This is a genomic window from Mesorhizobium sp. WSM4845 (genome assembly GCF_055811455.1).
Genome location: NZ_JBVVQA010000011.1, coordinates 57672 through 173014, shown reverse-complemented (window position 1 = coordinate 173014; position 115343 = coordinate 57672). Strand labels below are relative to the sequence as shown.

The window sequence follows — 115343 nt, the reverse complement described above, 5'->3', positions numbered from 1 at the left end:
AACACCGCGGTGATGGCGGTTGGTTTCACCTGCGCGTCGCGGATCGTCTCGCCAACCGTCGCAGCCACCCGTTCGATATCCCTGGCAATCGTGGCCTCGAGCCCGGCGCGCGAAATTTCGGTCGCAAACTTCGCTCCCGTCAGCGCGACCATCACCTCGGCGGACGATTGCTCCGTCAGCTCGATCTTGACCCTCTCGACCAAAGCGGCCAGCGCGTGCCCGTAACGATGCTCGACGATGTCGATGAAACGGTCGACCAGGTCGGCGCGTTCCGCCTCGTAGCGGATCTGGCGCAGATGCGTCATCGCCCGGGCGGTGTAGACCAGATTGATGCGCTGCCATGTCGCCAGGTCGATGAAGTAGCTGGCCGGCAAGTTGCGCTTGCCGTCCTTGGTCGGCGAGAGGTAGCCGAGTTGCGGCATCACATGGGCGATGCTCAACAGCCGGTCGAAGTCGGTGCCGCCGATATGGATGCCTCGGCTGGCCAGAATGTCGTCCTTGCGATCGAGGGAGCGGGCGCGCTGCGGCGAGACCCGCACGATCGAGAAGTCGGACGTGCCGCCGCCCATGTCGACGATCAGCGCCAGCTCTTCGCGCGTCACCTTCTGCTCGTAGTCGAGCGCCGCCGCGATCGGCTCGAACTGGAAGGCGATATGCTTGAAGCCCTGGGTACGGGCCGCGTTTTCGAGTTCACCTTCGGCCTTGGCATCGGCCTCGGCATCGTCGTCGACGAACTGCACGGGACGACCGAGCACCACGCTTTCAACCGTATCGTCCGCATCCTCTTCCAGCCTTTTCCTGAGGTGGCCGACGAACAGGCCGATGATCTCGGTGAAGGCGATCGATCGGGTTTTGATGCGCGTCTTTTCATGGACTAGCGTACCGCCGAGTACGCTCTTCAGCGAGCGCATCAGGCGACCCTCGATGCTGTCGGTATAGTCGGCGATGGCGCGGCGCCCAAAGTAGGTGCGGTTGTCCTCGAAATTGAAGAACACCGCGCTGGGCAGCGTCACCTCGCCGTCTTCCAGCGCCACCAATTGCGGCTGCCCGTCCCTGATCACGCCGACGGTGGAATTCGAAGTGCCGAAGTCGATACCGCCGAATGCTGGTCGCATCGCAAAGTCCTGTATTTTTGATTTGGGGAGCGACAGCTGGTGTTCGGCCGGGCCGGGGTCGCGGTCTAACCCACGAGCGTAAAAAGGGGAACCGCCTTTTGAAGAGAGTTTAATCCTTCCGGAAGACGAGCCTTCCGAGCCAGCCTGTCAGCATGGCCAACGACACCGCGAAGACGCCATACAGGAAAGAATAATCGTGGGCGACGCGGAAGATCGACTGTTCGAAACCGGACTTGCGGATTTCGAGCTGGGCGGAGCTTTCCTTGATGAACAGGCCGCTCTTGAACAGGAACGCACGGGCCTTGTGGGTGCCGACCGGAACATTGGGGGCGAGCCTGACGGTGGCGCGGAACAGGTTCTGCGACAGGAACTGCACGCCGCCGACATTCACGCTGTAGAGGCCGGTCGCCGTCTTGCGCTCGCGCAGCGCCGCGGTGAATTCCTGGATGGTCGCCGGACTGTCGCCAGCGTCGGCCGGCTGCATGTAGATGTTGGCCGCGCCGAGCGACAGTTGCTTGTAGCTGTTGGGGTCGGTGACGTCCTGCAGCGGCCGCGTCGTCGCCACCGAATAGGACACCGGCACATTCTTGAAGGTCTCGGACTCCAGATTGATCCAGATGCCGAGCACCCGGTCCTTGCGGCGCACGACGACCTTCCGCGCCGGACCCTCAAGCACGACCACGATGTCGTAGCGCCCCTGGCGCGCGACACGCGGGTCGGCATTTTCCAATGAGCCGAAGATGGTGAGGTCGGCGCCGGAAAAGCCGGCGGTGATTGAGACATGGTCGGTGGACAGGCCGATCTGGATGTTTTCGGCAACCGGCGTCTGCGCTCTTGCCGGTGACGAGGCGGCGAACAGCGACAGCGAGGCAACGGCCAGGAACGTCCTAAAACCCGCCATCAGGTCGGATCCACGCCGGACAGCAAATAGAGGCTGGGCGGCGTCACGAACAGATCGATGGCGAGCCGGAAGGCAACCGCCAGCACCAGCAGTGCCAGCAGCGCCCTGAGCTGCTCGCCGCGCAGCCTTTGGCCGGCCTTGGCGCCGTATTGCGCGCCGGCGACGCCGCCCGCCATCAACAGGAAGGCGAGCATGACGTCGACCGTCTGGTTGGTGGTGGCATGGACCAGCGTGGTGTAGGCCGAGGTGAAGATGATCTGGAACAGCGAGGTGCCGACGACCACGTTGGTCGGCACTTTCAAGAGATAGATCAGCGCCGGCACCATGATGAAGCCGCCGCCGACGCCCATGATCGACGACAGGAAACCGATGCCGGCGCCGAGGCCGAGCACCGGGATGACGCTGACGAAAAGCTTCGAGGCCCTGAACCGCATTTTCAGCGGCAAGCGGTGGATCCAGTTGTGCTGGCCTGATTTCTTCAGCACCGGTGCCGCGCCGCTGCGCGTGGCGCGCAGCGCATTGACGCTCTCGACCAGCATCAGCCCGCCGACGGTGCCGAGCAGCACGACATAGAGCAGCGAGATGAACAGGTCGAGCTGGCCGAGCCGGCGCAAGAAGCCAAAGACGAAGATGCCGCCGGTCGAGCCGACGATGCCGCCGGCCAAAAGCACACCGCCGAGCTTGAAGTCGAGCGTGCCGCGCTTCACGTGCGACAATGCGCCGGAGAAGGAGGAGGCGATGACCTGGTTGGCGCCGGTGGCGACTGCGATCGCCGGCGGTATGTTGTAGAAGATCAGCAGCGGCGTGATCAGGAAGCCGCCGCCCACTCCGAACATGCCCGAGAGGAAACCCACCGCCGCGCCCATGGCCAGCAGCACGAAGATGTTGACGGAAATTTCCGCGATCGGGAGATAGATGCCCACCCGTCAGTCTCGATCAGTTTGCCCGTCGGCGAATGCAACCGTGGCGGGCATTCGCGCCAAAAGCCTGTCCGTTCTTGCGCCGGCCGGGCGGCGAAGTCAAACCTCGCCACGTCGCCGAAACAAAAAACAACTCAATCAGTTAACAGGCAAATGTGTGGCAAAGGCGTCGCGGAAACGACGCATCTGACGTTATTTGCGCGCAAGCAGCGCCTTGACCAGCTTTTCGTCGACCGTGCCGGTAGGCTTCAGATCGTTGTCGGTCTGGAAAGCTATGATGGCATCCTTGGTTTTCTGGCCCATCTCGCCGTCGTCATTGCCGGCCTCGTAGCCGTTCTTGTTGAGAATGCGCTGGATGTTCTGAACGACCTTCTTCATGTCGACGCTGGCGGTCGTCTGCGGCGTACCGTCCTGCCACGATTCGGGAATATCGGCCGAATTGGCCGCAGGATCGAGCGGCTTTGCCTTCCACAGCTCCGTGGCGGCGCGTGCGCGTTCGAGCTGCTCGGGCCTGAGCGCCTTGGCGATCTCGTCGCGCTTTGCCGCCGCATCCTTGTCGCCGGTCTTGGCGACGAGCGCGAACCATTTGTAGGACTCTTCGAGATTCTGCTTCATGCCGACGCCCTTCGCCGCCAGGATGCCGAGATTGAACTGGCTATCCTTGACGCCGAGATCGGCGGCGGCCTGGAACCAGTGCGCGGCCGATTCATTGTCGGTCACGCCGTCCGCCGCCATGGCGAAGAGCACGGCGAGGTTGTGCATGGCGCTGGCGTTGCCCTGCGCGGCGGCGAGCTGGTACCAGGTCTTCGCCTTCTTGACGTCGCGCGCGACGCCGGTGCCCTTCTCGTAGAAGTTGCCGATGCGGTATTCCGCCGGTGCGAAGCCGAGCTCGGCTGATTTCTCGTACCATTTGGCGGCCGCTGCCATGTCTTGCTTGACGCCGCGCGATTCGGCGTAGCGCGAGCCGATCTCGAACAGTGCCTTGGCGTCGCCGCCGGCCGCTGCGTCACGCAAGGCAGCCGGGCCGGCATCGGCTGGAATGTCGATCTTGGCAGTGGCCGCCGCCGTCGAAGCAACCGCTGACGTGACCGTGCCGGTCATGTCCTGGGTCGCGGGCGTGGCGTCCGGCGCGGTGGCCATTGGTTCGGCGTCCGCAGCCGTCGGGCCCGCAGGTGCCGACGCTGTCACGTTCGCCGCCGCCGGATCGGGCGACGTCGTTGAAGCCATTGGCGCAGGAACAGGCTCGGCCGCGGACCCTGAGTCGATCGGCGTTTCGGCATCCGCCGATCTTTCGCCATATGACGGCGTGACGATGGCGGCCTGCGCCGGCATGTCGTCCTCGGCTACCGATTCGGATGGCTCTGCCTGCCGGACAGCGTGGTCTGGTGCGCTATCCCCTGCAGTTTCTGTGTCCGTCTTCGGCTCGTTGACGGTACCGATCGAAGCGCTTTCCGCTGGCTGCGCGGCCGCCATCGGCGCCGTGTCGCTGCTGGCAATATCGATCGGGTCGGAGACAAAGGCCTTGCCTAATTGCAGGCCGGCGAGCGCCAGCATGACCGCGGCGGCTGCCATCAGAATCGGCTTGCGTCGCGCCTTGAGCAAGTCGCCGATCCTGAGCGCCTTTACCGGCCCCCTCATCGTCGATTGCCGCTTGAGAGCGTCGGCCTCGGCAGCGGCCGCTTGCGCCGCGCGCCTGGCTGCGGCGATGAAGTCGGATTTCGATGCGTCGGAATTGCCGGCCGCCCTGCCGGGCGGGCCGCGTTCGTCGCGCACGCGCTTCATGATGGCGTTGAGGTCAGGTGGGCCGGAGCCGGGCTCCAGCGGCCGGTTGGCAACCTTCGGGTCCAGCGGCTCGTCGAGATCGGCAACCGGTATCTCAACATCAGGCGCGGAGCCGGCAAGCGGTGGAACAATCGTCTCCTTCTTGGCCTTGAAGGCGCGCGCCAGTCCGCCGAGCATCGACTTCCGGCCGCCGGTCGGCTGGCTTTTTTCCGACGTGTCCGAGCCCAGCGCCGCCATGGCCGCGGCCGCGGCGGCTTCGGCCGGCGTGCGCGTGCCCGGGTCGCTACGCGTGCCCGGTTCGCTATGGGAACCTGGTTCATCGCTGATCATGGCAGAGACATGGCTGTCGAGGTCGGCCATGTCTTCCGTCAGCGGCAGTGGCTGGTCGATGTCCATGGACGGCGCGTCACGTACGGCCATCTTTGACGATCGCACGCCGCGCCAGCTGTCCGGCTCGGCCGGTTGCGTATTCAGAAGTTCGCTCACAGCGTCGGTCGGCTCGCCGGTTTCCAGCGAGCCCAGCCGGTCGACGATCTTGAGCAGCGTGTCGTGGATGGCTTCGAAGGTCCTCGAATTGCGCTCGTCGGAACGGCGCGTCAGTGCTTCGAGCGTCTTCAGATCCTGGGCGAGGCCAGAGACGGCCGCCGTGTTGGCACTGGAGCCCGCCAACGAACGGACGGCGCTCTCGGCTGCCTCGCGCGCCGCGCTGAGGATGGAATCGCGGGTGCCAGCCAGCGACTTCTCGATTTCGTTGAGACGAGGGCTGATATCCTCCAATTCCGGCAGTGGCGCGCCGGGTTTCGAAAGGTGCGCCGACAGGCCCGCGACCTGCGCTTCCAGGCTGCGGATCAGGGCCGGGTCGATACCGGCGACTTGTGCCGCCGATGAATCCAGCCGGATTGAAATGTCTTCGAGCCGGCTTTCCAGGCCACGGATCGCGGCTTCACCTGCGTGATCGGGAACGCGCGTCTCCAAGCGCTTGGCCAGCGCGCTGAAGCGGGCGTCGAGGGCGTCCATGATGCCGGCCCCGTCGATCTGCGGCATGCGCTGGTCCAGCCTGTCGGCAACTTCGTCCAGCCGGCGCTCGAGATCGCGAAACAGCATGTTGCCTTGTTCGATCGCGTCGCCCTGGCGACGCTCCATCATGCCGGACAGCACGTCGAAACGCTGTTCCAGCCCCTGGAAGATATAGTCGGCGTCCGGCATGGCAGGCGCCCGGTCGATCTTGTCGGCAATAAGCGCGATCTGCTTGTCGAGACGCTCCATCGCCTGCTCAGGCAAATTGGCCCGGCTGGCAAGATCGTCGACCCGGCTCGACAGCATGTTGAGGCGGTCGATGACCTCGCCACTGGGGTGGACTTGCGTCACTTCCTCGATCTGTTCGGCAAGCGAGGCGATCCGCTTCTCGATACGCTCGAATGCTTCGGGGTCGAATGAATTGGCCTGCGCGGCGACGGTCGAGGCGACGATGGCGCGGGAAATCTCGTCCAGCCGCTCGTCGATCATTGCGAATGTGCTGCTGCCGAGGCTGTCCTGCTGGCGGGCGAAATGCTCGACGGCGCCGGCAAGCGTGCGGACCTTCTCTTCGAGCGAACGCAGCGACAGCGATTCCGGCAGATTGTTGACGGCATTGCTGATCTGTTCGAGCCGTTCGGTCAGCATCGAAAGACCGGGTGCGTCCGACCGCTGTCGCTGATCGGCATCGACACGATCCTCGAACGCGGTCCAGCGGCGGTCGAACTCGTCCCAGCGGCGGCCGACCGCCTGCACACTCTCCTCGCGCGCCAATGTGTCGAGCGCGGCCTTGACCTGCTCCAGATCGAGCCGGAGCATGTTGACGCTTCTGTCGTCGCTCTTTTCGGCCAGGGACTGGATGGCGCCGGAAAGCCGCTCGAACTCGACGCCGAGTTCGGCGCTGCCTTTGCCTCCCGTCGATTGGCCACCCGGCTCGGTGCTTGCCTGGAAAGCCCGCTCGATGTCGTTGCGAAGCGCTTCGAATTCGCGCTGCAGGCCGGCGGTCATCTGGTGGCGCAGTTCCTCGCGCAGGCCGCGCAATTCGCCGGCGATCTTGCCGACCACGGCGACGCCGTCCTCCTGGCCGCGCACGCGGTCGATGTCGCGGGCGATCGCCTGGTAATTCTGGTCGAAGGCAGCCGGCGCCGGGCTTTTCGGCGGCTGCTCGGGGCGCGGATCCTCATAGGGCCGGGCGCTGGCATAGCGCGGCTCCGCGCTCAGCCGGCGCGGATCGGGACGTTCGCTCAAGTCCTCGCGCGTCCGCTCCAGCCGCTGCTCCAGCGTTTCCAGGGAACGGTTGAGCTGTTCAAGCGTGGTGTATGGCCTGCGCTGCCGGCCGGTGTTGAGTGTATCGAGATAGGACCGCTTGCTGTTCATCGATGCGCCCGTTCAGTTTCACTGCTGGCTTTATGACCAGTTCCCAAAGTCCTGCCGGAAACGAAGACGGCCGCGGCTTTGCTGCGGTGGGCTCCGAAACCGTGAAAAATTCGCTACAGGATAACCACGGGTGACCGACATGCGCACAATTCGCCCAATGTGGTAAACAACGCGTTAACCAAGCTTAAGAAGTTACGATGTTGACGAGCGCCTGAAGCGCCGCCGGGCCATGCGGTGGCGGATGCGGCAAAAAGGTCCTCCCGCACGACGCCCTTGCTTCGTGAGGCGGCTATCGGTATAGAATTGACGTAAACGTAAGGGTGCAGATTGTGCCGTTTGCGATTTTGTTTGTTGAAACCACGAGTGGAAGCACGCCCCCGCTTCGACTCAGGCGACGCACGGTCCAGGACCGCGGCGCCACCAGATGGGGAAAGCCAGTGACCATGAAACTTGTTTCGCCCGGCGAAGCCGCGGCCAATACCAATGACATGTCCGATAAAGCCGGCGAGGATCTTGTCCGCATCGGCGAGATGGCCAAGAAATACGGAGTAACGCTGCGTACGCTGCGTTTCTACGAGGACAAGGGCCTTCTCAATCCGCAGCGCGACGGCTCGACCCGTCTCTACACGCGCCGCGACAAGGCGCGGCTGAAGCTGATCCTGCTCGGCCGCAAGGTCGGGTTCTCGCTGCGCGACGTCAAGCAAATGATGGACCTCTACGACCCCAGCGGTTCCAACACCAAGCAGTTGCGACTGACGCTCGACAAGTCGGAGAAGCAGCTTGCCCGCCTGCAGAAGCAGCGGGCTCTGATCGACGATGCCATCAACGAGTTGAGCAACTCGATGGCGGCGGTGCGTCAGATGCTGAGCGAACGCTCGGCGCCGCAGGCCAGCGTCGCCGGGTAATTCTTCGCCCGCTTCCGGTGAACCTTCTGGGAGAGAGCCGCGTGGGCCTTGGCTGCGCGGCTCTTCCCTTTGTCTTGCGGCTGCGACGGGACGAATATCTTTCAATCTGTTCGGACTGGCTACGGCCAGCGCCGTTACGCTATGAGCGAGCGGCGGGGATTAATTTGTCGCATCAAAAAATTGACGTTTACGCAAACGTCAACTTTTGCTATTCCGACCTGAACGTTGGTCCGCATGCCCGTCTGACTTCACATTGGGGATTCGGGGCCAAGGCCGCATGGTGGAGGAAATGCATGCCGATCTACAGGGCGCCGGTCCAGGACACGCTGTTTGTGCTGAAAGAAGTGCTGGGCTACCAGCGCTATTCCAATCTTCCCGGATTTTCCGACGCGACGCCGGACGTGGTCGAGGCCATCCTCGCCGAGGGCGCCAAGCTCGCTGAAAATGTCATGCAGCCGCTGAACCGCGTCGGCGACATGGAAGGCTGCGAGCGCCATGGCGACGGTTCGGTGACGACGCCGAAGGGCTTCAAGGAGGCCTTCGACCAATACCGCGAGGGCGGCTGGTTGGGGCTGGCCGCACCCGTCGAATTTGGCGGCCAGGGTCTGCCTTACGCGGTGCATACCGCTGTTTCCGAATATATGATTTCGGCCAACATGTCGCTGATGATGTACCCCGGCCTGACGCAGGGCGCGATCGCCGCGATCATTACCCATGGCACCGACGAGCAGAAGGCGCTCTGGTTGCCGAAGCTGGTCGAAGGCGTCTGGACCGGCACCATGAACCTGACCGAGCCGCATTGCGGCACCGATCTCGGCCTGCTGCGCACCAGGGCGGTTCCCAATGGCGACGGCACCTACAGGATCTCAGGCCAGAAGATCTTCATATCGGCCGGTGAGCACGACATGGCGGACAACATCGTCCACCTGGTGCTGGCCCGCATCGACGGCGCGCCGGAAGGCGTGAAGGGCATTTCGCTGTTCATCGTGCCGAAACTCAAGCTCGATGCATCAGGCAATCCTGGCGAGAAGAACACCGTCTCCTGCGGCTCGATCGAGGAGAAGATGGGCATCCATGGCAATTCGACCTGCGTCATGAATTATGACGAGGCACAAGGCACGCTGCTTGGCGAGACGAATGGCGGGCTGAAAGCCATGTTCACGATGATGAACGAAGCGAGGCTCGGCGTCGGCCTGCAGGGGCTCTCTCTGTCGGAGGTCGCCTACCAGAACGCTGTGTCCTATGCCAAGGATCGCCTGCAGGGACGCTCGCTGTCTGGGCCGAAGGCGCCGGACAAGAAGGCCGACCCGATCATCGTCCACCCCGATATCCGCCGCAGCCTGATGACCATGAAGGCCTTCAACGAGGCCGGTCGCGCACTGGCACTGTGGACGGCGATCAAGTCCGATATCGCCCACCGTGCCAGTGACGACAGGGACCGCCAGGCCGCCGACGACTACACCGGGCTGATGACGCCGGTGGTCAAGGGCGTGCTCACCGACAAGGGTTTCGACCACGCAGTGATGGCGCAGCAAGTGTTCGGCGGGCACGGCTATATCGAAGAGCACGGCATGAGCCAGTTCGTGCGCGATGCCCGCATCGCCATGATCTACGAGGGTGCCAACGGCATCCAGGCGCTCGACCTCGTCGGCCGCAAGCTGGCCTTGAATGGCGGCCGTGCCGTGCAGGCCTTCTTCAAGGAGGTCGGCGAGTTCTGCGAGGAGAACCGCACTGACGAGAAGATGGCGCCCTTTACCAAGGCGCTGAAGAAGGGCCTCAACGATCTGCAGGCGGCGACGATGTGGCTGATGCAGAACGGCATGGCCAAGCCCGATAACGCCGGTGCCGCCTCGACCGACTACATGCATCTCTTCGGCCTGGTGGCGCTGGGCTATATGTGGGCGCAGATGGCCAAGGCGGCCGGGGCGAAATTGGCGAACGGCGCCAATGGTTCTTCGGCGTTCTACGATAGCAAGCTGGTGACGGCGCGCTTCTTCATGGAGCGGATCATGCCGGAAACGTCGGCGCACCTCGCCCGCATCTCCAGCGGCGCCGATACATTGATGGCACTGCCGGCGGAAGCGTTCTAAGCTCGATTTTCCCTCCCCCTCGAGGGGAGGGTGGCCCGAAGGGCCGAGAGGGGTCCTGCGTGCAGTGCGCCGACCTGGTTGGCGCCTTGGGAGGAGAATGATCGCGTTGCCTCAAATCCATGTCAGTTTCGAACAGCAGTAAGATAAGATCGAGCACTTCATCGGCGACCCCACCCGGCCCTTCGGGCCACCCTCCCCTCGAGGGGAGGGGGGCGTCGGCGCAAGGGAGAAACAGCATGACCAACCCCGCCGAAATTCTTGGCCTTCCCAAACCAGCCTGGGCGGCGGACGAGGTCGGCATGCTCTACGACATGGCGCACCGCTTCATGTCGGAAGAGATCGCGCCACGCTATGACGAGTTCGAGAAGAACGAGATGGTCGACCGTGAGTGCTGGCTGAAGGCGGGCGCGGCCGGTCTGCTCTGTGCCTCGATGCCGGAGGAATATGGCGGTTCGGGCGGGACGTTCGCGCATGAGAGCGCCATCATCGAGGCGATCGGCCATGTCGGCGTCGACGGTTTCGGCATCGGCCTGCACAATTCGATCGTCGCCCCTTACATCCTCCACTACGGCTCGGAGGAGCAGAAGAAGAAGTGGCTGCCGAAACTGGCGACCGGCGAGCTGATCGGCGCCATCGCCATGACCGAGCCCGGCGCCGGCTCCGACCTGCAAGGCGTCAAAACGCGCGCCGAGAAGGACGGCAACCAGTACAAGGTCAACGGCTCAAAAACCTTCATCACCAACGGCCAGCTCGCCAATTTCATCATAATTGTCACCAAGACCGACCCGGAGAAGGGCGCCAAGGGCACTTCGCTAATCGTCGTCGAGACCGACGAGGTGGAAGGGTTCGAGCGCGGCCGCAACCTCGACAAGATCGGGCTCAAGGCCAACGACACGTCGGAACTGTTCTTCAACGATATGCGCGTGCCGACTTCCAATCTGCTCGGCCACGAGGAAGGCCAGGGCTTCGTCCAATTGATGCAGCAATTGCCGCAGGAGCGGCTGCAGATCGGCACCGGCGCCATCGCCATGGTCGAACGGGCGCTGGCGTTGACCATCGACTACGTCAAGGAGCGCAAGGCCTTCGGCAAGGCGATTATCGATTTCCAGAACACCCAGTTCAAGCTGGCCGAATTGAAGACCGAGGCGACCATCGGCCGGGTCTTCTACAATGACTGCGTCGCCCGCCATATCAATGGAGGCCTCGACCCGGTGACGGCCTCGATGGCCAAATACTGGCTGTCAGACCTGCAGGGAAAAGTCGTCGATGAATGCCTTCAATTGCATGGCGGCTATGGCTACATGAATGAGTATCCGATCGCCCGCATGTTCCGCGACGCCCGCGTCCAGCGCATCTACGGCGGCACCAACGAGATCATGAAATTGCTGATCGGGCGCTCTCTCTGAGAGACTTTCAGCAAACCAAGGAGCAGAAAATGGCCGAAGCTTATGTCTATGACGCCGTGCGCACGCCGCGCGGCAGGGGCAAGAAGGATGGCTCGCTGCACGAGGTGCCGGCGGTGCGGCTCGGCGCCAAGGTGCTTGAGGCGATCCGTGACCGCAATGGGCTAGACACCGGCGCCGTCGACGACATCATCTTCGGCTGCGTCGATCCGGTCGGCGAGGCGGGCTCTGTCATTCCGCGCGCCGCCGCCTTCGAGGCCGGTTACGACACGAAAGCGCCCGGCATGCAGATCTCGCGTTTCTGCGCCTCTGGCCTGGACGCCATCAATTTCGGCGCCGCCAAGATCGCGCAAGGCGCCGACGAGATCGTCATCGCCGGCGGCGTCGAATCGATGTCGCGCGTCGGCATGGGCGCATCCGGCGGCGCCTGGTTCATGGACCCCTCGGTCGGCCTGCCGGGCTGGTTTGTGCCGCAAGGCATCTCGGCCGATCTGATCGCCACGAAGTACGGCTTTTCGCGCGACGACGTCGACGCCTATGCGGTCGAAAGCCAGAAGCGCGCCGCCAAAGCCTGGGGCGAAGGCCGCTTCAAGAATTCGGTGATCTCGATCAAGGACCAGAACGGCCTGACCATCCTCGACCACGATGAGCACATGCGGCCTTCGACCGATATGCAATCGCTGGCGGCCCTCAACCCGTCTTTCGTCATGCCCGGCGAAATGGGCGGCTTCGATGCCGTCGCGGTGCAGAAGCATCCCGAGGTGGAGGAGGTCAATCACGTCCACCACGCCGGCAATTCGTCTGGCATCGTCGACGGCGCGGCGGCCGTTCTGCTCGGCTCGAAGAAGGCTGGAAAGTCGCTCGACCTGAAGCCGCGCGCTCGCATCCGTGCATTCGCCAATATCGGTTCGGAGCCGGTGCTGATGCTGACCGGTCCGGTCGACGTGACCGAGAAGCTGCTGAAGCGTGCCAGGATGAAGCTGTCGGACATTGATCTGTTCGAGCTCAACGAGGCGTTCGCCTCGGTGGTGCTGCGCTACATGCAGGCTTTCGACATTTCGCACGACAGGATCAACGTCAATGGCGGCGCCATCGCAATGGGCCATCCGCTCGGCGCAACCGGTGCAATGATCTTCGGAACGGTGCTGGACGAACTGGAGCGCCGCGACCTGAACACCGCGCTGGTGACGCTCTGCATCGGCGCCGGCATGGGCACCGCAACGATCATCGAACGCGTCTGACGGGAGAGAGACCGATGAGCTACACCAACTTCACCCTCGACATCGACGCCGATGGCATCGCGCTGGTCACCTGGGACATGCCCGACCGCTCGATGAACGTCTTCACCGAAGAGGCGATGCTGGAACTGAACGCCATCGTCGACAAGGTGGCGAGCGACGCGTCGATAAAGGGGGCGGTGATCACCTCCGGCAAGGACACGTTCTCCGGCGGTGCCGACATCACCATGCTGCAGAAGATGCTGTCGAAGTTCGCAGCCGATAAAGCCAAGGACCTGGACAAGGCGACCAAGGCATTGTTCGACAATGCCGGCTACATGACCGGCTTGTTCCGCAAGCTGGAGACCTCAGGCAAGCCGTGGGTTTCGGCGATCAACGGCACCTGCATGGGCGGTGCGTTCGAGCTGTCGCTCGCTTGCCATGGCCGTGTCGCGGCCGATTCCGACAAGGTCAAGATGGCGCTCCCCGAAGTGAAGATCGGCATCTTCCCAGGTGCCGGCGGCACCCAGCGCGTGCCGCGGCTGACCGACCAGCAGCAGGCCCTGCAGATGCTGACGTCCGGTCAGACGCTGTCGCCGCAGAAGGCCAAGTCGATGGGCCTGATCCATGAGATTGCCGAACCGACGAAGCTGGTCGAATCCGCCAAAGCCATGATCAAAAATGGCTTGAAGCCAGTGGCGCCGTGGGACGAGAAGGGCTTCAAGCTGCCCGGCGGCCCGGTCTATTCGGTGGCCGGCGCCAATCTGTGGCCACCTGCAATCGCCATCCTGCGTCGCGAGACCTATGGCAACTATCCGGCCGCCGCGGCCATCCTGAAATGCGTCTATGAAGGCTTGCTGGTGCCGTTCGACACCGGCTTGCGCATCGAGCAGCGTTATTTCACCGAAATCATGCAGACCAGAGAAGCGGCGGTGATGATACGCTCGCTGTTCGTGTCGCTGCAGGAACTGAACAAGGGCGCGCGTCGTCCGGCCGGCGTGCCGGAAACCAAGTTCAAGAAGATCGGCGTGCTCGGCGCCGGTTTCATGGGCGCCGGCATCGCCTATGTCACGGCCAAGGCCGGCATTCCGGTGGTGCTGCTCGACCGCGACATGGACGCTGCCGCCAAGGGCAAGGCGCATTCGGACAGCCTGATCTCGGATCAGGTCAGGAAGGGCCGCGCCAAGCCGGAGGACAAGGACAGGCTGCTGTCGCTGATCACGCCGACGGCGGACTATGCCGACCTCGCAGGTTGCGACCTGGTGGTCGAGGCGGTATTCGAGGATTCGGGCGTCAAGAAAGACGCCACCGAAAAGGCGGAGGCCGTGCTGAAGCCGTCGGCGATCTTCGCGTCGAACACGTCCACCATCCCGATCACGTCGCTGGCGAAGAATTCGGCGCGGCCGAAGAATTTCATCGGCATCCATTTCTTCTCGCCGGTCGACAAGATGATGCTGGTCGAAATCATTTTGGGCAAGAAGACGGGCGACAAGGCGCTGGCCACCGCGATCGACTTCGTCCGCGCGATCAAGAAGACGCCGATCGTCGTCAACGACACGCGCGGCTTCTACGTCAACCGCTGCGTGCTGCGCTACATGTCGGAAGCCTACAAGATGTTGATCGAGGGCGTTCCGGCGCCGATGATCGAGAATGCGGCGAAGGCCGCCGGCATGCCGGTCGGCCCCTTGGCGCTGACGGATGAAACGGCGATCGACCTCGCGCAGAAAATCATGAAGCAGACCATGCGCGATCTCGGCGACAAGGCGGTCGACCCGAAGCAGATGACGCTGATCAACACGCTGGTCGACACGCATGGCCGCTTCGGCCGCAAGAACGGCAAGGGTTTCTACGACTATCCGCAAAAGCCTGCCAAGAAGAAGCTGTGGCCGGGCCTGAAGGATCTCTATCGGCAGTTGCCGCCTGAAAAGGTCGACTATGAGGAACTGAAGCAGCGGCTCCTGGTCATCATCGCGTTGGAGGCGGCCCGGGTGATGGAGGAGGGCATCGTCACCGATCCGCGCGAGGCCGATGTCGGCTCGATTCTCGCCTTCGGCTTCGCGCCCTTTACCGGCGGCGCGCTGTCCTACATCGACGGCATCGGCGCAAAAAAATTCGTCAAGATCGCCAAGGGTCTTCAGAAGAAGTACGGCGCCGAGTTCAAAGCGCCGAAGCTCCTGCTCGACATGGCAGAGAAGGGTGAGACTTTCTACGAACGCTTCGATCCCTATGCCAGGAGCGAGGCCAAGAAGGCGGCGTGACGCCGCCTTCGGTGGTGGACAAAATCACGGCCACCGGTTAGAACGGAGAAGGTATTTTTTCCTGTTCGGAAGGAGAGCAAAAGTGCTCTCGCATGACCGCGTATGGGCCGCCATCGATGCTCTCGCCGAGCGCTATTCGCTCTCGGCCTCGGGGCTGGCGAAACGCGCGGGCCTCGATTCGACCGCCTTCAACAAGTCGAAGCGGCTGTCCTCGGATGGGCGGCCGCGCTGGCCGTCGACCGAGTCGCTGGCCAAGATCATCGAGGCGACCGGCGCCTCGCTCGACGAATTCACCGGACTGGTCGAAGGCCGGGGCAAGACCGTTCCCGGATCTCTGCCGGCACAGACGTCTTCGGTGCCGCTGCTCGGCTTCGCCCAGGCCGGCGCCGGCGGCTTTTTCGACGATGCCGGCTTTCCCGTGGGCCAGGGCTGGGACCTGATCGAGCTTCCGGCACGGGCGACCGAAACCTCCTATGCGCTGCAGGTCCAGGGCGATTCCATGCTGCCGCTCTACCGCAACGGTGACGTGCTGATCGTCGAGCCGGGCGCCGCCACCCGCAAGGGCGATCGCGTCGTCGTCAAGACCTATGCCGGCGAGGTAATGGCCAAGGTGCTGGACCGTCAGACGGCGAAGTCGATCATGCTGGTCTCGCTCAATCCCGATCACCCGGATCGCGACATCCCGATGCGCGATGTCGAATGGGTGGCGCGGATTGTCTGGGCAAGCCAGTAGGGGCCGCCGGTGCGTCCGCTTCATGCCGCCGCCGCGGTGTTGACGATCCTGGCAATGGGGGCTGCGATTGCCGCAGGTGGCCGCGCCGTGCTGCAGGACGAAAATGGGCGCGTCGCGGCTCGGGCGCAGGCCGGCATCGCGGCGCAATCCCGAGCGCCTGCTGCATCAGCAAATCCGCGACCCAAGGCGGCGAGCCCAGAGGCGCATTCCAGGGCCATCGATCCCGAAGTCGTCGCGCCGCCGCAGCTTCAGCCGCAAGAGCTTGAACGGGTCGAGCCGCGCGCGCCGCTGAGTGAGTTGGCGCTGGCCGGACCGCCCAAGCCGCCCAAAACGAAAATGCCCGACGACTGGAACGGGACAAAACTGTTCCAGCCGGTTGCATCGGCCGCCGGTGTGATCGAGGCCAAGGGCTACTCCGTCGCGATTTCCGGCGTCGACATCGTCAGGCAGGACGAAACTTGCACCGACGGCGGCAAGTCGTGGACGTGTGGCACCCGGGCGCGAACGGCGTTCCGTGCCTTCCTGCGCGGTCGGGCGGTGGTCTGCACGGTGCCACCCGAGGGCGGCCGCGACCTGATCACCGCCGATTGCCGCGTCGGCAACCGGGATGTCGGCCAGTGGTTGATCGAAAACGGCTGGGCGCGCGCCGCCAAGGGTGGCCCTTATGTCGAGACCGGCGAGAAGGCCCGTATGGCCAGGAAGGGCATTTTCGGGCCGGCGCCCAGTCTCTCCGGCCTGCCTCCGGCGCCAGCCCCTTTTGCGGCCACAGCCCAGCCGACGCAGCCGATTCTCGATCCGTCGGCGACGGCTACGCCGACATCCGAGACGACTGCTACGCCGCCAACTGACCGGCCAGCGCCTTCTGAATGAGCGCGCGGGTTTCTGCGATGCCGTAGAGCGCGGCGAAGGAACCGAAGCGCGGGCCGCGCTCTTGTCCGATCAAAATCTGGTAGATCATCTGGAAGAAGGCGACGGAGACGCCCGGCCCGCCTTCCGGGCTTTGCTTCGAATGGTCCTGATAGCGTTCGATCTTGCGCGCGACGTTGAGCGCGGCATTCTGGATCGCCTCGCCATCGGCATCTGGCGGCAATGCGGCGAGCGCTTCGGACAGTTTCGTCAGCGCCTCGCGCTCGACCGGGTCGGCGGCCCGGTACACCTTGGCCGGCTTCACGAAATCGTCGAAATAGCGGATCGCATATTCGGCCAGCCGGTCGAGCTCGGGATGGGTCTTCGGCGTCACGCCTGAGGTGTGGCGCAAAATGAACCCCCACAGCACGTCCTTGTTCTGGGCGTTCGAGGCGCTGACCAGATTGAGCAGCAGCGCGAACGACACCGGCAGGTCGACGACAGGCGGGTTCCCGTCATGCATGTGCCAGACGGGATTTCCCAGCCGCTCCTTCCACTCCTGCCGGCGATAGGCGGACAGAAAGGCGTAATACTCGTCCACCGCCTTCGGAATGACGTCGAAATAGAGCTTCTTGGCCTGCCGCGGCCGCTGGTACATGTAGAGCTCGAGGCTTTCGGTCGGCGCGTAGGTCAGCCACTCGTCTATGGTCAGTCCGTTGCCCTTCGACTTCGAAATCTTCTGGCCGTTCTCGTCCAGGAACAGCTCATAGACGAAATGCTCGGGAGCGCGCCCGCCCAGGATATTGCAGATACGGTCGTAGATCACCGCATTCGTCTGGTGGTCTTTGCCGAACATTTCGAAATCGACGCCGAGCGCCGCCCAGCGCATGCCGAAATCCGGCTTCCACTGCAGCTTCACCCTGCCGCCGGTTATGGGCAGCGTGGTTTCGGTGCCGTCATCGTCGAAGGTGATCGTGCCGGCCTTGGCGTCGACATGCTTCATGGGGACGTAAAGCACGCGGCCACTTTTGGGGGAAATCGGCAGGAACGGACTGTAGGTCGCCTGACGCTCCTCTCCGAGCGTCGGCAGCATCACGTCCATGATTTTGTCGAAACGTTCGGCAGCGCGCAGCAGAACGTCGTCGAAACGGCCAGCCTTGTAGTATTCCGTCGCGCTGGCGAACTCGTAGTCGAAGCCGAACGTGTCCAGGAAACGGCAAAGCATTGCGTTGTTGTGGTCTGCGAAGCTCGCATAGTCGCCGCCGAAAGGATTGGGGACGGACGAGAGCGGCTTGTGCAGGTGCGGCTCGAGTGCGGCGCGATCGGGGACGTTGTCCGGAATCTTGCGCATGCCGTCCATGTCGTCGGAAAAGCACAAGATCTTGGTCTTGACGGTGTCCCGGGTGAGGACGCGGAAGGCGTGGCGCACCATCGAGGTGCGTGCGACCTCGCCGAAAGTACCGATGTGCGGCAGCCCCGACGGACCGTAGCCGGTCTCAAACAGGACGGTCTCGGGAAAGTCAGTGTCTTTGTAGCGCTCGACGATCTTCCTGGCTTCGTCGAACGGCCACGCCTTGCTTTCAGCCGCTGCCGCAAGCACCTCGGGATTGAGATCGATGATGTTTGATCCCGCCATGTCACCGTTTCCAAATTATTCGCCGGCATCGCCGCAAAAAGGGATGATTTTTTCAACCGGTCTCTAGGCGTGCCTGCCGTGGGCGTCAACGATCGCGGCTCTTTTTCCTTGCGACGTCGGTGCCTCGTTCCTAACTTCGGAGCCCGTTTGAGGAGTTTTAAATGCCGTTGCCGCCGCAAGAAGCCCTGATCTATCTTATGGTCATCACCTCCGCGTCCGATCGCGACATGACAAATGTCGAATTGGCGCGGATTGGCGACGTCGTCCGCTCATGGCCGGTGTTCGAGGACTTCGACCACGACCGGCTGGTCGGCGTCGCCCAGGACTGCCAAAAGTTGCTGCACGAAAAGGACGGCCTGGAAGGCGTTTTGGCGCGCGTCGCTGAAGCACTGCCCGATCGCCTGCTTGACACCGCCTATGCCGCGGCCTTCGAGGTTGCGGCCGTCGACCTCGAAATGCGCTTGGAGGAGGTGAGGGTGCTGCAGCTTATCCGTCGCCAGCTTGATCTCGACACGCTCACCGTCGCCGCCATCGCCCGTGCTGCCAAGGCTCGCCTGCGCACGCTGACTTGATCCAGACGCCAACGGGTCAGAAGAAGCTGACCGGGCCGGATCAGAAAAAACTGACCGGGCCGGATCAGAAAAAGCTGACCGGGCCGGATCAGAAAAAACTGACCGGGAAATAGCGCAGATAGAATTCGGCGAAGATGCCCTCCACCGAAATCTCCTGCAGTGCGTAGTCGAACGCTGCGGCCAGCGCTGGATCGTTGGCCCTGGTGGCGATGGCCATACCCGACCCCAGATATTCGGGCGCCAGATAGGGACCGCCGGCAAAGCGGCAGCAGGCTGCGGCATTCGAACTGCCCAGCCAGAAGGCGAAGCGCATGCCGTCGCCGAAGCCGGCGTCGACCTTGCTGTCCTTGAGACCATCGTAGAGCTCTTCCAGTTGCGCGAAGGGAACGACCTGAACGGTGCCGAAATAATCGCGCAGCATCCGCTCATGCGCGGAGCCTGCGACCACGCCGACGCGCTTGCCGCGCAGTCTGTCGAAGATAGGTTCCGTGAGCGCCTTTGCCTTCGGCATGATGAAGCGCGCCGGAAACTGCAGGTAGGAACGCGAGAAGGCATATTTCGACCGCGACTCTGGCGTGGCGGCAATGCCGGCAATGATCGCTTCGCCTTCGCCCTTTTGCAGCGCCCCTTCGAGCTCGGCCCAAGGCAGCGCCTGGATCTGGCATTTTTCGGCGATGCCGAGTTCGGCGCAGATCGCGCGCGCCAGATCGACGTGGAAGCCGGACAAGCGGCCCGCCCCGTCGAGGAAGTTGAACGGCGGGAAATCGGTGGTGGTCAGGAATCTCAGACGCGGCAGCGCGGACAGGTCAGGCTTCGGCAGCCGCTCCTTGGCATCCCACAGCATCGGCACTTGCGGCTCCGCGGCGCGCGCCGCCGTGAGCCACTCTGCCCCCGTCATTGCCAGCGTTAGGACGATGGATATCCATCGAATTGCCACGATCGAACTCCGCCCTGTCTTGTCCAATGTGGCTTTTGGTACGAAAAAGGCACAGGCACAACGGTTTTTGATTTCATCACGCCGATTTAGGGTTATGCTTCAGCGAGCTTGCAAACATGTGTTGCGTCGGCTGGAGGGGTAGTCGCAAGGCGCTGCAGACAGAGAGGAGCAGGTTTGTAATCCGGGGTCGATGGCAAGTGCAGGTCAAGCACTGGACCGTTGATCTCAACGCAGAAGGCAACATGGGGTAGATGTTGCGATGGGCCATTTCGATCGCACGCTGGAATTCATAGATCAGCTGCAGCACGCCGATACGGCGGCCGCGGTCTGCGAAAAGCTGCTTGGCATAACCTCGGAGTTCGGCCTGACGGCGCTGATGGCCGGAACGGTTCCGCAGCCGGGCACGCCAAGAGGCCAGCAAAAGGACCATGTGCTGCTTTGCGAGTGGCCGGGAGAATGGCTGGAGCGCTATGTGGCGCGCAACTATGTCGACCATGACCCCGTCGTCAGCCACATGAAGCAGCTGCAGGCGCCGTTCCAGTGGCGGGAAGCGTCCCAGAGCATCCGCATCGACAAGAGCAGCGGCGAAGTGATGGGCGACGCCGGCGAATTCAAGCTGCGCGACGGATTGGCCTTCCCGCTGATCACGCTCGATGGCCAGATCGTCATGGTGTCGCTGGGCGGCGAGGCCGTCGAATTGTCGGGCGCCGATTTTGGGCTGGTGTCGCTGGTGGCGACCTATGCGATTGGCCGCGCCATGCAGATCCACACGATGGCGGCCAAGACCATCGACCATGTCGAACTGACGCCGCGTGAGCGCGAATGCATGCAATGGGCTGCCGTCGGTAAGTCCGAATGGGAGATTTCACAGATTCTCGGTATTTCGGAACACACGTCGGAGAAACACCTTCTTAACGCCAAAAGCAAACTCGGTGCCGTCAACCGGGTGCAGGCGGTCGCGGAAGCGATAAGGCGCGGCTATATTAGCTAGCTCGGCCGTGCCGGCCTAGAAATTCTTGCCTACGTGATCGCGTAATTTCCTCGGGACAGCCCGGCCGTATCTTCCTATTGAACCTAGGAGACGGCAGATGCTTTTTTCCCTTACCACACAGGAACTTATGGAACGTCCCGACCTTTGGGAGGCCGTTCATCGTTTACGCTACAAGATTTTCGTCGAGGAGATGGGGTGGTCCGATCTGCAGCGCCCCGACGGCCTTGAGATCGATCAGTTCGACCATGACGAGGCGGTGCATCAGCTCGTCATCCGCAATGGCGAGCTCGCCGGTTATCAGCGGATGTTGCCGACAACGCGTGCGCATCTTCTGACCGAGGTGCTGGCGGATCTCTTTGAAGGCACGCCGCCATCCGGGCCGAACGTCTGGGAACTGACCCGCTATGCGGTCGCGCCGGGCTTTCGTGACGGCAAGCGCGGCGTCTCGACGGTCGGCACCGAGCTCATTGCCGGCTTCGTCGAGTGGGGGCTGAAGCGGAATGTCAACCAGGTGATCATCGAGTTCGAACCGATGTGGGTCCTGCGGGCGCTGCAGTTGCACTTCCTGGCGAAGCCGCTTGGCTACCAGCGCACCTATGGCAACCAGCAGGTCGTCGCCACACTGCTCACCTTCAACGAGCACACGCTTGAGGTGGTGCGGTCGCGTCGCAGTCATTTCGCGCCGGTTCTGGCCAGGGGATATCCCGACAGGCTCGGAATGAGGCAGGCCTCGTGAGAATTGGAGACAGCCATGAACATCCACCCGCAAACAGAGTTCCGCAATCATTCGCTGATCGTCACGGTGTCGTCGGATGACGGCCGGCCGGTGCTGGACGGGCGAGCCTATGAAAGCCTGGCCAGGATCTTCCACGAAGCTGCAATCGACGATGATGTGCGCGTCGTGGTGCTGCGCGGCCTCGCCGGCTGCTTCTGCCTCGGCGGCGATTTCTCCGAGTTCCTCGACGCCACCAAGCATCAACGGTTGATCGCTGCCGTCACCGACATGTTCCGCACGTTGGCGACGTTCCCCAAACCGGTCCTTGCCTGTGTCGACGGCGACGCGGTCGGTGTCGGCTGCACCATCCTGTTCCACTGCGACATGGTGATCGCATCTGACGAAAGCACGTTCCGGGTGCCGTTCGTCGATTTCGGCCTCGTGCCGGACGCGGCGACCAGCATCCTGGCGCCGCAAAAACTCGGTTATGCCGGCGCTTTCCGCTTCTTCTGCCTGGGCGACACGCTCAGTGCCGCGGACGCCAGGATGCTGGGCCTGGTCACGGAGATCGTGGTCGGCGACGTCGAGGAAGCCGCACTTGGCAGAGCCAGGCAACTCGCCAAGAAGCCGGTTGCCGCACTGCTGCAGACGCGCGACCTGCTCAAGGGCGACACAGGCGCACTCTGCGATCGCATCGACCAGGAGATTTCGCTGTTTCAGCAGGCTTTGCAGGACGATACCACACTGCGGCGGCTGCAGCGGATTGCCCGGCTGGCGGCATGAGACGTCATTCGGCAGAATGACAAAAATATCCGGAATCGTGCCGCGCGTCCTTGGGGGCGCGCGGCAGCGCTTCAGGCCTGTCTTCCCAGGAACGAAGGCCCTTCCCCGATGATTTTCTTGTCTTCCTTGCCGATGGCGTCGAGATCGCGGCCGTCATAGGGAAGCGACAACAGGATGCGCCGGATGATGGCAAGTCGCGCGCGCCGCTTGTCGTTGGCCTGGATGATGATCCAGGGCGCGAATTCCTTATGGGTGCGTTCGAACATGAGATCGCGCGCCTTGGTGTAATCGTCCCATTTGGCGATGCCGGCAATATCGATCGGCGAGAATTTCCAGTTCTTCAAAGGACTCCAGCGGCGATCGTGAAACCGCTCAAGCTGTGTTTCCCGACCGATGTTCAGCCAGAATTTGAAGAAATGGATGCCCTCGTTGCAGATCATCCGTTCAAAAAACGGCGTCTCGTCCAGGAATTTCTGATGCTGCTCCGGCGTGCAGAAGCCCATGACCGGCTCGACGCCGGCGCGATTGTACCAGGAGCGGTCGAAGGTGACGAACTCGCCGGATGTCGGAAAGTGCGCGACATAGCGCTGGAAATACCATTGCCCGATTTCGGTTGGGCTAGGCTTGGTCAGCGCCACGTTGCGCGCTGTCCTGGGGTTCATGTACTGGCGCAGCGCGAAGATTGTGCCGCCCTTGCCGGCGGCATCGCGTCCTTCGAACAGCGACATCACCCGCTTGCCCGTCGTTTGCAGCCATGCCTGCGCCTTGACCAACTCGATCTGCAGCCGCTCAAGCGTCTCGTCATACTCGTCGCTTTGCATTTTCTTGTCGTAGGGGTAGCCGCCGGCGGTCAGCTTGTTGTCCTCGATCCAGTCGGGAAGCTTGGGATCCTCGATGTCGAACTCGAACTCCTTGCCGTTGATCCGGATCTTTTGCGGACCCGGAACAGGCGCGGCGGCATCTTCCTTGGGGTTTTTCATCGAGACGAACCTTTCCAGCTTCCGGACTCATGCTATTGGGAGCCTTACTGCATCGGCCCGAAAATCGGAATCGATTTTCGAAAGGAACGATGCAGCAGATTAGTGATAGCGCCGGTCAGCGGGAAGTTTCCAACCTGCCGGTCGGGGTGGGGACGGAGGCATAGTGCGCGCGAATGGCTGACAGTAGCTGACAATGGCTGATATGGGCGGCGCAGAACAGCGAACCACGGCGCAAGCCGTCGCCACCCGGTTGTGGAACAGCCGCTGGCTGCTTGCGACCGGCATCGTCGCGATCTTGACGGTCTATGGTTTCGCAGACATGTCCTTCTATGTTGTGCTGCTGGCATGTGCGGTGCTGCTGCTCGCCGCCGCGATGCTGCCGGCCGGCGTAGCGCGCCAATCCGCGGAGGATGCCGCGGCGATCGAGGCAGGCGGGCTGCAACAGCTGTCGGGAGAATATCTGGCGGCTGCCGTTGCCGATCCGCTGATCATCTTCGATCGCACCGCGACGATCGTCCATGCCAACGCCGCCGCCTTCGCCGCCTTCGGCGGCATTGCACCGGGCATGTCGCTGTCGCTGAAATTCCGCGCGCCCGAGATGCAGGCCCTGCTGGACAGTATCCTGTCAGGCGCCGCCGCTGCGGACGTCGTCGAATATACCGAAAAGCTGCCGGTCGAACGGGCCTATCGCGTGAGTGCATCTTCGGTCGGCCACGGCACCGACCTCTATGTGCTGGTCTTCAAGGACCAGAGCGAGGCGCGCCGCATCGACCGGATGCGGGCCGACTTCATCGCCAATGCCAGCCATGAGCTGCGAACTCCGCTCGCCTCGATTTCCGGTTTCATCGAGACGCTGCGCGGCCCGGCCCGCAACGACTCGGCGGCGCGTGAGCAGTTCCTGCAGATCATGCACAACCAGACCGGCCGCATGGCGCGCCTGATCGACGACCTGCTGTCGCTTTCGCGGCTGGAGATGAAACCCTATCTGAAGCCGGGAACCGAGGTCGACCTCCGCCAGACCCTCGACAGCGTCATCGATTCGCTCGGTCCGCTTGCCCGGGAAAACGGCGTTGCCATCGAGCGGGATTTCGCGAAAGGACCACTCAATGTGGCGGGGGATCGCGATGAACTTTTCCAGGTTTTCGAAAATCTGCTGGAAAACGCCTGCAAATATGGACAGTCGGGTGGACGTGTCGTGGTGACGATTGCCCACAGCGATGACGGTCCCGAACCCGGCATCGACGTCACCATCCGGGACTTTGGCCCCGGCATTCCCGAGGAGCACATCCCGCGCATCACCGAACGTTTCTACCGCGTCGATGTCGAAAACAGCCGGACCCAGAAGGGCACCGGCCTTGGCCTGTCCATCGTCAAGCATATCCTGACGCGCCACAACGCCAGGCTGTCGATCAAGTCGGAGGTCGGCAACGGCGCAGCTTTCACGGTGCATTTGCCGGCGCACTGACACCTCACTATCTAAGCACGCGCCGGCCCGAGTACCGGAAGACTTTAGGACCGCCGGATGCGTGGATATAGGACTTTAGAGCCTACTCTGTGGCCTAGTGGACGCACGTCGCTCTAACGCTTTCTTTTTTCTGTCATCCGGCTAGCGTATCAGCGGGGATTCGAGGAACGACTCGGACCAGAAGACCCGGGAAGGCATCTCCATGCAGTCCGTGCACATCGTCAGCGCCTATGACGAGGAGCTGAAATATCTGTCGAAGCGCATTGCCGCGATGGGCGGGCATGCCGAACGCATGGTCGAACAGGCGATTGCGGCCCTGGTCAACGCCGACCCTGGCCTTGCCCAGAAGGTCATCCGCGACGATGCCGTTCTGGACCAGGGGCAGCGCGAGATCGACGACAAGGCGATCATCATCATCGCCAAGCGCCAGCCGATGGCGACGGATTTGCGCGAGATCGTCGGCGCGATCCGCATCTCGGCGGATCTCGAGCGGGTCGGCGACCTCGGCAAGAATGTCGCCAAGCGCGTGGTTGCCGTCATAGAAGGGCGCCAGCCGACCAGCCTCTTCCGCGGCATCGAGGCTTTGGCGGACCTGGCGTTGACGCAGCTCAAGGAAGTGCTCGACGTCTACGCGTCGCGCTCGGTGGAAAAGATCGGCTTCGTGCGTGACCGCGACGATCAGATCGACGCCGTGTACACCTCGCTGTTTCGCGAGTTGCTGACCTACATGATGGAAGATCCGCGCAACATCACGCCCTGCACGCACCTGCTGTTCTGCGCCAAGAACATCGAGCGGATCGGCGACCACGCCACCAATATCGCCGAGACGATCTACTACATCGTCACCGGCGACCAGATGCCGGCCGAGCGGCCGAAGGGCGACAAGACAGACAAGATTGTGCTTCCCGCAACGCTACCGGCGAAGTGAGCGGCTGCCTCTCGAACCCATTGCTGATTTAGGCTAAGCTTTACCGAACGTTCCTGATCCTGACCCGAGGCCATGCCTCCAGGAGGTAGCGATGGAAACCGTTCGGAACCTGACGCCGGCCCCGCCGACATCGGCCATCGTCGCTTCCAGCGTCTATACCGCCGGCCGGCGTGTCGCCGACATTCCGATCGAGGAAGCCGGCGAATGGGCCAAGAAGCCAGGTCATGTCGTCTGGATCGGCCTGCTGGAGCCGGACCGCGACCTGTTGCTTCGTGTCCAGGCACAATTCCACCTACACGATCTGGCGATCGAGGACGCCGAGCATCCGCATCAGCGGCCGAAGATCGAGCAATATGGCGATGCGTTGTTCATCGTTGCCCGCACGGCTCAACTGATCGACAGGCGCGTCACCTTCGGCGAGACGCATCTGTTCGTCGGCGCCGGCTACATCGTCAGCGTCAGGCACGGTCCGTCGACTTCTTATGCCGCCGTTCGCCAGCATTGGGAAAGCTGCCCGCATTCGCTAGCCAAAGGCGAGGATTTCGTCCTCTATGCCATTCTCGATTTTATCGTCGACAACTACATGCCGGTGCTCGAGCAGATCGAGGACGAGGTCGAGGCGATCGAGGACAGGGTTCTGCTGAAGCCGATGACCGGCTCCGACATAGAGCGGCTCTACATGCTGCGCCGCGATCTCTTGCGCCTGCGCAACGCCGCGCTGCCGCTGGTGGAAGTCTGCCGCCGGTTGACCAGCGCCGACCTGCCGCAGATCCATGCGGCCATGCACCCGCTGTTCCGCGACGTCACCGACCACATCCGCACCGTCCAGGAGAAGATCGACAGCTTGCGGGAGGTGCTCGCATTTGCCTTCGAGGCGAGCCTCCTGGTTGGCCAGAGCCAAGAAACGGCGATCACCAAGAAGCTCGCCTCATGGGCTGCAATCCTGGCGGTGCCGACGGCGCTCGCAGGCATCTACGGCATGAACTTCAACGACATGCCGGAACTTAGGATGGAATATGGCTACCCGGTCGTTCTGGGAGCGATTATTTTGGTCTGCTCGGTTCTCTACTGGCGCTTCCGCAAGAGCGGCTGGCTGTGAAGAGTAGGGCAGTAGGGCAGTAGGGCAGTAGGGCAGTAGGGCAGTAGGGCAGTAGGGCAGTAGGTAAAGATGGCGCCTCACGAGCGCAGCCTTTTGCAGTTCACCCCATACTGCCGTACTGCCTTACTCCCCTACCTACTGCGCCGCCGCTCCGAAGCGGGCTGAAACGCAACGCGGGCGTGATACTTGCAATAGGGTCCGGTTTCGGCCGCGTCGTTGCCGCAGAAATGGAACTCCTCCGAAAGCGGATCGCCATTCGGCCATTTGCATGTCCGCTCGGTCAATTCGACGAGCTGCAGATGCCGCGAGATCGGCACGACGACGTTCTCGACCGGACGGACATAATGACGCGTCACCGGTACGGCGTCGAATTGCGCCTGCAGCGCGGTCGCGCCGATCGACGTGGTGATATGCCGCGCAGTGCTCGCGGCCCGCGACACCGATTTCTGCACGGTCGATCCCTGCACGCTCTTCTTCTGGCGTGCCGGCGTGGCAGTCGCGCGTCCGCGGCCCGACAGTTTCAGCCGATGCACCTTGCCGATGACGGCATTGCGGCTGACACCCCCAAGCTGTGCGGCGATCTGGCTGGCGCTCAGCCCCTCCGACCACAATTTTCTAAGAAGTTCGACCCGCTCGTCAGTCCAATTCATGAGACCGCGCTCCTGCTGAAATGTGCGGCGATCGGAATCCTTCCACGATCCGGCTTCCGCCGGGCAGACACCACATATATCGGGTGATTAGGTCCGCCGCACGAAATCTAGTTATTTCTCGACCTATAATTACCTTATGCGCTGACTCGGTGACAAGAGTCCGAGGGCCAACACGAATCGGTTTTTTCGGTTTTCCCCAACTTGCCCGGTCGCTGATGAGCCGGCGTCTCGCTGGAAAGCTTGCCGCGCGTCCTTGCGCGACGTTTTCGTTGACTTCATGGCCGAAAAACACGATAAGCCGCACAGGCCGCCGCTTTGGCGGCTTTTTGATTTTCCGGTTCCGGAGACGCATATAATGAGCGGTTCGGCGCTTTTCGAGACCTTTACCCGCGCACCCCTGGCCTTCGACTATGGGGAAGGCACTTGGCTGGTCACCGACAGGGGCGAGCGGTATCTCGATTTTGGCGGCGGCGTTGCCGTGAATTCGCTGGGCCACAGCCATCCGCATCTGGTCTCGGCACTCACCGAGCAGGCGGCCAAGCTCTGGCATGTCTCCAACCTGTACGAGATTCCGGGGCAGAGCCGTCTGGGCGAGCGGCTGGCCGACGCCACCTTCGCCGACAAGGTGTTCTTCACCAATTCCGGCGCCGAGGCGCTGGAATGCGCCATCAAGACGGCGCGGCGCTACCATTTCGTCAAGGGCCATCCCGAGCGCTTTCGCATTATCACCTTCGAAGGCGCCTTTCATGGCCGCACGCTGGCGACCATCGCCGCCGGCGGCCAGTATAAATACCTGGAAGGTTTCGGCCCCAAGGTCGAAGGTTTCGACCAGGTCGGCTTCGACGACATCGACGCCGCCGAAAAGGCGATCACATCAGAGACCGCCGCGATCCTGATCGAGCCGGTGCAGGGCGAGGGCGGTATCCGCCCGGTGCCGACGCAGTCGCTGAAGCGGCTGAGGCAGCTCTGCGAACAGCATGATCTGCTGCTGATCTTCGACGAGGTCCAGTGCGGCATCGGCCGCACCGGAAAACTGTTCGCGCATGAATGGGCTGGCGTCACGCCCGACATCATGGCGGTCGCCAAGGGCATCGGCGGCGGCTTCCCGGTGGGCGCCTGCCTCGCCACCGACGAGGCCGCTGTCGGCATGACCGCCGGCGTGCACGGCACCACTTTCGGCGGCAATCCGCTGGCGATGGCGGTCGGCAACGCCGTGCTCGACGTCGTGCTGGCAGACGGTTTTCTGGAGGATGTGCAGCGCAAGGCGTTGCTGCTGAAGCAGGGGCTGGCGGGTGTCGCCGACGAATTTCCCGATGTCATTGAAGACATCAGAGGCAGCGGCCTGATGCTCGGCCTGAAATGCGCCGCGCCCAACACCAAGGTGAACATGGCGTTGCGCGACCAGCATCTGCTGGCGGTTCCGGCCGGCGACAACGTTCTTCGCCTGCTGCCGCCGCTCACCGTCACCGACGCCGAGATCCATGCGGCGCTCGACCGCATCCGCGCCGGCGCCCGGGGCCTGTCGGACGCCATCGCCGCGGCTGCGGCGAAATAACAGTCGGAAGACCCACATGAGCCTTCGCCATTTCACCGATCTTTCCGCCGTTTCCGAGGGCGATCTGCGCCTTATGCTGGACGATGCCGTCGTGCGAAAGGCAAGGCTCAAGGCTGGCGAGCGGACAAAACCGCTCGAAGGCAAGGTGCTGGCGATGATCTTCGACAAGCCGTCGACGCGCACGCGCGTGTCCTTCGACGTCGGCATGCGCCAGCTCGGCGGCGAGACCATCATGCTGACCGGCGCCGAGATGCAGCTCGGCCGCTCCGAAACCATCGCCGACACGGCCAAGGTGCTGTCGCGCTATGTCGATGCGATCATGATCCGCACCACGTCGCATGACCGGCTGCTGGAGCTGACCGAGAACGCCACCGTCCCCGTCATCAACGGGTTGACCGACGATACCCATCCCTGCCAGCTGATGGCCGACATCATGACCTTCGAGGAGCATCGCGGCCCGGTCGCCGGCAAGACCATCGCCTGGACCGGCGACGGCAACAACGTGCTGCATTCGCTGCTGGAGGCCTCGGCGCGGTTCCGCTTCAACCTCAACGTCGCCGTGCCGGAAGGCAGCGAGCCGGCGCAGAAGCATGTCGACTGGTCGAGGGCGCATGGCGGCAAGTTGAACTTCACCCGCTCGCCCGAGGAGGCCGTCCACGAGGCCGACTGTGTCGTTACCGATTGCTGGGTGTCGATGGGCCAGGAGCACCGTGCTCGCGGCCACAATGTCTTCTCACCCTATCAGGTCAATGCGGCACTGATGGCGAAGGCAAAGTCCGACGCCTTGTTCATGCACTGCCTGCCGGCGCATCGCGGCGAGGAGGTCACCGACGAAGTCATCGACGGCCCGCATTCGGTGGTGTTCGACGAGGCCGAGAACCGGCTCCACGCCCAGAAGGCGGTTTTGGCCTGGTGCCTCGGCGCTTGATCCGGGCTGCTGTGATCCTGGTCACCGTGATCCGGGCCGCCTTGATCCCGGCCGCCTTGATCCGGGAGTGCGTGATGCCTATCTCAGGCGCATCACGCAAATCGAGCGCGTTTCGACGCATGCGCCCCGGAGGGCGGCATCGCCGCGCCCCGGAGCTTTGTCATGTTGGAAACCCGTCAATTGGCTGAACATCAACCCAAACTCGGCGAATTCGGCTACGCCGGCGACGATCATGTCGTGCCCTTCGAGGTCGGCCCGCTCGACGTGCGCGGCCGTACCGTCCAGCTCGGGCCGATGCTCGACGCGATCCTCGGCCGGCATGACTATCCCGAGCCGGTCGCCCGCTTGCTGGCGGAAGCTTGCGTGCTGACGGTGCTGCTCGGCACTTCGCTCAAATTCGAAGGCAAGTTCATCCTGCAGACCCGCACCGACGGGCCGGTCGACATGCTGGTGGCGGATTTTTCCACGCCGCATGCGCTGCGCGCCTATGCCCGCTTCGACGCCGACCGGCTGGAGGCACTGACGTCTGCCGGCGAGACCTCGCAGCGGACGCTGCTTGGCAGCGGTGTCCTGGCGCTGACCATCGACCAGGGCGCCCACACGCAGCGCTATCAGGGCATCGTCCAGCTCGACGGCGAGACGCTGGAGGAGGCCGCGCGCACCTATTTCCGGCAGTCGGAGCAGATCCCGACCGATCTCAGGCTTTCGGTGGCCAAGCTGTTGACGCCCGGCATCGGCGGTGCCCGCGAGCAATGGCGCGCCGGTGGCATCCTGGCACAGTTCCTGCCGCAATCGCCCGAACGCATGCGCGTGCCCGACCTTCCGGGTGGCGACGGCGATCCGCGCGAGGAGATCCATGATCCGGCCGACAATTCCTGGCAGGAACTGCTGGCGTTGCTTGGCACCATCGAGCCGACGGAACTGATCGACCCGACGATCGGCGCCGAGCGGTTGCTTTACCGGCTGTTCCACGAGCACGGCGTGCGCGTCTTCGGCGGCGTGCCGGTAGCCGACCAGTGCTCATGCTCCAGGGAGAAGATCCGCGGCATTCTCGGAGGCTTCTCCGCCGACGAGATCAGGGACAGCACCGAGGATGGCGGCATTCACGTCGCCTGCGAATTCTGCTCAAAGCAATATGACTTCGACCCGGCGGAATTTGCTGCGGCTCAATAGAATTGAAATCACCGACGAAGCGTTGGCGCTGCCCCTCACCCTTACCCTCTCCCCGTGAAGAACGGGGAGAGGGGGCGCCAGCGTTGCGACAGGTTGTCCAGTTGATAGATGGGTTCCCTTTTACCCGTTCACTATACGGGGAGAAGGTGCCGGCAGGCGGATGAGGGGCAGCACGACCTTCCGGCCATCTATCTCTCTCAGTTCACCGTCCGCCGCGTGCCCGGCAGGTCGAGCGAAAAGGCGGGGATGGCGACGTCGAACGTCTCACCCCGCTTATTGCGCATCGTGTAGTGGCCGACCATGATGCCGGATGGCGTCGAGAGTGGGCAGCCAGACGTATACTGATAACTATCGCCGGGATTGAGTTCAGGCTGGTCGCCGACAACGCCGGCGCCGCGCACCTCCTCGACCCGGCCGGTGCCGTCGGTGATCTGCCAGTAGCGCGACAGAAGCTGCACGAATTCATCCGACTGGTTGTCGATGGTCACCTGGTAGCCCCAGACATAGCGGTTCTCCGACGGGTCGGAGCGATCTTCCAGATAGAACGGCCTGACCTGCACTTCGATGTCGCGCGTGACGGCGCTGTACATAAATCACTCCACACTATGCAGACGGAACATTCGACCCTCTCCGCAGTTCGGTCAACGGGGTGCGTCCCCCGGTGTCTGCCATCGTTGCCCGAATTTGTTAAGCGCAGGTGCCGAACAACAATGTCATTTAAGTGACACGTGACAATGATGGTGTGCAGGGCCGGGGATGGTGTGCAGGGCCGGGCGACTCAGCATTCTGTCGAACTGTTGAAAACGGCTTTCATGCGGCCGGTTTTTTCTGGAGCGACCAGATATTGATGGAATTGACAGTCACAGCCGCCTTGCTTTCCATAGCTCTGCTTGTTGTCAATCTCGCCAGCATCCTGCTGGCTTCGTTGAAGCTGAAGCGGCCTGGCAGGATCACGCCGCCAGCCGCCAAGGCGCCGCCGGTGTCGATCGTCGTGCCGTCGCGCGGCGTCGAGCCGTTTACCGAGGAGACGCTCGAGCGCGCCTTCTCTCTCGACTGGCCGCACTATGAGCTCATCTTCTGCGTCGCCCATGCCGATGACCCGGTGGTCGGGCCGATCACCGATGCGATCGCCCGCTTTCCGGCCGTGCCGGCCCGGCTGCTGGTCGGCGACGACCGCATCAGCGGCAATCCGAAACTCAACAATTGCGTGAAGGCCTGGGAGGCCACGCGCCACCACTGGGTCATCCTTGCCGATTCCAACGTCTTGATGCCGAGGGACTATGTCCAGCATCTGATGACGGCATGGCGGCAGGACACCGGCCTCGTCTGCTCGACGCCGATCGGCTCGCGGCCGGACGGGTTCTGGGCGGAGGTCGAATGCGCTTTCCTCAACACGCTGCAGGCGCGCTGGCAATATACCGGCGAGGCGCTCGGCCTCGGTTTCGCCCAGGGCAAGAGCATGCTGTGGAACAAGCCATTGCTCGACGCCAATGGCGGCATCCGTGCGCTTGCCGCCGAGATTGCCGAGGATGCCGCCGCGACCAAGCTGGTCAACGGGCTCGGACTGCGCGTCAATCTCGTTGCCGCGCCCTTCGAACAGCCGCTCGGCTTGCGCACATTTGGCGAAATCTGGTCGCGCCAGGCCCGCTGGGCACGCCTGCGTCGCGTCACCTTCCCACTGTTTTTCGCGCCCGAGATCCTGATCGGAGCGGCGCCGCCGCTGGTGCTTGCGCTGGTTGCGGCAGCAGGCGCCGGTTTCAGCCTGCCGGCTACCGCCATCGCCGTGCTGATAGTCGCCTATCTGCCGGAATGCGCTCTCGCCTCGGCCAAGGGCTGGCACCTGTCGCTGCGCATGATCCCGGCGATGGTTGCGCGGGACGTGATGCTTCCCGCCATCTGGGTGCGCGGCTGGCTCAGCGGTGCCGTCGACTGGCGCGGCAACACGATGACCATCCAAACCAGCGCCGTTGCGGAATTGGAAGAGACGCCGTCGGGCGCCTGACGGCGCCTGCTTTGCAGATCAGAGCGCAGCAGTTCGGCGCGTATCCCTACCTGGCGGCTTTCAAGGCCTGCTCGATGTCTTCGAGCAGGTCGTCAGTGTCCTCCAGTCCGACGGACAGCCTGAGCGTGCCTGGCCCGATGCCAAGTTCGGCCCGCGCCTCGTCGCTCAGATTCTTGTGTGTCGTCGTCGCCGGATGGGTGATCAGGCTCTTGGCGTCACCGAGATTGTTGGAGATCAGTACGACATCGAGCGCGTTCTGGAAGGCGAAGGCCGCCTGCTTGCCTCCCTTGACGTCGAGGCAGATCAGCGTCGAGCCGCCCGACATCTGCTTCTTGACGATCGCCGCCTGCGGGTGATCGGCGCGGCCGGGATAGATGACACGGACAATTTCCGATCGCTCGGCGAGGAAGTCCGCGATCCGGCCGGCACTTTCCGTCTGCTGGCGCACGCGCAGCGGCAGCGTCTCCAGGCCCTTCAGCAGCGTCCAGGCATTGAAGGGCGAGAGGCTGGGACCGGTGTGGCGGAAGTAGTCGTGCAAATTCTCGTCGATCCACTTCTTGTCCGACAGGATGATGCCGCCGAGGCAGCGCCCCTGGCCGTCGATGTGCTTGGTCGCCGAATAGACGACGATATGGGCGCCGAGTTGCAACGGCTTCTGCTGCAAGGGCGTGGCAAAGACGTTGTCGACGATCAGCCGCGCGCCGATCGAATCGGCAAGCGAGGCTACGGCTGCGATGTCGACGACCTCCAGCGTTGGATTGGTCGGGCTTTCAAGGAAGAACAACTTGGTGTTGGGCCTGACCGCCTTTTCCCAATTGGCGATGTCGGTGCCGTCGACCAGCGTCGCCTCGATGCCGTATTTCGGCGCCAGCGTCTCGACCACCCAGCGACAGGAGCCGAACAGCGCGCGCGCCGCCACGATGTGGTCGCCGGCCCGGGCACTGCACAGCAACGCCGCCGTCACCGCCGCCATGCCGGATGCGGTGGCGCGGGCATCTTCGGCACCTTCCAGCGCACACATGCGCTTCTCGAACATGTCGACCGTCGGATTGGCATAGCGCGAATAGATGAAGCCCGGTTCCTCGCCCTTGAAGCGGGCTTCCGCCGCTTGCGCCGTGTCGTAGACATAGCCTTGCGTGAGATACATCGCCTCGGAGGTTTCGCCGAAGCCGGAACGCAGCGTTCCTGCATGCACGAGGGCGGTCTGAGGCTTCCAGTTGCGCGTTTTGCTCGTCATCACCTTGTTCCAAACACAAAAAAATGGTCCAAACACAAAAAAACCGGCCGCGAAAGTCGCAACCGGTCGTACGGCCTTTCGGCCCGACGGTCCTTTAGCGACTTGTTTAACGTGGCTGCAAGCCGACCGGCCAAATCACCACGGGATAACGATCCTTTAGACCTGCGCAGCGCTTGCGTCAATTGCCGGCATGATTAAGAGGTTTGTACCAGCGGGTTCCACGGCAAGAACCTGCGGCAAGACGAGACCACGCCCGGCCTTCGAGCGGAGCCAGACTTTGCGGCAGACAGGCATTCTTCCGGATCAGGATATTTCCGCGCTGTACCAGTCGGGCGCGCTGAAGTCGCCGCGCGCGCTCGACGCCGACCAGGTTCAGCCGGCCAGCCTGGACCTCAGGCTTGGCGACAAGGCCTGGCGGGTGCGCGCCTCCTTCCTGCCCGGCCCCAACCACAGGGTTGCTGAAAAACTCGACCGCCTGAAGCTGCACGAAATCAATCTCACCGATGGTGCGGTGCTGGAGACGGGCTGCGTCTATATCGTGCCGCTGCTCGAGAGCCTGGCGCTTCCGGCAAACATTTCCGCCTCGGCCAACCCAAAAAGCTCGACCGGGCGGCTCGACATCTTCACCCGCGTGATGACCGATCGCGGCCACGAGTTCGACAAGATCGCTGCCGGCTACAACGGCCCGCTCTATCTCGAAGTTAGCCCGCGCACCTTTCCGATCGTCGTCCGCGCCGGCTCGCGGCTGTCGCAGATCCGGTTCCGCACCGGCAACGCGCTTTTGTCGGAAAGCGAGCTGCACGAATTGCACCGTGCCGAGACGCTCGTCGCCACCGAGCCGCCGAACATTTCCGGCGGCGGCATCGCACTGTCGATCGACCTCGATGGCGACAAGGACGGGCTGGTCGGCTACCGCGGCAAGCACCACACCGGCCTGGTCGATGTCGACAAGCGCGCCGCGCAGGATGTCGTCGATTTCTGGGACCCGCTCTACAAGAGCGGTGCCGGCGAACTGGTGCTCGATCCGGACGAATTTTATATCCTCGTCAGCCAGGAAGCGGTGCATGTGCCGCCGCTCTATGCCGCCGAGATGACGCCCTTCGATCCGCTGGTCGGCGAATTCCGCGTCCACTATGCCGGTTTCTTCGATCCGGGTTTCGGCCATTCGGCCTCGGGCGGCACCGGCAGTCGGGCCGTGCTCGAAGTGCGCAGCCACGAAGTGCCGTTCATCCTCGATCACGGCCAGATCGTCGGACGGCTGGTCTACGAGCACATGCTGAAGCGGCCGCAGGCGCTCTACGGCACAGATCTCGGCTCGAACTATCAGGCGCAGGGCCTGAAACTGTCCAAGCATTTTCGCGCCGCGCGCTGATCGCCCACTATGATCAGACCATGCTTGCCTGACCTTACGGGTCGTGCTTGGCTGTCTTAGCCGTCAATACGGTTGGAACAAGGGGAACAAAAAATGCAGATTTCAAGATGGATCGCATCGGCAGCAACAGCCGTCATGCTGGCGATGTCAGTCGGGTCGCTGTCGGCGCAAGCACAGGAAACGTTGAAGATCGCCACTGAAGGCGCCTATCCGCCGTTCAACACCATCACCGCGGACGGCAAGCTCGTCGGTTTCGACATCGACATCACCAATGCGCTTTGCGCTCAGATGAAGGTCGAATGCGAACTTGTCACGCAGGACTGGGACGGCATGATCCCGGCGCTCCAGGCCAAAAAATTCGACGCCATCATCGCGTCCATGAGCATTACCGAGGAGCGCAAGAAGCAGGTCTCCTTCACCAACAAATACTATACGACGCCGCTTTCGCTGGTGGCCTTGAAGGACAGCGATATTGCCTCGACCGAACCGGCGGCACTCGCCGGCAAGACAGTCGGCGCCCAGGCTTCGACCACCCAGGCCGACTATGCCCAGGATGTCTATGGCAAGGCCGGCGCCGAGGCGAAGCTCTATCCAACCCAGGAGGAGGCGGTCGCCGACCTGATGAACGGCCGTCTCGATGCCGTCCTTTCAGACAAATTCGTGCTGATGGACTGGATGAAGAAGTCGAGCGACGACTGCTGCAAGATGGTCGGCGACGTCAAGGGCACGGAGACCGAAGCCGGTATCGCCGTGCGCCAGGAAGACAATGCGCTGCGCGAAAAGCTCAACGCCGCGATCGACGCGATCGTCGCAGACGGCACCTACAAGAAGATCCAGGCCAAATATTTCGACTTCGACATTTATTGAGGCGTTGAAGCTGCGCGTTCTTCCTTCTCCCACAACAAGGGGAGAAGGAGAAGGTTGGCGCCTAAAGCGCCTTCACCGCCACCTTCACCGGCTGCTCGATTTCCAGCGGGTTGCGCAGCGGCAGGCCGAAATCCTTGGCCTCGATCTCGAAGACGTCGCCGGCCTCGGTCCTGACGCCGTCGGCGAAGGACAGTGTCGCGGTGCCGAACATGTGCACATGCACGTCGCCCGGCTGGCGGAAGGCCGAATATTTGAAGTGGTGATGTTCGAGATTGGCGATGGTGTGCGACATGTTCGCCTCGCCCGACAGGAACGGTTTTTCCCACAGCAGCTGGCCGTCGCGGAGGATGCGCGAGGAACCCCTGACGTCGGACGGCAGCTCGCCGATCAGGATCTCCGGTCCGAACGAAGCGTTGCGCAGCTTGGAATGCGCGAGGAAAAGATAGTTCACGCGCTCGGTGACGTGATCGGAAAATTCGTTTGACAGCGTGAAGCCGACGCGAAACGGGGCGCCGTCGTCGCCGATGACATAGATGCCGGCGACTTCCGGCTCCTCGCCGGCATCCTCGGCGAAGGCCGGCGACAGAAGTGCCGCACCGGGCGCCACTGCCATGGTGCCGTTGCCCTTGTAGAACCATTCCGGCTGCACGCCGGTCTGGCCCTTGGCCGGCTTGCCGCCCTCCAGCCCCATGCGGAACATCTTCATGGAATCGGTGAGCTGCTCCTCGCCGTCGCTGCTGAGCTTCTTGTGCATGGAATCGCGGGTCGCGGCGGAGCCGAGATGTGTCAGCCCGGTGCCGGTGAGGTGGAGATGCGCCGGGTCGGGATGGTTGATCGGCGACAATAGCCGCCCCTTCTTGTAGGCGGCATCGAGGTCGACCGCTTCACCAAAACCCTTGCGCTCGATGAGGGCGACCAGCCCGATGCCGGTGCGCGCGGCCTCCATTGCCAGCGAATAGACGCTGCGGGCGCCGTTGATGATTCTGGTCTTGCCGCCGTTGCGGGCGACGACGCGGATGGTCTCCGCCTCGTCGAGGATCTGGGAAATCAGCATGACGTACCCTCTCTCAATTGCCTTGGCCGGCCTGCCGGTCTGGCAAGCTTTTCCTGGCGCAGCTCGGACGGTGTCCGCGCCACGGGTGAAATTCTTCGTCCGGATTGCGCTCGCGGGCCCGGTCCCCTGGGGGGACTTCCTTGCGTCGCCCGGCAGCGCCGCGATGTGACCCGTGCCTCCTAAAAGCGCGCCGCGTTTGAAAACGGGCCCGCTTTAATCCTTGCTTTCATGCGTGCCGTTGTCCCAACACGCTGCACACGTTTGGCGACATGCATGAGTTCCCTCGCCCTCAAGCCTTGTTCTTGTTGTAGACGTCGAAGACCACGGCGCCGAGCAGCACCAGGCCTTTGACCACCTGTTGCCAATCGACATTGACGCCCATGATCGACATGCCGTTGTTCATGACGCCCATGATGAAACCGCCGACCACCGCGCCAACAACCTGACCGACGCCGCCCATCGCCGAAGCGCCGCCGATGAACACAGCGGCGATGACGTCGAGCTCGCTGCCGAGGCCGGCCGCCGGCACCGCCTGGCCAAGGCGCGCCGCAATAATCAGCCCGCCGAGCGCCGAGAGCACGCCCATATTGATGAACACCATCAGGGTCAGCCGCTCGGTCTTGATACCCGATAGCTGCGCCGCCTTGGCATTGCCGCCCATTGCGTAGATGCGGCGGCCGACCGTCATGCGTTTGGTGACGAAGACGAACAGCGCGATCAGCACGCCCATCACCACGAGAACGATTGGCAGACCCCTGTAGGTGGCGAATTGGTAAACCAGAAACAGCGCCAGGGCGCTGGTCACCAGGGTCTTGACGACGAACAGCGAGAAGGGCTCGGCTTCGTAGCCGTGCCGCTCGCGGCTGCGCCGTGCCCTGAGCCCGAAATAGGCATAGGCGACCACCGCGACGATGCCGAGCACGATCGTCGTCATGTGCAGCGTCAGGCCGCTGCCGACGATTGTCTTGCCGGCGGCGTTCACCACCGGCGGTATCAGCGTCAATGAGCCGATCACGTCGGGAATGAAGCCGGAACTGAGCGCCTTGAAGCCGACCGGAAGCGGCCCCACGGAAGACCCCCCACCCAGCAGCGCCTGGCAGATGCCGCGGAAGATCAGCATCCCCGCCAGCGTGACGATGAAGCTCGGTATTCGGTGATAGGCAATCCAGTAGCCTTGTGCCGCGCCGATTAAACCACCGACGATCAGGCAGATGATCGACACCACCAGCGGATTGCTGAAAGGGCCGAGAGGCCAGATGACCATCATCATCGCCGCCAGCGCGCCGATGAAACCGGCGACGGAGCCGACGCTGAGATCGATATGGCCGGAGACGATCACCAGCAGCATGCCCAGCGCCATCACGATGATGAAGCTGTTCTGCTGCACCAGGTTGCTCAAGTTCACCGGCTTGAACAGCGTTCCGGACGTCGTGTACTGGAAGAACACCATGATGGCGATAAGCGCCAGGATCAGGCCGTATTCGCGCAGGTTGGTGACCAGCGCCGAGACAGCAATGCGCGGCCCTTGCTGCACATCTTCGGCGACGCCGCTTTTCGGGACGGGACCGCTTTCGGTGCTCATGATGCTTTTCCTTCTCCGCGAACGATGGCGCGCATGATCTTTTCCTGGCTGGCATCACTCGCCGCCATTTCGCCGACGATACGTCCTTCGTTCATGACATAGATACGGTCGGTGATGCCGAGCAGTTCGGGCATCTCGGACGAGATGACGATGATCGCCTTACCCTCCGAGGCAAGACGCGCGATGATCGTGTAGATTTCATACTTGGCGCCGACGTCGATGCCGCGCGTCGGCTCGTCGAGGATCAGCACCTCCGGATTGGCGAACAGCCACTTCGACAGCACCACCTTCTGCTGATTGCCGCCCGATAGATTGCCGGTCATCTGATAAACGCTGGACGAGCGGATGTTGGTCTTGGCCTTGTAATCGTTGGCGACGGCGAGCTCGCGCATGTCGTCGATCACGCTATGGCGCGACACGCCGGGAAGATTGGCCAGCGTGATGTTGTGCTTGATATGATCGATCAGGTTGAGACCGTAGGTCTTGCGGTCTTCGGTGACGTAAGCAATGCCGTGTTCGACTGCCTTGCTGACAGAGGAGACATCGATGGGCTTGCCCTTGAGCAGCACCTCGCCGGTGATGCCGCGGCCATAGGAGCGGCCGAACAGGCTCATCGCGAATTCGGTGCGTCCGGCGCCCATCAGCCCGGCGATACCCACCACCTCGCCCTTGCGGACGTCGATATCGATACCCTTGATCACTTGCCGCTCGGCATGGATAGGATGATAGACCGACCAGTTCTTCACCTGGAGCACGATCTCACCGATGTCAGGCTCGCGCGACGGATAGCGGTCGTCCAGCGAGCGGCCGACCATCGAGGTGATGATGCGGTCTTCCGAGATGTCCTTCTTCGCCAGCGTCTCGATCGTCCGCCCGTCGCGGATGATCGTGACCTTGTCGGCGACCCGGTTGATTTCGTTGAGCTTGTGCGAGATCAGGATCGAGGTGATGCCCTGCCGCTTGAATTCGAGCAACAGGTCGAGCAGCGCCTGGCTGTCCTTTTCGGACAGGCTCGCCGTCGGCTCGTCGAGGATCAGCAACTGCACTTCCTTGCTGAGCGCTTTGGCGATCTCGACCAGTTGCTGCTTGCCGACGCCGATATTGGTAATCAGCGTCTTGGGGTCTTCCTTGAGGCCCACCTTCTTGAGCAGAGCGCTGGTGCGCGTCTCGTTAGCGTTCCAGTCGATGATGCCGTAGCTGGCGTGTTCGTTGCCGAGGAAGATGTTTTCGGCGATCGAAAGCATCGGCACCAGCGCGAGTTCCTGGTGGATGATGACGATGCCGCGGCGCTCGCTGTCGTGGATGCCTTTGAAATGGCACTCATCGCCGCGATAGACGATTTCGCCGTCATAGGTGCCGACTGGATATACGCCCGACAGCACCTTCATCAGTGTCGACTTGCCGGCGCCGTTCTCGCCGACAACGGCGTGGATCTCGCCTTCCTCGACGCTGAGGTTGACATTCGAAAGCGCCTTGACGCCGGGAAACGTCTTGGTGATGTCACGCATCTCCAAAATCGTCTGGGCCATCGGGAATACCACTCCTGCGAGGTCCGGAAACATACCGGGTCGTTCACTGGCGAAGCGGGGCCCTGCGTTGCGCAGGACCCCGGGTTTTACGTCTGCGGTTACTTCAGCTCTTCGGCCTTGATGTAGCCGGAATCGACCACCAGGGCCTGGTAGTTCGACTTGTCGACATCATGCGGCGTCAGCAGGATCGAGGGGACGACCTTGACGTCGTTGTTGTAGGTCTTGGTGTCGAGGCCCTCCGGCTTGCCGCCCGAGAGCACCTTGTCGACGAGCTCGACCGTCGCCTTGGCGAGTTCGCGGGTGTCCTTGAACACGGTCGAGTACTGCTCGCCGGCGATGATCGCCTTGACTGAAGCGGTTTCGGCGTCCTGGCCGGTGACGATTGGCCATGGCTGATCGGCCGTGCCGTAACCAACGGCGCGCAGTGAGGCGATGATGCCGCGCGACAGGCCGTCATATGGCGAGAGCACGCCATCGACGCGGCTGCCATCCGAGTAGTGGGCGGAGAGCAGATTGTCCATGCGGGCCTGGGCGGTGGCTGCCAGCCAGCGGAGCGTGCCGACCTTGTCCATGCCCATCTGGCCGGACTTCACGACGAGGGTCTTGTCGTCGATCAGCGGCTGCAGAACGGACATGGCGCCGTCGTAGAAGAAGAAGGCGTTGTTGTCGTCAGGCGAGCCGCCGAACAGTTCGACGTTGAACGGACCCTTGTTCTCGGGATAGCCGAGGCCCTTGAGCAGCGATTTCGCCTGGATGACGCCGACGCCGAAATTGTCGAACGTGGTGTAGTAGTCGACATTCGGGGTTTTCTTGATCAGCCGGTCATAGGCGACGACGACGACGCCGGCGTCAGCGGCCTTCTGCAGCGCGTCCGACAAGGTGGTGCCGTCGATCGAGGCGATGATCAGCGCCTTTGGGCCCTTGGTGATTTCGTTTTCGAGCTGGCTGAGCTGATTGGGGATATCGTCCTGCGCATATTGCAGGTCGACAGTGTAGCCCAGAGCCTCGAGCTGGGACTTGACGGCGTCGCCGTCGTTGATCCAGCGCTGCGAGGTCTTGGTCGGCATCAGCACGCCGATGAGGCCTTCGCCTGCCTGCGCCGGGACCGTCATGGCCGCGATGCTGAGGGCCGCGACGGCGGCCAGTGTCTTGATGATCTTCACATTAACTCTCCCTGGTTGATGGACGCGCACCCTGGGTTTCGTGGGCCGCGCGATCGTGCAGGAGCGCCAAAACGCGCCGCTGCCGCCATATCGATCTCCGGTATCCTCCCAATCGGCCCTGAGACTCTGGTTCCGGTCGATGCGATTGTTCTCGCTGGCGACGGTCAGGTTTCAGGACGCGCAAAGGTGTGGCGCTTTGCCATAACTGTCAAATGCGATCTTTGGTAGTTGCTATACCAAAACTGGTATACTGAAAGTGGCCAAAAGAATTGAAAGTGGCCAAAAGATCGGGCCGGGATTGCCGGCCGGCCACCAGCGAGGAGCAAACGGAGATCATGGCGGCGTTACGGGATTTTGGCGGACTTTCAGAGGGTTATGGGGAACGTCCCGGCAGGAGTGAGACCTTGCTGCGCAGCGGCCTCAGTCTGCGCCACATGCGCATGATCGCAGCCCTCGACGACCATGGCCGGGTCAGCGCGGCAGCCCAGGTCATGAACATCTCCCAGCCCGCCGCCTCGCGCATGATCGCCGAGATGGAGGCGGTGCTCGACGTCAAGCTGTGCGAGAGGCTGCCGCGCGGCATCACGCTGACGCCCTATGGCAAGGCGTTGGCGAGGCGCGCGCGTTCGATCCTGCTCGAGATGCGCGAGGTCGACCGCGAGATATCCGAGCTCAAGGCAGGCAAGGGCGGCTCGGTGTTCCTGGGCGCGGTGACGGCCCCTGCAATCGAGCTCGCCGTGCCGGCGATCCGCGAGATCCGGCGCATCTATCCGCGTATCGAGATCACCATGCAGGTCGAGACCTCCAATGTGCTGGCGCGCGAACTGATCGCCACACGTCACGATTTCATCATCGCGCGCATCCCCGAGGACCTCAATCCGCGGCTGTTCGAGGCCCGCGTCATCGGCGTCGAAAAAGCCTGCCTCATCGTGCGCCGCGGCCACCCGCTGGCCAAGGGCAAGGCGGTGCGGCTGGAGCAGACCGCCGCCTATGACTGGGTTTTCCAGTCGGGCGGCTCGCCGCTGCGCCAGGCGATGGAGAGCAATTTCCTGAACCGCAACATCGCGCTGCCGGACCGCATCCTCAACACCAGCTCGCTGCTGCTCACCCTGGTCATGGTCGCGCAGTCGGACGCCATCGCGCCGGTGTCGATCCAGGTGGCGAAATTCATCCAGAACCCCGAGGGGCTGGCCGGCGCCATCGACGTCGTCCAGACCGAATTCGACATCGAGGTCAGGCCTTACAGTCTGATCACCGTAAAAAATCGCGTGCTGTCGCCGGCGGCCAAGATGCTGCACGACTTCATTTTGCGAGAGGTGGGCTAACGGCGTTAAATCAAGCGATCCGTTGCCAATTCACTCTTCCGCCATGTCGCTTCAATCAGAATATCGCTCGAGCGAAGGAACCACACAGGGCCGTGCCGCGTCATAGAAGCGGGCTCCTGTGCAGGTCCCCAGCGAGGCTATCTATGATCAGGCTTCTCCTCGTCTTCGCCGCGTTGCTTGCCTTCGCGTGCGGCGGGGCGCGTTCGGCCAAGCTGGACCTGGCGACCGTTAATCAGGCCCAATTCACCGCCGGTGAACCGAACGATCCGACGCTGCTCAAGGCGCAGATTCTCTTGGATCGCGCCCGCTTCTCGCCGGGGCTGATCGACGGTCGCCTCTCAGAGAACTTCGCCAAGGCAGTCGGCGCCTTTCAGCAGGCGAACGGACTCCGATCCGATGGCAAGCTCACTGCGGAGACCTGGAGCAAGCTCACGGCGACCTCCGCCGACCCGGTGCTGGTCACCTATGAGGTGACGCGCAAGGATTTGCGCGGACCTTTCACCAGGCGTATTCCGGCTCGCATGGAGAGGATGGCCCGTCTGCGGCGGCTCGCCTATCGCAACGCGTTGGAGAAGCTGGCGGAACGCTTCCATGTCAGCGAAAAGTTGCTCAGGATGCTCAATCCAGGCGCCGGCTTCAGGAAGCCCGGCAAGACCTTGATCGTGCCTGATGTTGGCCGCGGCGATCCTCCCGCCGGCGTAGCCGGCATCGAGGTCGACAAGGGCGCTCGCCTGGTGCGCGTGCTCGATCCTTCCGGCAAATGGCTCGCAGTCTACCCCGACTCGATCGGCAGCGATGAAAACCCGGCGCCAAGCGGCACGGCGGAGGTCAAGCGCGTGGTGCGCAATCCGACCTATCACTACGATCCGGATTTTGCCTTCAAGGGAGTCAAGACCAAGCGTCCCTTCACCATCGCGGCCGGGCCGAACAATCCCGTGGGATCGGTCTGGATCGATCTCTCCATCGAAAGCTACGGCATCCACGGAACGCCCGAACCCGGCAAGATCGGCACGACCTTCTCGCATGGCTGCATCCGATTGACCAATTGGGATGTCGAAGATCTCGGCTCCATCGTGCAGCCGGGCACGAAGGTCGAGTTCAAGGACGAGACCGCCCGCGCCGTTGACGAGCTTGCTCCGTAGCAAAGCGGACTGGCCCGCCACCTGCTCTCGCAAGGCCCGGGCGCGCGCCGGAGACGATGCCGGATGACGTCCTATGGACCTGGCCTTCAGGCCGGTGGCGAGCTACGAGGTGGCTGAAGACCCGTCCGACGACCCCGGCAAACGATCGCGAATGGCTTCCTCCGTTCGCTTTGCCGTCGATTCAACAACTTTGCCGACCTTGCCTGCTAGGGTGCCGGCATCTCCACCCGAGCCTTGCCGGTCGGCCTCTTCCTTGACCGTTTCGTAGGCCTCGGAAGGCTCATGGTCGGACTGCATAATGACGCGCCACGCCTAGCTCTCATTAAGGTCAAAGCTCACCGGAAGGTTGTAGTCTATTGCACGATTGGCAATCATGTTCGCCAGGTCGGAATCTGAGACCGAACATGCCGGTACGATCTGTTTGAGCGCCTTAACGGCGAGCCCTGTCGATATGAAACTATGGCGCCGCCTCCGACTATTTACATACTGTTCGATGAGATTTTCGAGCTCACGCATGTGCAGTCCTTCTTTGACGTCAACTGTGCCAATTGAACCCAGCCGTAATCGATCCGGAGCGAGGGCTCATTCACATTGTTTATTTGACGAGAAATCTTGATGCCGCATCAGTGCGTCGACGCGTCTTGGCCGAGGGCGGTCACCGTGGCTCATGGAAGAGATTTAGGTAAGTCGTATCAAAGTCGGCCAGTAAGGCCAATCGCTGGAAATCAAGGATAACAATCCTGCGGTCTTTCCAGATAACCAGGTCCTTCGCTCGAAGCTCCTGCAGTGTCCGATTCACGTGAACTACAGATAGACCAAGAACGTCCCCCATTTCCGCTTGCGTCAGTGGAATAGCGAACTTCTGGTCAGAGGCCAATCCGACTATCTCTAATCGGACATACAACTCGCAAATTATATGTGCGAGATGCTGTTTGGCGGAGCGACGCCCGAGGCAGGTTATCCAGGTCCTTTGGATCGAGGCGTCGATAGTCGTCGAAAGCCAGAGCATCCGGGTGAGATGTGGACTTCCACCCATTGCTGTAAGCAGGTCTTTGTGTCGAATGAAAACTACATCGCACGAACCCAGCGCGCTCACGCTGTGGTCCATCACTTTTAGCAGTAAACTATGCAGATCGACAAAGTCTCCCGGCACGTGAATTGCCGTTATTTGACGCTTTCCTTCCCGAATAGCCTGGTTTCGAACTGCGAACCCATTCGCGACAAGGCAGCTTTCGGTGGGGCGGGATCCCTCCCTGACGATCTCCTCATCGGGTCCGAAAGTTACCGGCCGAACCGGAAGAGCCTCAATGAGCGCGATCTCGTCTGGCGGCAGGGTGTCGCGGCGGTCGAGCATGTGAACCAGGAGGTCTTTGCCGAACATCGCGGTGCCTTTTGAGCAGATCAGGCATCGAGTTCCAGCGGCTCGTGCCAATTGACATGCCGCAGGTCCCGAGCATCTACGACTTGGCCGCCTGTCGGACACAGATAGAAAAGGTCGCTCTCATGTTCGACTTCTTGGCTATGTCGCTTGCCGGTCATGGGCGGCCCTGGTTGTGAAACGTTCGGTCGTCGTTCGAGATCCGTTCTTGTGTGGTCACGGCGTTTCCGAGCTTCCGAGCCTCCCGATACAGGGTCTCGCGATCATTGCCGTGCTTGCCAAAAAGCTCGCGGATCTGCGGTATTGAGAGGCCGAACTTGGTAGCGAAATAGCGGAATTCATAGTCTTGGTCGCGCGCGACGCGGTTTCCGTCGCCAGAACCTCTATTGCTCTTGTCGTCGGCCATTTGGGTTCCTCCCTGGCTGGCCTTCAGATCAAGCGCAAACGCGGATCAGCGTCTTTTGTTGCCGCCTCTTATTAGAATCACGTTATGTTCTATCCGGCTGATGTTTGCCGCTCACCTGATCATGTGGTCCTGTGAGGTGCGGCGCCGGCCGGCCCGACTGGGCAAGCTGGAGCGGGTAGCGGGAATCGAACCCGCGCGTTCAGCTTGGGAAGCTGACAAGCTACCATTACATCATACCCGCGCAGCAGCTTCGTTACCACGCAAGCCGGCGTTCGGGCAATGGGTGAGCGTGCACTCGTGCCTTGCCAGACTGTTACTCCGTCGTGGCAAGGGTATTGTCTGTGGCAAAGGCCGGCCAGTATTTCGAAATGGCCAGCGTGGCCCCGACGGTAGAAAAATGGCCATAGTCGAAATAGAGGAACTGGCCTGCGTCGGCGTAGGAGCAGCGTCCGGCGCTGCAGAGGAAATTCAGCGGATCGATGAAGGTGGCGCCTTTGGTAAATGCGCGCACACGGTTGTTGATGTCGGGATCCATGGCCATTGGCCAGGACGTATCATCGAGATTTTCGCGCTTTGCGAAGAACGCGATTTTCCGAACATCGGTTATGAACTGCGGGGACTGGCCGATGACAAACACACGCACACCCAGACCACGAACGGAATCGATCGTTTGCTGGAGACCGTCGAAACTTCTGGCCTCATAATCGGTCCACCGACCGCTGAGCACGACCGTCTTGATGCCAGCGTCCTGGATAATCTTCAGGGCTTGCTGATTGAACCGCATGCAATCCGGGCGTCCATAGGAGAAGTAGGAGAGAATCGGGGGACAGCCCGCGTAGGTGTATTCCACGATATTGGCCCGGAGTTGATTTATGTTGGCGTCCAGGCCTGGAACATAGTGGGCGGCGAACGAGTCACCCCACAACAAAACGGTTGTAGGGAAGCCGCGTGTGCGCGTGCAATCCTCGACATTCCAGTTTTCGATCCGGCTGAAGCCCTCGTTGAAACAGGTGCCATTGCCCCAGTCCCCGACAGGAATCCGCTGTTGGACATAGTCTGGAAAGCGTTGCGGAAAGCCGTTGCCGAGCGCCCCCGCCGCCCCGCCAAGGCAAAGAACAGCGATGGCGCCCGCTGAAAAGGCGAAGATGGGCGCCGGGGCGGTGAAGCTCCTTTTCTGCCGAAACGGCTGCTCGACGTACTTCCAGGAAAACGCAGCCAGCGCGAGGCTTGCTACCGTCAACGCAACGGTCATCGACGGGTCGAATTCTTCTAGTGAGAGATAGTGCGCGAACGCATTGATCGGCCAGTGAACAAGATACAGCGAATAGGAGATGAGGCCGATCCAGACCAGCGGCCGGACTTCTAGTATGCGGCTGGCGATCGTCGAGGGGCTGTTTTGGCCAACATAGATAAGCAGGACCGTTCCGACGCAGGGATACAAGGCGTTGTAGCCCGGGAACGGATCGCTCTCCGAGATCGCAAAGAACCCGATGGCGAGAAGGCCAAATCCGGCCAACCCGAGCAGTTCCATAAGAAACCGGCTGCTCAGGGGCGGGGGGCGTTTCAGCATGAGCACGGCGCCCAGCATGAGTTCCCAGATCCGTGTCGGCAGCAGGTAGAATCCCGCGTTTGGCGCCAGCCACGTCGCCATGACCGCCAGCACGAAACTGCCGAGGATGATCGGCAGGAGTATCGTCAGCCAGCGTTTGGCAAAAAAGCGGTAGATCAGGAACATCAGGATCGGGGCAAAGATATAGTACTGCTCCTCGACCGAAAGCGACCAGGTGTGCAACAGCGGTCGGAGCTCGGCATCGATCGAGAAGTAATTTGACGTTTTCCAGAAATATATGTTCGACCAGAAAGTCGAAGCCGCTATGACGCTGAGACTGAATTCATGCAGATCCGACGGTAGAAGAATGACCAGGGCCGCAACGCAGGTGAGAAGCGTGACAAAGATCAGCGCCGGCAGGATGCGCCGGGCGCGGCGCCAGTAGAAGCTGACGATCGAAAACTGGCCGCGTTCAAGGTCGTCCAGAAGGCTTCCGGTGATCAGATAGCCAGATATGACGAAGAAGATATCAACGCCGGTAAAGCCGCCTGGAATTGCCGAGATGCCGAAATGGAAGAGTACGACCGGCAGTACCGCAACGGCCCGAAGACCATCGATATCGCGCCTGTACTTCATTCAAGAAGCCCTGTGTTCGCAAGTCACGGTGAGGCAGCGCAGTCCGTCCATCACCGGGCGATGAGTCTGGCAGTTCGATATCAACTGGTTACCCTCTGTCACCCAATTTTGCTGCACTGCAACATAAGTGTCAAGAGCCCAATTCGGCAAAGCGCCGACCGCAGCAACTGAGCGATCGCCTTGATGGCGGGCGGCCAAGTGCGTATTTCTGAAGTTGTGCCCGAATCGGGGCAACCGAATCTGGAGACACGCCTTGTCTGCACTGACGCGCTTTCTCGGCGACACGCCGCTCCGGGTGCTCCTGAAGCTGCTGGTGCTGTCGTTCCTCGTCGGCCTTGTCATGAACGCTTTCGGCTGGTCGCCGATGGATGTGCTCTACGGCATCCGCAATTTCTTCGTCGATCTCTGGAACCTGGGCTTCCGCGCTATTGACCGTTTCCTCGGCTACATCCTGCTGGGCGCGGCGATCGTCATTCCAGCCTTCATCCTGCTCAGGATCGCCAACTACCGGAAATAGAGCAGACGCCGAACCGAAGGTCAGCGTGCGTCAGGCGAAGCCTGAGGCCGTTTCGAACAGGATGGCATGGCGCGCGGCCAGAGCCGCCACGTCAGTCGAATAGCCGCCGCCGATAACGCCGCAGACCGGGATGCCGAGCGCGCGGAAATGACGGATCACCATGTCGTCGCGCGCACGCAGCCCGTCGTTCGACAGCGACAACCTGCCGAGCCGGTCCTCGGAATGAACGTCGACCCCGGCATTGTAGAAAACGATGTCCCAGCGCGCCCTGGCGGTGAGTTCCGGCAGGATGCCGCCCAACCTTTCGAGATAGGCCGCATCGCCGATGCCGTCGGGCAGGGCGATATCGAGGTCGGAAGCGATCTTGCGCGTCGGATAGTTACGATCGCCATGCATGGAAAAGGTGAAAACGCGCCGTTCAGCGCCCAAAATGTCGGCCGTGCCGTCACCCTGATGCACGTCGAGATCGACGATCAGGATATTGCCGGCGACGGCTTCGGCAAGCAGCACCAGTGAAGCCACCGCAACATCGTTGAAGGTGCAGAAGCCGGCGCCTTGCGCGCGCCGCGCATGATGGCTGCCGCCGGCGGTATTGCAAGCGATGCCGTTCAGCAACGCCAGGCGCGCCGCCAGCACGGTGCCACCCGTTGCGAGCTGCGCCCTGAGCGAGACGCGCGGGCCTACCGGAAAGCCGATCTCGCGCTCGATTTTTTCTGGCACTTCGCAGGCCAGCACCTGGTCGACATAGCCGGCGGCATGGGCAAGCTTCAGCCATGATGCCGGGGCCGGCTCGGGCATGTTGAGCGCGGCGGGGCCGGCCAGTCCGCGCGCGCCCAAGGCTTCCATCAGCAGCTTGTATTTGCTCATCGGGAAGCGATGATTGACGGCAAAACCGGCGTCGTAGTCGGGATGATGAACGATCTGCAGGGGCATGAGCGGCAGGTGCTTTTTAGAGCGACTTCGGGTCAGAGCGGCTTGGATGCCCATTGATCGAGGCTGGTATCGCGCAACTCGTGCAGTGATTTGAGCCTTTGCATGTCCGCGAACCGGGCCATACCGGCAAGAATGCGGCCCGGAAGTGCCGGCCCGGCATAGATCATGCCGGTGTAGAGTTGGACGAGATCGGCGCCGGCGCGGATCTTTTCAAGTGCCGTCTCCGCGGAATCGACGCCGCCGACGCCGATGATGGCGGGGTCCGGGCCAAGCAGTTTGCGCATCTTTGCCAGCACGATCGTCGAGCGCTCGAATAGCGGTTTTCCCGAAAGCCCGCCGGTCTCGCCGGCAAGATCGGCGCTGCGCAGCCGCGGCCGCGCGATGGTGGTGTTGGAGACGATGACGCCGTCTATTGCTTTCTCGGTGACCTCGGCGGCGATATCCTCCAGTTCGGCCTCGACCAGGTCCGGCGCGATCTTCAGAAAGATGGCCGGCTGCGCGGCCGCTGCCGCACGTGCGGCCATGACGCGCGACAGCAGCTCGCCAAGCTGTTCACGCGCCTGCATGTTGCGCAGGCCCGGCGTATTCGGCGAGGAGATGTTGACCGTCAGATAGCTGGCGTAGGGCGCAAACCTGGCAACGCCGCGTTCATAGTCACCGACGCGGTCTGTGCTGTCCTTGTTGGCGCCGATATTGACGCCGACGATGCCGGCGCGGCCCTTGCGGGCGGCAAGCCGTTGTTCGGCGGCCGCGTGACCCTCGTTGTTGAAGCCCAGCCGGTTGATCACCGCTTCGTCGGATGTCAGCCGGAAAATGCGCGGCTTCGGGTTGCCGGCCTGCGGCAGCGGCGTGATCGTGCCGACCTCGGCAAAGCCGAAGCCGAGGCCAAGCAGCGCATCGGGAACCTCGGCGTTCTTGTCGTAGCCGGCGGCCATGCCGAGCGGATTGGGGAAATCGATGCCGCAGACGCTGACTTTCAGCCTGTCGTCGCGCACGGGTCTCCCGCCTATCGGCAGCCCGCATTTCAGCGTCGCGATCGACAGGCCGTGGGCGGCTTCCGGATCGAATGCGAACAGGAACCTCTGGCCGAGCCGGTCGAGCACGCTCATTCGGCCTCCAGCGTCGGGAATTGGTGCAGGCCATCGGTGCCGAGCGGCAATGGTTGCACCCAGACGACGGCGTTGAGGTCGAGAGGGCCGTAAAGATGCGGGAACAGCGCACCACCGCGCGAGACCTCGTATTTCAGCGCATCACCCAGTCTGGCGTCATCGACGGCGACCAGCAGCAGCCCGGTCTGGCCGGCAAAGTGTTTTGCCGCGGTTTCCTTGGCCTGGCCGGCGGTGGAAAAATGAATGAAGCCGTCGGCGACATCGATCGGCGCGCCGGTGAAGCGACGATTTCTTTCGGCCTCGCGCCACAGCGGTTCAGGCACTATCTTGTAGATAAGCTGAGACATGGTTGCGCTATAGTCCGAACCAATCGTACGGGGAAGAGGCAAGCAGGTTCCGGAAAAGTGTCACACGGTTTTCCGACGGAACCTGCGTCAAGGTAAAGGCCAGGGTTCTTCCCCATTTCCGGCGCAAACATGCGATAAGATTGCGCTTACTGGCCTATGGAGGACAAACAATATGCGTCCGCAGCACGTCTTGATCCCTGCAGCCCTCGTCTCGCTCGTCGCGGCATCAGCCTTTTCCGAGGAAGCCGACCGCTACCGGTTGGAAAAGTCGGCCACCGGCTATGTCCGCATGGACACGCAGACCGGTGCGATGTCGATCTGCGAGGAGCGTTCCGGCCAGCTCGTCTGCAAGATGGCGGCCGATGAACGCGCCGCCTTCCAGGACGAGATCGACCGGCTGCAAAGTTCGGTGAAGGCGCTCGACCAGCGCGTCGTCAAGCTCGAGAACTCGCTTGCCGCCCGCTTTGAGTCGACATTGCCCAGCGAGGAGGATTTCAACAAGACGATGAGCTACATGGAGCGCTTCCTGCGCGGCTTCATGGGCATCGTCAAGGACATGGAAAAGGACAGCGGCGAGGATGGCCTCAAGCCCAATTCGCAAAAAACCTGAGCACCGTTCACCGGGGAAGCCCGGCGCACCGGCTTGCCGCTTGAAAACGGCTGATATCGCCGCATAATCGTTCGACTGATCCCGCAAGAAGCAGACAATCATCAATGGGATTCGGGGAGGGCCATGTGCCGTCAGGCTATACTTTCGTCATCGCTGACGATCATCCGCTTTTTCGCGGTGCGCTGAGAGAGGCGCTTGCCGGCATCGGCGACGTCGCCGGCATTCACGAGGCCGGCGATTTCGAAAGCGCCAAGGCGCTGGTCGTGGCCAATGAGGACGTCGATCTGGTGCTGCTCGACCTGTCGATGCCAGGCGCTAGCGGCCTTTCCGGTCTGATCTCGCTGCGCGGCATCCATCCGACGGTGCCGCTGGTGGTGGTGTCGGCACATGACGACCCGGTGACCATCCGGCGCGCGCTCGACCTCGGCGCTTCGGGTTTCATCTCCAAATCGGCCAGCATGGAGGAGATCCGCAGCGCTGTGCAGTCGGTGCTTGCCGGCGACATCGCTGCGCCCACCGGCATCGATCTCGGCGTCGAGCGCGATCCCGAGATATCCGATCTGATCAAGCGGCTGCAGACGCTGACGCCGCAGCAGACGCGCGTGCTCGGCATGCTGGCGGAAGGTCTGCTCAACAAGCAGATCGCCTACGAGCTCGGTGTCTCCGAAGCGACGATCAAGGCGCATGTCTCGGCCATTCTGCAGAAGCTTGGCGTCGACAGCCGCACCCAGGCGGTGATCCTGCTGTCCAAGATCGGCAGCGACCCGCTGGCGGCGGCCGGCTGACCCTCCGGCTTTACTCGGCTGCCGACGCCAGCGGTCTGACCCTCGCCATCATCGAGCGCAGCACCGCTGGTTTGAGCGGCTTGTTGATCACCGGCACGTCGAGCCTGCCGGCGCTGGCGCGCACCTCGCTCGAGCGGTCGGCGGTGACCAGCACCGCCGGCATGTCATGGCCATGGATAGCGCGCAGTTTGGCGATCGCGTCAAGGCCGGTCTCGCCGTCGAGATGATAGTCGGCAAGCACGATGTCGGGTCGACGCATGCCGGCCCCCTCGAGGTCCCCCGAGCCGGCAAACGTGTCGACGCTGCAGCCCCAGCCTTCGAGCAGCAGCCGCATGCCGTCGAGGATGCGGGCGTCGTTGTCGATGCAGAGCACGCGGAGCCCGGCAAGCGAAGCAGCCGTGCGGACCGGCGCCTTGGCCTCGATCTCGCGCCGCGGCTCCTGCACTGCCGCGACCGGCAGGACGACGGAAAAGCGTGTGCCCTTGCTCGGGCTTGAAAATATCTGGAGTTCGAGGCGCAAGACGCGAGCGATGCGGTCGACGATCGAAAGGCCGAGCCCCAGGCCTTCGGCTTCGCGGGCGCCCTCATCGAGCCGGGTGAATTCGTGAAAGACCGTGTTCAGCTTGTCGGCGGCAATGCCGATGCCGGTGTCGATCACCTGTATCTCGGCCAGTTCGCCGCGCCGCCGCACGCCGACCAGGATGCGGCCATGGCGGGTGTATTTGATGGCATTGGATACGAGGTTCTGGATCAGGCGGCGCAACAGATTGCGGTCAGTCGTCACGCTGAGCGACGATGGCATGATCGTCAGGCTGAGTTTCTTCTCGGCGGCAAGCGGCTGAAAGTCGTTGCCGATCTGGCGCAGCAGTCCGTCCAGGCTGAAGGCCGTGTCGTCCGGTTTCATCGCGCCGGCGTCGAGACGGGAAATGTCGAGGACTGCGCCGAGAATGGTCTCGACCGATTCCAGCGAGGATTCGATGTTGATCGCGGCCTTGCCCGCAGGTCCCTTGCCGGCCTTTTCGATCAGCGACGAGCAATAGAGACGAGCAGCGTTCAGCGGTTGCAGGATGTCATGGCCGGCGGCAGCGAGGAAGCGGGTCTTGCCGAGATTGGCCTCCTCCGCCAGCATCTGCGCCTGTGCCAGCTCCTCGTTGACGCGGGTCAGTTCGACGGTGCGGTTCTTGACGCGCTGTTCGAGCGTTTCATTGGCGCGCTTCAGCGCCAGGTCCTGCTCGACGCGCCCGGAAATGTCGGCATAGGTGGCAACGATGCCGCCATCCGGCATCGGGTTGGAGCGCAATTCCAGGATGCGGCCGCTGGTCTTCAGCTCCATCTGCCAGGGGCTGACGAAGCTGGTGAGGCGGTTGAGCATCACCACCCGCTGGTCGGCCGGAATGTCGCCGCGCTCGGCAAGGTGGCGCAGGATGCGGTCGAGCGAGACGCCGACCTGGCCCATCTCGTCGGGCAGGTCGAACAGCGCCCGATATTGGCGGTTCCAGCAGATCAGCCGGAAATCCCTGTCGAAGACGGTGATGCCCTGTTCCATCTGGTCGAGCGCGATCTGCAGCAGGTCGCGGTTGTGCTGCAGCGCTTCGGTGGCGTCGTCGAGCAGGCGAAAGGCGTCCTTCGCCTCTCGATCATTGCGGCGCAGCAGCAGCGACAGGATGAGCCGCGCCGAAGAGGAGCCGACGGCACTTGCCAGAAGCTGCTCGGAGAAACGGATGACGTCCATGCTGGCCTGCTCGTTGCCGTGCAGCGAAGCGCCGTTGCTCTTTTCGAACGACTGAAACGACCGTTCAGTGCGTTCGACGCCGAGATAGCGCGCGATGGTGTCCTTGAGGTCGTTGACGGTGACGGTGGTGCGGAAGCGGCGCAGGCTCGGCATCGGGCTCGCCTCGCGCGGCACGAAAATCGACGCCTGGATGCGCTCCAGCGGCACCGACGCGCGCGACAGCGAGCCTAGCACGAAGAACAGCGTGTTGACCGACAGGCTCCACAGGACACCGTGGTTCAGCGGCTCGGCGACGGTGCCGAACAGCGCTTGCGGCCGCAACGCTTCGAAACCGAACAGGCCGTGGACGACGATGCCGGTATCGGACGCGGCGAGCGAAGGAAGCAGCAGCGTATAGCTCCAGACGACGATGCCGGCGACCATGCCGAGCGCCGCCCCCCTGCCGTTGGCGCCGCGCCAGATCAGCCCGCCGATCAAGGCCGGCGCGAACTGCGCGATCGCGGCGAACGACATCAGGCCGATCGAGGAGAGCCGCGCGCTGTTGGTGCTCTCGCGATAATAGAGGAAGGCGACGAACAGCATGATGAAGATCGCCGCCCGTCGCACGTTGAGGATGAGCGCTGACCAGTCCTCGTTCTCGGATGTCGTGGTCTTGAGCAGGCGACGCACAAACAGTGGAATGACGAGGTCGTTGGAGATCATGATCGACAGCGCGACGCTTTCGACGATCACCATCGCGGTCGCCGCCGACAGGCCGCCGATGAACGCCGCCATAGCCAACACATCGTGACCGCTGAGCAGCGGCAGCGACAGGACATAGAGGTCGCTGCTGGTCCTGGTGCCGACCAGCGCCAGGCCGGCGAGCGCGATCGGCAGCACGAAAAGGTTGATCGCCACCAGATAGAGCGGAAACACCCATGTCGCGGTGCGCAGTTCGGCCTCGCTGCGGTTCTCGACGATGGTGACATAGAACTGGCGCGGCAGCATGATGATGGCGAAACCGCTCAAACACGTCAGCACCAGCCAGGTTGCGAGCGAGGTGCTGTAGCTCATCGCTTGCTGAACTTGCGAATTCTCGGCGAGCTTGTCGACCATATCGCCCGGGCCGCCGAAGATCAGGAAGGTCACCATCAGGCCGATCGCCAGGAAGGCGGCGAGCTTGACCACAGTTTCGACCGCTACCGCCAGCACCAGCCCGTCCTGGTGTTCGGTGGCGTCGGCGTGGCGCGTGCCGAACAGCACCGCAAATAGCGCAAGCAGCATGGCGACGACCAGCGAGATGTCGCTGACGAATGGATCGAACGAAGGCGGCGAGCCGGTATAATGCTCGACCATCAGGCTGACCGAGCCGGAAATCGCCTTCAACTGCAGTGCCATGTAAGGCACCGCGCCGATCGTCGCGATCAGCGTGGCGATCGCTGCCACGGCAAAACTCTTGCCGTAGCGGGCGCCGAGGAAGTCGGCGATCGAAGTGATCTTCTCTGTCTTGGCCAGCCTGACGATGCGCCGAAGCAGCGGAAAGCCGAACACGAACACCAGCACCGGGCCGATATAGATGCCGAGGAATTCGAGGCCGCGCTCGGAGGAAAGGCCGACCGAACCGAAGAAGGTCCAAGAGGTGCAGTAGATCGCCAGGCTGAGCGCATAGATGAAGGGCCGGGCTCGGTCAGGCCCGGATGTCGTCGAGCGTTGGTCGCCGAGGCTGGCGATGACGAACAGCAACGTCACATAGGCGATCGCGATGATGACGATGAACCAGCCCTGCACGGCCCAAAAATCCTCCCTTGCCGGTTTTTGCATCCGGCCTGCTGAGACGCAATCACAGCTTGGCGATCAAGTCCATCGCGGCTTTCGGCGCAGGATGGCTGCGGCTTCGGGAAATTTTGGCCGGAACCGGTCTTTTGCCGATGCTGCAACCGTAGGTTTTTGCTATTGTGCCAGTGGGGGGAACGAAGCGGGGCCGAACGAAGCGGGCAGAGGAGGCGGCCTGGCCCGTCAGGACAAGGAGGGTCGGATGCTGAAAGAATTCCAGGAATTCATTTCCAGGGGCAATGTCATGGACCTGGCCGTCGGCGTCATCATCGGCGCCGCCTTCGGCAAGATCGTCGATTCCCTAGTCAACGACATCATCATGCCGATAATCGGGGCGATTTTCGGCGGACTCGACTTCAACAATTATTTCCTGCCCTTGTCCTCAGCGGTCAACGCCACATCGCTGGCGGAAGCCAAGAGGCAGGGCGCAGTCTTCGCCTATGGCAGTTTCATCACCGTGGCGCTGAACTTCATCATCCTCGCCTTCATCATCTTCCTGATGATCAAAGCGGTGAACGATCTGCGCAGGCGGCTGGAGCGTGAGAAGCCCGTTGCGCCTGCTGCCGCTCCGCCGGCCGATGTCGCGCTGCTCACCGAAATTCGCGATCTCCTCGCCAGGAAATAGCGCAGGGGCAAGATCTCTGGACCAAAACCCCGGTCGATTTCGGCCGGGGTTTTCTATTTTCGCCTGTCGCAAAACACGCTAGCTGTCCGGAAGGCGAAAAACGGATCCATCCATGACCCTGATCGAGAATTTGCGCGCCGAGGCCCGGGCCGCGCCCGAAAGCGGCATTGTCGCCGTCATGAACCGCGGCCGCGACCGCGACGGCATGATCCCGCTCTGGGCCGGCGAGGGCGACCTGCCGACGCCCGCCTTCATCACCGATGCCGCTGCCCGGGCGCTGGCCGGCGGCGAAACCTTTTATACCTGGCAGAAAGGCATCCCCGAACTGCGGCAGGCGCTCGCCCGCTATTACATCAGGCATTTCGGCAAGAGCTTCGCCGAGCAAGAATTCATCGTCACCGGCTCTGGCATGCATGCCATCCAGCTGGCGCTCGACGCTATCGCCGGCAATGGCGACGAGGTCGTCTATCTGTCGCCGGCCTGGCCGAACTTCGCCGCAGCCGCCGGCGTGGCGGGCGCCGTCCCGGTCGCGGTCACGCTCGACCAGTCCGGCAATGGCTGGTCCTGTGACATCGGCAAGATCGAGGCGGCGATCACGCCAAGGGCAAAGGCGCTGTTCGTCAACACACCGTCCAACCCGACCGGTTGGACCGCCGACAGGCAGACGCTGCAGGCGATCCTCGACCTTGCCCGCGAACGGGGGCTGTGGATCATCGCCGACGAGATCTATTCGCTGTTCCACTACGGCGACAGCCGCGCGCCGTCCTTCATCGACATCATGGCCGACGAGGATCGCATCCTGTTCGTCAACAGTTTTTCCAAGAACTGGTCGATGACCGGCTGGCGGGTCGGCTGGATCAAGGTCCATCCCTGCCTGCAGCAGGTGTTCGAGAACCTGGTCCAGTATTCGACCTCCGGCGTTGCCCAGTTCATGCAGCGCGGCGCCGTCGTCGCGCTCGACGAAGGCGACGCCTTCATCGTCGAGCAGGTGGAGCGGGCGAGGGCGGCGCGTGACCTGGTCTGCGGCATCCTAGCTGCGACCGGCAGGGCACGCTTTACCGTGCCGCAGGGCGCGTTCTATCTGTTCTTCGCAGTCGACGGCATCACCGATTCACGCGCCGCCGCCTTCGACATCGTCGACCGCGCCAATGTCGGCCTGGCGCCCGGAACCGCATTCGGTCCCGGCGGCGAAGCCTTCCTCAGGCTATGCTTCCACCGCCGCCTCGACCAGCTCGAGGAGGCCGCGCACCGGCTGGCGAAGTGGATGAAAAGTGTGTGAGGTTGAGGTCCGCGCCAAGCCGGACAGCTGCGAACCGTTGCACTCCTTGGCCAACGTAATCCTAGGGTCTGCGCCGCGTCGCTTCGCTCCTTGCTACGCCCTAGGAAGACGAAGGTAGCGGAAGCTCAGCCGCCGGACTTCGGCACCAGCAGCGGAATGACGCGGTCGCTTTCCCTCACCGCCGGCCGGCCCGCAGAACCGTAAGAGATGCCCAAGGCATCCCAGGTCTCGACCAGCGCGTCCTGAAGCGCCGCGATCAGCTGATCCGAATGGAATGGCGTCGGGGTGATGCGCAGCCGTTCGGTGCCGCGCGGCACGGTGGGGTAGTTGATCGGCTGGATGTAGATGCCGTGGACGCCGAGCAGGCGGTCGCTGGCCATCTTGCACAGTTCGGGATCGCCGACGAGCAGCGGCACGATGTGGGTAGCGGAGTCCATCACCGGCAGGCCCGCGGCGGTAAGAACCTGCTTCGTCCGCGTCGCCTGGCGCTGCTGCGCGGCGCGTTCGGCCTGTGAGCGCTTGAGATGGCGGATCGACGTGGTCGCCGCGGCGGCAATGGCCGGCGGCAGCGCCGTGGTGAAGATGAAGCCCGGCGCATAGGAGCGCACGGCATCGATCACCGCACTTGTGCCGGTGATATAGCCGCCGAGCGTGCCGAACGCCTTGGCCAGCGTGCCTTCGATGATGTCGATACGGTCGGCCAGCCCTTCGCGCTCGGTGATGCCGCCGCCGCGCGGTCCGTACATGCCGACGGCATGCACCTCGTCGATATAGGTCATGGCGTTGTACCGCTCGGCAAGTTCGACGATCTGTTTGATCGGCGCGATATCGCCATCCATCGAATAGACGCTCTCGAAGACGATCAACTTGGCGCGCTCGCGGCCCGCCGCCTGCAGCAGGCTTTCGAGATGCGCAACGTCGTTGTGGCGGAAGATCTTCTTCTCGGCGCCCGAACGCCGCACGCCCTCGATCATCGAGGCGTGGTTCAACTCGTCCGAGACGATCAGGCAGTTGGGCAGCAGCCGCGCAATGGTCGAGATCGAAGCTTCGTTGGAGACGAAGCCGGAGGTAAAGACGAGCGCAGCTTCCTTGTCGTGCAGGTCGGCCAGTTCCAGTTCGAGCTCGACCAGCGGATTGCTGGTGCCGGAGATGTTGCGGGTGCCACCGGCGCCGGATCCCATCTTGCCGGCGGCGTTCTGCATCGCGGCGATGACGTCGGGATGCTGGCCCATGCCGAGATAGTCGTTGGAGCACCAGACGGTGATTTCCTGGGCGCGGCCGTTGGCGCGCCAGATGGCGCGTGGGAAGTTCCCCACGATGCGCTCGAGGTCGGCGAAGATGCGATAGCGACGCTCGGCGTGGAGCTGGTCGATCGCGTCTTCGAAGAACCGCTGATAGTTCATTTCGGCTTCCCAATTTTTGCGTGGGATCATAATCATTGCCCTATTCGCCGTCTACTTGGCCTTTTTGGTCAAAATGCCACGCCCCAAGCCTGTTCCTAACGGCCACGGATCATGGCCTATTCCCTTGATGTGGATCAATTTTGTTTCAGGACGATGCCATGCGCCGATGAGACTGGTTACCGCAGGCACTGATGGAAATGGACTAATGGCCCAGTGGCAGGCTTTCCAGTAAGGCGGGTGTGGAGACAGCTTCCGATTAATCTTGAGCAGCGAGGACACGGATGACGGTTTTGGTGACAGGCGGCGCTGGCTATATCGGCAGCCATATGGTCTGGGAACTGCTGGACGCGGGCGAGAGCGTTGTCGTCCTCGACCGGCTTTCGACCGGCTTCGAATGGGCGGTGGCGCCGGAGGCAAAGCTTGTCGTCGGCGATGTCGCCGACAAGGAGCTGGTCGGCGGGGTCATCCGCGACAATCATGTGGATGCGATCATCCATTTTGCCGGCTCCATCGTGGTTCCCGAATCGGTCGCCGACCCGCTCGGCTATTACGAGAACAACACCTGCAAGACGCGCACGCTGATCGAGACCGCGGTGCGCGAAGGCGTGCCCAATTTCATCTTTTCCTCGACCGCCGCCGTCTATGGCGGCGCCGGGCTGGAGCCGGTGCGCGAGGATGCGCGCCTTGCACCGGAATCGCCCTATGGCCTGTCCAAGCTGATGAGCGAATGGATGCTGCGCGACGCCGCAATCGCCCACGGCTTGCGCTATACGGCGTTGCGCTACTTCAACGTCGCCGGCGCCGATCCGAGGGGCCGCACCGGCCAGTCGACGCCGGGCGCCACGCATCTGATCAAGGTCGCCTGCGAGACGGCGCTCGGCAAGCGGCCCTTCATGGAGGTGTTCGGCACCGACTATCCGACGCCCGACGGCACTTGCATGCGCGACTACATCCATGTCAGCGATCTGGCGGCGGCGCATCGGCTGGCGCTGGAACGGCTGCGCGCCGGGGGACCAAGCCTCGTCGCCAATTGCGGCTACAGCCACGGCTATTCGGTGCTCGAAGTTATCGACAGCGTGCGCCGCGTCTTTGGCCATGATTTCGACGTGCGGATCGGCGAGCGCCGTGCGGGCGACGCGGCGGCGGTGGTCGCCAATTCGGAGCTGGCGCGCCGCGAGCTCGGTTGGACCCCGCAACGCGATGACCTCGACCGGATCGTCGCCGACGCGCTGGCTTGGGAGCGTATCCTGACCGGCAAGAATTCGGCGCGGAGCTGAAGTCCCGGTTTTTCCTCCGTGGGCTCGTAGATCGAGCGTGGAAGCGCTATTGAAGGAGCTGCGCGGCTGAAACGTGGAGGCGTTTCGGCCGCGTCTGATCCTTTGGGGGCGGCATGAAGATATTGGTCCTTGGCGCTGGCGTCGTCGGCACGGCGGCGGCCTACTATCTGGCGAGCGACGGCCACGAGGTGACCGTGATCGAACGCCATCCGATGGCGGCGCGAGGCACCAGCCAATCGAATGCGGGCCTGGTGTCGCCAGGCGACGCCACCGCCTGGGCCTCGCCCGCTGCGCTGAGGACGTTTTTGCGCGCGCTCTACAACCACGATCTCGGCATCAAGGTGAGGCTGCGCTTCGATCCTTATTTCTTCGCCTGGAGTCTGCGCTTCCTGCGCCAATGCACGCATGCGCGACTGCGCGCCAACACCGACATCAAGCTGCGCCTGGCGCTTTATTCGCGCGACTGCATCAACGCCATCTCGGCCGACACCGGCATTCACTATGACGAGCGCAAGAAGGGCATTCTCTATTTCTTCCGCTCGCAGCAGAGTTTTGATACCGGCACCGACAATTACCGCTATCTCGCCGAGCACGGTCTGCCGATCGAGATCGTCGGCCGCGACCGGCTGGTCGAGATCGAGCCCGGCCTTGCCGGGGCCAGGGACAGAATAGCCGGCGGCGTCTATTCGCCGATCGACCAGACCGGCGACTCCAGCCAATTCACCCGAAACCTCGCTGCCTATGCCGCCGAGAAACTCGGCGTCCAGTTCCTCTACGGCACGACGGTCGAAGGCCTCGACATCGAAGGCGATCGGGTGCGCGCGGTGATGACCTCGGCCGGCCCGATAACAGCCGACGCCGTGGTCATCTCGATGGGGCCGGAGAGTGGCCTGCTCGGCCGCCGCTACGGCATCGACCTGCCTGTCTATCCGGTCAAGGGCTACACCGCGACCGTGCCGCTGGAGGACGAGGGCAAAGGGCCGACCATGGGCGGCGCCGACGAGGATCAGCTTATCGGCTATTCCAGGCTCGGCAACCGGCTGCGGCTTGCTTCGACCGCCGAGTTCACCGGCTTCGATCGCAGCCACAAGCCGAGCGATTTCGCCGCCATGTTCAGGACCGGCAAGGAGCTTTTCCCAGGCGCCTTCGACGAGAACAAGGCCGAGCTCTGGGCCGGCTTGCGGCCGATGATGCCGAACTCGGTGCCGGTCATCGGCCGGGCGCGCTACAGAAATCTCTACCTCGACACCGGCCACGGCCATGTCGGCTGGACCATGGCCTGCGGCTCGGGAAAATTCCTTGCCGATGTGGTCGCCGGCCGCAAGCCGGAGATCGACCCGCAAGGGCTGGTCTATGTCAATTGAGGGAGAATTAATCGTCGTGTCGGCACCGGGAAGATAAATGCGTCTAATACCGTGCACAAATTCTGAGTAGAAAAATGTCGGGACCGCAAGTCGCCATCGACCTTGGCCGCATCGAGCGCAATGCGCGCACCATCGTCGACCGCTGCGCCCTGTCCGGCATCAGGGTATTCGGCGTTACCAAGGGCACCTGCGGCATGCCGCAGGTGGCGCGCGCCATGCTGCGCGGCGGCGTCGCCGGCATCGCCGAATCGCGCTTCGAAAACATCCGCCGGCTGCGCGACAGCGGCATCACCGCCCCGATCATGCTGCTGCGCAGTCCGCCGATGGCACGCATCGAGGAGGTTGTGCGCACCGTCGACATCAGCCTGCAATCCGAACTCGCCACCATCCGCGAACTATCGCGCATCGCCGAGCGTATGGACCGCGTCCACGACATCATGCTGATGATCGATCTTGGCGACCTCAGGGAAGGCATCTGGCCGAACGACCTCATTCCGACGGTCGAACAGATACTGGCGCTCAGCGGCGTGCGCATCGCCGGCATCGGCACCAATCTCGGCTGCTTCGGCGCCATCATGCCGACGCAGGAAAATCTCGGACAGCTCGTCGCCCATGCCTACAAGACCGAGCGCCTGTCCGGCGCAAGGCTCGACTGGATCTCGGGCGGCGCGTCATCGTCGCTGACGCTGCTGCTCGAAGGCAGGCTGCCCGCCGGCATCAACAATCTGCGGGTCGGCGAGGCGATCCTTCAGGGTGGCGTCGAAACCTTCCGCGAGACGCCGTGGGCCGAACTCGAACCCGATGCCTGCCGGCTGACCAGCGACATCATCGAGGTCAAGCTGAAGCCGTCGCGGCCGATCGGCCAATCCGGCTACGACGCTTTCGGCAACCAGCCGGTGTTTGCCGACGATGGCGACCGGTTGCGCGCCATCGCCAATATCGGCCGCGAGGATGTCTTGATCGAAGGTTTGACGCCGATTGCCAAGGGCGTGCGGGTGCTTGGCGCCTCCAGCGACCATCTGCTTCTCGACGTGACCGATGCCGAGCCGCCACCCGCCGTCGGCGATCGTGTCGCCTTCCGCATGAGCTATGGCGCCATGCTGCTGGCAATGACCTCGGAATATGTCGAAAAGGCGCCAATGCACGATGTCGAGGATTTCTCCGGCCGCAAGATGGTGTCGATATCTGCCGAACCGGCGGCGGCCGGCATCCTGGCCAGGGAGGCGACCGGCGCCCGGCTGGAGGCGATGAATTTCGATGTCGTCGAACTGGCCGATATCGAGCGGCCGCCGTCCGGCCTGGTCCGGCTCACCGCCGGCAGCGACCGGCGCATCGCCCACACGGCGCTGACGGCGACCGCGCGGGCGACGCACTCGTTTGGCCTGATCTGGATCGATTCCATCGCCGCGCTGATGCCCGAGGACGAAGACGGCATCGACCTGCCGGAAGCTTCGGTGCTGGCGCGGGCGCTCGGCCTCGATCACAAGCCCGGCGCGCTGCAGCCACAACTGTCGCCGGAAAACGTCGTCATTGTCGGTTTGCGCCATGCAGATCCGGCCGAGGCCCGGGTGCTGAAGGATTCGCGCGTCTGCGCTTTCACCATGACCGACATCGACGCCATGGGCATGCGCGACGTGATGCACGAGGCGATCCGCATCGCCAGCTCCGGCACGCAAGGCTTTCATGTCAGCTATACGCCTGAGGTGACCGAATTCGCCGGCTGGGCGGCAGGCTCCGGCGGCATCACGGTGCGCGAAACGCATCAGGCCATGGAGGCGATCGCGTTGTCCGGCGGGCTGTTGTCGATGGACGTTTCCGGCCTGACATCAGCTCTGGAACCGCGATTGGCGGCGGAAACGGTCAATTTCGTCACGTCGGCGTTTGGCAAGCGGATTTTGTGATCAGCCCTGTGCGTCGACCGCCGCGCGCCATGAACGTGCGTAATCCGCCCAGGCCGGGTCGACCGGCGGTTCGAACCTTTCGCCGGCGCCTTGTACCGTTCCTTGGTCCAACGCCAACAGGGCGGCGCCGATGCTGGTGCCGGTTGCGGCCTCCGACGCGATGACGGCACGTGCGGTGGCTGCAGCGAGCATGCGCGTGAAAAGCCGGTTGCGGGCGAACGGCCCCTCGACGGTCGTCGGGCCGCCGGCGTCGATCAGGTCGAGGCAGGTCGCGGTCATCAGCGCCAGGTAGAAAGAGATGGCGGCAAAGCGCTGGCCGCCGTTGATGCCGTCTGCGTCGAGCCATGCTGCCCTGTGATGCGGGAACGGCCCCGAACCCTGTTGGGTCGAAGGCAGCAGGGACGTCTTCCGCGCGAGCGCTGTGGCGATATCCTCTTTGGTCCAGTCTTCCGATTGGCCTTCCGTCAGCAGCGAAAACTCACGGCCGCCCATGAAACGCGCCGACGGCACCGGATCACCGAGCGCGTTGACGTTGACGAGCGTGTCGCGGGCCGGGTCGAGCGCGATCTTGTTGCCGCCAACCGCCATCGACACCACCCAGGTGCCGGTCGAGACGACCGAGAACGGCGGCGTATCGGACAGGAGATGCGGCAGCAGCGAGGCGTTGGAATCGTGCAAGCCGCAAAACACCGGCGTTTGCGGATCAAGCCCGGTCCGTATCGCAAGCGCGGGCAGGATCGGGCCAAGGCGATCTTTCGCCGGCCGCACCGGCGCCATCAGATGACGCCATTGCATCTTGTCGACCAGCGACGAAAAATCGGCCTTCCACGGGTTCCACAGATCGGTGTGGCAGCCAAGCGAAGTCACTTCGTTGGCGGCGACGGTGGTCAGGCGCAAGGCCCAGTATTGCGGGTACATCAGCATCGCGGCGGCCTTGGCGAACTCCGCCGGGAAGCGCTTCTGCTGCCAGAACAGCTGCGCGCCGAGATTGAGGCCGACCGGCAGGCGCGGCGTGCCCGTCTCGGCGAAGGCCGGACGCTTCGTGTCATAGTCCTCGGCAAGGGTGTCGGGCCCGGCAAATTCATAGTCGAGCACCGGCAGCGCCAACTCGCCGGCAGTGTCCACCAGCACGCCCGTCGCGCCGTGGGTGGTGATCGATATCGCGTCGATGCGCTGTTCGCGATTGATCTCGGCGAGGCTGTCGAGGATGAACGACCACAGAAGCTCAACATCGTGGTGCGGGTAGGGACCGTCAAGGACAGGCGCGTTCGCCATGCGGCGCAGCGCAACTTCGCGCAGATCGGCGAGATCGACCAGCGCCACCTTGGCGTTGGTCTTGCCGATATCGATGACGGCGACGTGGCGGGTCATTCCATATGGAACATTGTTTCCAGCGGCACCGCCACCGGCTCGTTATCAGGCCCGGTCTCCATGATGTTGGCCATTTCAGCCCACCAGCGCTGCATCACCTTGTGCTTCGGCAATTCGTCCATGCCGTGGCCGTCGCGCCGCCACAGCACGCCGAACAAGGTGTTGGTCTCATCGTCGAGATGGATCGAATAGTCGGAAACGCCGGCCTGTTTCAGCAGTGCGACCAGCGACGGCCAGATGTCGTCATGACGCCTTTTGTATTCGGCCTTCATGCCGGGATTGAGCTTCATCTTGAACGCGTATTTCTCGGCCATCAGGTAAAACGCTCCCGCCGCACCCGCCGCCAGACGATGGGCAGCGCGATGACGATGATCAGCAGCAGGCCGATGAAGATCGACATGACTATGCCGGGCACATTGAGCAGCCCCAGGCCGAAAGTCACCAGCCCCATGATGAAGGCGGCGAGCACCACGCCCAAAATGCTGCCGGCGCCGCCCAGGATGCTGACGCCACCCAGCACCACCATGGTGATAACCTCCAATTCATAGCCTTGCGCGATCGATGGCCGGGTCGAGCCGAGCCGCGAGGTGATCAGCACCGAGGCGATGCCCGCCATCAGCCCGGTCAGGCAGAACAGGATGAACTTGATGCGGCCGACACGCACGCCGGAAAACTGTGCCGCGACCGGGTTGTTGCCGATGGCGAAGACGCGGCGGCCGAAGCTGGTCCGGTGCAGAAGGAACCAGTAGATGACCGCCGCGACGAGGAACAGCGTCAGCTCGAACGACACCACCCACCAGACATAGCCCTGGCCGAAGAAGGCGAAGCTGGAGGGATAGCCTTTGTAGGCCTGGTCGCCGAGGACGATGAAGGCGATGCCGCGAAACAGGCTCATCGTGCCGATGGTGACGACGATCGACGGCAGGCCGAGCCTGGTGACGAGCAGCCCGTTGAAGGCGCCGCAGCCGAGCCCGACCAGGATGCCGATCGCCACCAGCACCGGCGTGCCGGCGCCGGCCTGCACCGCCATGCCCATCATCGTCGAGGCCAGCGCAATGATGGCGGCGACCGACAGGTCGATCTCTCCGGAAATGATCAGCAGCGCCATGGCGAGCGCGATCAGCGCCTTCTCGGTGAAGTTGAAGGTCAGGTCCGACAGCGACCACGCGTCGAGGAAATAGGGCGAGGCGAAGCTGTTGACGGCAAAGATGGCGACCGCCACCGCGACCAGCAGCGCCTCCCACGAGAAGATCGCCGAGTTGAGCGGCGTGTCGAGCCGGTCGGGAATGTGGCGCGGGGCTGGGGTGTCGGTCATGCCGCTTCCGCCTTCTTGAGAATAATGCGGCCTTGCCGGCGTTCGCCGCGCGCGTTGAGCACCACGGCCAGGATGATGGCGCTGCCCGAAATCGCCATCTGCCAGAACGGCGAGATGTTGATGACCGGCAGCGCGTTGGAGATGATGCCGAGGAACAGCGCACCAAGCACTGCGCCGCCGACCGAGCCGATGCCGCCGGCGATCGAGATGCCGCCGATGACGCAGGCGGCGATGATGTTGAGCTCGTAGCCATTGGCGACCTCGACCGAGGCGATGACATAGCGTGAGATCCAGAGATAGCCGCACAGACCGGCGGCCATCCCCGAGATGCAGAAGACAATGAACTTGGTGCGGCCGACATCGATGCCGGCGTAGATCGATGCTGTCGGATTGACGCCGATGGCATAGATCGAGCGGCCGAGCGCGGTGCGCGTCATCAACAGGAAGAACAAGGCGATGACCAGTATGGCGATCCACGACAGCACTGGAATGCCGAGAGAGGCCGCGCGCTGCAGGCCGATGAAATCAGGGCTCATCTGATCGGCATTGACCCAGGCGCCGCCTGAAATGACGAAGGTGGCGCCGCGATAGATGGTGAGCGTGCCGAGCGTCACCACGATCGAGGGAATGTTCAGCCGCCATACCAGCAGGCCGTTGATCGCGCCGAGCACCAGGCCGACCAGAAGTGCGATGACGATCAGCAGCGGGATCGGGATTGCCGGATGCGCGGCGTTCAGCATCGCCACCACCATGCCGGTGAAGCACAGGTTCGACGCCATCGACAGGTCGATCGAGCGGGTCAGGATCACCACCATCTGCCCCAGCGCCAGGATCATCAGGATCGAGGTGTCGTTGAACACCTGGCGCAGATTGCCGAAGGCAGCAAAGCCCGGAAAGCGCATCGAGATCAGCCCGATCACCACGACGATTGCCGCGAGCAGCCAGACTTCGCGATATTTGAGCAAAACCTTCATGCCACAATCCCTGCTGCCGTCTTGACCAGCGTTTCGGCGTCGAGCCCCTTGTTGTCATAGATCGAGGCGATGCGGCCCTCGCGCATGACGATGACCCGGTCGGACATGCCGAGGATCTCGGGCAGTTCGGACGACACCATGATCACCGACAACCCTTGAGCGACCAGCTCGGCCATGAAGCCGTGCACGGCGGCTTTCGAGCCGATGTCGATGCCTTTGGTCGGCTCGTCGAGGATGATCACCTTGGGCGCGGTCGCCAGCCATTTGGCGATGACGATCTTCTGCTGGTTGCCGCCCGACAAAGTGCCGACGTCCTGGCTGAGCGAAGCGGCGCGCAGATCGAGCCGCTCGGTATAGGAACGGGCCAGCGCGAACTCTTCGGCCAGCTGCAACACACCTGACTTGGATGTGCGCTTGAGCGAGGGCAGCGAGATATTCTGGAAGATCGGCAGGCCGATCACCACGCCTTGCTTGCCGCGTTCTTCCGGCACGTAGACGATGCCGGCGTCGATCGAATCCGCCGCCGATTTCGGCATGATCGCCTTGCCTTCCAGCGTGATGGTGCCGCTGCTGGTGCGGGTGATGCCTGATATCGCCTGCATCACCTCGCTGCGGCCGGCGCCGACAAGGCCGTAGAAGCCGAGGATCTCGCCTCTGTGCAGCTCGAAGCCGATGTCGTCGAACTCGGTCGGGTGCGACAGGCCGGAGACGGCAAGCACCGGCGCGCCGATCTCGGCCTTGCGTTGCGGAAAGATGTGATCGACGGCGCGGCCGACCATCATGCGCACGATCTGGCTCTGGCCGGCATCCCTGATCAGGCCTTCGCCGACCATCTCGCCGTCGCGGAACACCGTGTAACGGTCGGCGATGCGATAGATCTCGTCGAACTTGTGGCTGATGAACAGGATCGCCTTGCCTTCGCTCTTCAGGAACTCGACCAGCAAAAACAGCTCCTCGATCTCCTTCAGCGACAGCGCTGCGGTCGGCTCGTCCATAATGACGATCTGGGCGTCGATCGACATGGCGCGGGCGACTGCGACGAGGTGCTTGTTGGCGATGCCGAGATCCTTCAGCCGCGCATCGGCGTCGATGTGGCCGGCACCCATGGTGTTCAGTACTTCACGGGCATTCTTGCGCATGGTGCGCCAGTCGATGGTGCCGAGGCGCGATCGCGGCGCATGGCCGAGAAAGATGTTCTCGGCCACCGTCAGGTCGTCGAACAGCACGGTTTCCTGGTGGATGGCTGTGATGCCGTGCCCGAAGGCGGCATGCGCGCTGGGCAAGGTCACGGCCTGGCCATCGATGCTGATCGTGCCTGTATCAGGCTGATAGATGCCTGTCATGATCTTGACCAGCGTCGACTTGCCGGCGCCGTTCTCGCCGATCAGCGCGGTCACCTGGCCTGGGTAGAGCGACAGGCTGACATCATGCAGCGCGCGCACGCCGGGAAAACTCTTCGAGATGCCGGCCAGGGTCAGGCGCGGAGCCGCAGCCAAAGGCTGCTCAGTGGTCGGGTCGAGTTGGGCTGTCGTGTCCATAGTCGTATCAAGCCCTTAAGCAGGTCCGTTTGAGGACGCGGCGGAACTTGAGCTCCGCCGCGCCGGCTTGAAGGGCTCCAGGATCAATAGATCTTGGAGAACTCTTCGATGTTCGACTTGTCGAACTTGAAGGGCGGAGCCATCGCGGCCGAGTTGGTGTCGTCGAGGGTGACCTTGCCGACACGGCCGATCGACAGCGTCGCACCCGGCTTGGCTTCTTCCTTCTTCACCGCCAGATCATGGGCGAGGTAGACGGCCGAGTAGCCGAGATCGATCGGGTTCCACAGTGCGACAGCCTGGCTGGCGCCGTTGTCGATGAACTTCTTGAACTCCGACGGCAGCGCCAGGCCGGTGACATTGACCTTGCCGATCAGGCCCTGGTCGGTCACCACCTGGGCGGCGGCCACGACGCCGACGGTGGTCGGTGCGATGATCGCCTTGAGGTTCGGATAGGATTTCAGCAGGCCCTTGGCCTCGTCCGTGCTCTTGGCCGAGTCGTCGTCGCCATAGACGGTGGCGACGAGATTGATCTTGGGGAATTTCTCCGGCAGCACCTTCTTGGCCGCTTCGATCCAGGCGTTCTGGTTGGTCGCGGTCGACGAAGCCGACAGTATGGCGACATCGCCGCCTTCCGGCAGATAGTCGGCGGCAAGCTTGATGATGGTCTCGCCGATCAGGTTGGTGTCCGAGGGGTTGAGGTGGAGCTGGCGGCCTTCCGGAGCGACGCCGGAATCCCACGAGATGACGGTGATGCCGCGATCCATCGCCTTCTTCAGCGCCGGCACCAGCGCGTCGGCGTCATTGGCCGAAATGGCGATCGCGTTGACCTTTTGGGCGATCAGCGAATTGATCACCTCGATCTGCGCTTCGGCGGTCGCCTTGGTCGGGCCGGTGTAGATGATATCGACACCGCCGAGTTCCTTGGCCGCCTCTTCGGCGCCCTTGTTGGCGGCATCGAAGAAGCCGTTGCCGAGCGACTTCACCACCAGCGCGATCTTGACGTTCTCGGCATAGGCCGCATTCACGAAGATGGCGGCGGAGAACGCCGCCGTAACCATCAATTTCTTCAGAAAGCTCATCGAATATCCTCCCTTGAGCGTTGCATTCCATCGCCGCTGCGAACCCTCAGGCCTGCAGCGAAGATTCTTCCTTATTGCCTGCCGTTGTGCGGGCGACGACCAGCGTCACACCGGCGGCCTCCAACATCTTGGCCTCGCGATCCTCGATGCCGTCGTCGGTGATGACCGTGGCAATGCGCGACAGGCCGCACAGGATCAGGCTCGAGCGTTTGCGGAATTTTGACGAGTCGACCAGCACCACCAGTTCGTCGGCCTGATCGATCAGTTTCTGCTCGGCCTGGATCAGCAGCGGATCGCCTTCCATCAGGCCGAGTGGCCCGAGCCCTTGCGCGCCCATGAACATGCGGCGGGCATAGAAATTGCGCGTCACGTCATTGTCGAAGGGCGACAGGATGATGTTCTGCTCGCGGTAGATGGTGCCGCCCGACAGCATCACCGTGTTCTTGGAGTGCTTGAGCAGGTGCTCGGCGATCGGAAAGGAATTGGTGAAGATCGGCATGCGGCGGCCGGTCAGGAAATGCACCATCTGGAAGGTGGTGGTGCCGCCATTGATGATGATCGGCTCGCCGTCATTGCACAGTTCCACGGCGTCCCGCGCGATCGCCCGCTTCTGCACAGCGTTGATCGTCTCGTTGACGGAAAAAGGCCGGCCGGCAAGGCCGATGAATTGCGGCGGGGTGATCGCCTCGGCGCCGCCACGCACCCGGCGCAGGCGCTTTTGCACATGCAGTGCGGCGATGTCGCGCCGGATCGTCGCCTCGGATGAATCCGTCAGGTCGACCATCTCCTGCACCGTCACCACAGGCTTTTCCTGGACGGCGGACAAAATGATCCTGTGGCGCTCTTTCTCGTGCATGGTTCCTCCCTGCCTCAGCATCTAGGCACCCAAAACGCGCAGTGTCAATCATTTCCGATCATATAATTCCATTGTGCAGTGCAATATGATCAATCTTGATCGTTTGTGATTGACAATGCCGCTGCTTCCGTGGACATTCGACCGAAGCTGACCCGCTATGCGGTCGCAATTGACCGCACCGTTTGCGCGTCTCACGTCACGGGAGGATTACCTATGCTTGACAAGCGCTCCGGCACGCGCCTCACCAATCTTTGGGATGAGGCGACAGCCCTGGGAATGAGCGAGCCGGAACGTCTCGTCTATCGCTCGAATGTTCTTGGCTTCGACAAGCGCGTCACCAACTATGGCGGCGGCAACACCTCTTCCAAGATATGGCAAAAGGATCCACTCACCGGCGAAAGCGTGGAAGTGCTGTGGGTGAAGGGCTCGGGCGGCGACAGCGCCTCGATCAAGCTCGACGGTTTCGCCACCCTCTACATGGACAAGTTGCGCGCGCTGAAGGGTCTCTATCGCGGCCTCGAGCATGAGGACGAGATGGTCGGCTATCTGCCCCATTGCACCTTCAATCTTAACCCACGCGCGGCCTCGATCGACACGCCGCTGCACGCCTTCGTGCCGAAGCCGCATGTCGACCACATGCATCCCGACGCCATCATCGCGATTGCCGCCGCCAAGGATTCGCAAGCGCTGACCAGGGAGATCTTCGGCGACGCGATCGGCTGGCTGCCATGGAAGCGTCCGGGCTTCGAGCTCGGCCTGTGGCTGGAAAAATTCTGCTCCGAAAACCCCGAGGCCAAGGGCGTTGTGCTGGCAAGCCATGGCCTGTTCACCTGGGGCGACACTCCAAAGGAATGCTACGAGACGACGATCTCGGTGATCAACCAGGCGATCGACTGGTTCGAGCGCAAGTCTGAAGGCAAGCCGATCTTCGGCGGCGAAGTCGTCAAATCGCTCGACGCGCCGGCGCGTCGCGCCGTGGCGGCAAGGCTGATGCCGAGGATCCGCGGCCTGATTTCGGAGAACAGTCACAAGCTCGGCCATTTCGACGATTCGCCGGCCGTGCTCGAATTCGTCAATTCGAAGGATTTGCGCCGGCTGGCGGCGCTCGGCACCTCCTGCCCGGATCATTTCCTGCGCACCAAGATCCGGCCGCTGGTCATCGAATTCGATCCCAAAAATCCCGATGTCGACGCCCTCATCGCCCGCCTCGCCGACGATTTGGCGGAGTATCGCGTTGGCTACCAGGCCTATTATGACAGGTGCGAGCATGCGGATTCGCCGCCGGTGCGTGATCCGAACGCCGTGGTCTATCTGATGCCCGGCGTCGGCATGTTCACCTTCGCCGGCGACAAGGCGACGGCGCGCATTTCGGGCGAATTCTACGTCAATGCCATCAATGTCATGCGCGGTGCCTCGACAGTGTCGACCTATGTCGGCCTGCCCGAGCAGGAAGCCTTCGACATCGAATACTGGCTGCTCGAAGAGGCGAAGCTGCAGCGCCTGCCCAAGCCGAAAGCGCTTGCCGGCCAGATCGCGCTGGTCACCGGCGGCGCCGGCGGCATCGGCCGGGCGACGGCCAACCGGCTGCTGCGCGAGGGCGCCTGCGTCGTGCTGGCCGACATCGACGAGACCGCCCTTGCCAGCGCCAATGACGAATTGGCCAAGGCCCATGGCAAGGATTTCGTGCGGCCGGTGGTGATCGACGTCACGTCAGAGGACCAGGTGATCTCCGGTTTCGCCGAGACGGCGGTCGAGTTCGGCGGCATCGACATCCTGGTGTCGAATGCCGGCCTGGCAACCTCGGCGCCGATCGAGGAGACGACGCTGGCGCTGTGGAACAAGAACATGGACATCTTGTCGACCGGCTATTTCCTCGCGTCGCGCGAAGCATTCAGGCTGTTTCGGGCGCAGAAGATCGGCGGCAATGTCGTCTTCGTCGCCTCCAAGAACGGGCTTGCCGCATCGCCCAATGCCGCCGCCTATTGCACGGCCAAGGCCGCCGAAATCCATCTGGCGCGCTGCCTGGCGCTGGAAGGCGCCGAGGCCCAGATCAGGGTCAATGTCGTCAATCCCGACGCCGTGCTGCGCGGCTCGAAGATCTGGACCGGCGAATGGAAGGAACAGCGCGCCGCCGCCTACAAGATGTCGACTGACGACCTTGAGGAACACTACCGCTCACGCTCGATGCTGAAGCGTTCGGTGTTCCCCGAAGACATCGCCGAGGCGATCTATTTCTTCGCCTCCGACATGTCGGCCAAGTCGACCGGCAACATCGTCAATGTCGACGCCGGCAACGCCCAGAGTTTTACGCGCTAGGCGATCATTTTTTGAGGGTGGCGCTGCCCCTCACCCTTTACCCTCTCCCCGCGAACAACGGGGAGAGGGGGTCGCCAATGCCGGACACGCTTGTCCTTCTCCCCGTCGCTATACGGGGAGAAGGTGCCGGCAGGCGGATGAGGGGCAGCGCCAACCGAACGCATTTGGGAGGAAGCACCATGTCCGAAACCATCATCTCAGCCGACATCGTCGACAAGGACAATCTCGCGCGCGCGGCCGAGCTCAAGCGCGATTACGATGCGCTCGGCGAACGCCTCGACCGCCGCGGCATCGCCGTCGACGCCATCCGCGACAAGGTCGAAAAATTCGCCGTGGCGATCCCGTCCTGGGGCGTCGGCACCGGTGGCACCCGCTTTGCCCGCTTTCCCGGCGCCGGCGAGCCGCGCGATATCTTCGACAAGATCGAGGATTGCGCCGTGATCCGGCAGTTGACGCGGGCGACACCCACCGTCTCGCTGCACATTCCGTGGGACAAGGCCGACCCGGACCGGCTGAAGCAGGCGGCCTCGCGCTTCGGCCTCGGCTTCGACGCCATGAACTCCAATACCTTCTCCGACGCCAGTGATCAAAAACTGTCCTACAAGTTCGGCTCGCTGTCGCATGCCGACGCCGGCACCCGCCGGCAGGCCGTCGAGCACAATCTCGAATGCATCGAGATCGGCAAGACGCTGGGCTCCAAGGCACTGACGGTGTGGATCGGCGACGGCTCGAATTTCCCCGGCCAGGTCAAATTCGCAAAGGCGTTCGAGCGCTATCTCGACGCAATGAAGGAGATCTACGCCAAGCTGCCGGACGACTGGAAGCTGTTCACCGAGCACAAAATGTACGAGCCGGCCTTCTATTCGACGGTCGTGCAGGATTGGGGCACCAACTACATCATCGCCAAAGAGCTCGGCGACAAGGCGTTCTGCCTGGTCGACCTCGGCCATCATGCGCCCAACGTCAACATCGAGATGATCGTGTCGCGGCTGATCCAGTTCAAGAAACTCGGCGGCTTCCATTTCAACGATTCGAAATATGGCGACGACGATCTCGACGCCGGCTCGATCGATCCCTACCGGCTGTTCCTCGTCTTTAACGAGCTGGTCGATGCCGAGCTTGCCGGTGCCGAAGGTTTTGATCCGGCTCACATGCTCGACCAGAGCCACAATGTCACCGACCCGATCGAAAGCCTGATGTTGTCAGCGGTCGAGGTGCAGCGCGCCTATGCGCAGGCGCTGCTGGTCGATCGCCAGGCGCTGGAAGGCTATCAGGATGTCAACGACGCGCTGATGGCGACGCAGACGCTGAAGTCCGCCTATCGCACCGATGTCGAGCCGATCCTCGCCATGGCGCGGCTGAACACGGGCGGCGCCATCGATCCGGTCGCCACCTATCGCGCCGCCGGCTACCGAGCCAAGGTCGCGGCGGAACGGCCGGCGGTTGCCGGCGGCGGCGGTGGGATTGTTTGATGTCGGCCTGAAACAAAAAAACCCGCCTGAGGCGGGTTGCGGCGCGATGCGAGAGAGGCGTCGGCTAATTTCGAAAGCCTTCGCTTGTCATCAGCCTACCTACGCTGCGACGCAACTGCCAAATCTCCGCCATCTGCGATTAGCTACAAGCCAACACGCCTTCGTCATCCTAGGGCGGAGCAGGAGCGAAGCGACGTAGCGGAGACCCTAGGATCCATGCCGTTACATCAGCCGAAGATCGCAACGGTGGTTACGAACCGAACCGGCGCAGGCGTGCAAGCCCGCCGAAATCTTCTTTATTGTCAGTAGACTCAACCTCTCCAAACGGCTTTTCTAGGCGCATCCCACGCCCCGGAGAACGGCCATGCACCGCCGCACCCTAATCGCACTCAGTCTTTCCCTCACCTTGACCTTTGCGCCGCTGGCGGCCGCATTGGCCGCCTCGCCGCAGCCGGCGAAGGGCGAGCATGGCATGGTGGTGACCGCCCAGCATCTGGCGTCTGAAGTCGGCGTCGAGGTGCTGAAGAAGGGCGGCAACGCCGTCGATGCCGCAGTCGCCGTCGGCTACGCACTGGCTGTGGTCTATCCAAACGCCGGCAATATCGGCGGTGGCGGCTTCATGACCATCCGCTTCAAGGACGGCCGCTCGACGTTTCTCGATTTCCGCGAGCGCGCGCCGCTCGCCTCGACGAAAACCATGTATCTCGACAAGGACGGCAAGCCGGTGAAAGGCGCCAGCCTCGACGGCTATCTCGCTGTCGGCGTGCCGGGCTCGGTGGCAGGCTTCGAGACCGCACGGGAAAAATACGGCACGCTGACGCGGCAGGACTTGATGGTGCCGGCCATCCGCTATGCCAGGGATGGTTTTGTGCTGGAGCAGGGCGATGTCCCCTCCCTCGAAGGCGGCGCCGCGCGGCTGGCCAAGGACCCGGCCGCGGCCGCCATCTTCCTGAAGCCTGACGGCAAGCCCTATGCCGTCGGAGAGCGCCTTGTCCAGGCCGATCTCGCCGCCTCGCTCTCGGCCATCTCAGAACGAGGTCGTGATGCCTTCTACAAAGGACCGATCGCCGACGGCATCGTCAAGGCGAGCGCGCAGAAGGGCGGCATTCTGGCCAAGGCGGATTTCGAGACCTACGCGGTCCGCGAGCTCGAGCCGGTGACCTGCAATTACCGCGGCTATGAGATCACCTCCTCGCCGCCGCCGAGCTCGGGCGGCGTCATCATTTGCGAGATACTCAACGTGCTGGAATTCTACCCGCTGTCCTATCTCGGCGCGGGTTCTGCCGAAACCATCAAAGTCATGGTCGAGGCGATGCGTCACGCCTATGTCGACCGCAATTCGGCGCTCGGCGATCCCGACTTCGTCGACAATCCGGTCGAAAAGCTGCTCGACAAGAACTATGCGAAAGAAATCCGCGAAAAGATCGATCCGTTCCGGGCCGGCGTGTCGCAGGATCTGATGCCGAAGGGTTTTGGCGAGAGCCATGAGACGACGCATTATTCGATCGTCGACAATGACGGCAACGCCGTCGCGGTGACCTACACGCTGAACGGCTCGTTCGGCGCCGCCGTCGTCGCCGACGGCACCGGCATCCTGCTCAACAACGAGATGGACGATTTCACCCAGAAACCGGGCGTGCCCAATCTCTACGGCCTCGTCCAGGGCGAGGCGAATGCGATCGCCCCGAGGAAGACGCCACTGTCGTCGATGAGCCCGACCATCGTCGCCAAGGACGGCAAGCCGTTCATGGTCATCGGCAGCCCAGGCGGCTCGCGCATCATCACCATCACGCTGGCAGCGATCGTCAATGTCGTCGATCACGGCATGAACATCCAGGAGGCGATCGACGCGCCGCGCATCCATCACCAATGGCTGCCCGACACGGTCTATGTCGAACCGTTCGGCCTGTCGCCCGATACCGAAAAACTGCTTGCCGGGATGGGCTACCGCATCGACGTCACCGATGCGACCTGGGGTCAGGCGGCCGGTATCCTGGTCGGCGGCAAGAGCCTGGCCGAGATCGAAAAGGGCGGCGGCGCCCGCTACAATGGCGCCATCGACAGCCGCGCCGCGTCCGGCGAGGCGATCGGATATTAATTTCTTTCGGTCAGATGACCAGCGTTATGGTGGACGCAATCAGCATCACCGCCGCGATGCCGACGAACAAGGCATAGATACGCGGCCGATCGAGCAGCAGCGCATTTCCCGATATCCACGCCGCGGTGGCGCCGCCAAGCGCGTACAGGAAGCCGTTACGGTGCCCCAGGGCAAGGTTTGCGGCCATCAAGCCGCCAATGATGAGGGCGCCGAACACGATGATCACGGCGACCGCGTATTTCTCGAAATCGTTGCTGGCCACACCCGGACCCATCACGTTCAACGTCGTCAGGTCGTCCGGGTCGAAGGGGCTGGCCGACCCATATTCGTCTTGACCGGCAGGCTCGTGCATCATTCATTCTCCTTGAAGCGGCAACAAATCATCAAGCCTTGCCGAGTGCAACCGGATCGCGACGCGTTCAATGCCATCGGCACGGTCTTCAACACTTTCTGGCCGCGGCTTGCTACCGTCTTTTTGGATTTAATGCATGTCGCGCAAAAGTGTGCAGCGGTTTTGCGGTAACGACATGCAAAAAAACAACAACCTGAAGCGCGTCGCCGGTCAAACGCGACGCGCTTCAGGTCGGATCGTGCTGCCGTTCCAGGCGATCTGTCGCACTGGAATCGCCAGTCAGGGCGTTTTGTCGTGAAGGGCCGCCGCTCTGGAGGCGGATTAAGAACCGCTGTCCTGGCTTCGGCTTGACCGCGCCTGAAGTTGCCGGTGGCGAAGATTGGGCCGTTGGCCAAGATTGGGCCGGCGGCGAAGAGGTGGTGAAGAGTGGCCGGCGCCACTTTGGGGGGGCGTTGGGGTAGATTGCCTGATGGGCGCCGGCCAAGCGGAAATCAGGTCCGCCGCGAGCAAACATAGCAAGGAATGGTGCGGTATGGCAGTGGTGTGATCGCGGAAGATGGTTCGCGCTTTCCCGGTGCGGTGTCCCATTATCGGTCAACCCGTCTGGCACCTGAATTGCACAGTAAGCAATGCCGGGGCAACGGCCCGGAAGTCGTTCCCGAATATCGAGCCTCGCCGCTTCGCAAATGGAGCGGCGGGCCTTTTTGGCTAGAGCATCGGCCCCGAACGTGGCTACCGGTTGCGGCAGCGTTTCGCAGTCCGCCGAGATTTGTCAGGCGGCGGGAGCCGGCGGCAGTTCGAACAGATGGGCGCCATTCTTCTGGCCCCGCTCGACATAGCCGATTATCCGGAACCATTTTGCGACGTCCGGTCTCTGGAGCCAGCTGCGCGAGTGAATGGGGAGGTTGCCTGCAAGCGCCTGGATATGGCGAATGTGCCGCTTGCAGAAGCGAACGGTCGCGGCGCTGAAGAAATCTTCCTGCGCGGCGAACAGCGTATCGGCAGCGTCGCTATTCTCGTGCCAGGCGATGAGCGCTACGGTTTTTTCGCCCTGCACGAGCGCATGAGCACGGCCTTCCTTCAAGTTCATCATCAGATTGTCGTAGGCGATCTTACTGTCCTTGCCGGCCGCGACGTACTCGTCCGATATCCGCTTGGACAGATCACGGAAAACACTTTCCAGATCTCCAACCGTTGCTGCGCGTGCTCTCATTTCGCCTCCTGGAGCCCCAACGGGCAGTTTGCCCTAAGGATAGGGGATCACCAAGCAAATCAAATCCGTCACTCGCCCAATGCGAGCAAACAGTTTCGCCAGTGCCGGCCCTGTCGGGCGCCGGAAAAAATGATTTGAGGTCGCCGAGAACCGCTACGCAACTCCCGCAACACGGCGACCTGAATTTCCCAACCGATTTCAGTCAAGCGGGCGTCATGCGCAACTTGCTGAAATTGCATTGGAAAAATGGTGCCCAGAGGCGGAATCCAAACGATGGAAAACTCTCTCTGTTTCCAAACGGTTAGGACTCACGCTATATCAGGGCTAGCCAACAAAAATACCAACGAAATAATTCTGTGGATTGGTTCGGTTCCCGGATATCGCTCTATCCGCTCGATGCCATCGCGTCCCGACTTTATCTCAAAAGCCCATTGCTATCGTTACTCGAGTTTGGTCCAGATAAGTCCTGGCGATCGCATTCCATGGTGCGTGAGCAAATCGCAGGTCCGCTGCCTCCGATTTCCCGACCTCTCATCGCTCCACCAATTGAAGATGGCGGAGCAAAGAGGCAGTTCAGGATACGCCTCGTCCATAACTTTGACGTTTATATCACACAGATCCGGAACGGTACGGCGGAAAAGTCCCCTTTTGTCCTGGTCGGAAGCCTCATCTGAGGTGAAAGCGAGGTTGGGGGTGTGACGGTGCGGGCGTGAAGAGCATCGTCAGATTGTGCAGATTGCCCCTATCATCGCCCGCATAGGACATGATGGTTGCGCAACGGCACGCAGCAGCAATGCGCCCAGCGAGTCAAGGGTTAGGGTGATCGGACGCAAAGCCTGTTGGTGCTGGGTTCTTGCGAGCGCTGGACCGGTCGCGGCAAGCGGCCGCGCTACGTGCGCATCTTCGAAAGGGCAAACGGCGAGCTCTACGGGGGATCGAGCGCATGCGTTGCGGCTTGCCAAACAGGTCATCAGAGCCCTCGACCAGAAACCGCTTGAGCCGATCGTCGCAGCGATGCTGGCGGATGGTCACAAGGCTGCGCTTTCGGCAATGGCCGTGTTGCGAGACAAGCCGAACCTGTTCGAACAGTTACTCGTCCTGTGCGAAGAGGCCGGGCCGTTGAGCGAGCGGACTGCGATCAGCTGGGCGATGCCTATGTCGAAGCAAGGCGTGCCCGTGCCGCTTGATGGGTGACGCCTATATTTACCCGGGCACCACAGTCCTCATCAATCATTTCAACATCAGAGATCAGGCCAAACTCCAAGGACCGTAGGGAGACCCTGAAGGCGTTCAGCCGCGACCCGATCAGGGCGCTCGGTCGCAGGATCTTATCGACTCCGGGCCGCGCAGCCCGCAATTTGGCACGCCTTACACCTACGTCACGACCAAGACCTTCCTGTTGCACTTCGGCCTCGACACACTGTGGGACTTGCCGGATTTCGAGGCGCTTGAGGTTGCCGCGCTGCTCAGCAAGGAGAAGCTGCTGGCGGGCGATATTCCCGTCGGGCTGGTGAGTGGTGGAGGAGGTGAGGAGCGACACTCCAACGTCAGGACTGGGATAGCGCAGCAGATACATGGAAGTAATCGCTTGATATTATCGGTTAAGCGTTAAAATCAGCGAACTATTAGATCAATATCGATAAGAGGTGATTATCGATAGTGATATATTTCTCTAAAGATATCGCCTGTGACGGAAGCGAATTGCAAGATAGCTTCTGTTTCGCGGATGACATACAATCGAATCAATGGCTTATGATCTTGCCAACTTGCCCCTGAAAGCCCTGCTGCGGCCGCTCGCCCGCGCCGAAGACCTTCTGGCGCGGCTCGACGAGCGCGTGCAAAAGAGTCCGGTGCGCGACGGTTTTGTCGAACGCTGCCACTTCGCCGACGCGGTCGCCGCACTGTGGCTCGACGGCGAGCTCGTCCATGGAGAAGACCTCGTCCTGCACGACGCCCATATGGACATCCGCACCCCGACCCACGAGCTCACCCGGGCGCATGCCGTGCTGCGCGCCCGCCGCCGGATTCTTTTGCACCCACCCGACTGGGCACTTTCTCGCGTTGGCATCACGGCGCTGCGCGGCCGCGAAGGGCAGGGCAGCAACGGGTCGAGCGCGGGGCGGGCCGGCTTGGGTCGCGATGCCGGGACGGCCAGCGGGGCGGACGACGCCGTCGGCGAAAACCGTGCTGAAGACACCGGCCAGGGGGATGCTCTGGCCGAAGAACTGGCCGAGATCGACGCCGTGCTGGCCCGCTCCAGCCGGCTGCTGGCGGGCGAAAAGTTCGCGCCGCGCTCGGCGGACAGCCCGGACGTCGACGCAGCAGGGCGGGGGACGAAAGCCCCGGAGACGGCTTCCTTTGATGGCTTCGGGCCGCTGATCCGCGACCTCGACTGGGACGAGGACCAGCGGCTGGCCGAGTGGCTCGCCGTCGTCGACAAACTGCGCGGAGAAAACATGCCGGCCTTGCTTCAGGCGGCAATCGCCTGGGAGGCGTGGCAAGACATCGAACCGCTGCAGCACCAGCATTGGCTAGGCACGCTGTTGGGCGCCGCTCTGCTGCGCCAGACCGGCAAGGTCGGCTCGCATCTGTTTTGCCTCAATGCCGGATTGCGGATGGTTCCGCGCGAGCGGCGCAAGAGCCCGGTCCGCACCACCCGGCTGCTGGCGGTCCTCGGCGCTTTTGCAGAGGCGGCATCGGCCGGGCTCAAGGAACTCGACCGGCTGGCGCTGGCCAAAGGTCAGATGGAACGCCGGCTCAGGAAGCGGCGAAAAAACTCGAGCCTGCCGGCGCTGATCGACCTGGTCCTGGCGCGGCCGGTGGTGTCGGCCGGTCTGATCGCGGCGGAGCTCAAGGTCACGCAGCGTGCGGCGCTCGGCCTCGTTTCCGAGCTCGGCATCCGCGAAGTGACGGGCAGGGGGCGCTACAGGGCGTGGGGATTTGTGTGACGAAAGTCGCAAGATCAGCGGTTTGTGCCCTCCTCATGCAATCTTGGCAGGGGAAACTCACGTCGCGTTTTCCGTGCCCGCCCGTGGCGTGGCTCGGCATCGAGCCATCACCCCCGCAGAAAAGCATCCGCCGTTTCATCGCGTATAGGCAGAGCGCTCCTTCCCCGTCCAAAACCTACCCAGACCAACGTCGTCGCCGTTGGATTGCGACCGTAGGCGTCTGCCGTCCTCGGAAACCCCAAACGATCCCGGCGCGGCAGATTTCCGCTGCCGATGCTCGTCAGTCCAGATCCGAAACGTACGGGAGCGGTAACTACTAAACTGGCGGGATGCGTCTAACTCCCGATCGCAAAGAAGTACCCCCGTATGTAACTGCCGTTTTTCACGTCTTCCGCTGTATTTCTGATGAAACGCGAAGCAGTCTGATACATAATCAGCCGTCGGGAGGCGGGATGGCTAGAATCGTTCACATCAAGATTGAGAGTTTTCGCGGCATTCGCCTGTTGGAGTGGATTCCATCGCGGAGGGTCAATTGCCTCATCGGTCCCGGCGATTCCTGCAAGACGACAATTCTCGACGCCATCGAACTCGCGCTAACGCCACGCAGTTATCTGATCGCCGATGACTCGGACTTCTTCGATCTTAATGTCGAAAAGGCTGCAAAAATCACCGTCACGCTCGCCGGCCTGCCTGCTGAGTTCAAAGCGGATGATCGCTATGGCCTTCACCTTCGGGGCTGGAATGAGGATTTGCAGACGCTAGAAGATGAGCCGGGCGATGGCCTGGAAGACGCACTCTCTATTCGCGTGACCATCGATTCATCTCTTGAGCCGCGCTGGTCGCTCTTTAATGAGCGGATCGGCGACGCCGCAGAAGACCCGCCCGCCCTGCGATACAAGGATGCAAAAGCGCTGGTCCCTAGTCGACTTGGTTCTTATGCTGATCGTCATCTTGGCTGGGGGCGGCAATCAATTCTCACCAGATTCGAGGAGGCGCAATCGCCGGCAGCGGGAATCCTCGCAAAGATTGGACGCGACGCGAGATCGGCGTTCAGCAAAGAAAATCCGGACGTGTTCAAGGAGACCGTCGCCAAAGCCAAGGTCGCCGCCACGAAATTCGCTGTTCACATGCGCGGGGAGTATAAAGCCGAACTCGACATTCAAGGGCTCTCGATTTCTTCCGGGGGCATATCGCTGCACGATGATGGTCTTGCGCTGCGTAATCTCGGAACCGGCTCCTCGAGACTTGTGGTGTCAGCTCTTCAATATGACGGCGGAGATACGATCACCATTGTCGACGAGCTTGAACACGGGCTTGAGCCCCACCGGATCGCCCGCCTCGTCCGATATCTGAAAAAGGAAAGAAAGAACCCCGATACGCAAGTGTTCCTGACAAGCCACTCGCCCGTGGTCATTCGCGAAGCAGGGGCCGAGGACATACACACGGTTCGATCGAAAACGGGCACCGTGACCGTAAGCGCAGTAACACAAGCGGCTGTGGATTTGGATCAAGCGCAGCGCCACGTGCGGGCTTCGCCTGATGCGTTCCTGGCCCGGAGAATTATCGTCGGCGAAGGCCGCACGGAACTTGGCCTGCTACGCGGGTTCGACGCGATGTGGACAGTCGCCGGGCGTGACTCTTTCGCGTTCCTTGGTGTCGCGGCCGTGGATGGAACCGGCAACTCATCGGCAACGGCACTGGCGCTGCATCTTCTCAAGCTCGGTTACGATGCGCTAGTCTTGCTCGATCGCGATGACCCTGCGCCCGAAGCGGCCGTTGCCGCTGTCAAAGCGATGGGCGGCCGCGTCGTGGAGTGGCCTGACGACTGCTCCACCGAAGAGCGCATGTTTCTCGATCTTCCCTGGCCGACTCTACAGTCCCTCGTCGCCTACGCCGAAGAGTGCGTCGGCAGTGAGGCGGTGCTCGCCCGAATAAACAACGTGATGGCGGAAAACGGACTTGCCGCTATTCCTGATCTCTCATTGCCAGACGGACTGGATACCGCCGGATTTCGGTGGACGCTCGGAAAAGCTGCGAAAGGCAAAAAGAACCAGAAGAAGCCCGGATGGTTCAAAGAGATTTCGCGCGGCGAACGCGTCGCCGAGATCGTCTTCGCGGCGCTGGTAAATATCCCGAACCAGCCCTTCGCCAAGGGAGTTGCAGACATCCGTGGGTGGGTGGATGGATGAGATACTCGAGGAGGCGGTAGCAGAATTAGCGGCGGGCATCGCGCGTGGCAGCGTGATTGCTGCCGCCGGATGCGGCAAAACCGAGCAGATAGTGAATGCGACCCTAGTCTCCGCTGGCCGCCGTCTCATTCTCACCCACACCCATGCAGGCGTGGACGCGCTCCGCTGGCGCATGGACAAAAAACTTGTGCCTAAATCACGCTATCGGATCGAAACGATAGCCGGATGGTGTCTTCGATACGCCGCATCCTTCCCGGCACGATCGGGCATTCACGTAGCAGCCCCTCGCACAGATGCGGACTGGCAATCGATATACGATGCCACGGTGAAGCTGCTTGACGCGGGGACGGTCACAAATGTTCTGCGCGCCTCTTACGGCGGGCTATTTGTCGATGAGTATCAGGATTGCACCCAAATCCCAACACAAGGTCATCGACGCTCTTGCGCAGATACTTCCAACCTGCGTGTTCGGCGATCCGATGCAGGCGATATTCAGTTTTGGCGGCCAGGTCCCTGTCTCCTGGGATGCCGACGTATTTCCGTCTTTCCCGAAAATAACGGTGCTGCAAAAGCCGCACAGATGGTTGCGCGAAGGAAACAAGGAACTTGCCGACTGGCTGAGCGTCGTGAGGCTTAAGCTGGAGGCCGGCGAAAGCGTGGACCTGGAGCAGCGCCCGGCCTGCGTCGACTGGCAGGCGCTTCCCGCCGACGCCGCCTATCATCGCCCGAAGATTGTCGGCTCATGTAAAGCGCTCCTGGGGCCGGCTGCCAATGACGGCATCATTGTTATCGCAGACGCCAAGAACGCTGGCTCGCGCTCAGGGCTTGCGAAAATGCTCGGCTCCTCGGGCTTCACCAACATCGAGCCGGTGGAGTGCAAGACACTCGCGGCCGCTGTCCGCAACATCGGCAAGTCGAGTGGTGAGCAACGGCTCGAATTCGTCATGGGTTTCATCTCAGACTGCATGACCGGCGCGGAAGAAACGCCCTACCTGAAGGCCGTCGTATCGCACCGCAAGGGCGGCAAGTTGGGGCAAAAAAATTTCGGCGATCTTATCGCCACAGGAATCGCTACTGTCAAAAACGAAGACCTTGCTTCCGTTCTGGCTCTTATGGAGGGCTTCCGGGATCGACCCGCGACCACGCTTTATCGCCGGGAAATGTATCACGCGATGGCGAGCGGTCTTCGGCTCGCGATCAATTCGCCAGGAAAATCGCTGAGCGATGCCATCTGGGACGTGCAAAACAGAATCAGGCACGCAGGACGCATCATTCCAAAACGAAGCATCGGCAGCACCCTTCTCGTAAAAGGGCTTCAATTCGATCGAGCGGTGATTGTCGCCAACGGCGCAATGAACGGCAAGGATTGGTACGTCGCTCTAACAAGAGCCAGCAAAGGCGTCACCATACTGTCCACCGCGCCGAAGATTCATCCCGCCGTTCAGGCAGCACCGTTGGGGGAGGCTGCGGAATGACCGCCAGCGGAAAGTGGGCGGAAAAGGGCGTGCCCCACAAAGGTTGGACCTGTGTGGATCTCGAAGACCTCGGCTCGCCGTCCGAGACTTGCGAAATGTGCGAGATAACCGACATCCGCTACGTCCATTGCATGGAGCATCCCGACTGCCCCCAAGTCCTTCGTGTCGGCTGCGTCTGCGCGGGCAACATGGAGGAAAATCTTGAGCGGGCGGAACGCCGCGAAAAATCCATGAAAAGCGCCGCGAGGCGTCGTAAGGCATGGCCAGGCCGCAAGGCGTGGAAAGTTTCGCAAAAAGGGAATTGGTATATTTCCGAAGACGGCTACGTCGTTACGATCTTCCGAAAGAATGACAACTGGAGCGGCGTCATTAGCAACGACGCGCTCGGCATTAAGCACTTTGCCCGGCGGACATATCCGGACGCCACGGCGGCAAAGCTTGCCGCCTTCGATGCGCTCGTGCTGTTGAAAAGTCGAAATTGATTAGCCTGTTGGGCGCCCCGGTGTCGCTTGGCAGTTAATCGTGAGAATGCGGCCGTTTCGGTTAGATTTGGCAGCTAATTGCGTGTCGGCTGTCCCGCTCAATGTGACCGAGTTGAACCGTCATCGGAGCACCGACTGTCCCACGCCGATATGCCTTCTCTTCCTTCTAGCGCGAGCACCCCGATAGGCAGACTGGATGCCCCGACGGAGAGCCGTCAGCGTTCCGCGTTAGAAGTCGGCAATTGCCCTGTCCGCCGCGTCAGCAGCATGGCTTCGTCTCCATCCTTGGCCACCACGTGCGCCTGTGCAGGGCCTTCGCCGGAAAGTCCGTCGCCTTTCGCCCAACCGCTGCCGACGGCGTCTTCGACGCCTCGTTCAGACATCAGAAAATAGAAACCATCGACCTCAATGCCATTGATCGATAGGAGGGCAAACTGTTCGCGATGTCTTCGCACACCTGTTCGCGATGTCCCCGGTCCAAACAGATAGGAGAGGGGGGTGCCATTTCCTGTCATGCCGCTCGCTCTTTCGAAGTAACTGGGGGGCCTGAATCCATCTGACTCCCGCTGTATTCGCGCAGGGCGCAAAGCATGCTTACGAGCCGCATCTCGTGAACGTTGTTGCAGTGGACCTCCAGGAGCCGTGGATTCGCAAAAACCAAGGCAAGCACCTGCGCCCGCGATACCGCGACGTTGATCCGATTGAGGCTGAAGAGGAAATCGACCCCGCGCGGGATTTCATCCGCCGACGAAGTGGTCATGGATACCATGCAGACAGGAGCTTCCTGCCCTTGGAACTTGTCGACGGTTCCGATCCGGGAACCAAGGGGAAGCGATCCTCTCAGGGCATTCACCTGCGCGTTGTAGGGCGCAACGATCAGGATGTCTTGAAGCGTCAGGCTTCTTTCCTTGCCATCACGATCGCGGAACCTCACTCCAATGAGGCGGTCCATTTCGCGGCGGATAGCATCGATTTCCTCGACAGCGACCTGTCTGTTACCGGTGTGCTGAACTTCCACAAAGCGAACATCTGAGGATCGATCGGCATCTGAGATGATCGCTTGTCTGGCGGCGCCTTCATCTGAGGCGAGCCGGCTCTCATAAATGATGTCGGAGATGAACCGGCACACACGGGGATGCATCCGGCGTGAAATTGGCAAGAAAATGCCCATGTCGGCCGGAACAGTATTATGCCCGGCGAGCAGATACTCGAGCGACGACAGCCCACTTTCTCCAGGATGCGCACCCTGAATCGGTTGAGGCAGCTGCATAGGATCGCCAACCAGCACGATGTTTTTGGCACAGGTGCCCATTGCAACGATGTTCGCCACCGAAACCTGGCCAGCCTCGTCGACAAACAGATAGTCGAAAGCCTGTTGGAATTCTGGCCTCGAGAGCAGCCAAGCCGTCCCGCCCACCACTGAGGCCGTGATCAACTGACTGTCTTCATTTTTGGACGTGACGTAGATGGAGCCATACGGATCGTCGAAGCCGTCTCCCCCCTTCTTTGCTATGGCGACCGATGTGCCGGCTTCGTTGGCTCTATCGACCACCGCACACAGCAGATTGTCGATGGCCTTGTGGCTGTTGGAGGCGACTGCAATCCGCTTCCCTCGCTTGACCAAATCCAGGATAGCGCATGAACTGACGTAAGTCTTTCCAGTGCCTGGTGGTCCCTGGACGGCCACTGTACTGCGATCGAGGTCACCGACTGCGGTGATGACTTCCGGAACGACATCTGAAGACGGATCGATGATGTTCGGCTGTCTACCATGGCTCAGAAAGCGAGGTCTGCAACGCTGCAAGAAATCCAGGATTGCCGGGAACTGCCGATCATCCCGAACGATTGAGGCCACCGCGCGTTGAATGGCGCCTTCGATGGTCCGGGTATCCAGCGGTCCTGCAGGAACCAGGCACGTCGATTCGGGTGCATCATCGTAGCGGTTCTTTGAAAACTGCACGACCGCGCGATTGCTAGTTCGATCGATCTCGATCAGCCTCGCGGAAGACGGCAAGCCGTCCACCTCAATATGGCAATCTCCCACATCGATCCGCCCCAGGGCAGCCCGAAAAACGCGCCCTGGAAGAGGACATCCGCGCCGGCAAAGAGCGCCGCACGCGTTTCCTTGGCAGCGGCTGGCAAATCCCGGTCGCGGCCGAACTCGATAACGCGATGGCCTTCTGCACGCAGCTTGGCAAGAAACTTCGCTTCGTGGGCGTCGCCCTGCTTCTGGAGGATCTTGGCATCCTCCGTGTCCTCCGCGGGGAAAAGAGGTTCCCCCTTCGCGTATCTGAGATCCATCGCGGTCGCATGATTACAGCCCATGAACCGCATCAGGTCCGATGCGGAAAGCAAAATCTCCGAGCCTTCCAGTTTCATTTCACTCCCCCACCCAACTCATAATAGAACCGTAAGTACTGATCGTAACAATAGCTGTCACCCGGATTGGTGAAGATCGATGTCATTTGAGAAGGCGCAGCAGCTGATTGAGCTTGCAACGTATGTTGCAGCCCGAAGAATGGGCGTGACAGTTGACGACGTCGGGGAGCGGTTTCGCGTATCCAAACGCACCGCGCAGCGGATGCTGCATACGCTCGAAGTTCAATTTCCCGATACCGAATCCAGCTTCGAAGACGATGGGCGTAAACGTTGGCGATTACAGACGGGAGCCCTGCGCGATCTGCTCACGCTCACTCCCGATGAACTGGCGGCGCTGGATCTCTCGATCGAGACACTGGAACGGAATGCTCAAGGTCTGGAGGCCGAGGAACTCCGTTCTTTGCGAGAAAAAATACTGGCGCTGGTGCCGGGCAATCGGATCGCACGTCTGGAAACTGACCACGAAGCATTGCTTGAGGCGCAGGGTCTCGCAGCCCGCCCGGGGCCTACGACAAGACTGGCGCCACACGTGGGTTCGACCATAGCAACGGCGCTTAAGGGGTCGCAGCGGTTGAAGATCGTCTACCAGTCCCGCGGGTCAGCTACATCCACCGAGCGAGTGGTCGAACCTTATGGAGTGTTGATCGGAATCCGACGCTATCTGGTGGCCAGGCCAACAACTGATCGCGCGGGTCCGCTCAGGCACTTCGTGGCTGAGAAGATCGAACGCGCGGAACTGACCGGAGAGGTCTTCGAGCGTGATCCAGGCTTCGACATTCATGCGCATGCGCGGAAGGCGTTCGGAGCTTTTCAGAACGACAGTGAGTTTGGCGAAGTCATCTGGAAGTTCAAGCCTGACGCAGCGCTGCATGCACGAACTTTCCTGTTCCATCCGGCTCAGATCCTGGAGGATCAATCCGACGGTTCACTGATCGTGCGTTTCTGGGCGTCCGGTCATATGGAGATGTGCTGGCACCTCTACATGCGGGGAGACTAGGTTGAGGTCGTGGCGCCGGAGGCCCTTCGCAGAATGGTCGAGACGCACCAGCGCTCTGACTTTCCTTCGCTTCCATAGAATGCAATTTCCCAAACAGCTTTGAACCGCGGGAACTACACGAGCCCCGCCTGGTGACAGATTCTGTCATTAGCCTGTGGAAACCTAACATCGCGAGAGATTGGCAGCCTAGGCAGCAACCTAAGCGCAGCCCAGTATCTGTTTCGGGGAATCAAAGCCTTCTCGCGAAGGCAAAAGGTGAGGGCATGGCTTTTCGATTTGTTCATACGGCGGACGTTCATCTGGATTCGCCTCTTCGGTCGCTGGCGCTGCGCAACCCGGAATTAGGCGAACTGATAGGCAACGCGACGCGGCGTGCCTTTGTCAATATCGTCGATCTCTGCCTATCCGAGCAGGTCAACGCGCTTCTTCTCGCAGGTGATCTCTACGACGGCGATCAGACCTCCATGAAAACTGCGCGGTTCCTTTCCGAGCAAATCCGCCGACTGGACCAAGCCGGAGTCCGGGTGTTCATCATCCGAGGCAACCACGACGCGTTGTCGAAGATCACCAGAGAATTGACGTACCCAGAAACCGTAAAAGTCTACGGTGGGCGCCCGGAGGCTATCTCGCTCGAATTGGATCAAGCGACCCCTGTGGTTATTCACGGGCTTAGCTTTGCGCAGGCCCAGTGTCCCGAAAATCTGGTGGGAAAGTACAAACCACGGATCGAGGGCGCTGTTAACATCGGTCTTCTGCACACCAGCCTCGCAGGAACGCGGGGGCACGATCCCTACGCACCCTGCGACGTCTCGGATCTGGAGGCGACAGAGTTCGACTATTGGGCGCTCGGTCACATTCACAAGCGATCAATCAGTAACGGACGCTGCACGATCGTAATGCCTGGCATGCCCCAGGGGCGCGACATCAACGAATCTGGTCCGAAATCGGTGAGTCTTGTTACGATCGCTGATGACCGAACCGTCCACATTGAGGAAAGGTTCACCAGCATCGCCCAATTCGAGCGCGTCGTGATCGACCTCGACGGCATCGCAGATTGGCGTCACATGGTGACCACGGTAGCGAGCAACCTGGGGGCCGCGCGGGAAGCTGCAAATTCCGATCACCTTGTGGTCCGGCTTTCCTTCACCGGACGAACGCCGCTCGCATGGCAGCTCCGTAACGACGTCGATCTCATCAAGACCGAAGCCGAGCACAGGGCATCTGTCATTGGCCGAACCTGGATAGAGAAAGTGGAGATCCAGTGCACCGACCTCGTTTCTTCGGATGGGACCAACGGGGATCCACTCGTCGAACTTCGAGAGCTTGTCGGAAGCGAGATCATCGGTTCGGAAGCTTACCATGCGGCGCTCATCGATATTGGGGAGGAGCTTCGTGGTCATCTGCCACCTGAAAGCAGAGGTACTTTCGGTGCTGATCAGGAGGAGTTTCGGGCGACGTTGCGCCTGCTCGCGCAGGAGGGGGTCGAAGATGTGCTCGCACGGCTTCATCGTCGGAAGCAGGATGAGGTAGCATGATGCGCATCAACCGGCTTGACCTTACCCGCTACGGCAAATTCACCGACAAGCACATCGACTTCGGGCCTGTGGAGCCGGGCCGTCCAGATCTACATATCATCTACGGTCCGAACGAGGCGGGCAAATCGACCGCCCTATCTGCATTCCTCGACCTTCTCTTCGGCATCGAGTCCCGCAGCCGCTATGATTTCCTCCATCCTTACTCAACGATGCGCATCGGGGCCGCATTGGACATCGGTGGTGTTGCCCGTGAGCTAGTCCGGATCAAGAAGCCCCAAAGCAGTCTGCTCGGTCCGGGCGATCAGCCGATCGGCGAGCATTTGATACTCGGCGAGCTTGGTGGAGTTGAGCGGGACGTCTATTGCGCGATGTTTTCCCTCGACGATGACACCCTTGAGGAAGGCGGGAAGAGCATCCTGGCCAGCAAGGGTGATCTCGGACAGCTTCTGTTTTCGGCAAGCACAGGTTTGGCCGCACTAAGTCAGACACTTGTTGAATTGCGTTCGCAGGCCGACGGCCTTTTCAAACTCCGTGCCCGTAGCAGTGAAATCGGCGACTTGAAAAGTCGGCTTTCCGATCTGAAGGAGCGAAAAGAGCAGATTGACACGCTCGCCACCCATTACCGCCAGATGGTGGAAACCAAGGAGCGGTCACTGGCACACTATGACGAAGCGATGGCTGACCGAGCCCGGACGCAGCTTCGGCTTGACGAGATTAAGAACCTGCTGACCGCACTGCCACGACTGGCGGAATTGCGGGACATCCGCGACAGTCTCGCTGAGTTGCAAGATGTTCCCGAAGCGCCGCCTTCGTGGGGAAACCAACTTCCGGTAATTCATCAGGAAGACATCGAGCTTGCCGTGAAGCGGGAGACGGCGAAAGCGTCCATCGCCGAGCTTGAGAAAGGGCTCAATGCCATTGCGGTTGACGACATCGCGCTCACCTTGGGGCAAAGGATGGACGCTATCGGCGAGTTGCACGCCCGTTATGTCACCGCTGAAAGGGATCTGCCGGACCGTCGCCTGCAATTGATGGGAGTCGACCGGGAAATTGCGAATATTCTGCGGCTTCTCGAACGCCCTGAAGGAGACGAGCCGAGCAGCCTGATGCTCGGAAGTCGCATTTCTGGGAGCATCAGAGATCTCGTTGAACGCCGCTCCGGTATCGACGCGACACTTCAAAACGCGAAGCGCGAAGCCGAAGAGGCGAACCGCCGTCTGATCGAGTTGCGGAGCAAGCTGTCGAGCGAAGCCGCTGCCTCCATAAACGGCAAAGCCATTGCGGCGCTGGCGAGGGAGCTCTCGGCTCTTCGAGAGAACGATCATGCCGCCCGTCGCCGTGTCGCCGAACGCTCCCGTGTGGATCTTAAAGAAACACTGGCGCAGCAGATGTCGGAACTCCGACCGTGGGGTGAAAGCGTTGACCAGGTACGGCAAATGAGAGTGCCGGCACCTTCTGAGCTGGAGGCCTGGAAATCAGCTCTGTCTAAAGCGGAAGCCGAGATCGATCGCTACAGCGATGACAGCGGGCGCCTCACGAGTGAGCTGCGGTGTTTGCGAGCCGAACTGGGTGCATTGAAGAATTCCACCGGCGTCGTGGACGATCTTGAGGCAGCGACGTCGCGATCAGCGCGTGAAGCGGCATGGGCTACGCATCGTGACGCGCTCGATGAATCGACCGCTGCGGCGTTTGAGATCGAGCTGCGGAAAGACGACCTGATCACCAGCGCACGGCTGGGACAGATGAGCGACCTGGCGAAGCTGAATCAAACTTATCAGAGGCTCGCCGTCGCGGAAGCGGAATTAGAGCGCTCAGCGGAGTTGCTGAACGCGGCGAAGTCGAAACGCGAAGCTATCAGGGCCGAAATTCTGGAGTCCGCTCGGAAAATGGCTCTGACCGTTTCTGGCGAGATCAAGCTAGGTGGGCTTGAGGCATGGCTGGGACGCCGCGAAATGGTCCTCGCGACAGCCGACTTGCTCCGGGAGGCCGAAGGTGACTTACGCCAGGCGGAAGCGGACGGCTCGGCGGCGCGCAACCGGCTCTCGGCGGCATTATCGGCGGCAGCCGTTTCCCAGGATCACTCTGACTCCTACGAAGCGCTTTTGGCCAGGGCCCAATTCGCCGTTGATCTTGAAGTCGAACACAAGAATTTGAGGGAGCAACTTGAACGCTGCGAAAGGGAGCAGGCTTTCCGCCAGTCAGCCCTTGAAACGGCAACTGCCGACGAGGCGCAATGGGACGCGTCGTGGGCTGAGGTTTGCAAGAGCTGTTGGCTCGGCGCAGGAGGAACTATCCCCAGCCTCGCAACCGTCAAGGAGGTATTGGACAGACTTGCCGAGCTTGGCCCGGCCACTCAACGGCAAGCCGGCTTGGCAGATCGCATCGCCAAGATGGAGGAAGATCAGGCAGCCTTCTTGCGCGAACTGTCCGTCATGGCTGCGGAACTCGGATTGGACCGATCAGCAGAGAGTGCCCTGAGACTCTGGGCGCTGATGTCCGCGAGAGTGGAAGAGGCTCGGGCGAAAAAGGCAGAAAGGGAATCCAAGCACCTTGCTCTCGAGGATCAGATTCTCAAAAACCGGGACCTGGAGGCTGAAATCGCGATTTGCGAGCGCCGCAAATCTGAAATGACGCAGCTGTTCGGAGTATCTTCGCTGCAGGAGGTAGAGAAGAAGCTGCGCATGATCGAGCAGAGGAGAGACTTGCGCCGGCGGTCCGATACCATCGAACGCGAAATCCGAGAGGCGCTATCAATCCAGGACATGGCCAATGTAGAACAGATGCTTGACGCCGCGGATCGGCCTGCGCTGGAGGTCGAGCAGGTAGAACTCAGGGCCCGGTTTGAGGATCAGGATCGGCGCGTACGGGAGCTGTTTACGGCATACAGCAAAGCGTCCGACGAGGTGGATGCCGTCGACGGCGAGAGTGCCGTGGCTGCTCTTGAAGAGCAACGGCGCACGGTCCTCCTGGAAATCGAGGATAAGGCGTTCAGCTACTTCCGCCTTAGGGCCGGCATCGTCGCGGCCGAGCAAGCCTTGCGCCTCTACCGCGACAAGCATCGCAGTTCGATGATGGTTCGCGCCTCGGAGGCTTTTCAGGTGATCAGCCGCGGCGCCTATCGCGGTCTGGCGACCCAGCCTGACAAGGACACCGAAGTGCTTATTGGCATCGGGGCTGATGGGAGTTCCAAGCTGGCGCAGGAAATGTCAAAGGGAACGCGCTTCCAACTCTATCTCGCGCTCAGAGTGGCCGGCTACCACGAGTTCGCCCAATCTCGCACCCCTGTTCCCTTCATCGCCGACGACATCATGGAGACGTTCGACGACTTCCGTGCCGAGGAAGCCTTCCGGCTATTCGCCGACATGGCGAAAGTGGGTCAGGTGATCTACCTGACGCATCACCAGCATCTTTGTGATATCGCCAGGCGGGTTTGTCCCAATGCGCGCATACACGAGTTGGCGCCGCCGCTCGTCTTGGAAAGCCGTGCGGCCTGATGGGCAGGCACAGAAACCGGATAGCTATCCAAGTATCGGCAACACGACCGCGATGGCCCAACACCGGTCTGAGAGCCGCGTGGCGACGAATTTCTCCACGCCAACCATGCCCATCATGTAAACTTAGGCTCTGAAATCGTCATATGTCGAAGCCCTCAAAGGCTCCATCGCCCCTCAGGCTGATCGCCGAAGGTGCCCCCGTAACACCGGTTACCTGAAGATCCGTTTTCCAGGAGTTATTCCGCCTGCCGTCGCAGGGATCTGCGGAAACCTTATCGAGAAGGGGTCGTGCTGGAGCGTGTTTTCGTTATAGTTGCTTTTCGCCTGGGAGGGAGGCACCTAAGTTAGCCTTGTGCGCAGGTGTTCGCTCGATCGGGCCTGATCGGGTGTGTGTGCATGAAGCTCATTCGGAATAGCGGCAACGAAAGGGTGGTCGATCGACTGCGCGAATGGCTTGTCCAGGACGTGTCCGTTGATTTGATGTCACCGAGCTTTTCCGTGCACGCGTTTGCGGAAGTTCGGGATCTCATCGAGAAGGCAGAGAAGTGCCGCCTGCTGCTGGGTGATGAAACGGCACTCGCGGAGGCGCTTTTCGGCGGCCCTGCCGATATCGCCTTTCGCGGTCAGCTTCATGGCCGTTGGCTTGCACGGCTCGCTGCCGATTGGATCAAGAAGCGTGCAGAGGTCAGGTGCGCTCCTTCGGCGCCACCTCAGTCGCTCATCGTCGTTCAGGGGACGGGAACGCGGCGGGCATTGCTCGGCACTTGCTCCTTCACCACCGAAGGCCTCGGGATCACGCCAGGCGGTCAACTCGGGCTGGTTCAGGCTTCGGACGAGGACGAGGAAGCCGCTGCGTTTGCCGACTGGTTCCGGGCGAACTGGGATGGCATCAAGGCGGGCTCGACGGCAAAGGACAAACTTGTCGGTTTGCTCGAAGACGCAGGCTCCCAGCGCGCGCCGTCGCTTCTCTATTTCCAGATACTGTTTCAGCTATTCAAGGATCTCGGCGACGAGCTCGATGAAGAGCGGATCATCAAGTCCGCGACCGGCATACGAAACACGATCGTTTGGAAGAAGCTGTTCCGGTTCCAGCGTGATGGCGTCGTGGGTGCCATCGATAAGCTAGAACGCATGGGCGGCTGCATTATCGCCGATAGCGTCGGCCTCGGTAAGACGTTCGAGGCGCTGGCGGTCATCAAGTACTATGAGCTTCGCAACGATCGGGTTCTCGTGCTTTGCCCGAAGCGGCTGAGGGACAACTGGACGCTCTACAAGGCCAACGACCGGCGGAACGTCCTGGCCGAGGATCGCCTCAACTACGATGTCCTGAACCACACCGATCTATCCCGCGATGGCGGATTGTCGGGAGATATCGACCTCTCCCACGTCAACTGGGGAAACTACGATCTCGTCGTCATCGACGAGTCCCACAACTTCCGAAACAAGGCGACGCACAAGGACCGCGACACACGCTACGACCACCTGATGAAGCGGGTGATCAAGGCCGGCGTGAAAACCAAGGTGCTCATGCTATCCGCGACGCCGGTGAACAGTCGCCTGGCGGACCTGAAGAACCAGATCGCGTTCATGACCGAGGGCAACGATCTAGCGCTGATAGGCCACGGTATTCCAAGCATCGAGGCGACGATCAGGAAAGCCCAGGCGCAGTTCAACCGCTGGCTCGATTTGCCGGAGGTCGAACGCCGTCCTGCGCGGTTGATGGACATGCTGGGCTTCGACTATTTCAAGCTTCTGGACATGTTGACGATCGCGCGGTCGCGTAAGCACGTTCAGCGCTATTACGGCACGGCCGAGACCGGGCAATTCCCCGAGCGGCTTCGGCCCTTCAATATCAAGGCGGACGTCGATCTGGCAGGCGAATTCCGGCCCATCCGCGAGATCAACAACGAGATCCGGCGGCTGACGCTCGGCGCCTATGCGCCCTTGCGCTACGTGCTTCCGCACAAGCAGGCGGCCTACGACGAAAAATACAGCACGAAAATCCGCGGCGGCGAGAGCTTCTTTCGGCAGGTCGATCGCGAGGAAAGCCTGATCCACCTTCTTCGGGTGAACATCCTGAAGCGCATGGAGAGTTCGGTTGCCTCATTCGCTCTCACCATCAAGCGGCAGCTCGCCGACGTTGAGGGCCTGCTTTCGAAGATCGACGCGCACGTTGAGTCGGTTGAAGAAGCGACGATCGACGACATCGACGTTGACGACTCTGCGTTCGAGTCTCTGCTCGTCGGGCGAAAGGTGAAGGTGCTGCTTCAGGACGTTGACCGCGTGCGTTGGCGGCAGGACCTCATCGAGGACCGTAACCGCCTCGCGACGCTTCTATCAGCGGCCCGCTCTGTGACGGCGGATCGGGACGCAAAGCTGGAAGCACTGAAGCAGGTGATCGCCAAGAAAGCCCACGAGCCGATCAACGACGGTAATCGAAAGCTGCTTCTTTTCACCGCCTTCGCCGATACCGCGGATTATCTTTACCGAGAGCTGGCGCCCTGGGCGAAAAGGACGTTGGGATTAAACGCCGCGGTGGTCACTGGCACTGGCGCGAACAAGACCACCATGCCGGGCATGCGCAGCGATATGAGCACGATCCTCAGCGCTTTTTCGCCGCGCTCGAAGGAGCGGCCCGCGGAAATGGCGGTCGAAGGCGAGATCGATTTGCTGATCGCCACCGACTGCATTTCGGAAGGCCAGAACCTTCAGGATTGCGACTTTCTGATCAACTACGACATTCACTGGAACCCCGTTCGGATCATCCAGCGGTTTGGCCGCATCGACCGGATCGGTTCTCCGAACACCAAGATTCAGCTCGTCAACTTTTGGCCGAACATGGAGCTGGACGAGTATCTCGATCTCGAATCCCGCGTGAGCGGTCGCATGGTGCTGCTGGACGTTTCGGCGACCGGCGAGGAGAACGTCATAGAGTTTCAGGCAGGCAACCAGATGAACGATCTGGAATACCGCCGCGCCCAACTTCAGAAGCTGCAAGACGCCGTGATCGACCTCGAAGACCTGTCGAGCGGCGTCTCGATTGCTGACCTCACGCTAAACGATTTCCGCATCGATCTTTCCGGCTATCTGCGGGAGAATAAGGAGCGCCTCGAAGCGCTGCCGCTTGCGACCTATGCGGTCACGTCGGCCCCGCGAAGCACCGCCGCGAGCGTCGACACGGGCATTCAGCCCGGCGTGATCTTCTGCCTTCGCGCGGTTGGCGACGCGGCGCTGAAATCGCCGGAGCCGGGCTATCCCTTGAGCCCGCACTACGTCGTGCATGTTGGCGAGGACGGCGAAATCAAGCTTCCCTACACACAGGCGAAGCAGGTGCTGGATGCTTTGAAGAAGCTCAGCCTCGGCCGCGATCTGCCCGACGCGGAAGCCAGCATCCGGTTCGACAAGGCGACGCGCTTCGGCAGGGACATGGAGCCATTTCAGAAACTGCTCGCCCGGGCTGTCGCGTCCGTCGTTGGCAAGAAGGAAGAGCGGGCAGTCGCGAGCCTCTTTTCGCCAGGCGGTACCCACGCCATGAAGGGCGAGTTTGCCGGGATCAACGACTTCGAGGTTGTCGCGTTTCTTGTGGTGCTTCCGGACGCCGAAGGTGCAGCGGCGTGACGACGGAAGCCGGCATCCTCGCAGTTGTCGAGGCTTTGGGCTTGCCGCCCGAAGCCCGCGTGGATGCGCGGGTGCCGAAGAAGCTTCTCGTGGAACAGGGCGCGCCGACCGCCTCCGACAAGCGTGCCATTCAGGACGGGATCGACGAGCTGCAATGGCTTGCCGCCTGCAAGCCAACCACCATCGGCGTGCCGAGCTTCGCTGATGATACGCGGGAATACCTTGAGATCGCGGTCGTTGCCTGTGCCTTTCGGCCTGATGCGAAGGCCGCGCGTCTGATCGAATTGATCCACCGCGCCATTCCCTACCCAGTGGTTCTCGTTACCTCCGACGAACAGGGTGTCGCGCTATCGGTGGCGCACAAGCGCCATGCGCAAAACGAAGCAGGTAAATTCGTCATCGAGCGCGTCGTTTCGATTGCTGGAATTAGCAAAGAACAGTTGAATCCCAACGAACAGGCGTTTCTCGAAAGTCTAGCCCTTGCCAAGCAGTCCCGCTGCAACCTATGGACCTTGTATGAGGGTTGGCTGGTCCGAATCGAAGCGCTCAGCGCCGCCAGGCTGAGCGGCGCCTTTGCAGCGAGCGATGACGCCGTGACGATCGAGCGCCGCCGCGAAGCCCTCGAAGCCCAATCCCGGCTGATGCGCGAGATCATCGATCTTCGCGCCAAGGCCACCCGCGAGAAGCAGCTGAACCGGCGCGTCGATCTCAACTTAGAGATCCAGCGCTTGGAGGCCGAGATCGCAGCCCACCAGAAAAAACTTTGAGAACGGAACGCGTGGACATCCGAATACGAGAATGGATCTGAGGGGCAACATGACTTCCACGGTACTTTGGCGGCGGCTTAGTGCGACAGATTTTAGGGCAATCAACGGGAATGCTTCGCCGTATGGCCGCGGAGGCGGAGCCATGCACATAGCCCTTGGCGTGCGCACTGCCCAATTTCCCATCGACAACTTCCTAGGTGCCTCGGGGAAGACCGATGCAACCATCTCAGCTGCCGCCGATCGTGAAAGAACACAGGTGGGAGAGCTAGCCTTTAGCGGAAATCCAAAGCGCAGAGGTGGTGAATGGCGAATCCGTGATCAGTACAGCAACCGCCACCCCGCATGGGCATCGACCGCCGGTTTCCCCACAACTTACGATGCCAGCGATCCGCCCTACATCTTGGTATTCAAGAGCGGAAAATCATTTCACGCGCGGTTTTCTCTTGAAAGCAGCTTGAGAAAGATGAGCCCTGCGAGCAGACCAAAGGGGATTCTTTCCAACAATATCGGAATTGCGATAGCGCCACATGAGTTTGTCAATTCGCTACTTGTTCCACAGACAAGGAGGCTAGATGAATTTGAGATACAAAGGGACACGACTGTCGCAGAAGAATTCGACCCGAAGAATATTTCCGACGGTCGTAAGCGCATAATCGCTTCGGTGATCCGGCGGTTGGGGCAACAGACTTTTCGCCGCAAATTGATCTCCGCGTACGGCGGACAATGCGCCTTGACATGCTGCAAGACGCCCTGGGTTCTGGAAGCTGCGCATATCAGTCCATATCGGGGGATAAAGACGAACGCGGTTTCTAATGGGCTCTTGCTTCGAGCGGATGTTCATACACTTTTCGACCTCGCCCTCGTTGCCATCGAGCCCACGAAGTTAGTCGTTAGAGTTTCGAAGCTTCTAGAGGGATCGATGTATGAAGCTCTCGACGGCAAGCATCCCGTGCTGCCGGCCAAGGCCGCCCTTCACCCAAGCGTGGCAGCGCTCGAATATCACTACGGACTTTTCCACCCTTAGCTGCTCCCAACACAAGAAGAACATCTGCGAATGGAAGGCGTGACGATGGCCAATATCGAGAAGCTCGACCCAAGGAGCTCAATCACCAAAAGTGCCGACATTGTAGCGGACAACGTCGAGTCCTTAAGGTCCCTTTTCCCGGAGGCATTCAAGGAGGGGCGAATTGATCTCGGGGTTCTCCGGGAGCTGCTGGGTGCTGTCGTTGATGAGCGCGACGAGAGATACGGGCTGAACTGGCATGGCAAACGCCGTGCGCGACAGATCGCGCTGACGCCGTCCACCGGCACGCTACTGCCATGCCGGGACGAAAGCGTCGATTGGGACGCTACCCAGAACATTATGATCGAAGGCGACAATCTCGAAGTCCTTAAGCTCTTGCAGAAGAGCTACGCCGGCAAGGTGAAGCTTATATACATCGATCCGCCCTATAACACGGGAAAGGATTTCGTTTATCCTGATGACTATAGCGACAATGTCAGGAACTATCTTGAGCTTACGGGGCAGGTTGAAGGCGGTCGAAAGATTTCGTCGAATACTGAAGCGTCTGGCCGGTTTCACACCGACTGGCTGAACATGATTTATCCGCGTTTGAAGCTCGCAAGAAACCTTCTCCATTCAGATGGTGTAATTCTAGTTTCGTGCGACGACGGTGAAGTCGCGAATCTCCGCGCTATATTGAATGACATATTTGGTGAGGAAAATTTCGTTGCGCAATTTGTGTGGAAGGCTCGTCAGTTTACTGATGCACGCGCAAACACAAACATATCAACCGACCATGAGTACATCGTCGCCTATGCCCGGGACGATGGCTTCTCGCTCAAGGGTGTGGGCCGCGATGAGTCGAAATTCGGAAATCCAGACGGTGATCCGCGTGGGGATTGGATGAGCCGTAGCATGCTCGGCCTTGCTACGAGAGATCAGCGACCAAACCTTCACTACGACGTCGTCGATCCGTTGACTGGACGGGTGTTCCCCCCGAATGCCTCCACGGGATGGCGATATTCGAAAGATAAGATGGCGGAGCTGATATCCGAGGGAAAAGTTCTGTTTCCCAGGAATGATGACGGAAGACCTCGCGAGAAGAAATTTCGGAGCGAGATGCGATCGGAGTTCATTGCATTCCGGTCGATTATTGATGGTGTACATACAGCAGATGGGACCCAGGAGATACGCTCACTGTTCGGCGTTGACCTCTTTGCGTTCCCAAAACCGACAGCGCTGATTGCGAGTCTCATTGAGCAGGTCGCCGCGGATGGTGATATCGTTCTGGATTTTTTTGCCGGGTCGGGAACGACCGGACACGCCCTTTTGAAGCAAAATGCTGCGGAGAACCTAAAGCGCCGATACGTCCTTGTCCAACTTCCCGAGCCTCTCGACCCCAGTAACAGAGAACAAAAGGTTGCATCGGATTTCTGCGATAAGTTGGGAAAGCCTCGCACTATAGCCGAACTAACTAAAGAAAGGCTCCGACGTTCTGCAGCGCGGATCGATGAAGAAAATCCCCTCTTCAAGGGTGATTTTGGGTTCCGCGTCTTCAAGCTTGCATCATCGAATATCCGCGCGTGGGAGCCGGTCGCAGCCGATCTCGAAAGCAGCCTGCTGAAGAATGCTGAGCATCTCGTCCAAGGTCGCAAGGAGCAGGACGTGCTCTATGAGCTGCTGTTGAAGCTCGGGCTCGATCTTTGCGTGCCGATCGAGACGAAGAGCATCGCCGGCAAGTCCGTGAATTCCATCGGTGGGGGTGCGCTGATCGTCTGCCTTGCCGATGGGTTGAGCAAGGACGTGGTCGAGCCGCTAGCTTCGGGGATCGTGACGTGGCGCACGGCGCTTGCACCTGCCGTCGACACGCGCGTCGTGTTCAAGGATTCGGGCTTCGCCGATGATGTCGCCAAAACCAACATGGCGGCGATCCTCAGTCAGAACGGCATCACCGACGTTCGCAGCCTGTAGGAGGGGTTCGATGAAACTGCATTTCGAACCCGATCTCGACTACCAGAAGCTGGCGATCGAGTCCGTCGCTGATTTGTTCCGCGGCCAGGAGATCAACCGCACCGAATTCACGGTGACGCGCCGCCCACTGGCCGAACGCACCGGGCAAGGCAGCCTCGATCTTGGCGGCTTCCTGGGCGCGCAAGGCGAACTAGGCCTGGTTGAAAGCGAACTCGGCATCGGCAACCGCCTGACGCTGCTCGATGACGAGATCATCGGAAATCTGAACGACATCCAGCTTCGCAATGGCCTCGCGCCGTCAACGGCGCTCACCTCCGGCGACTTCACCGTCGAGATGGAGACCGGCACAGGCAAAACATACGTCTATCTGCGCACCATTTTCGAGCTGAACCGGCGCTACGGCTTCACCAAGTTCGTGATCGTCGTGCCTTCGGTCGCGATCAAGGAGGGCGTCTACAAGACGCTTCAGATCACCGAAGAGCACTTCAAGGGCCTCTATTCCGGCCAGCCCTTCGATTATTTCCTCTACGATTCCGGCAAGCTGGGGCAGGTACGCAATTTCGCGACCAGCCCGAACATTCAGATCATGGTGGTGACGGTCGGCGCCATCAACAAGAAGGACGTGAACAACCTCTATAAGGACAGCGAGAAGACCGGTGGCGAGCGCCCGATCGACTTGATCCGCGCCACACGGCCGATCCTGATCGTGGATGAGCCGCAAAGCGTTGATGGTGGTCTTGAAGGCCGCGGGCGTTCGGCTCTCGCGGAGATGAACCCGCTCTGCACGCTTCGCTATTCGGCCACCCATGTCGACAAGCACCACATGGTATTTCGCCTCGATGCGGTCGATGCCTATGAGCGCAAGCTTGTTAAGCAGATCGAAGTTGCGTCGATGGAGGTCGAGGGCGGGTACAACAAGGCATATGTGCGCTTTGTTTCGGCCAGCAACGGCAAGGGACCAGTGACGGCGCGCGTCGAGATCGACGTTCAGGATGGCAAGGCGGTGCGTCGCAAAGAGGTGGTCGTTCAGGACGGCGACGATCTTCAGGAACTCACAAAGCGTGCCGTGTATGCCGATTGCCGGATCGGCGAGATCCGCGCCGCGAAGGACAGCCAGCTCCTGGAAGTAAAGCTTCCGGGTGGCGAAACCTTCCTGTCGCCCGGCGAGGCGGTTGGTGACGTGGACGCGGACGCCATGAAGCGGCTGATGATCCGCCGCACGATCCAGGAGCATCTGGAAAAGGAAAAACGCCTCGCGCCGCTGGGCATCAAGGTGTTGAGCCTCTTCTTCATCGACGCCGTTGAGCACTACCGGTCGTATGACGAGGACGGTAGTGCGATGAAGGGCAAATACGCGCGTATCTTCGAGGAAGAATATCGCCGCGCGGCGAAGCTCCCGGAGTTCGTCAGCCTGTTCAAGGAAGTCGATCTCACTTCGGAAGCCGAGGAGGTTCATGACGGCTATTTCTCGATCGACAAGGCGCGGCGCTGGACCGATACGGCGGACAATAACCAGGCAGGCCGGGACAACGCCGAACGCGCCTACAACCTGATCATGAAGGACAAGGAGAAGCTGCTGGGCTTCGAGACCAAGCTCAAGTTCATCTTCTCCCACTCGGCCCTCAAGGAGGGCTGGGACAATCCGAACGTCTTCCAGATATGCGCGCTCCGCGAGATGGGCACGGAACGCGAGCGTCGCCAGACGATTGGCCGAGGCCTGCGCCTGTGCGTCAATCAGCAAGGCGAGCGGTTACGCGGGTTCGAGGTCAATACGCTGACCGTCGTCGCTACCGAAAGTTACGAGGAGTTCGCCGAGAACCTGCAAAAAGAGATCGAGAGGGACACCGGCGTTAAGTTCGGGATTGTCGAGAAGCACCAGTTCGCCGCCATTCCAGTGGCGAAGGCTGATGGCTCAACGGGCATGCTGGGATTCGACGCATCCGCCGCGATCTTCGAGCACTTGAAGACGCAAGGTTTCGTTGACCCGAAGGGTAAGGTGCAGGACACGCTGCGCGCGGCGCTGAAGGACGGCACTTTCGCTTTGCCGAAAGAACTCGAAGGGCATGTTGCGGCGGTTCGCGAGCTGTTGAAGAAGGTCGCCGGCAAGCTCGATATCAAGAACGCCGACGAGCGCGTCGTCGTCAAAACACGGCAGGCCATTCTGGAAAGCGCGGAGTTCCAGGCGCTTTGGGATCGCATCAAGCACAAGACGACCTATCGCGTTCACTTCGACAATGAAAAGCTGATCGCCGACTGCGCCAAGGCAATCGCCAACGGCCCGCCGGTTTCCAAGGCGCGTGTCCGGATCAGGAAGGCCGATCTTTCCATCGGCCAGGGTGGCGTTGAAGCCACGGAGCGCGACAAGAACAGCGGGATGATCGTCACGATCGAGGAGGGTGACATCGCGTTGCCCGACGTGCTCACCGATCTCCAGGATCGCACCCAACTCACGCGCAAGAGCCTTGTCCGCATCCTCACCGAGTGCGGGCGGTTGAAGGACTTCAAGCGCAATCCGCAGGCCTTCATCGAGATCGCGGGTGAAGTGATCAACCGCACCAAGCGGTTGGCGTTGGTCGATGGGATCAAATACCAGCGGATCGGTGACGAGCACTACTACGCTCAGGAACTTTTCCAGCAGGAAGAGCTAACGGGCTATCTGAGGAACATGCTCAAGGACGCAACGAAGTCAGTCTTCGAGCACGTTGTTTACGATTCCGGCGGCGTCGAACGGACGTTCGCGGAGCAGCTCGAAAAGAACGAGTCGGTGAAAATCTACGCCAAGCTTCCGGCGTGGTTCAAAGTGCCGACGCCGCTGGGTACGTACAATCCCGATTGGGCGGTGCTGGTGGAGGTCAGCGGCGAGGAGCGTCTCTATTTCGTGATCGAGACGAAGGGCAGTTTGTTCACCGACGATCTTCGCGATAACGAAGCGGCGAAGATCATGTGTGGCGAGGCTCACTTCAAGGCGCTTGAGATCGATCCGAACCCGGCCCGCTACATCAAGGCAACGAAGATCGACGACCTGATGGAGCGTTGTTGACTGACTGGCATACGCCCGCACCTGATGTAGGGAACAGGCGACTAGGAATGGGTGTTGATGTCCTGCTCAATTTGCCGTGCTGACTCCAGAATGTCATCGAAACTCGGCGGAGTGCCGAAGATCATGGCCGCCGTATTGGCATAGTCGCGCGTGAGCGCGCCCACCATATTTGGAGCGGGTGCGATCGCGAAGCTGCCCGGGACTGCTGAAGCGAGGTCATAGTCGGGACGGTCGAAAAACATTCGTGCGTGCCGCACACAATCGGCGCCAAGATCGAGATCGCCCAGCGCGGCCTTTCCGGTCTCGGATCCGAGAAGACAGTGCAGGTCGTAATAGTGCCGAGACACCCGCTGGCCTTCCTGCCGCAGTTCGCCGCGCCGCTCGTACCAGCGGCGCAATCCATGGGCGATCACCACCTTGTCCCAAAAGGTGCGGGTCGCCTCGATCGTGGTCACATTGGCGACGGTGAGATCAATGCCTGCCGCTTCCTCCGCGACATAGGGCGTGATCGTGATGGGGCGATTGGGATCGAGCGCCGATTTCGCCCCGGACTCGAGGCGTATGGCCCGTCGCACATAGGCGCCATCACGCGGCTCGACCTCGGGATACCAGAGCAGCAGGGTCTGACCATCGGCATCGGCTTCGTCGAGCTCCACCCGTCCGGCGCCGTTCGTAATGTCGGTAAGTTGAGCGGTGAGGAAGTCTCGCAGCGGGCCTGTGATATACGCACGGCAGGCGTCCCGGATGGCGTCGAGCTTGGCGCGGCGCTTCTTGTTCGACAGTCCCTCAAGCTCTTCGACGGAGGCAGCCTCGCCGAGATCGTCGCGGAACACGGTAACGTCGATGTCCTCGGAAAAACGCTGGATGAGGCCGTAGCCTTTTGACAGCGACGTCCCGCCCTTGAAAAGCAGCCGTGGCTCCCCCGCAGGCCGTTCGTGGTAGAGCGAATTGAGGGTCCAGCAGACCCAGAAATCCTTTTCGACATTGCCCACCGGAGCGCCGATCCGATTGGCCGTGGCGAGGAACAGGTCGAGCCGGTCACGTGGGGATGCCGCGATGATCTGGCAGTAAGCATCGGTACTCATGGCTTCGCCTCGTGCGGGTCCGCCCTCAGGATTTCGCGGAGGAACTCCTGCATCCAGATCGGCACGGCGGAGAGACCGGCGCGCAGATCCTCGCGAATGGCCTCGCCGTGCTTGGGGTCGGCAAACAGGCGGCGCAACGTCGCTTGGATACGCTTCCGTTCGCCCTTCTGGGTCAGCATGTCCTGCATCCAATGCAAGGCCTGGACGACCCGCATCCCCGGCCGATCCGCCCAATAGAGGCGGCTAGGGGCAGCGTATTTGAAGTGGATTTCCTGCGTGCCGAGCTTGATTGACTTCAACCGCGCATCGACCAGCACTTCTATTCGGGCGGGGACGGCGGTCGTCAGGCCGAGGTCGTTGGCGGCCGTCATACCATCGATGACGGCGCGCGCCCGATCGCGGCGCGTGACGGCGCGGATCACAGCGCGATAATCCGGCACGGTGGCGCGGCCAGTCAGGTTGTTCGTGCGCGGCCGGTCATAGAGGCCTCGGTCGATCCGGCGCAGCTCCCCGGCGGCTGCCAGGCGCTGCAGGGTTTTGTCCACGGCAGCGCGCGCGCCGAGATCGGCGAAGTCGCCGGGGGTCCAGACCTCGTCGGGTTTGGACTCAATGCGGGCAAGCAGGCGCGAGCGAAGATCGGTATCGGGCTCAACGATGGGCATGTCCGAAATATGCTACAATTTCGGACAAAAGGCAAGGTATGAGTCCGAAATATGCTACAATTTTCGGACACTCCGCGGTCGCGCGCGCTGAGGCGCGCCGCCATTTCGCCGCTGGCGGCGCCAGTCGAGTTACCCCCGGCGCGGATGCTGTAGGTGTCTCTCGAACACGTTTGGATCGCGCAGCACTGGTCCCCGTGCTGAGAGATCGGCTTTGGCCCGGTTTCCCGCGCCAATGCGTAGGACGACATTAAAGACGAAAACGTTTTCCGGGTTGCCCCCTCAATCTGGAATACATGGAGGCCGAATATTACCTGCGCGGCTCCACCGGGAAAGGAATCGACGATTCCGATGCCGGTCCGGAGGGATTGTAGGCCAGGTGATCGGCCGAAAGTGTCCTTGCGAGAGGCGAGGGCGGCCTTGGTCCGTTCAGAGATCAGCCGCCGCTCTTTCTCGGCGAGCGCGGCATACAGGTGAAAGCCTAAACGGGTCAGCGTTTGTGCCAAGTTCGGCTACCTTGAGACGAGCGGGGACGACCATCTGCTTTCGACTGCGGTTAATCGGCGGCATGGACAAGCTCGTTGACGAGAACGGGCCGAGACGGAAGGACTGGGCTATGGAACCCTGAACAGGCGCATGTTGTTGGTGGTCATTGCCGGCCCCCCTATCTGGACCCGCAAAATCCAAACAGAAGGAGTAACGAGTGTTGGCCAGTCACCGAGGAAGGCGCGTCCGCGCTGAGATTGCTCTTGCCCAGAACCTGATGCTCGCGCCCTGGGTTGTGGGGTTGCGGTTGCCGATCCTGGTTGCCGAGGCAACCGGTTCGCTGGTTTCAGGTCGGCCGGAAACCGTCAAGGCGGTGAGCGAAAAAGTTTCGGCCCTTGCGCAGGGGATTCTTGCGGCACAGGTGGCTTGGACGCGGGGCGCATTGACATTGCCGCTCGCCATAGCCGACGCGTCATCGCCGCTGGCCGATATCGGGCGATCAATGGCCCTTGCTGCTCTTGAGCCTGCGGGGCGGCAGGTTCGCCTAAATCACCGCCGGCTTTCCAGGCGCCGCAAACGGTGAAGCCGCAAGAGGCGAAAACACCCGTGGCAACGCTGCAACTGCCGCAGTCCATATGAGTATGCGAAGGCAGTGTAAAACTTGGCGGAATTTCAATGAAACCTCTTCCGGGGCGGCGGCGCAGAAAATGATTTCTACCACCGTATACCCGGGCGGTCGCAATCACCTGACAGACGCGAAAAGAACGCGCCGTCGGCGGATTGACACTTCAGTTGGGATACAGCTCCTTGCCGTTAATAGAGGCGTCGGGAACTGAGCTTCGGTTCGGCGGTTAAAAAGAGGAGAGTTACGGAGGTTAAGGTGAACGGCTTGCTGAAGACTGGACTTTCGACAGGCGTGACCGGAACGGTCGCAAGTGTTGTGACGGCGGCGTTCCTCGCCCTTCTGGCCAAAGCCGAAGGAAAGTCGGCGCTGCAGCCGACCAACGCCACCAGCCACTGGCTCCACGGCGACAAGGCTGGTGCGATTAGGAAGGCCGACCTCGCGCACACGGCGGTCGGCTTGGGCACCCATCATGCTTCGGCCATATTCTGGGCCGCTCCTTTCGAGGCTTGGCTCGCCAGAAATCCTCCGCGGTCGCCGCTACTGATGCTGCGCGATGCCTCCGCGTTAGCCGCGATCGCCGCGGCTGTGGACTATCTCGTTGTGCCGAAGCGGCTGACCCCGGGCTGGGAGACAGTGCTTTCTAAGCGCTCCATCGCAGCTGCGTATGTAGCGCTCGCTCTGGGTTTGGCTGCCGGCGGACTAGTCGCGCAGGAGATGCGAAAGGCGAAGTAGGGCAATAGCGCCGCGCATTTCGTGGCCATTGAACGCCTGTGCAAGAGCTTCTGTACTACGGCACGAAGTGGAGAACCGTTCGGCCGCGACCGCGGGTGTGTCGATTCAGTTCGTGAACACAAACCCGGACGGCCTCGCAAATCTCGGCCTCCACCCGCCGCTGACGCTGCACTGCGCCCAGATGGTGCTTGCGGCGCGCGCATGGAGTGCGGCAAAGCCGGACCAAGATACCTCGTCGACAGCGCAGATGGTGCCGCTGGCGTCACACGCCGCGCCGTCGCAGATCCGGAGCTTTGACTGGTCGGATTCGGATCAACGCTGGAGCTCTGCGATGATCGCTTCCCGTACCCTTTTCTTTGATCATCAGTTTACTCCCGGATCCCAGGTCTCTGGCTATCTGTGGCCCGCCAGCCCAAGTGGAGGCGCCCGCTGTCGTCCGGACGTGAGTAAGAGCAAAGCCGTTTTTTTTGGCTTATTCGCCACAGGTCCAGCTGCAGATCCTGTTCAAGCACCTCATAGGACATGTGGCGGGACAGCAGCCGTAGCCTCCTTCATCAGCACCATGGTCAAAGCTTCTCCAGGATAGCGATGCCGAATGCCGTATTTCCGCAGCCTTGCGGGATGAAATCGAATCCGTGAGTCTTCCAGCTAATTCCCGATCTGTTGAAAAGAGGTCCGGCGACCGGACGCGGCGGGCAACGTGCCGTAGAGATCGAGCAGCACCCAGTTCCCCGTATGGAAACTGTAGCCTTGTCAGCGACGCATGGCCGAGAGGCTGCGCCTGGTTTTCCATTCCTGGAACGCCACAATGACTTTGCCATTGTTGTCATAGGCACCTGCAGGAGGCCGGCCATGAATACATTCCCTATCACGCGCGGCTTGCCACGGTGGTGTTGCTGTTGCCAGCCGCGCAGACCTTCGTGCAATCTTCCGGGCAAGGCGCGTCACCAACAACTACACATAGACGAGATGTGGGCGTCGAGGTTTCGCTCGGCAGGCAAGAAGTGAAAAAAGCAGATTGCAGCCGAGCTGGGAATCGCTGAGGCTGAGGTGCCCCTTGCGAGTTTATCTACCGATCGAATCAGCCAAGCAGGTCTGCTCGCAAAAAGTGTTCGAGGCGCGCGCCAATGCGGACCGAAGTGCACTGCGACAAAATACATCCCCGGAGATTGCCGAGGCTGCGCGAGATCACCCGCAAACGTGCGCTGTTCCCGAGCAATGATCAAGACGTGTCTTCAGCAACGGCATGTGCCGGGCTGCCGCCATCATTGCAGCCGTTTACTGGGTCTGCAGCCATACGGATCAAGGTCGTCGACCTGGATGAGAAGAAGAAAGCCAAAGTTCTCGCGAAGAAAGGGAAAACCCTTAGGCAGGTCGGCGCACGAGCAGCCGCCGTGCGCGGCGTTCCGCTGATCGACCTTCGCATTGTCTGCGGCGAGGACGCCGACTTTGCCAACGCCATCGAGCCTTCGGAACAGGGCAGCAAAAAGATTGCCGCGGGAATCGTGTCGTTCCTTGCCAAGCACGAATTCCGAAGCGGGCGTGCCGAACTGATTGTTCGGTAGGAGAGCTTGCAGTTGCCATTCATAGGCGATCGGGCCTTCCTCAGCGTTGCGGAGGACGAGGCAGCCGCTGAGCGGGCGTTTGTGGCCCTCCCAAGCGCGGACTTGTTCTCCCCCATCATCTCTCAGGAAACCGCCATCCTTGTGCGCCCCGACACCCTGGTCGCCATCGGTCGCATCGCGGGGGGCACTGTGGTCGAGAACCATTCATTGATCTGGGCGCTTGAGGGTTCTGCCGGTGCGCTATTGCTCGTCGGTAGGGCTTCGGGGCTGGCGAGTCTGCCAAGGCGAGCAACGACAGGCGATGCCGGCAGACATTACGTTACGGCACTTGATATTGCAGTGCAGCAAGCGTAGAGCACCGCGCGCTTATCGGAGTGTCGTCCATGGCCCTTACCAATGCTGGTAACGAGGCAGAACCTGTCGAACAATCGAGCCATTCTGAGGTCGAGCAGCACAGCACCAAGGTGCTGATGCTGGGCGCACTCGGTGTCGTTTACGGCGATATCGGCACCAGCCCGATCTATGCATTTCGCGAGGCGTTGCATGCATCAGCCGGTGGCAACGTCGCCAACCGTGGCGACATCCTCGGCGTACTCTCGCTGATCATCTGGTCGCTGACGATCACCGTGACGATCAAATACATCATGTTCGTGCTCCGCGCCGACAATCGAGGCGAGGGCGGAGTGCTGTCGCTTATGGCGCTGGCGCGCAACAGTTTCCCGACCCGCTCTGCGGTGATCCTCGGCATCGGCATCGTCGGCGCGGCGCTTTTTTTCGGCGACGCAGTCATTACGCCGGCAATCTCGGTACTGTCGGCGGTCGAAGGTATGAATGTCGTCACGCCGACATTCCAGCCCTATGTGGTGCCGCTGACACTGGCCATCCTGGCGATCGTGTTTGCGGTACAGCGGTTTGGCACCGGCGGCGTAGGATTGGTGTTCGGGCCCGTTACCGCGCTGTGGTTCCTGGCCATCGGCCTTTCCGGCCTCAACCACATCATGGACGACCCGGAAATCCTGCTGGCAATCAGCCCGCATTATATCGTGTCATTCCTGATCAACTCGCCCGAAGTCGCCTTCGTCACGGTTGGTGCGGTTTTTCTCGCCGTCACCGGCGCCGAGGCGCTCTATGCCGACCTCGGCCATTTCGGGCGCAAGCCGATCGTGCTTGCCTGGCTGGCGGTAGTGTTTCCTTGCCTGTTGCTCAGCTATGTCGGGCAGGGCGCCTTCGTGCTGGCGCATGGCGGTGTCGTCGGTCATCCCTTCTTCGAGATGAACGAGGGCTGGACGCTTATCCCGATGGTGGTGCTGGCGACGGCGGCGACCGTGATCGCCAGCCAGGCGGTGATCTCCGGCGCCTTCTCGCTGACCAGGCAGGCGGTACAGCTCAACATGCTGCCGCGTTTCGTGATCCAGCATACGTCGGAAAAACAGTCGGGCCAAATCTACCTGCCGCGCGTCAACCTGCTGCTGGCGCTGGTGGTGATGCTGCTGGTGGTCGGCTTCGGCGAATCCAGCAGACTGGCCTCGGCTTACGGTATTTCGGTGACCGGCAACATGCTGGTGACGAACATACTGCTTTTTGTCGTCATGACGCGCATCTGGAAATGGCCGCTCGGCGTCGCGATCGCCTTGATGGCGGTGTTCGCCTTCATCGATACCGGCTTCTTTGCAGCCAACATCGTCAAGGTATTCGAAGGCGGCTGGGCCTCGCTTGCCATTGCCGCAGTGATCGTGATGACCATGTGGACTTGGATAAGAGGCACCAGGTACCTATTCGACAAGACGCGCAGGAACGAGATCCCGCTCGATTTCCTTGCCGGCAATTTGTTGAAGAAGAAACCACAGCTGGTGTCCGGTACGGCCGTGTTCCTGACCAGCGATCCGCAAAGCGCGCCGACGGCGCTGATGCACAGCCTGAAGCACTACAAGGTGCTGCACGAACAGAATGTCATCCTCTCGGTGGTGACGGCGCAGCAGCCCATGGTGCCCGATAGCGACCGGGTCAAGATGGAAACGATCAACGATTTGTTCATGCGGGTGACGCTGACCTTCGGCTACATGGAACAGCCCAACATCCCGCGTGCGCTGGCGATCTGCCGCAAGCAGGGCTGGAAGTTCGACATCATGACGACCTCCTTCTTCCTGTCGCGGCGCTCGCTCAAGGCGTCGCCCAATTCCGGCATGCCGGTGTGGCAGGACAAGCTGTTCATCGGCTTGGCGCGCACGGCAGCCGATGCGACCGAGTATTTCCAGATCCCGACTGGACGTGTGGTTGAGATCGGAACGCAGGTGGCCGTTTAGGCATGCCCGGTTGAGCAGAATCAATTGGCATTTCCCGAGCCGGTGAATGCCTGACCGGGCGGAGGCCACGATGCTTGCGCCCAACTGAGGTCCGGTTCCAGCCCGAAGCTTCCGGCCCCAAAGCCGTCCCTTTACGTCTACGATCATTCCCGTTCCCATTGTCTTGCCGACCCACCAGTCGAGATGCGCTGAAACGACCTCGCCGGTCAGCAACTTATTCATTTGAACGTAATCGATGTGCCGCAAGTCCGACCTTCAATCTTTCAGTTCACAGGCAAGCGTTCCCAAAATCGGCGTGCCGCCTAACCGGCGCCGCATCGTGACCTGTCAGGAAGCCATGCAGGCGCGAGACAGAAGCTGGCTCGAGGCCGCCGGCCTGGTGCTGGTCCGGCAGCGGCCGGGCTCGGCCAAAGGCTTCATGTTCCTCACCATGGAGGGTGAGACGGGCGCGGCAAACGTCGTCGTCTGGGTCGAGATCTTCGAGAAATTCCGGCGCGTGCTTCTTGCGTCGGCCATGCTCGGCGTCCGCGGACGCATCCAGCGGGAAGGGGAGGTGGTGCACCTCGTCGCCCACGAGCTGACCGATCTGTCGGCCTAGCTGGCCAGCGTGGGAAACCGCGAGACGCCGTTTCCGTTGCCGCACGGCCGCGGGGACGAAGCTCATCACGGCGGATCGGGCATCGATCCGCGCGGCATGCCGAAGGGGCGCGACATCGTCGATGCCCATGACCATATCGACCATATCAAGGTCAAGACGCGGGACTTCCGGTAGCGCTTCCGGACGGCCACTTCAGCAGGATGGTTGTGCCCACTATTGTCGGGCAGGGTTAACGGCCGATTGGCAGCAGGTCACCCCATGCCGGATCCCAAATGTCGTCGCTCTCAAGCGCAACGACTGCCCGCACCTTTTTAAAGTCGGCGAGCACCTCGACGGCAGGACGCCGCCCCGTTTCCTGAGCCGCGGCGTAGCCGGTGTATTCGTGACCGTCCGGCTCAAACCACTCCAACGATTCCACGGTAGCCATGGCGTCGCCCTTGCGGCCGCGCGTGATGCGAATGATCGTGATCCCATCCTCGGCGCTCGCGTCCATGGAGACACGCTGCCAACGCTTCATCATGCTCTACCCCCATCTTGTTCCAAGGCGGTCGGATCATCTCAATGAGCCCTGCCTCGGGGCCGGCGGCCATTGGCCGGGAGCCCGTTCCACCCCAGCGCCAGCGGAACAGCGATGTAAACCTCGAAAGTGGTCCCGGCGCCCACCTGCTCGCGGTGATCTCGTTCAGCCGCCAGCTTACCATGCATAACGCACCAGGGCTCGCAAGGGCTTGTGAACAATCTCGAACCATTTGCTCACTTCCAAGCGGCGTCTATACGACCAATATGACGCGTGGGACCGCAGCCTGACGATGTCCTGACACACAATCGAAGCAGCTCACTGACTGGCCTGTGCCAGGATGACCCGAGATCCCGGGACAGCGCTTTGGCTGCGAACATTTCATTGCGATTGCCCGCGATGATTTGGAACATCTCAATACGTTGATGATAATCAGCTCCTTGGGAGCCCTGATTTACTGGACAGATCGAATGTGGCACTGAGTAAATTGCTATCTGGCCGTGCGCGCACATACCGCCCTGGCTTCCTTGCGCGGATGTTTCCTTCCGGAAAATGGAAGCTGACCCTAGACCCCAAGCTGTCCGGGCGCATTCGGCTGAGGCAGGGTGGCGATGTTGATCTCAGCTGCCTCGATATCGTGTCGGTTTCGACCAGCAAGGCGCTGCTGTGGCATACCGTCGAGATCCGCGCACGCGGCAGAACGGACAATCTGTCGAGTCTGTCGGGGGACGCGTCCGAGCAACTGGCCGCAGACCTTCATGCGTTCATCAACACCCATCTCTTCGACCTCATCGGCACAGAGACGGATCATTTGCTCGATGTCGATGCCAGGCTTCGGGAGATCACCGAAGACAACAGACAGTATCTCGCGCAGGCCGATCTCGGGCGGGCCATCGCCAGCGTGCCCGGCAGCGCCGCTGCCGCGCTTTCTCACCCGCTTCTGGATCCACAATTGATGCCGGCCGGACTCAAGGCGTCCCTGCCGGCTTCGTTCGCCATGCTGACCGACCTGGGCGTTCGCCACGCCTATAATGAAGCATTCGTTGCCGCGGAGTTGCGCAAATTCCAGCCATTTTTCGACGATCTCGACGGGCGCTCCTTTTCCGATCAGCAACGCGAAGCCTGTATCCGCCTGGAGGATAACAATCTGCTCGTCGCCTCGGCCGGGTCAGGTAAATCCGCGACCATGGTCGGCAAGCTGGCCTATGTCCTGGAAAAGCAGCTCTACCGGCCCGATGAGATCCTGCTTCTGGCCTTCAATAAGAGCGCAGCCGACGAACTCAGGACCAGGATCGCACGACAGCTACAGGTCGAAGAAAGCGCGCTGGAGTGCCGCGTCACGACGTTTCACGCGCTTGGACGGGGCATCATTAAGGAGGTCGAAGGACGTCCGCCCCAGCTTGCCAACTGGGTCGATCATCCCGCCGGCGAAGCCAGGGTCATCGAAGAGATCATCCGGAGCCTTGTCGAGACCGATCCGGAATTCGCGCGATTGTGGTGCGACCTGCTCGTGGTGCATCCCAAGGCGGACATCCCGGCCGAGGTTTTCGACACCGAGGCTGACTACCGTCGCTATGTCTCGGATCGGCTCAGGAAGGGCGAAGCCACGATCGGTTCTCTTGCCGGGGACATCGTCAAGTCCCTGCAGGAGCAGAAGATCGTTAACTGGCTGTGGCTGCATTCTGTCGAGTTCGAATATGAGCGGCAGATCGCGGTCGAGGACGATGACGGTACGGTCCGCCATCTGCATCCCGATTTCTACTATCCTCTGACCGACACGGTGCATGAGCATTTCGCGCTCAGCGCCGACGGGACCTCCCCCTTTGCGGATTATGTTCAGCACGCTGAGAGCAAACGGCAGGCCTATCGACGGAAGGAAATTGATTTTTTCGAGACCACTTCGGCGCAGGCGAGTAGCGAGACACTGCTCAGCACACTCGAGGCGGAATTGGCGCGCCGCGCCGTTCACTTCCAGCGCAAGAGCTATGCCGAGATCACGAAGGCGGTCGAGCCTGTAGTGATCAAGCACTATCACAAGCTCATATCCACCTGCATCAAGCATATTCGCGCCAGCCATCTGACGCTCGATATGCTGCTCGAGCGTGCCGGGACCCTACACGACAAGGAGCGCGCGAAGCTCTATGCGCGCGTCGTGTGGATGATCACGCAGGGCTATTCGCAAAGACTGGAAGAGACTAGGCGGATCGACTTCGATTCGATGATTGCCGACGCGGTCCGGCTGGTCGAGACCGGGCGGTATCAGAGTCCCTATTCCCTAATCCTTGTCGACGAGTTTCAGGACATCTCCGAGCCGCGCGCCAATCTCATCAAAGCGCTCAGGCAGCAGAAGGCGTTCAGCAAGATGTTCGCGGTCGGAGATGA

89 protein-coding genes, 1 tRNA gene, 3 pseudogenes and 1 riboswitch (2 of these 94 cut by a window edge) are annotated in these 115343 nt (G+C 61.7%); of the genes and pseudogenes, 54 read left to right on the top strand and 39 right to left on the bottom strand.

The genetic code is table 11. The features are described from left to right. The 4 genes from AC0L2C_RS15395 to AC0L2C_RS15380 all read right to left on the bottom strand — a co-directional run. On the bottom strand, positions 1–1115 hold the 5' portion of the coding sequence (locus AC0L2C_RS15395) for an Hsp70 family protein (RefSeq protein WP_473496384.1). The gene continues 142 nt to the left of window position 1, outside the view; 1115 of the gene's 1257 nt are visible here — the first part of the coding sequence; it begins with the start codon at positions 1113–1115; its stop codon lies off the left edge, out of view. 109 nt (positions 1116–1224) lie between these two features. After that, entirely contained in the window at positions 1225–2016 is a 792-nt protein-coding gene (locus AC0L2C_RS15390) for a TIGR02186 family protein (protein ID WP_287064866.1), read from the bottom strand. Next, a complete protein-coding gene (locus tag AC0L2C_RS15385) occupies positions 2016–2939 on the bottom strand; it encodes a sulfite exporter TauE/SafE family protein (RefSeq protein ID WP_027155159.1) in 924 nt (307 codons plus the stop codon). The genes AC0L2C_RS15390 and AC0L2C_RS15385 overlap by 1 nt, the downstream gene beginning before the upstream one ends. Before the next feature lie 189 nt (positions 2940–3128). Further along, entirely contained in the window at positions 3129–7109 is a 3981-nt protein-coding gene (locus tag AC0L2C_RS15380) for a peptidoglycan-binding protein (protein ID WP_473523741.1), read from the bottom strand. A 443-nt stretch (positions 7110–7552) separates the two neighbouring features. Between AC0L2C_RS15380 and AC0L2C_RS15375 the strand changes: the two genes are divergently transcribed. The 7 genes from AC0L2C_RS15375 (at position 7553) to AC0L2C_RS15345 (ending at position 16585) form a co-directional block, all read left to right on the top strand. After that, on the top strand, positions 7553–8014 hold the full coding sequence (locus AC0L2C_RS15375; RefSeq protein ID WP_023802166.1) for a MerR family transcriptional regulator: 462 nt from the start codon (positions 7553–7555) through the stop codon (positions 8012–8014). 293 nt (positions 8015–8307) lie between these two features. Next, positions 8308–10104 carry an acyl-CoA dehydrogenase gene (locus tag AC0L2C_RS15370; RefSeq protein WP_287242122.1) on the top strand — a complete coding sequence of 599 codons (1797 nt, stop codon included), beginning with the start codon at positions 8308–8310 and terminating at the stop codon, positions 10102–10104. A gap of 236 nt (positions 10105–10340) precedes the next feature. Continuing rightward, a complete protein-coding gene (locus AC0L2C_RS15365) occupies positions 10341–11510 on the top strand; it encodes an acyl-CoA dehydrogenase family protein (RefSeq protein ID WP_287174623.1) in 1170 nt (389 codons plus the stop codon). Positions 11511–11539: 29 nt separating this feature from the next. After that, positions 11540–12748, top strand: coding sequence for an acetyl-CoA C-acetyltransferase (locus tag AC0L2C_RS15360; RefSeq protein WP_023802169.1), 1209 nt, complete (start codon positions 11540–11542; stop codon positions 12746–12748). Positions 12749–12762: 14 nt separating this feature from the next. Continuing rightward, the gene (locus tag AC0L2C_RS15355; RefSeq protein WP_473523740.1) at positions 12763–14982 is read left to right on the top strand and encodes a 3-hydroxyacyl-CoA dehydrogenase NAD-binding domain-containing protein; all 2220 of its coding nucleotides are present in this window, start codon (positions 12763–12765) and stop codon (positions 14980–14982) included. Between the two features lie 82 nt (positions 14983–15064). After that, on the top strand, positions 15065–15715 hold the full coding sequence (locus AC0L2C_RS15350; protein WP_128170882.1) for a S24 family peptidase: 651 nt from the start codon (positions 15065–15067) through the stop codon (positions 15713–15715). 9 nt (positions 15716–15724) lie between these two features. Beyond that, entirely contained in the window at positions 15725–16585 is an 861-nt protein-coding gene (locus tag AC0L2C_RS15345) for a thermonuclease family protein (protein ID WP_287242126.1), read from the top strand. Here AC0L2C_RS15345 and AC0L2C_RS15340 read toward each other — a convergent pair. Further along, a complete protein-coding gene (locus tag AC0L2C_RS15340; protein WP_128247566.1) occupies positions 16548–18197 on the bottom strand; it encodes a lysine--tRNA ligase in 1650 nt (549 codons plus the stop codon). The genes AC0L2C_RS15345 and AC0L2C_RS15340 overlap by 38 nt on opposite strands. Positions 18198–18358: 161 nt before the next feature. Here AC0L2C_RS15340 and AC0L2C_RS15335 point away from each other — a divergent pair, with 161 nt between their 5' ends. Continuing rightward, positions 18359–18769 (top strand): tellurite resistance TerB family protein, encoded by a 411-nt coding sequence (locus AC0L2C_RS15335; protein WP_023802174.1) that lies wholly within the window; start codon positions 18359–18361, stop codon positions 18767–18769. A gap of 88 nt (positions 18770–18857) precedes the next feature. Here AC0L2C_RS15335 and AC0L2C_RS15330 read toward each other — a convergent pair whose 3' ends face one another. Continuing rightward, positions 18858–19706, bottom strand: coding sequence for a transporter substrate-binding domain-containing protein (locus AC0L2C_RS15330; protein WP_473523739.1), 849 nt, complete (start codon positions 19704–19706; stop codon positions 18858–18860). 259 nt (positions 19707–19965) lie between these two features. On the opposite strand from AC0L2C_RS15330, the gene AC0L2C_RS15325 reads away from it, so the two are divergent. The 3 genes from AC0L2C_RS15325 (at position 19966) to AC0L2C_RS15315 (ending at position 22195) form a co-directional block, all read left to right on the top strand. Beyond that, entirely contained in the window at positions 19966–20697 is a 732-nt protein-coding gene (locus tag AC0L2C_RS15325) for a helix-turn-helix transcriptional regulator (RefSeq protein WP_128247565.1), read from the top strand. A gap of 97 nt (positions 20698–20794) precedes the next feature. Then, positions 20795–21433 (top strand): acyl-homoserine-lactone synthase, encoded by a 639-nt coding sequence (locus tag AC0L2C_RS15320; RefSeq protein WP_023802177.1) that lies wholly within the window; start codon positions 20795–20797, stop codon positions 21431–21433. A gap of 15 nt (positions 21434–21448) precedes the next feature. Next, positions 21449–22195 (top strand): enoyl-CoA hydratase-related protein, encoded by a 747-nt coding sequence (locus AC0L2C_RS15315; RefSeq protein ID WP_084646899.1) that lies wholly within the window; start codon positions 21449–21451, stop codon positions 22193–22195. A 71-nt stretch (positions 22196–22266) separates the two neighbouring features. On the opposite strand, the gene ppk2 is transcribed toward AC0L2C_RS15315, so the two are convergent. Then, on the bottom strand, positions 22267–23175 hold the full coding sequence (gene ppk2 / locus AC0L2C_RS15310; protein WP_287242129.1) for a polyphosphate kinase 2: 909 nt from the start codon (positions 23173–23175) through the stop codon (positions 22267–22269). A gap of 193 nt (positions 23176–23368) precedes the next feature. On the opposite strand from ppk2, the gene AC0L2C_RS15305 reads away from it, so the two are divergent. From AC0L2C_RS15305 to AC0L2C_RS15295, 3 genes are all read left to right on the top strand, one after another. After that, the gene (locus AC0L2C_RS15305; protein ID WP_128247563.1) at positions 23369–24640 is read left to right on the top strand and encodes a sensor histidine kinase; all 1272 of its coding nucleotides are present in this window, start codon (positions 23369–23371) and stop codon (positions 24638–24640) included. A gap of 202 nt (positions 24641–24842) precedes the next feature. Then, positions 24843–25568, top strand: a complete 726-nt coding sequence (gene phoU, locus AC0L2C_RS15300) for a phosphate signaling complex protein PhoU (RefSeq protein ID WP_023802181.1) — start codon at positions 24843–24845, stop codon at positions 25566–25568. 91 nt (positions 25569–25659) lie between these two features. Beyond that, the gene (locus AC0L2C_RS15295; protein WP_023802182.1) at positions 25660–26667 is read left to right on the top strand and encodes a magnesium and cobalt transport protein CorA; all 1008 of its coding nucleotides are present in this window, start codon (positions 25660–25662) and stop codon (positions 26665–26667) included. A 131-nt stretch (positions 26668–26798) separates the two neighbouring features. Here the strand turns inward: AC0L2C_RS15295 and AC0L2C_RS15290 are convergent, their stop codons facing one another. Beyond that, positions 26799–27317: a GcrA family cell cycle regulator gene (locus tag AC0L2C_RS15290; protein ID WP_027155176.1), complete on the bottom strand. Its 519-nt coding sequence runs from the start codon at positions 27315–27317 to the stop codon at positions 26799–26801. 355 nt (positions 27318–27672) lie between these two features. Here AC0L2C_RS15290 and AC0L2C_RS15285 point away from each other — a divergent pair, with 355 nt between their 5' ends. The 3 genes from AC0L2C_RS15285 to AC0L2C_RS15275 all read left to right on the top strand — a co-directional run bounded on the left by AC0L2C_RS15285 (position 27673) and on the right by AC0L2C_RS15275 (position 30973). After that, positions 27673–28872, top strand: a complete 1200-nt coding sequence (locus tag AC0L2C_RS15285) for an acetylornithine transaminase (RefSeq protein ID WP_473523738.1) — start codon at positions 27673–27675, stop codon at positions 28870–28872. Between the two features lie 16 nt (positions 28873–28888). Further along, positions 28889–29800 (top strand): ornithine carbamoyltransferase, encoded by a 912-nt coding sequence (argF, locus tag AC0L2C_RS15280; protein WP_128177925.1) that lies wholly within the window; start codon positions 28889–28891, stop codon positions 29798–29800. 162 nt (positions 29801–29962) lie between these two features. Next, a complete protein-coding gene (locus AC0L2C_RS15275; RefSeq protein WP_023802186.1) occupies positions 29963–30973 on the top strand; it encodes an Hsp33 family molecular chaperone in 1011 nt (336 codons plus the stop codon). Positions 30974–31170: 197 nt separating this feature from the next. Here AC0L2C_RS15275 and apaG read toward each other — a convergent pair whose 3' ends face one another. Next, complete coding sequence (gene apaG, locus AC0L2C_RS15270) at positions 31171–31563, bottom strand: Co2+/Mg2+ efflux protein ApaG (protein ID WP_023802187.1); 393 nt, start codon at positions 31561–31563, stop codon at positions 31171–31173. Between the two features lie 257 nt (positions 31564–31820). On the opposite strand from apaG, the gene AC0L2C_RS15265 reads away from it, so the two are divergent. Next, positions 31821–32975 (top strand): ceramide glucosyltransferase, encoded by a 1155-nt coding sequence (locus AC0L2C_RS15265; RefSeq protein ID WP_128177927.1) that lies wholly within the window; start codon positions 31821–31823, stop codon positions 32973–32975. Positions 32976–33021: 46 nt separating this feature from the next. On the opposite strand, the gene AC0L2C_RS15260 is transcribed toward AC0L2C_RS15265, so the two are convergent. Continuing rightward, a complete protein-coding gene (locus tag AC0L2C_RS15260) occupies positions 33022–34212 on the bottom strand; it encodes an O-succinylhomoserine sulfhydrylase (protein WP_128177929.1) in 1191 nt (396 codons plus the stop codon). 74 nt (positions 34213–34286) lie between these two features. Next, positions 34287–34364: riboswitch (SAM riboswitch) on the bottom strand. A 125-nt stretch (positions 34365–34489) separates the two neighbouring features. Between AC0L2C_RS15260 and AC0L2C_RS15255 the strand changes: the two genes are divergently transcribed. Together AC0L2C_RS15255 and AC0L2C_RS15250 are read left to right on the top strand one after the other, a co-directional pair. Beyond that, positions 34490–35584 carry a 2'-deoxycytidine 5'-triphosphate deaminase gene (locus AC0L2C_RS15255; RefSeq protein ID WP_023802190.1) on the top strand — a complete coding sequence of 365 codons (1095 nt, stop codon included), beginning with the start codon at positions 34490–34492 and terminating at the stop codon, positions 35582–35584. 93 nt (positions 35585–35677) lie between these two features. Beyond that, complete coding sequence (locus tag AC0L2C_RS15250) at positions 35678–36451, top strand: ABC transporter substrate-binding protein (protein ID WP_128177931.1); 774 nt, start codon at positions 35678–35680, stop codon at positions 36449–36451. A 61-nt stretch (positions 36452–36512) separates the two neighbouring features. On the opposite strand, the gene araD1 is transcribed toward AC0L2C_RS15250, so the two are convergent. The 4 genes from araD1 to chvE form a co-directional block, all read right to left on the bottom strand. Beyond that, positions 36513–37505, bottom strand: coding sequence for an AraD1 family protein (gene araD1 / locus AC0L2C_RS15245; protein WP_128177933.1), 993 nt, complete (start codon positions 37503–37505; stop codon positions 36513–36515). A 289-nt stretch (positions 37506–37794) separates the two neighbouring features. Beyond that, positions 37795–39087, bottom strand: coding sequence for a multiple monosaccharide ABC transporter permease (gene mmsB, locus AC0L2C_RS15240; protein ID WP_128177935.1), 1293 nt, complete (start codon positions 39085–39087; stop codon positions 37795–37797). Continuing rightward, the gene (gene mmsA, locus AC0L2C_RS15235) at positions 39084–40691 is read right to left on the bottom strand and encodes a multiple monosaccharide ABC transporter ATP-binding protein (RefSeq protein WP_473523747.1); all 1608 of its coding nucleotides are present in this window, start codon (positions 40689–40691) and stop codon (positions 39084–39086) included. The genes mmsB and mmsA overlap by 4 nt, the downstream gene beginning before the upstream one ends. A gap of 23 nt (positions 40692–40714) precedes the next feature. Continuing rightward, positions 40715–41779, bottom strand: a complete 1065-nt coding sequence (chvE, locus tag AC0L2C_RS15230) for a multiple monosaccharide ABC transporter substrate-binding protein (protein WP_023802196.1) — start codon at positions 41777–41779, stop codon at positions 40715–40717. 335 nt (positions 41780–42114) lie between these two features. On the opposite strand from chvE, the gene AC0L2C_RS15225 reads away from it, so the two are divergent. Together AC0L2C_RS15225 and AC0L2C_RS15220 are read left to right on the top strand one after the other, a co-directional pair. Then, positions 42115–43104, top strand: a complete 990-nt coding sequence (locus tag AC0L2C_RS15225) for a LysR family transcriptional regulator (RefSeq protein ID WP_128177941.1) — start codon at positions 42115–42117, stop codon at positions 43102–43104. 143 nt (positions 43105–43247) lie between these two features. Further along, a complete protein-coding gene (locus AC0L2C_RS15220; RefSeq protein WP_473523737.1) occupies positions 43248–44246 on the top strand; it encodes a L,D-transpeptidase family protein in 999 nt (332 codons plus the stop codon). Between the two features lie 655 nt (positions 44247–44901). Here the strand turns inward: AC0L2C_RS15220 and AC0L2C_RS15215 are convergent. From AC0L2C_RS15215 to AC0L2C_RS15200, 4 genes are all read right to left on the bottom strand, one after another. Next, positions 44902–45600 (bottom strand): Crp/Fnr family transcriptional regulator, encoded by a 699-nt coding sequence (locus tag AC0L2C_RS15215; RefSeq protein WP_091600261.1) that lies wholly within the window; start codon positions 45598–45600, stop codon positions 44902–44904. Between the two features lie 181 nt (positions 45601–45781). Then, positions 45782–46030, bottom strand: a complete 249-nt coding sequence (locus tag AC0L2C_RS15210) for a DUF3606 domain-containing protein (protein ID WP_023802203.1) — start codon at positions 46028–46030, stop codon at positions 45782–45784. Positions 46031–46197: 167 nt separating this feature from the next. After that, positions 46198–46271, bottom strand: a tRNA-Gly gene (locus AC0L2C_RS15205). A 72-nt stretch (positions 46272–46343) separates the two neighbouring features. After that, a complete protein-coding gene (locus AC0L2C_RS15200) occupies positions 46344–48215 on the bottom strand; it encodes an acyltransferase family protein (RefSeq protein WP_473523736.1) in 1872 nt (623 codons plus the stop codon). A gap of 253 nt (positions 48216–48468) precedes the next feature. On the opposite strand from AC0L2C_RS15200, the gene AC0L2C_RS15195 reads away from it, so the two are divergent. After that, complete coding sequence (locus tag AC0L2C_RS15195) at positions 48469–48732, top strand: DUF6460 domain-containing protein (RefSeq protein ID WP_023803306.1); 264 nt, start codon at positions 48469–48471, stop codon at positions 48730–48732. 30 nt (positions 48733–48762) lie between these two features. Here AC0L2C_RS15195 and AC0L2C_RS15190 read toward each other — a convergent pair whose 3' ends face one another. From AC0L2C_RS15190 to AC0L2C_RS15180, 3 genes are read right to left on the bottom strand one after another with little or no spacing between them, the layout of a single operon-like run. Continuing rightward, positions 48763–49665 carry a histone deacetylase family protein gene (locus AC0L2C_RS15190; RefSeq protein ID WP_473480159.1) on the bottom strand — a complete coding sequence of 301 codons (903 nt, stop codon included), beginning with the start codon at positions 49663–49665 and terminating at the stop codon, positions 48763–48765. A 32-nt stretch (positions 49666–49697) separates the two neighbouring features. Next, the gene (locus tag AC0L2C_RS15185) at positions 49698–50774 is read right to left on the bottom strand and encodes a quinone-dependent dihydroorotate dehydrogenase (protein WP_023803304.1); all 1077 of its coding nucleotides are present in this window, start codon (positions 50772–50774) and stop codon (positions 49698–49700) included. After that, positions 50771–51121 (bottom strand): DUF952 domain-containing protein, encoded by a 351-nt coding sequence (locus tag AC0L2C_RS15180; RefSeq protein ID WP_128178048.1) that lies wholly within the window; start codon positions 51119–51121, stop codon positions 50771–50773. Before AC0L2C_RS15180 ends, AC0L2C_RS15185 begins: the two co-directional genes overlap by 4 nt. 172 nt (positions 51122–51293) lie before the next feature. Between AC0L2C_RS15180 and AC0L2C_RS15175 the strand changes: the two genes are divergently transcribed. Continuing rightward, on the top strand, positions 51294–51731 hold the full coding sequence (locus AC0L2C_RS15175; RefSeq protein WP_023803302.1) for a hypothetical protein: 438 nt from the start codon (positions 51294–51296) through the stop codon (positions 51729–51731). 125 nt (positions 51732–51856) lie between these two features. After that, on the top strand, positions 51857–52516 hold the full coding sequence (locus AC0L2C_RS15170) for a response regulator transcription factor (RefSeq protein WP_023803301.1): 660 nt from the start codon (positions 51857–51859) through the stop codon (positions 52514–52516). A gap of 10 nt (positions 52517–52526) precedes the next feature. Here AC0L2C_RS15170 and AC0L2C_RS15165 read toward each other — a convergent pair whose 3' ends face one another. Then, positions 52527–56015 (bottom strand): hybrid sensor histidine kinase/response regulator, encoded by a 3489-nt coding sequence (locus AC0L2C_RS15165; protein WP_023803300.1) that lies wholly within the window; start codon positions 56013–56015, stop codon positions 52527–52529. A 247-nt stretch (positions 56016–56262) separates the two neighbouring features. Here AC0L2C_RS15165 and mscL point away from each other — a divergent pair, with 247 nt between their 5' ends. Further along, positions 56263–56685, top strand: a complete 423-nt coding sequence (mscL, locus tag AC0L2C_RS15160) for a large conductance mechanosensitive channel protein MscL (RefSeq protein ID WP_023803298.1) — start codon at positions 56263–56265, stop codon at positions 56683–56685. Positions 56686–56797: 112 nt separating this feature from the next. Next, positions 56798–57964, top strand: coding sequence for a pyridoxal phosphate-dependent aminotransferase (locus AC0L2C_RS15155; protein WP_473523735.1), 1167 nt, complete (start codon positions 56798–56800; stop codon positions 57962–57964). A gap of 125 nt (positions 57965–58089) precedes the next feature. Here AC0L2C_RS15155 and hemA read toward each other — a convergent pair whose 3' ends face one another. Beyond that, positions 58090–59367, bottom strand: a complete 1278-nt coding sequence (gene hemA, locus AC0L2C_RS15150) for a 5-aminolevulinate synthase (RefSeq protein WP_077376755.1) — start codon at positions 59365–59367, stop codon at positions 58090–58092. Between the two features lie 281 nt (positions 59368–59648). Between hemA and galE the strand changes: the two genes are divergently transcribed. The 3 genes from galE to AC0L2C_RS15135 all read left to right on the top strand — a co-directional run bounded on the left by galE (position 59649) and on the right by AC0L2C_RS15135 (position 63909). Then, a complete protein-coding gene (gene galE / locus AC0L2C_RS15145) occupies positions 59649–60644 on the top strand; it encodes a UDP-glucose 4-epimerase GalE (protein WP_128169123.1) in 996 nt (331 codons plus the stop codon). A gap of 113 nt (positions 60645–60757) precedes the next feature. Beyond that, complete coding sequence (locus AC0L2C_RS15140) at positions 60758–62008, top strand: D-amino acid dehydrogenase (RefSeq protein WP_128169122.1); 1251 nt, start codon at positions 60758–60760, stop codon at positions 62006–62008. A gap of 74 nt (positions 62009–62082) precedes the next feature. After that, positions 62083–63909 (top strand): alanine racemase, encoded by a 1827-nt coding sequence (locus AC0L2C_RS15135; protein ID WP_473523734.1) that lies wholly within the window; start codon positions 62083–62085, stop codon positions 63907–63909. Here AC0L2C_RS15135 and AC0L2C_RS15130 read toward each other — a convergent pair whose 3' ends face one another. From AC0L2C_RS15130 to AC0L2C_RS15100, 7 genes are all read right to left on the bottom strand, one after another. Beyond that, positions 63910–65280 (bottom strand): FGGY-family carbohydrate kinase, encoded by a 1371-nt coding sequence (locus AC0L2C_RS15130; RefSeq protein WP_473523733.1) that lies wholly within the window; start codon positions 65278–65280, stop codon positions 63910–63912. Beyond that, complete coding sequence (gene rhaM / locus AC0L2C_RS15125; protein WP_473523732.1) at positions 65277–65594, bottom strand: L-rhamnose mutarotase; 318 nt, start codon at positions 65592–65594, stop codon at positions 65277–65279. Before rhaM ends, AC0L2C_RS15130 begins: the two co-directional genes overlap by 4 nt. After that, positions 65594–66595 (bottom strand): ABC transporter permease, encoded by a 1002-nt coding sequence (locus AC0L2C_RS15120; RefSeq protein WP_023803290.1) that lies wholly within the window; start codon positions 66593–66595, stop codon positions 65594–65596. The genes rhaM and AC0L2C_RS15120 overlap by 1 nt, the downstream gene beginning before the upstream one ends. Then, positions 66592–67569 (bottom strand): ABC transporter permease, encoded by a 978-nt coding sequence (locus tag AC0L2C_RS15115; protein WP_473523731.1) that lies wholly within the window; start codon positions 67567–67569, stop codon positions 66592–66594. The genes AC0L2C_RS15120 and AC0L2C_RS15115 overlap by 4 nt, the downstream gene beginning before the upstream one ends. Further along, the gene (locus AC0L2C_RS15110; RefSeq protein WP_128177979.1) at positions 67566–69107 is read right to left on the bottom strand and encodes a sugar ABC transporter ATP-binding protein; all 1542 of its coding nucleotides are present in this window, start codon (positions 69105–69107) and stop codon (positions 67566–67568) included. The genes AC0L2C_RS15115 and AC0L2C_RS15110 overlap by 4 nt, the downstream gene beginning before the upstream one ends. Before the next feature lie 83 nt (positions 69108–69190). Continuing rightward, positions 69191–70186 (bottom strand): rhamnose ABC transporter substrate-binding protein, encoded by a 996-nt coding sequence (rhaS, locus tag AC0L2C_RS15105; protein ID WP_128177977.1) that lies wholly within the window; start codon positions 70184–70186, stop codon positions 69191–69193. Between the two features lie 46 nt (positions 70187–70232). Continuing rightward, a complete protein-coding gene (locus AC0L2C_RS15100) occupies positions 70233–71042 on the bottom strand; it encodes a DeoR/GlpR family DNA-binding transcription regulator (RefSeq protein WP_128177975.1) in 810 nt (269 codons plus the stop codon). A gap of 213 nt (positions 71043–71255) precedes the next feature. Between AC0L2C_RS15100 and AC0L2C_RS15095 the strand changes: the two genes are divergently transcribed. The 3 genes from AC0L2C_RS15095 to ggt all read left to right on the top strand — a co-directional run bounded on the left by AC0L2C_RS15095 (position 71256) and on the right by ggt (position 76928). Further along, positions 71256–73358 carry a bifunctional rhamnulose-1-phosphate aldolase/short-chain dehydrogenase gene (locus AC0L2C_RS15095; RefSeq protein WP_473523730.1) on the top strand — a complete coding sequence of 701 codons (2103 nt, stop codon included), beginning with the start codon at positions 71256–71258 and terminating at the stop codon, positions 73356–73358. Between the two features lie 179 nt (positions 73359–73537). After that, positions 73538–74830 (top strand): L-rhamnose catabolism isomerase, encoded by a 1293-nt coding sequence (rhaI, locus tag AC0L2C_RS15090; RefSeq protein ID WP_473523729.1) that lies wholly within the window; start codon positions 73538–73540, stop codon positions 74828–74830. Positions 74831–75194: 364 nt separating this feature from the next. Then, positions 75195–76928: a gamma-glutamyltransferase gene (ggt, locus tag AC0L2C_RS15085; RefSeq protein WP_473523728.1), complete on the top strand. Its 1734-nt coding sequence runs from the start codon at positions 75195–75197 to the stop codon at positions 76926–76928. A 10-nt stretch (positions 76929–76938) separates the two neighbouring features. On the opposite strand, the gene AC0L2C_RS15080 is transcribed toward ggt, so the two are convergent. Next, positions 76939–77283, bottom strand: a complete 345-nt coding sequence (locus tag AC0L2C_RS15080) for a hypothetical protein (protein ID WP_036263803.1) — start codon at positions 77281–77283, stop codon at positions 76939–76941. Between the two features lie 769 nt (positions 77284–78052). Then, on the bottom strand, positions 78053–78493 hold the full coding sequence (locus AC0L2C_RS15075; RefSeq protein ID WP_023803281.1) for a hypothetical protein: 441 nt from the start codon (positions 78491–78493) through the stop codon (positions 78053–78055). A 948-nt stretch (positions 78494–79441) separates the two neighbouring features. Between AC0L2C_RS15075 and AC0L2C_RS15070 the strand changes: the two genes are divergently transcribed. The 6 genes and pseudogenes from AC0L2C_RS15070 to AC0L2C_RS15045 all read left to right on the top strand — a co-directional run bounded on the left by AC0L2C_RS15070 (position 79442) and on the right by AC0L2C_RS15045 (position 85587). Continuing rightward, complete coding sequence (locus AC0L2C_RS15070; protein WP_473523727.1) at positions 79442–79687, top strand: hypothetical protein; 246 nt, start codon at positions 79442–79444, stop codon at positions 79685–79687. A gap of 121 nt (positions 79688–79808) precedes the next feature. Next, positions 79809–80105, top strand: a pseudogene (locus AC0L2C_RS15065) (hypothetical protein); the annotation flags it as partial. A gap of 133 nt (positions 80106–80238) precedes the next feature. Continuing rightward, the gene (locus tag AC0L2C_RS15060) at positions 80239–81441 is read left to right on the top strand and encodes an RHE_PE00001 family protein (RefSeq protein ID WP_473523726.1); all 1203 of its coding nucleotides are present in this window, start codon (positions 80239–80241) and stop codon (positions 81439–81441) included. Between the two features lie 452 nt (positions 81442–81893). Beyond that, positions 81894–83630: an ATP-dependent nuclease gene (locus AC0L2C_RS15055; RefSeq protein WP_473523725.1), complete on the top strand. Its 1737-nt coding sequence runs from the start codon at positions 81894–81896 to the stop codon at positions 83628–83630. A 392-nt stretch (positions 83631–84022) separates the two neighbouring features. Beyond that, a complete protein-coding gene (locus tag AC0L2C_RS15050; RefSeq protein ID WP_473523724.1) occupies positions 84023–85105 on the top strand; it encodes a UvrD-helicase domain-containing protein in 1083 nt (360 codons plus the stop codon). Continuing rightward, positions 85102–85587, top strand: a complete 486-nt coding sequence (locus AC0L2C_RS15045; protein WP_473523723.1) for a hypothetical protein — start codon at positions 85102–85104, stop codon at positions 85585–85587. The genes AC0L2C_RS15050 and AC0L2C_RS15045 overlap by 4 nt, the downstream gene beginning before the upstream one ends. A 215-nt stretch (positions 85588–85802) precedes the next feature. Here the strand turns inward: AC0L2C_RS15045 and AC0L2C_RS15040 are convergent, their stop codons facing one another. From AC0L2C_RS15040 to AC0L2C_RS15030, 3 genes are read right to left on the bottom strand one after another with little or no spacing between them, the layout of a single operon-like run. After that, positions 85803–86102 (bottom strand): hypothetical protein, encoded by a 300-nt coding sequence (locus AC0L2C_RS15040; protein ID WP_473523722.1) that lies wholly within the window; start codon positions 86100–86102, stop codon positions 85803–85805. Further along, positions 86099–87601 (bottom strand): DEAD/DEAH box helicase, encoded by a 1503-nt coding sequence (locus AC0L2C_RS15035; RefSeq protein WP_473523721.1) that lies wholly within the window; start codon positions 87599–87601, stop codon positions 86099–86101. The genes AC0L2C_RS15040 and AC0L2C_RS15035 overlap by 4 nt, the downstream gene beginning before the upstream one ends. Next, a complete protein-coding gene (locus AC0L2C_RS15030; RefSeq protein ID WP_473523720.1) occupies positions 87580–87966 on the bottom strand; it encodes a hypothetical protein in 387 nt (128 codons plus the stop codon). The genes AC0L2C_RS15035 and AC0L2C_RS15030 overlap by 22 nt, the downstream gene beginning before the upstream one ends. 79 nt (positions 87967–88045) lie before the next feature. Here AC0L2C_RS15030 and AC0L2C_RS15025 point away from each other — a divergent pair, with 79 nt between their 5' ends. The 8 genes from AC0L2C_RS15025 (at position 88046) to AC0L2C_RS14990 (ending at position 104391) form a co-directional block, all read left to right on the top strand. After that, positions 88046–88963, top strand: a complete 918-nt coding sequence (locus AC0L2C_RS15025; protein WP_473523719.1) for a helix-turn-helix transcriptional regulator — start codon at positions 88046–88048, stop codon at positions 88961–88963. A 263-nt stretch (positions 88964–89226) separates the two neighbouring features. Next, a complete protein-coding gene (locus AC0L2C_RS15020; protein ID WP_473523718.1) occupies positions 89227–90498 on the top strand; it encodes a metallophosphoesterase family protein in 1272 nt (423 codons plus the stop codon). Continuing rightward, positions 90495–93992: an AAA family ATPase gene (locus AC0L2C_RS15015; protein WP_473523717.1), complete on the top strand. Its 3498-nt coding sequence runs from the start codon at positions 90495–90497 to the stop codon at positions 93990–93992. The genes AC0L2C_RS15020 and AC0L2C_RS15015 overlap by 4 nt, the downstream gene beginning before the upstream one ends. Before the next feature lie 396 nt (positions 93993–94388). Further along, a complete protein-coding gene (locus AC0L2C_RS15010; protein WP_473523716.1) occupies positions 94389–97610 on the top strand; it encodes a helicase-related protein in 3222 nt (1073 codons plus the stop codon). Continuing rightward, positions 97607–98377 (top strand): DUF4391 domain-containing protein, encoded by a 771-nt coding sequence (locus AC0L2C_RS15005; RefSeq protein ID WP_473523715.1) that lies wholly within the window; start codon positions 97607–97609, stop codon positions 98375–98377. The genes AC0L2C_RS15010 and AC0L2C_RS15005 overlap by 4 nt, the downstream gene beginning before the upstream one ends. A gap of 142 nt (positions 98378–98519) precedes the next feature. Then, on the top strand, positions 98520–99401 hold the full coding sequence (locus tag AC0L2C_RS15000) for an HNH endonuclease (protein WP_473523714.1): 882 nt from the start codon (positions 98520–98522) through the stop codon (positions 99399–99401). Between the two features lie 30 nt (positions 99402–99431). Continuing rightward, the gene (locus AC0L2C_RS14995; protein WP_473523713.1) at positions 99432–101351 is read left to right on the top strand and encodes a site-specific DNA-methyltransferase; all 1920 of its coding nucleotides are present in this window, start codon (positions 99432–99434) and stop codon (positions 101349–101351) included. A gap of 10 nt (positions 101352–101361) precedes the next feature. Continuing rightward, entirely contained in the window at positions 101362–104391 is a 3030-nt protein-coding gene (locus AC0L2C_RS14990; RefSeq protein ID WP_473523712.1) for a type III restriction-modification system endonuclease, read from the top strand. Between the two features lie 41 nt (positions 104392–104432). Here AC0L2C_RS14990 and AC0L2C_RS14985 read toward each other — a convergent pair whose 3' ends face one another. Further along, positions 104433–105476 (bottom strand): nucleotidyl transferase AbiEii/AbiGii toxin family protein, encoded by a 1044-nt coding sequence (locus AC0L2C_RS14985; protein ID WP_473523711.1) that lies wholly within the window; start codon positions 105474–105476, stop codon positions 104433–104435. Continuing rightward, complete coding sequence (locus AC0L2C_RS14980; RefSeq protein ID WP_473523710.1) at positions 105473–106138, bottom strand: DUF6088 family protein; 666 nt, start codon at positions 106136–106138, stop codon at positions 105473–105475. The genes AC0L2C_RS14985 and AC0L2C_RS14980 overlap by 4 nt, the downstream gene beginning before the upstream one ends. Before the next feature lie 246 nt (positions 106139–106384). Here AC0L2C_RS14980 and AC0L2C_RS14975 point away from each other — a divergent pair. The 6 genes and pseudogenes from AC0L2C_RS14975 to AC0L2C_RS14950 all read left to right on the top strand — a co-directional run. Then, a pseudogene (locus AC0L2C_RS14975) lies at positions 106385–106500 on the top strand (ferritin-like domain-containing protein); the annotation flags it as partial. A gap of 341 nt (positions 106501–106841) precedes the next feature. After that, the gene (locus AC0L2C_RS14970; protein WP_473523709.1) at positions 106842–107204 is read left to right on the top strand and encodes a hypothetical protein; all 363 of its coding nucleotides are present in this window, start codon (positions 106842–106844) and stop codon (positions 107202–107204) included. Between the two features lie 297 nt (positions 107205–107501). Next, positions 107502–107978 (top strand): hypothetical protein, encoded by a 477-nt coding sequence (locus AC0L2C_RS14965; protein ID WP_473523708.1) that lies wholly within the window; start codon positions 107502–107504, stop codon positions 107976–107978. Positions 107979–109105: 1127 nt separating this feature from the next. Then, positions 109106–109543, top strand: coding sequence for a hypothetical protein (locus tag AC0L2C_RS14960; RefSeq protein ID WP_473523707.1), 438 nt, complete (start codon positions 109106–109108; stop codon positions 109541–109543). A 383-nt stretch (positions 109544–109926) separates the two neighbouring features. Then, positions 109927–111846, top strand: coding sequence for a potassium transporter Kup (locus AC0L2C_RS14955; protein WP_473523706.1), 1920 nt, complete (start codon positions 109927–109929; stop codon positions 111844–111846). Positions 111847–112153: 307 nt separating this feature from the next. After that, a pseudogene (locus AC0L2C_RS14950) lies at positions 112154–112618 on the top strand (OB-fold nucleic acid binding domain-containing protein); the annotation flags it as partial. 55 nt (positions 112619–112673) lie between these two features. Here AC0L2C_RS14950 and AC0L2C_RS14945 read toward each other — a convergent pair. Next, positions 112674–112964, bottom strand: coding sequence for a hypothetical protein (locus tag AC0L2C_RS14945; protein ID WP_287106815.1), 291 nt, complete (start codon positions 112962–112964; stop codon positions 112674–112676). A gap of 562 nt (positions 112965–113526) precedes the next feature. Further along, on the bottom strand, positions 113527–113895 hold the full coding sequence (locus tag AC0L2C_RS14940) for a hypothetical protein (RefSeq protein ID WP_473523705.1): 369 nt from the start codon (positions 113893–113895) through the stop codon (positions 113527–113529). On the opposite strand from AC0L2C_RS14940, the gene AC0L2C_RS14935 reads away from it, so the two are divergent. Continuing rightward, on the top strand, positions 113863–115343 hold the 5' portion of the coding sequence (locus AC0L2C_RS14935) for a UvrD-helicase domain-containing protein (protein ID WP_473523704.1). Its footprint extends 877 nt past the window's final position; only the first 1481 of its 2358 coding nucleotides appear in the window; it begins with the start codon at positions 113863–113865; its stop codon lies beyond the right edge, outside the window. The genes AC0L2C_RS14940 and AC0L2C_RS14935 overlap by 33 nt on opposite strands.

Excerpts from the sequence above, each read along its gene's own strand:
- AC0L2C_RS15265 (WP_128177927.1), top strand. The coding sequence starts at position 31,821 with ATGGAATTGACAGTCACAGCCGCCTTGCTTTCCATAGCTCTGCTTGTT.
- AC0L2C_RS15050 (WP_473523724.1), top strand. The coding sequence starts at position 84,023 with ATGAGTATCAGGATTGCACCCAAATCCCAACACAAGGTCATCGACGCT.
- ggt (WP_473523728.1), top strand. The coding sequence starts at position 75,195 with ATGCACCGCCGCACCCTAATCGCACTCAGTCTTTCCCTCACCTTGACC.
- AC0L2C_RS15290 (WP_027155176.1), bottom strand. The coding sequence starts at position 27,317 with ATGAATTGGACTGACGAGCGGGTCGAACTTCTTAGAAAATTGTGGTCG.
- AC0L2C_RS15365 (WP_287174623.1), top strand. The coding sequence starts at position 10,341 with ATGACCAACCCCGCCGAAATTCTTGGCCTTCCCAAACCAGCCTGGGCG.
- AC0L2C_RS15355 (WP_473523740.1), top strand. The coding sequence starts at position 12,763 with ATGAGCTACACCAACTTCACCCTCGACATCGACGCCGATGGCATCGCG.
- AC0L2C_RS15020 (WP_473523718.1), top strand. The coding sequence starts at position 89,227 with ATGGCTTTTCGATTTGTTCATACGGCGGACGTTCATCTGGATTCGCCT.
- AC0L2C_RS14955 (WP_473523706.1), top strand. The coding sequence starts at position 109,927 with ATGGCCCTTACCAATGCTGGTAACGAGGCAGAACCTGTCGAACAATCG.
- AC0L2C_RS15180 (WP_128178048.1), bottom strand. The coding sequence starts at position 51,121 with ATGTCTCAGCTTATCTACAAGATAGTGCCTGAACCGCTGTGGCGCGAG.
- AC0L2C_RS15225 (WP_128177941.1), top strand. The coding sequence starts at position 42,115 with ATGGCGGCGTTACGGGATTTTGGCGGACTTTCAGAGGGTTATGGGGAA.
- rhaI (WP_473523729.1), top strand. The coding sequence starts at position 73,538 with ATGTCCGAAACCATCATCTCAGCCGACATCGTCGACAAGGACAATCTC.
- ppk2 (WP_287242129.1), bottom strand. The coding sequence starts at position 23,175 with ATGAAAAACCCCAAGGAAGATGCCGCCGCGCCTGTTCCGGGTCCGCAA.
- mmsB (WP_128177935.1), bottom strand. The coding sequence starts at position 39,087 with ATGAGCACCGAAAGCGGTCCCGTCCCGAAAAGCGGCGTCGCCGAAGAT.
- apaG (WP_023802187.1), bottom strand. The coding sequence starts at position 31,563 with ATGTACAGCGCCGTCACGCGCGACATCGAAGTGCAGGTCAGGCCGTTC.
- AC0L2C_RS15080 (WP_036263803.1), bottom strand. The coding sequence starts at position 77,283 with ATGATGCACGAGCCTGCCGGTCAAGACGAATATGGGTCGGCCAGCCCC.
- AC0L2C_RS14980 (WP_473523710.1), bottom strand. The coding sequence starts at position 106,138 with ATGCCCATCGTTGAGCCCGATACCGATCTTCGCTCGCGCCTGCTTGCC.
- AC0L2C_RS15275 (WP_023802186.1), top strand. The coding sequence starts at position 29,963 with ATGTTGGAAACCCGTCAATTGGCTGAACATCAACCCAAACTCGGCGAA.
- AC0L2C_RS15260 (WP_128177929.1), bottom strand. The coding sequence starts at position 34,212 with ATGACGAGCAAAACGCGCAACTGGAAGCCTCAGACCGCCCTCGTGCAT.
- AC0L2C_RS15110 (WP_128177979.1), bottom strand. The coding sequence starts at position 69,107 with ATGGACACGACAGCCCAACTCGACCCGACCACTGAGCAGCCTTTGGCT.
- AC0L2C_RS15045 (WP_473523723.1), top strand. The coding sequence starts at position 85,102 with ATGACCGCCAGCGGAAAGTGGGCGGAAAAGGGCGTGCCCCACAAAGGT.
- AC0L2C_RS15200 (WP_473523736.1), bottom strand. The coding sequence starts at position 48,215 with ATGAAGTACAGGCGCGATATCGATGGTCTTCGGGCCGTTGCGGTACTG.
- AC0L2C_RS15215 (WP_091600261.1), bottom strand. The coding sequence starts at position 45,600 with ATGCTCGACCGCCGCGACACCCTGCCGCCAGACGAGATCGCGCTCATT.
- rhaS (WP_128177977.1), bottom strand. The coding sequence starts at position 70,186 with ATGAGCTTTCTGAAGAAATTGATGGTTACGGCGGCGTTCTCCGCCGCC.
- AC0L2C_RS15010 (WP_473523716.1), top strand. The coding sequence starts at position 94,389 with ATGAAGCTCATTCGGAATAGCGGCAACGAAAGGGTGGTCGATCGACTG.
- AC0L2C_RS14990 (WP_473523712.1), top strand. The coding sequence starts at position 101,362 with ATGAAACTGCATTTCGAACCCGATCTCGACTACCAGAAGCTGGCGATC.
- AC0L2C_RS15135 (WP_473523734.1), top strand. The coding sequence starts at position 62,083 with ATGTCGGGACCGCAAGTCGCCATCGACCTTGGCCGCATCGAGCGCAAT.
- AC0L2C_RS15025 (WP_473523719.1), top strand. The coding sequence starts at position 88,046 with ATGTCATTTGAGAAGGCGCAGCAGCTGATTGAGCTTGCAACGTATGTT.
- AC0L2C_RS14960 (WP_473523707.1), top strand. The coding sequence starts at position 109,106 with ATGCGGACCGAAGTGCACTGCGACAAAATACATCCCCGGAGATTGCCG.
- AC0L2C_RS15175 (WP_023803302.1), top strand. The coding sequence starts at position 51,294 with ATGCGTCCGCAGCACGTCTTGATCCCTGCAGCCCTCGTCTCGCTCGTC.
- AC0L2C_RS15030 (WP_473523720.1), bottom strand. The coding sequence starts at position 87,966 with ATGAAACTGGAAGGCTCGGAGATTTTGCTTTCCGCATCGGACCTGATG.
- AC0L2C_RS15285 (WP_473523738.1), top strand. The coding sequence starts at position 27,673 with ATGAGCGGTTCGGCGCTTTTCGAGACCTTTACCCGCGCACCCCTGGCC.
- AC0L2C_RS15000 (WP_473523714.1), top strand. The coding sequence starts at position 98,520 with ATGCACATAGCCCTTGGCGTGCGCACTGCCCAATTTCCCATCGACAAC.
- AC0L2C_RS15120 (WP_023803290.1), bottom strand. The coding sequence starts at position 66,595 with ATGACCGACACCCCAGCCCCGCGCCACATTCCCGACCGGCTCGACACG.
- AC0L2C_RS15140 (WP_128169122.1), top strand. The coding sequence starts at position 60,758 with ATGAAGATATTGGTCCTTGGCGCTGGCGTCGTCGGCACGGCGGCGGCC.
- AC0L2C_RS14995 (WP_473523713.1), top strand. The coding sequence starts at position 99,432 with ATGGAAGGCGTGACGATGGCCAATATCGAGAAGCTCGACCCAAGGAGC.
- mscL (WP_023803298.1), top strand. The coding sequence starts at position 56,263 with ATGCTGAAAGAATTCCAGGAATTCATTTCCAGGGGCAATGTCATGGAC.
- hemA (WP_077376755.1), bottom strand. The coding sequence starts at position 59,367 with ATGAACTATCAGCGGTTCTTCGAAGACGCGATCGACCAGCTCCACGCC.
- AC0L2C_RS15340 (WP_128247566.1), bottom strand. The coding sequence starts at position 18,197 with ATGGCGGGATCAAACATCATCGATCTCAATCCCGAGGTGCTTGCGGCA.
- AC0L2C_RS15115 (WP_473523731.1), bottom strand. The coding sequence starts at position 67,569 with ATGAAGGTTTTGCTCAAATATCGCGAAGTCTGGCTGCTCGCGGCAATC.
- galE (WP_128169123.1), top strand. The coding sequence starts at position 59,649 with ATGACGGTTTTGGTGACAGGCGGCGCTGGCTATATCGGCAGCCATATG.
- AC0L2C_RS14945 (WP_287106815.1), bottom strand. The coding sequence starts at position 112,964 with ATGATGAAGCGTTGGCAGCGTGTCTCCATGGACGCGAGCGCCGAGGAT.
- AC0L2C_RS15015 (WP_473523717.1), top strand. The coding sequence starts at position 90,495 with ATGATGCGCATCAACCGGCTTGACCTTACCCGCTACGGCAAATTCACC.
- araD1 (WP_128177933.1), bottom strand. The coding sequence starts at position 37,505 with ATGCTGATTTCCCAGATCCTCGACGAGGCGGAGACCATCCGCGTCGTC.
- AC0L2C_RS15375 (WP_023802166.1), top strand. The coding sequence starts at position 7,553 with ATGAAACTTGTTTCGCCCGGCGAAGCCGCGGCCAATACCAATGACATG.
- argF (WP_128177925.1), top strand. The coding sequence starts at position 28,889 with ATGAGCCTTCGCCATTTCACCGATCTTTCCGCCGTTTCCGAGGGCGAT.
- AC0L2C_RS15320 (WP_023802177.1), top strand. The coding sequence starts at position 20,795 with ATGCTTTTTTCCCTTACCACACAGGAACTTATGGAACGTCCCGACCTT.
- AC0L2C_RS15315 (WP_084646899.1), top strand. The coding sequence starts at position 21,449 with ATGAACATCCACCCGCAAACAGAGTTCCGCAATCATTCGCTGATCGTC.
- AC0L2C_RS15095 (WP_473523730.1), top strand. The coding sequence starts at position 71,256 with ATGCTTGACAAGCGCTCCGGCACGCGCCTCACCAATCTTTGGGATGAG.
- AC0L2C_RS15130 (WP_473523733.1), bottom strand. The coding sequence starts at position 65,280 with ATGACCCGCCACGTCGCCGTCATCGATATCGGCAAGACCAACGCCAAG.
- AC0L2C_RS15220 (WP_473523737.1), top strand. The coding sequence starts at position 43,248 with ATGATCAGGCTTCTCCTCGTCTTCGCCGCGTTGCTTGCCTTCGCGTGC.
- phoU (WP_023802181.1), top strand. The coding sequence starts at position 24,843 with ATGCAGTCCGTGCACATCGTCAGCGCCTATGACGAGGAGCTGAAATAT.
- AC0L2C_RS14985 (WP_473523711.1), bottom strand. The coding sequence starts at position 105,476 with ATGAGTACCGATGCTTACTGCCAGATCATCGCGGCATCCCCACGTGAC.
- AC0L2C_RS15360 (WP_023802169.1), top strand. The coding sequence starts at position 11,540 with ATGGCCGAAGCTTATGTCTATGACGCCGTGCGCACGCCGCGCGGCAGG.
- AC0L2C_RS15305 (WP_128247563.1), top strand. The coding sequence starts at position 23,369 with ATGGCTGATATGGGCGGCGCAGAACAGCGAACCACGGCGCAAGCCGTC.
- AC0L2C_RS15370 (WP_287242122.1), top strand. The coding sequence starts at position 8,308 with ATGCCGATCTACAGGGCGCCGGTCCAGGACACGCTGTTTGTGCTGAAA.
- AC0L2C_RS15185 (WP_023803304.1), bottom strand. The coding sequence starts at position 50,774 with ATGAGCGTGCTCGACCGGCTCGGCCAGAGGTTCCTGTTCGCATTCGAT.
- AC0L2C_RS15390 (WP_287064866.1), bottom strand. The coding sequence starts at position 2,016 with ATGGCGGGTTTTAGGACGTTCCTGGCCGTTGCCTCGCTGTCGCTGTTC.
- AC0L2C_RS15210 (WP_023802203.1), bottom strand. The coding sequence starts at position 46,030 with ATGGCCGACGACAAGAGCAATAGAGGTTCTGGCGACGGAAACCGCGTC.
- AC0L2C_RS15335 (WP_023802174.1), top strand. The coding sequence starts at position 18,359 with ATGCCGTTGCCGCCGCAAGAAGCCCTGATCTATCTTATGGTCATCACC.
- AC0L2C_RS15155 (WP_473523735.1), top strand. The coding sequence starts at position 56,798 with ATGACCCTGATCGAGAATTTGCGCGCCGAGGCCCGGGCCGCGCCCGAA.
- AC0L2C_RS15250 (WP_128177931.1), top strand. The coding sequence starts at position 35,678 with ATGCAGATTTCAAGATGGATCGCATCGGCAGCAACAGCCGTCATGCTG.
- AC0L2C_RS15295 (WP_023802182.1), top strand. The coding sequence starts at position 25,660 with ATGGAAACCGTTCGGAACCTGACGCCGGCCCCGCCGACATCGGCCATC.
- AC0L2C_RS15380 (WP_473523741.1), bottom strand. The coding sequence starts at position 7,109 with ATGAACAGCAAGCGGTCCTATCTCGATACACTCAACACCGGCCGGCAG.
- AC0L2C_RS15060 (WP_473523726.1), top strand. The coding sequence starts at position 80,239 with ATGGCTTATGATCTTGCCAACTTGCCCCTGAAAGCCCTGCTGCGGCCG.
- AC0L2C_RS15040 (WP_473523722.1), bottom strand. The coding sequence starts at position 86,102 with ATGACAGGAAATGGCACCCCCCTCTCCTATCTGTTTGGACCGGGGACA.
- AC0L2C_RS15055 (WP_473523725.1), top strand. The coding sequence starts at position 81,894 with ATGGCTAGAATCGTTCACATCAAGATTGAGAGTTTTCGCGGCATTCGC.
- AC0L2C_RS15100 (WP_128177975.1), bottom strand. The coding sequence starts at position 71,042 with ATGCACGAGAAAGAGCGCCACAGGATCATTTTGTCCGCCGTCCAGGAA.
- rhaM (WP_473523732.1), bottom strand. The coding sequence starts at position 65,594 with ATGGCCGAGAAATACGCGTTCAAGATGAAGCTCAATCCCGGCATGAAG.
- AC0L2C_RS15190 (WP_473480159.1), bottom strand. The coding sequence starts at position 49,665 with ATGCCCCTGCAGATCGTTCATCATCCCGACTACGACGCCGGTTTTGCC.
- AC0L2C_RS15325 (WP_128247565.1), top strand. The coding sequence starts at position 19,966 with ATGGGCCATTTCGATCGCACGCTGGAATTCATAGATCAGCTGCAGCAC.
- AC0L2C_RS15075 (WP_023803281.1), bottom strand. The coding sequence starts at position 78,493 with ATGAGAGCACGCGCAGCAACGGTTGGAGATCTGGAAAGTGTTTTCCGT.